The organism is Pantoea sp. MBD-2R (genome assembly GCF_039134845.1).
Lineage (GTDB): Bacteria > Pseudomonadota > Gammaproteobacteria > Enterobacterales > Enterobacteriaceae > Erwinia.
In genome coordinates, this window is sequence record NZ_CP152417.1 from 57,672 (window position 1) to 173,014 (window position 115,343).

A 115,343-nucleotide genomic window follows, 5' to 3' on the forward strand; every position below is an offset into this window, starting at 1 on the left:
TCCAAAAGAGATCAACGGCGTGGAAGATCGCTTGAAGTCCCGCTTCGGTTGGGGACTGACCGTTGCGATCGAACCGCCGGAGCTGGAAACCCGCGTGGCGATCCTGATGAAGAAGGCCGACGAAAACGATATTCGCCTGCCGGGTGAAGTGGCCTTCTTTATTGCCAAGCGCCTGCGCTCTAACGTCCGTGAGCTTGAAGGCGCACTGAACCGCGTGATCGCCAATGCCAATTTTACCGGCCGTGCCATCACGATTGATTTCGTTCGTGAAGCGCTACGCGATCTGCTGGCGCTTCAGGAAAAGCTGGTGACTATCGACAACATTCAGAAGACGGTAGCCGAGTATTACAAGATCAAAGTGGCTGATTTACTCTCCAAGCGCCGTTCGCGCTCGGTTGCCCGTCCTCGTCAGATGGCGATGGCGATGGCAAAAGAGCTGACCAACCACAGTTTGCCGGAAATCGGTGATGCTTTCGGGGGTCGTGACCATACCACGGTGCTGCACGCCTGTCGTAAGATCGAGCAGCTTCGTGAAGAAAGCCACGATATCAAAGAAGATTTCTCAAATTTAATCAGAACATTATCTTCCTGACGCTATGAAATTTATTGTAGAACGCGAGCATTTACTCAAACCCTTACAGCAGGTCAGTAGCCCACTGGGCGGCCGTCCAACATTGCCGATCCTTGGCAATCTGCTTTTACAGGTCAACGAAGGCAGCCTGCTGCTGACCGGGACCGATTTAGAAATGGAAATGGTTGCCCGCGTTGCGCTGACGCAGGACCATGAGCCAGGCGCCACCACGGTGCCAGCGCGTAAATTTTTCGATATTTGCCGCGGCCTGCCCGAAGGCGCGGAGATTACGGTCATCCTGGAAGGGGAAAGAATGCTGGTGCGCTCCGGCCGCAGCCGTTTTTCACTTTCCACGCTGCCCGCCAGCGACTTCCCGAACCTGGACGACTGGCAGAGCGAAGTCGAATTCACTTTGCCACAGGCCACGATGAAACGCCTGATTGAAGCCACGCAGTTTTCAATGGCGCATCAGGACGTTCGTTACTATCTGAACGGCATGCTGTTCGAAACGGAAGGCGAAGAGCTGCGCACGGTTGCGACCGACGGCCACCGTCTGGCGGTTTGCTCCATGCCGGTTGGGCAATCACTGCCGAGCCATTCGGTGATCGTACCGCGTAAAGGCGTGATTGAGCTGGTACGCCTGCTGGACGGCGGTGATACGCCACTTCAGGTACAGATCGGCAGCAACAATATTCGTGCTCATGTGGGCGATTTTATCTTTACCTCCAAGCTGGTTGACGGCCGTTTCCCGGATTATCGCCGCGTATTGCCGAAGAACCCGGACAAAACGCTGGATGCGGGTTGCGATCTGCTCAAGCAGGCTTTCTCCCGTGCGGCGATCCTCTCTAACGAGAAATTCCGTGGTGTTCGCCTCTATATCAGCGAAAATCAGCTGAAAATTACCGCGAACAACCCTGAACAGGAAGAAGCGGAAGAGATGCTGGACGTGACCTACGGCGGGACCGATTTAGAAATCGGCTTTAACGTCAGTTACGTGCTGGACGTGCTTAACGCGCTGAAATGTGAAAACGTTCGTTTGCTGCTGACCGATTCTGTCTCCAGCGTGCAAATTGAAGATGCAGCGAGTCAGAGCGCGGCCTATGTCGTCATGCCTATGCGTTTATAGTAAATTATCGAGCTAACTTACTTGTCATTTTGCGTCCGGGCAGTGCTCGCCGTCCTCACGTACCTGGGTACGCTGCGGCGGCTGTGCGCTGGCCGTCTACAAACTGCCTGCGCCGTTAACGCTCTGGCTTTGTGTAAAAACGCGTTATCTGATCCACTGTCCGCGGAACGACTTTACTTATGGCTTTAACCCGCCTGCTTATCAAAGATTTCCGCAATATCGAAAACGCGGACCTGGCGCTGGCACCCGGTTTCAACTTTCTGGTGGGCGCGAACGGCAGCGGTAAAACCAGCGTGCTGGAAGCCATCTATACGCTGGGCCATGGCCGGGCGTTTCGCAGCTTGCAGGCTGGCAGAGTGATCCGCCATGATCAGGATGCGTTTGTGCTGCATGGTCGAATCGACGGCGCAGAGCGGGAAACCAGCGTTGGCCTGACGAAAAATCGGGCCGGCGACAGCAAGGTTCGCATCGATGGCACCGATGGTCATAAAGTCGCGGAGCTGGCGCAAATGCTGCCAATGCAGCTGATTACGCCAGAAGGCTTTACGCTGCTTAACGGTGGCCCGAAGTACCGACGCGCCTATATTGACTGGGGCTGTTTTCATAACGAGCCGGGTTTTTTCACCGCATGGAGCAATCTCCGCCGTCTGCTGAAGCAGCGCAACGCCGCTCTCCGACAGGTTTCGCGCTACCAGCAAATTCGTGCGTGGGATCAGGAGCTGGCGCCACTGGCTGAGCAGATAAGCCTGTGGCGTGCCGCCTATAGCGAAGCGATTGCGGCGGATATCACTGCCACCTGCGCCCAGTTCCTGCCCGAATTTGAACTGAATTTTTCATTTCAACGCGGCTGGGACAAAGAAACGCCCTACAGCGAACTGCTCGAACGTCAGTTTGAGCGCGACAGGGCGTTAACCTATACCGCCAGCGGCCCTCACAAAGCGGATTTCCGGATCCGCGCTGAGGGTACGCCGGTAGAAGATTTACTGTCACGCGGCCAGTTAAAGCTGCTGATGTGCGCCCTCAGACTGGCGCAGGGTGAGTTTCTCACCCGACAGAATGGGCGACGCTGCCTGTATCTGATAGATGATTTTGCCTCCGAGCTGGATGAGACGCGTCGCCACTTACTGGCTTCGCGACTGAAAGCAACTCAGGCCCAGGTTTTCGTTAGCGCAATCAGTGCCGATCATGTGTTCGATATGACCGACGAAAAGGGCAAGATGTTCCACGTGGAACAGGGTAAAATAACGGTTCAACCTGAAGATTAAACGAGCGAGAAACGTTGATGTCGAATTCTTATGACTCCTCAAGTATCAAAGTTCTAAAAGGGCTTGATGCAGTACGCAAGCGCCCGGGTATGTATATCGGCGATACGGATGACGGCACCGGTCTGCATCACATGGTATTCGAGGTCGTGGACAACGCCATTGACGAAGCACTCGCCGGTCACTGTAAAGACATTCTTGTCACCATCCACGCGGACAACTCGGTTTCCGTGCAGGATGATGGCCGTGGTATCCCTACCGGTATCCATGAAGAAGAAGGCGTTTCTGCGGCGGAAGTGATCATGACCGTCCTGCATGCTGGCGGTAAGTTTGATGACAACTCCTATAAAGTGTCCGGCGGTCTGCATGGCGTGGGTGTTTCAGTAGTTAATGCCCTGTCGGAAAAGCTGGAACTGACCATCCGTCGCGAAGGTAAAGTTCATCAACAGACTTACGTCCATGGTGTGCCACAGGCACCGCTGAAAGTATCGGGTGAAACCGATCTGACCGGCACCCGCGTGCGCTTCTGGCCAAGCCATGAAACCTTTACCAACGTCACCGATTTTGAATATGAAATCCTGGCAAAGCGCCTGCGCGAGCTGTCGTTCCTGAACTCCGGCGTGTCGATCAAGCTGGAAGACAAACGTGATGGCAAGGCCGATCACTACCACTATGAAGGTGGTATCAAGGCATTCGTTGAATACCTGAACCGCAATAAAACGCCTATTCACCCTAATGCATTCTACTTCTCTACCGAGAAAGACGGCATCGGCGTGGAAGTGGCGTTGCAGTGGAACGATGGTTTCCAGGAAAACATCTATTGCTTCACCAACAACATTCCACAGCGTGACGGCGGTACTCACCTGGCCGGTTTCCGTGCGGCGATGACCCGTACGCTGAACGCCTATATGGATAAAGAAGGCTACAGCAAAAAAGCGAAAGTCAGCGCTACCGGCGACGATGCGCGCGAAGGCCTGATTGCGGTAGTGTCGGTGAAAGTACCGGATCCAAAGTTCTCTTCTCAGACCAAAGACAAGCTGGTTTCATCCGAAGTGAAATCCGCGGTTGAGCAGCAGATGAACGAACTGCTGGCGGAATACCTGCTGGAAAACCCGGGCGACGCGAAAATCGTCGTGGGTAAAATTATCGATGCAGCGCGTGCGCGTGAAGCCGCTCGTCGCGCGCGTGAAATGACCCGTCGTAAAGGCGCACTGGATCTGGCTGGCCTGCCAGGCAAACTGGCGGATTGTCAGGAACGCGACCCGGCCCTGTCTGAAATCTACCTGGTGGAAGGGGACTCTGCGGGCGGTTCCGCCAAGCAGGGACGTAACCGTAAAAACCAGGCGATTCTGCCGCTTAAGGGTAAGATCCTTAACGTAGAAAAAGCGCGCTTCGATAAAATGCTTGCTTCGCAGGAAGTTGCTACGCTCATTACCGCGCTTGGCTGCGGTATTGGACGTGATGAGTACAACCCGGACAAGCTGCGCTATCACAGCATCATCATCATGACCGATGCGGACGTTGATGGCTCGCACATCCGTACGCTGCTGCTGACCTTCTTCTATCGTCAGATGCCGGAGATCATTGAACGTGGCCACGTTTATATCGCTCAGCCGCCGCTGTATAAAGTGAAGAAAGGCAAGCAGGAGCAGTACATCAAGGATGATGAGGCGATGGATCAGTATCAGATCTCTATCGCTCTTGACGGTGCAACGCTGCACACCAATGCTGATGCACCTGCGTTAGGCGGTGAGCCGCTGGAAAATCTGGTGGCTGAATTTAACAGCACCCGTAAAACCATCAAGCGCATGGAGCGTCGTTACCCGCTGGCTCTGCTTAATTCACTGATTTATCACCCAACGCTGAGTGATATCACGGCTGAAGTACCCGTGCAGAAGTGGATTGATGAGCTGGTTACCCGTCTGAACGAGAACGAGCAGCACGGAAGTTCTTACAGCGGACTGGTGCGTGAAAATCGCGAGCTGAATATTTTCGAGCCGATTGTGCGTATTCGTACCCACGGTGTGGACACCGATTATCCGCTGGATAATGAGTTCCTGACCGGCGGTGAATACCGCAAAATTTGTACGCTGGGTGAGAAACTGCGTGGCCTGATCGAAGAAGATGCCTTCATTGAACGTGGTGAACGTCGGCAGCCGGTTGCCAGCTTTGAGCAGGCGATGGACTGGCTGGTGAAAGAATCACGTCGCGGTCTGTCGGTTCAGCGCTATAAAGGTCTGGGCGAGATGAACCCGGAACAGCTGTGGGAAACCACCATGGATCCGGACAGCCGTCGTATGCTTCGCGTAACGGTCAAGGATGCTATCGCAGCCGATCAGCTGTTCACCACGCTGATGGGCGATGCGGTTGAGCCTCGTCGTGCGTTTATCGAAGAGAACGCGCTGAAAGCGGCAAACATCGATATCTAAGCCGGGCTGAAGCTGGAATACACTACGCAACACCCTGTGAGCATAGCGCTCACAGGGTGTTTTTTTATGTGTGCGATACCCTGATTTGCGATTGTTCATGGCGGGCTTACAAAAATCAGACTGGGCATTGTGAGCTGAATCGCGCTAGCATAAAAGAAACCGTTAGGCTTCCGAGGATGATATGGCGATAAAACTGATTGCGATTGATATGGACGGCACCCTGCTTAATCCACAGCACGTGGTAACGCCAGGCGTGAAGCAGGCGATTCAGGCTGCACGCGACAAGGGCATAGCTATCGTGCTGGCCACGGGTCGCCCGTTTATTGGCGTGCAGCGTTACCTGATGGAGCTGGATTTACAGCAGGAAGGCCAGTATTGCATTACCAATAACGGTGCGCTGGTGCAAAAAGCGGAATCAGGCGACTGCGTAGCGGAAGTCACGCTCAATTTTGATGACTATCTCTACGTGGAAAAGCTGGCGCGTGATTTGGGCGTTCATTTCCAGGCGCTGACCAAATCGCAGCTGTTTACCCCTAACAAAGATATCAGTGAATATACCGTTCACGAATCTTTCCTGACAGGCATACCGTTACATTATCGTGCGGTGGAGGAGATGGATCGGACGCTGACTTTCCCGAAAGTTATGATGATCGATCCGCCTGCGGCGCTGGATGAAGCGATCACCCGTATTCCTCAGGAAGCTTACGATCGCTACACGATCATGAAAAGTTCCCCTTATTATCTGGAAATTCTCAGTAAGACAGTGAACAAAGGCGCGGGCGTGAAGGCGCTGGCCGATCGCTTAGGGCTGGCCCGTGAAGAAGTGATGGCGATTGGTGATCAGGAAAACGATCTGGCGATGCTGGAGTTTGCTGGCACCGGCGTGGCAATGGAGAACGGCATTGATGCGGTGAAGGCTATCGCGCAGTTCGTCACTAAAGCGAATAGCGAAGACGGCGTGGCCTGGGCTATTAATAAGTTCGCGCTGTAATTGGGTTTATGGCGCGATGCGCGTCACAGGGCAATTCCTGCTTATGAATGTACCGCAATCTTATTGAATGCATTACCCTTAGTAGCAGACACTGCTAAGGGTAAGCACGATGCCGGAACAACAGCTCACTTTTCATCAACGTAATCACCAACTCACCAACATCAATATCTGGACTGCCGACAGCCACTGGCTGGTGTATGACGTACGCCCAAATGGCGCGACGTTCAGCGGCCTGACGGTTGAACGCGTCAATCTTAGCGGACAGACCGAGGTGCTGTATCAGGCAGGCGACGGTGCGCATGTTGGCGTCATTACCACCAGTTCGGACTTGCCGCCGCGTTATGTCTGCATTCATGGGCCTGAGCACCCGGACAGCCTGTGGCAATATGACTTTCATCACCGACGCGGCGTCATCATACAAAACGGGCTGGTGGAGAATCTGGATGCCTGCGATATCACGCCGCCTTTTACTCCGGGTGCGCTGCGTGGCGGCTCGCATGTGCACGTTTTTAGCCCCGATGGCACCCGGCTGAGTTTTACCTATAACGACCATGTTATGCACGAGCTGGACAGCAAAGAGGATTTGCGCAACGTGGGCGTGGCCGTGCCTCTACATCCCGTTTGCCCGCCGAAAATGCATCCCAGAGAATATGACGGCAGCCATTTTTGCGTGTTGGTGAGCAAAACCACCTCTGCGCCACAGCCGGGCAGCGATGAGATCAATCGCGCTTACGAAGAGGGTTGGATTGGCGAAGAGGGCTACCTGCGCACTGACGGCCATCGTCAACGCTGGGCGCTGGCTTTTATTGGCGATACGGTCAGCCTGAGTGGCGAAAAAGTACCTGAAGTGTTTATTGTTGACCTGCCCGATACGCTGGCTGATTACGCGCTGGCAGGCAATGAACCGCTTGCCGGAACGGCGACAACGCTTCCGGCACCGCCGCGAGGCGTGATCCAGCGTCGCTTAACCTTTACCCATGAACGTGCTTATCCTGGCCTGGCGACCTCGCCTCGCCATTGGCTGAGAAGCTCGCCTGACGGCCGGGCGATCGCGTTTCTGATGAAGGATGATGAGGGTGTGGTTCAGCTCTGGACAGTCTCACCTGCGGGCGGCAGGCTTCGGCAGGTAACGCACGCCGCAAGCGATATTCAGTCCGCTTTCAGCTGGCATCCTGACGGTCAGTCAGTCGCGTTTATCAACGATAACAGCGTTATGCTGTGTGATACAGGCAACGGCAAAATGCGCCGTTTAACGGTGCGAACGGCCGAAGCGCCGCTGGCTGATGCCGTGGTCTGTTCCCCGGATGGACTACATGTCGCCTATCTGCGTAATGTCGCGGGCTTTCAGCAAATTTTTATTGCTGAGGTGAATGGATAGCAGGAGATGAAGCCGTACCGTTGGAGGTATGAATAACCAGCGGTGCGGCCTGCGAAAGGCTTTCATTAGTATGATTTTCCTGCTCGCTACGCAAAATGCGTTCGCGCGGAGAGTCGAGCGCCTTATCGCTGCCCGCACGGTAGTAGTCCCAGGGCAGCAGCAGGGTATCCATAACCGCAGAAAAAGGTAAATCGATAGCGGCCAGCGGACGCATAACCCAACCGCTGTTGCTGTCGGCGACAATTTTGGCGCTGGCGCGGGTGCCAGAATAGTAGCCCTGATCGGGCCCGGAGTGAGACATAAAGCTGGAGCATCCGCTGGTTCCTGACAGTGACAGGCAGGCCAGTAGCCCAGCGAAGTGACGCTTAAGTACCATCATATTTCTATCCCTTCAGTCACAGCAGAGCCGGGCTGATTAATATCGTCGCTATGCGGAGATTTCCGGCCACTCTGTGGTGGCTCATGCACTACGCTGACAAATTCTTACCTGAGTGTATGTCATTCACAGTAAAGTGGATTAAAAAATTTACTAAAATCGCCCTTGAAAGTCAGACAGCGAGCACCATTTTATAGCTAAGGTCACAAATACGGACGCCGACAGGGTCCTGTTTCTGGCCTGAAGACCTGTCCATTATGGAAGGTCTGAATCAACTATTCGCTGATATTCAGGAGTAATAAAACTATGCGTAATTTCGATCTCGCTCCACTGTACCGTTCATCCATTGGTTTTGACCGTCTGATCAATTTACTGGAATCTAACCAGGGTCAGAGTAACGGCGGCTACCCTCCTTATAATGTTGAGCTGGTGGCAGAAAACCATTACCGAATTACTATTGCCGTGGCAGGGTTCGCGCAGAGCGAACTGGAGATCACCTCCCATGACAATATGCTGACCGTTCGCGGTGCACACCCGGAAGAACAGCAGGAAAAAACCTATCTGTATCAGGGCATTGCCGAACGCAATTTCGAACGTAAATTCCAGCTGGCGGAGCACGTTAACGTCCATGATGCCCGTCTGGAAAACGGTTTGCTGTATATCGATTTGGAACGTGTCGTTCCCGAAGCTAACAAGCCACGTCGTATTGAAATCATCAAGTAATCATCATAAGGCCGCACACAGTGCGGCCTTATTGTTGACACAGTGCAGGCTCAGGAAGCACATGCCCTCCGCAAAGACGCAAAAAGCGCCATCCATGGCAGCTCAACACGGGCCGTCCGTGGCCCGTGATGCTTTGCTCCGGGCTTATGCTTCCTTCGCTTCAGGTTCGTCAGCATTCTGAAGCCGCACACAGTGCGGCCTTATTGTTTTTATCCTTCGCGATGCGCGCGTTCCACTTCCTCTGCCAGAATGCTAATTCCCCGCTCAATTTTGTCGCTGTCCGGTACGTAATTCATGCGCATGCACTGGTGCGTATGGGGCCATTCGTGTTCCAGTCCAGGGAAGAAGAAATGTCCCGGAACCATCAGTACACCGCGTTTTTTCAGGCGTTGATAAAGAATTTCCGTCGAGATGGGCAGATCTTTGAACCACAGCCAGAGGAAAATTGCGCCTTCAGGTTTATGGATTAAACAACGATCTTCGGACAAATAGCGGCGGATCACAGCGATTGTCTGATTAACGCGCTCAAGATAAAAAGGTTTGATCACCTCTTCGGAGAGCCGTAGCAGATCGCCTCGCTGGATCATCTCATTGGCAATGGCCGGCCCAATACCGCCCGGCGCCAGGCTAATGATGCCGTTCATATTGCTGATAGCAGAAATCACTTTTTCATCGGCAATGATAATGCCGCAGCGTGAACCCGGCAGACCCAGTTTGGACAAGCTCATGCACAGAATAATATTAGGATTCCACAGCGGGCGAACCTCACTGAAAATAATTCCCGGGAAAGGCACGCCGTAAGCGTTATCAATCAGCAGCGGGACATCATGCTGTTGCGCCAGCGCATCCAGCTTTAGCAGCTCCTCATCGGTAATCACGTTACCGGTTGGGTTGGTAGGACGTGAAACGCAAATCAGACCGGTATCTTCATTGATATGCAGGTGTTCAAAATCGACATGATATTTGAACTGGCCATGGGGCAGCATTTCGATATTAGGTCGGGTGGAAACGAATAAATCTTCGTCCAGCCCGGCATCGGCATAACCGAGATATTCCGGCGCCAGAGGGAACAGCACGCGCTTTTTACTGCCATCGCTGCGGCGACCGGCATACAGGTTGAACAGATAAAAGAAGGCGCTCTGGCTGCCGTTTGTCAGCGCAATATTTTGCGGCCCAATCTGCCAGCCAAGCTCATCGCGCAGCAGGGCGGAGAGCGATTCCAGCAGCGTACTTTTTCCTCTGGGGCCATCGTAATTGCACAGCGCTTCAGCCAGCTTGCCCTCGTCATGCATCGTTTGCAGCAGCTGCTGAAAATAGTCATTCATGGCAGGGATCTGGGCAGGATTCCCGCCACCTAACATAACAGCGCCAGGCGTGCGCAGCCCTTCTCCCATATCTTCCATCAGGCGGGTAATGCCGGAATGGCGTGTAAATTTGTCACCGAAGGCGGAAAAGCTCATAGCGTATTTACTGCTTATTATTGGCAAGTGAAGATTTACCTTAACGCCAGCCCAGGCGTGATGCAACGTTCGGGACCGCCTGCAAAAGCATAAGCGCCGAAAAAAACCGACAGGCAGCCTCGCCCGGCCCGGCATCTTGACAGGTGAATCGTTTCACTCTCGAGGGGGCATTTTATGCGTTGAATCGCACTTATGCCGCCAGGCTTGCTTTTAATCGTTAATATTTTGTGATGAGTCGCACGACTTTTTGATAAAAAAAGCTTAAAAATCCGTGTGGTGAGGTGAGTCACAGTCCTTTAACGCTGCTGTTTGTAGGCTGGCTGCTCTTAAGCTAAATCATTTCAGCCACAGGAAAGAAACGATGAAAATAACGCTTTTAGCAGGGGCGATTCTGGCCGTTTTTAGTGCGCAGGCGAGCGCGCAAAGCTGGGTGCTGACGGATACGGAAAGCGGCACGGAAAAAGGTAACTGGCAGATAACCAGCGAACAGCTGAAGTTAAGCGGTGAAGCATTCAGCCTGCAACAGCAGGTGCTGCACGGCGGCAAGCAGGAAGGCTCGAAAGTTCTGACGCTAACCAGTAAAAACGGCCTGACCATTGCGCTCAGTCCTACCCGCGGTATGGATCTGCTGCACGTCAACGGGCATGGCGTCCGGCTCGGCTGGGACTCACCTGTCGATGAAGTGGTCAATCCGGCCATGATTAACCTTGAAAGCCGTAACGGGCTGGGCTGGCTGGAAGGCTTTAACGAAATGATGGTGCGCTGCGGCTTTGAGTGGACCGGCCATCCGGTCACGCAGGACGGCCGCCTTTATACGCTGCATGGTAAAGCGGGCAACACCCCAGCTTCAAAAGTGGAAGTGATCGTTGATGACCAGGCTCCGCATGAGATCCGCATTCGTGGTCTGCTGAAAGAAAACACCTTCAAAAAGGCCCGTCTGGAGACCTGGACCGAGCTACGTTATGTGCCGGGTGCGGACTCCTTTACCGTTCACGATGTTCTGACTAACAAAGCCGATTATCCTCACGACTACCAGATCCTTTATCACAGTAATTTTGGTACGCCGATTCTGGAAGAAAACGCGCGCTTTATTGCACCGCTAAAATCCGTGTCGCCGTTTAATGACTACGCGAAAAAAGGGCTGCAAAACTGGCAGACCTACGGTGCGCCAACCAAAGATTTCGATGAAATGGTCTTTAACCTGGTGCCGCTGGCGGACAGCAACGGCAAAACGGTCGCTGCCGTGGTAAACAGCAAAGGCGATAAGGGCGCCGCCATTGAGTTCGATACGCATCAGCTGCCGCTTCTGACCATGTGGAAAAATACCGACACGCTGAAGCAGGGCTATGTCACCGGTATTGAGCCGGGCACCAATTATGCTTATCCGGTGACCGTCGAAAAAGAGCAGGGCAGAGTTAAGCAGCTTCAGCCGGGACAGAGTACAGAATTTACGCTGACCTACTCGTTACTCAAAGATGCCAGCGCGGTACAGAAAGTTGAACAACGCGTGAAGGACATTCAGGGTGAAACGAAAACGGCGGTGAATGAAACGCCCATCGCGACCGAATAACCTCTGACAGGGCGGATTGTCGATCCGCCCAATCGCCACATCGGCTTTTCCCTACCCGATATTCAGAGGCGCATTATTCAGAGCTATAAAAATGAAACATTGTTTTATTTTAACTGTAATAATGTTTCATTAAGCGTTTTTTCCTGATGTCGATCACAGTCTCACCTCTCGCCTCTCCGTTATATTGTCCGCCTGGAAACCAGGTGAGGTTGCATGAGGACAATGCGTATCTTGCTGATACAGCGTCCTGATGGCCCGCCTTCTGACTTAAGGAGAACGAGTATGATCTTAGATGCATTCAAATTGCAGGGTAAGGTAGCGCTAGTCACAGGGTGTGACACCGGTTTGGGACAGGGAATGGCGGTGGGTCTGGCCGAAGCAGGATGCGATATCATTGGTATTAATATTGTCGAACCGCGGGAAACTATTGAACGTGTGACCGCGCTTGGACGCCGTTTCCTCAGCCTGACGGCCGATCTGAGTCATATCGACGGCATCGATGGCCTGCTAACGAAAGGTCTGGCGGAGTTCGGTAAAATCGATGTTTTGGTTAACAATGCCGGTATTATTCGCCGTGAAGATGCGATCAACTTTAGCGAGAAAGATTGGGATGCGGTGATGGATTTAAATATCAAATCCGTTTTTTTCCTCTCGCAAGCGGTGGCTAAACAGTTTATTAAGCAGGGAAATGGCGGGAAAATCATTAATATTGCGTCGATGCTCTCATATCAGGGCGGGATCCGCGTTCCCTCTTATACCGCATCAAAAAGCGCGGTGATGGGCGTCACTCGTCTGCTGGCTAACGAATGGGCAAAGCACGGCATTAACGTTAATGCTATCGCACCGGGCTATATGGCGACCAACAACACTGCTCAGCTGCGCGCCGATGAAAAACGCAATGCCGATATTCTGGAGCGTATTCCGGCAGGGCGTTGGGGTCTTCCGGCCGACTTGATGGGACCGGCTGTATTCCTGGCATCAGAAGCCTCCGACTATATCAACGGCTACACCATTGCGGTTGATGGGGGCTGGCTGGCGCGTTAATTGCTGCAATAATAAAGGCCCGCCTGTTACTGGCGGGCCCGATCGTTTTAGCCTGCTGAAAAAGTTACCGTTGCAGAGCCGGGGCCGTAAACGATACTTTCACTGGCAGAACGCCACGCTGAAGCATCAGGTTGGCTGTTACCGTTCCGCTAACAGGATGAGTGGATGTCAACTGAGCGGTATAAACGTTACCCTTCACCTTCACCTCACTAATCTGGCTTCCTGGCAGAGCGCTAATATCAAAATTGATGAGCCTTGAAATACTTTTCACTGCATTGTTACGCATGTCCCTTGCGACGATGGTCAGCGTAATAGCCGTAACGCCATCAGCTGGGGCGCTGGCTGAACTCACAGTAAAAGATGAATTGTTGGCAGTCGGATAACCCGCATAGAAATAGGCTATTTCTGAAGCTGAATGGCCATTAACGGTTGCAGTTACCTGCCAGCCGCCATCATGAGAGCTGGTTGTCCGGACATAGGCAATACCGTTTTCATTGGTGATGACCTCAGAGGGAATAGTGACCCGGCTGTCAGCAGCCGTAATCGCCACTTTTTGATTAGCAACAGGATTGCCGTTAGCGTCCGTTACAGTGACTCTGCCGAGATTGATATCCACACCGTCTGCCAGCGTACGCCCTCCTCTTTGGAAAGCTATGGAAGCCGCTTCACCCGCAACAAAATTTACCTCAGCTTCTTTGCTTGTCGCACCCACATGCGCAGTGATTTTACTTTGTCCTGCTTTAAGGCTGGTCACGGTGGCTGTTGCTTCACCCTGTGCATTGGTGATCGCCGCCTGTGGTGTGGAAGCGCTGTTATCGGCAGTAAAGCTGATGGCCTGACCTGACAGCGGGTTGCCTTCGGCATCCGTCACCACGGCTTTCAGCCGATCCTGAGCGGTCCCGTTTGCAATGGAATCGTCATTAATGACCGAAAGGCTGGCTAACCGTGCGGTCGCATTGTCAGCAGCAATGATAACCGTGGCGGCCGGGAAAGAAACGTTGCGTGCCGAAGGTTTAACGATCAGCGTTTCAGGATGCGTGCCTGCTGTAACCACGGCGCTATATTGCCCGGTACTCAGACGTTTAAACGCCGTTACCTGAGCATCGCTGTTCGCTACCTGGCCCGCTTTTGCTATGCTGATTTCCCGTTCATTAATATCGACAGGATATCCCTGGCTGTCTTTCACCGTTAAGGTCAGTGTCTGCTGAGATTTGCCATCGGCTGATAACGAACTGCTTGCCGGTAATAATGAGCTGGTATTGATATTAATCGCTGATTCGGTGACCGTTACCTGGGTTTCAGCTTTATTAGAAATATTGCCTTTTTTATCAATCGCCACGCCGCTAATCGTATAGCTGTTCACACCGGTAGCATCGGCATGATATGCCGGTAATACCACGCTGTAATCGGCAGAACCGTTAGCAATAATTTTACCGCCGTTAGCCGCCAGCGTGCCTGCTGACCATTCAATATGGTCAAGGCCATGTTTACTGTTTACCGTGACGCCCAGCGTTTTTTGCTGTCCGCTATAACCGGTAATCAGCGCGGCATCTTTCAGCGTGATGACCTCGTTTTTGCGGTATTCCAGCACGATATTATTGTTGCGATTAACCAAATCATAACGGCTACCGTTCAGGCTGCGCAGTGCAGCCACCGCTTCAGGACTGGTCTGCTGCTGCCACGTCGCGCCTAACTGATAGTTAATTTCCAGACCGAGACGGGTATCGTTCTCGCCAGATTTTCCTTCGTGCTGTTCAGCATTCAGCGTCAGTAGCGGGAAAGGCGTGTAAGTTACGCCGGCAGTGATGGCATGCGGATTCTTTTGACGGTGATCTCTGCCGAACAGGGCCACTTCTTTACCGTAATACTGTTCGTAGTTTAACTTCATGCCCAGCTGAGGCCAGGCGGGGAGATAAGCCTCGGTACGAATATCCCAGCCGTTAGCCGGACGCTCTTTGTAATCCTGAACGTCTCTCGAATCTTTCCAGTTGGTCAGACGCAAATAGCCATTGGCCGCCACTTTCATAAAGTTGCGCCAGTATTCGACACCCGCGCCGGAACGTGCGTGTTGTCGGGAGAGATCGTAGTCGAAGAAAGTATTGGCACCGGCCATAAAATTGTCAGTGAAGTGCCGTGCGCCCAGCCCCAGGTTAGCCTGATTACGATCCTCAGTACGATGAAAACTGCCCTGAGTAAAAATGAGCCAGTCGGGTTGATCGCTTAACGGCAACAGCAGATCGAACTGCGAGTTTTTCAGTGAAAAATGCTTATCGGTATTAAGCTGCACCCTGGCCGTGCCAAAGCGGCTGAGCCATTGCTGGATTTCAGCGTTGGCCTGGCTGGTTGCCAGACCTCGTGCGGCGGACGCTGTACTCCCGCCGTCCGTGTTATTAGCCAGTAAAGAGCCGGCCCGATCTGCAAAGCTGGCAACCTGCATCTGCTGTGCATTGTCGGCGTCCACAGCATCGCTGGAGGTCTGCCCGGCGCGGCTGGTCGTCTCGGCATCAGGGGTTAAAAAATGCTGTTGGGCCGCAGCCAGAGCGGGCGTAAAAGCGGCAGCGACAGGAAAAGCACTTTGGATGGCAATTGTTAACCAGACTAGCCGGGAGCGGCATCCTGATGCCGTTGTTTTATAAGAAGGCGTGAATGATGATTTTTTTTTCATGATTAATTAACTGACTCTTGCTCCAGGATATAGCCAGCGTGAGAGTGCTGTCAGGGATCATGGAATAATCATGAGCCATCCATTTTCACTCTATTTTCTGGCACAGAAAAACGCGGTTAAATTTAATAAAAAGAAATCCCACCTCCGCTTTAATTGGTTTGGTGCGTGATATTTTATTAGAAGAAACTCTTCAGGGTATTTATGGTGCTTTTAGTTATATCATATTCTTAAATAGTGACAATGCGGCTTAAAATTAAGTCTGTTAATTTAATTAACATCTTTGATGGCCGTTCTTAATTATTTAAACTGATAACGTAAACGTAACAACAATGAGAGAAAATGATTTGGTAAAAGATTATGCCGCACGGTTAGCTAACGGTTTTTTTTGGTATTAACAGGTTAAATTCGTGTGATCTTTGACGGTGTTTTCAGTATTGGATTATTTCCTGGAGGCGTGAAGGTGATTGCGGATTTGTTTAATGCAGGTTTATTAAAACGATAACAATAAGGATTTTCCCGCGGCACTAATGAGTGGAAAGGGTGTCAAAGCGCTCGCAAAATAGGTCTGGTCATCGTCAGATAAGGCAAAAAAAAGAGCGCCTGAATCCGCATCAAGCGGGATTCAGGCCAGCAAGCTTATTTCAGTACGTCAGGGTTAACGCAGTTCTTTTCAACGTTGCCCGATAACGCGGCAATCAGGTTTTCCACTGCATCCCTTGCCATGCCGTACCGGGTTTCATGGGTAGCAGAACCGATGTGCGGCAGCGCCACGACGTTGGGCAGCTTAAGCAGCGGTGAATCAGCAGGCAGCGGTTCTTTTTCAAATACATCAAGTCCGGCCGCATGAATCGTTCCCTCTTGCAGCGCCGCAATTAATGCCTCTTCATCTATTACCGGCCCCCGGCCTGCATTAATCAACACCGCCGTCGGCTTCATTTTTGCCAGCTGTTCACGACCAATCAGGTGGTGCGTCTGGTCGGTTAACGGCAGGCTGATGCAGAGGAAATCTGACTCTTTCAGCAGCGTATCCAGATCGCAATACTGCGCGTCGAAGCGTTGTTCCGCCTCTTCATGATGCTTACGCGCGTTGTAAAGAATGGGCATGCTGAAACCAAGATGCGCGCGTTGTGCCAGCGCCAGGCCGATACGGCCCATCCCTAAAATGCCGAGTTTTTTATGGTGAACGTCAATACCGAACCAGTCCGCGCCGATGCTGCCTTGCCATTCACCCTTTTTGACGCGCTCCGCAACGTCTACCACGCGGCGGGCAGAGGAAAGCACCAGCGCCATCATGGTATCGGCCACGGTTTCCGTCAGGACGGTTGGCGTATGCATCAGCACCACGCCACGCTGGCTCAGTGCATCGATATCGAAATTATCCACGCCCACAGAGACGGAAGAAGCGGCACGCAGCTTAGGGGTTTTTTTCAGAAATTCCGCGTCGATTTTGCCGCCCGATCCCAAAATGCCTTCTGCCTTCTGAAAGGCATCAGCATGCTGGCTTAAGGTTTCCGGCGTCAGGCCGTTGATGTCGGTAACGTCAAAATGTTCATCCAGTTTTGAGCGTAAATCTTCCGGTAACTTTTTATACAGCACCACAGAAGGTTTCATTCTCTTCTCCCTGTTTAAAAGTGAGGAACGGGCCAGCTGGCCCGTTATCGTTCAAGCGTGTTTAGCGCCGTGCGGCATGGGGGGCTGTTTGTTGTCCGTGGGCTTTACGATGAGCGTCAGCCCTACAGACACAAGCAGCGATACACCCATAAAGATATACGAAGCTGAAGGATTACCCGTAGCGCCGTTGAGATAACCGACGACCCAGGAGCCGAGGAACGAGCCCAGCGCACCCATGGCATTAATCAGCGCCATCGCGCCGCCTGCGACATTACGCGGCAGCATTTCAGGAATGATGGCGAAGAACGGGCCGTAAGGGGCATACATCGCGGCACCTGCAATCACCAACAGGGAAAACGACAGCCAGAAATTATTAGCCCCAACAAGGTATGAACCTAAAAAGGCCAGCGCGCCAATCAGCAGTAACGGCCAGACAAACAATTTACGGTTTTGTAACTTGTCCGATGCCCACGAGGCCAAAATCATCGCGACGGTGGCAGCCAGATAAGGCACGGCAGATAACCAGCCCGCTTCCACCATGCCCATCTGCGTACCATTACGCAGAATAGAAGGCAGCCAGAGCACAAAGCCGTAGACGCCGATGCTCCAGGTAAAGTACTGGATACAAAGGATAATGACGTTACGGGATTTAAAGGCTTCAGCATAGTTGCGCACGGCTTTGATATTTTCCTGCTCTTTCTGTAGCTGGGCCTGCAAAGCGGCTTTTTCTTCCTCGCTCAGCCATTTGGCCTGAGCAGGCTTATCCTGCACCATAAACCACCAGGCGACCGCCCAGATAACCGCCGGGATCCCTTCGAAAATAAACATTTCGCGCCAGCCAAAGGCATTAATCAGGTAGCCGGAAACCACTGACATCCACAGGACCGTGACCGGGTTGCCCAGGATCAGGAAGGTATTGGCACGGGAGCGCTCTGATTTGGTAAACCAGTTGCTGATGTAAATCAGCATGGCGGGCATTACTGCCGCCTCGACCACGCCCAGCACAAAGCGGATCAGGGCGAGCGCGGGTATATTACTGACCACGCCGGTTAACGAGGCACAAACGCCCCATAAAATCAGGCAGACAAAGACCAGTTTTTTAACGCTGCGGCGTTCGGCATACACTGCGCCAGGGATCTGGAAAAAGAAGTAGCCGAGAAAGAACAGGGCACCCAGCAGGGATGACATGCCGTGGGTGATCCCCAAATCTTCGTTAATACCGGCGGCTGAAGCGAAGCTGAAATTTGCCCGATCCAGATACGCCAGGCTGTAAGTGATAAACACGATGGGCATGATATACCACCAGCGTTTAGGCGCGATTGTCTGCTTATTCATCTTTTTTTCCTCTGTTGTTGAGGTGGCCGCACTCTGTTTTTCAGGCAAACGGTGCCGCTCATAGGGTACAGGTCAGATTAAAAATCGCCGAGCGCGTCGCGCATTGGCAGCCCTTCACTGTCGCCGATCGCCTGGATAGCAAGTGAACCGATTTTGTTGCCGCGCCTGATGGCCTGCGGCAAGGTTTTTCCTTCCAGCAACGCGCTGATTACGCCAACGGCAAAGCCATCGCCTGCGCCGACCGTGTCCACCACGTTCTCTGTTCTGATGGCTTCAACCTGGCCTTTCTCGCCTTCCGCCGTTTTATACCAGGCCCCTTCGCAGCCGGTTTTAATGATGACCGCCTTCACGCCCATATCGAGATAGAAGTCGGCTATCGCTTCCGGTTGGTCGTAGCCGGTAAGGATCTTGCCTTCACTGATACCGGGCAAAACCCAGTCAGCAAAGCCTGCCAGCGTATTCAGCTGTTTTGCCATTTCACGCTCGCTCGGCCACAGAACCGGGCGCAGGTTAGGATCGAAAGAAATGGTTTTGCCCATCTGCTTCATTTCCTGCGCGGCATGTTTGGACAGCGCCAGCGAACTGTCAGAGATCGCCGCCGCCACGCCGCTAAGATGTAGATGGCGAGCGGCGCCAAAGTAGTCACGATTAAAATCGTCAACCGACAGGTGGCTGGCTGCGGACCCCTTGCGAAAATATTCCACCAGGGGATCGGAGCCATCTTCCACTTTAGATTTCAACTGAAAACCGGTGGGATAGCGAGAATCAACGCTAACCTGACGGCTGTCTACGCCCTCTTTTTCCAGCTGTTGCAGGGTATAGCGGCCAAAAGAATCATTGCCGATCCGGCTGACCCAGCCGACTTTCAATCCCAGCCTGGCCAAACCAATCGCGACGTTCAGTTCTGCACCGGCAATACGCTTAACAAAGCGTTCTGCCGCTGCCAGATCGCCCGCTTCGGTAGCGATGAACATTGCCATCGCCTCACCGATCGTTACCGCATCCAGCGTACCATTATCATGGACAGACATGATTTATTCCCCTCGCAGCAGCTCAATATAATGGCGGGTGACGGCAACCAAATCCTCGCCTTCCAGTGGAAATTCAATACCTCTTGGTACGTCATCAGGCAGTAGCGCCAGCGTTTCTCGCCACAGATTATCGGCATCATCAAGTGCTACGGCACGCCAGCCCGTTTGCGTTGGCCTGGCCGCTTTAACATGGATATAACTGACGAAAGGGGCCAGACGTTTCGCGGCTTCAAGCGGGTTATCACCAACCCATAGCCAGTTACCCATATCAAAGGTCATGCCGTCGCCGATGCGCGCTTCACCGCAGTCATGGAAGTAGCTATCCAGCGCCGCCAGCTTGCCGCATTCGGTCTGATCGTTTTCCACCACCAGACGAACCTTTTGGCCGGCCAGCATAGCCTGCAATTGTGAACAGTCGAAGCCGCGTGGATAGTTGCCCAAAGAATATTTTAGTCGCTGCGCATTGAGCTGTCCGGCCTCGGCAAAATGGCGCTCAAGATGGGGATTCAGCTCGCCTTCTGCGGTAAACAGCGCTTCCGGAACAGAGTAGGAGGCAGCAAGCTGTGCATCAGCGATAGCCTGACCCAGCCCGGAAAGGGCATTTAGCTCGGCGTCGTTAAACAGCTCACGGCGGATCTCCACGCCATCAGCGCCGGCAGCGGCAATAATCGGCAGGACGGCCCGTTGGCCACCCAGCGCATTAATCCGATCGTGGCCGTAGGCGGCCGTCACTACTATCACTTCAGGTTTCATCGTTCCTCCGAAAACCCCGGTCTGACGTTACAAAAACGTTAATTGGAACCGGTTCCAATAGAAAGGGGCAACATGCGGTTTTATGATCGCGCTCACGATGTGAACAATTATCGTGTCGGGATGCTCTGAAAAACACGGATTTTTATCGGCGAAAAAGTACACTGGCGGCGACAGCAGGGCAATGAAGCCCGATAACCAAAAAGGAATTTTTCATGTCTGATACTCAGCAGGCTTCTTCTACTGCGCTTTCCCTTCCTCATAACCTGTTTACCAGTCAAAAACGATTTGACGAACCTAATGCCAACGATATGCAGTGCGGTGATTTAAGTGAAAGAGAGTTGAAAGAGCGCTATGGCTTAAAAAACATTTCTGAAACGCTGGATCCCTGGACCGACACCCGGCTGCGTTATCCTGTGGGCAATTATGCGTTTGCCGCGCCAGCGATTATTAAAGAGAAAATCGATCGACAAAAAATGACCGCCATGCTTTTTGATGAAATGCGCACCTTATCGAGAGCGGTCTCTTTCTTCGGATACCGGGAGCTCTTTCTCCGAATGGTTAATCATTTTCAAACGGGGAATGGTGCGGTTTTCAGAGATCCTACGTTAGACTTTGCTTATAAACAGCAGATAATTAATGATACAACGGATCAAAGTACGCTAAAGATAATCGAAGATGATATAGTGGCTTATATTGACTGGGAAGCCGAGTGCTTTAACAAAAAAGGTGTTAATTCAGTTTCTGCTAATTTAAAAAAATCTCATCTTCCAAAATTTAATCGCTGGATAGATAGAATAAATGGTTTGGGTATTTCGGTGCATGATATTTATACAACGAGTATAACAATACGTTCGTTGAAAATAGAAAAAAATAAATATTCCTTTATAGTTCATTATCTGGCTCAGGATCATTTTGGGTTAGACAGTCAGGATATAATGAAGAAGACCTTCCATAATATGCCGCTATTCCGTATATGGTTTTTGTTACAAAGATGGGATAAGCTGGGATTCAAGCCCTTTATGGTCAATATGGAAGCAGTCATAGAAATAAAAGGAGAAAGAGATGATAAAGCATAATATAAAGAGGATTATTACAAAAAAAAATGTACTATTTTTTATTTTTATTATGTCTGTTTACTATGTCTATAAAGCTTTTCATCCAGCCACTATCGTTGCTGTCTATCAGACGGAAAACAGAAGTACGGTATTAGTAAGAAACCTTCCTTTTACCGATGCAGGTAAGCTGGCCTGGTGGAAGATAAATAAAAAAATACTTAATGAACAATATGGCGTTCCGATGGACAACAGCAAGGGACATTTTCATATCAGCTTTTGGAATTTTGGCGATGGCTTTAAAGAGATGCCTGAACATGTATCGCGGTGGAGTTCTGAAACCACGGATCTGCTCTGCTTTGAAGAAATGAAGGTGAAAAAAAACTGTATTGATAAAGATATGGAGATGGTAATTTTTAATACTATGGCGGGTAATATCTTAATCAGATCCGACGGAAAATATCGGGAAGAGAAAAACGGCGATATCGTTAAAGCAAAGTGGTAAGCGCCACGGTTGTACCGCTTACCTTATTGCTTTAGTTTTATCCTTCCAGCCGGGTCGATCCGCGGACAATCAGTTCGCCAGACCAGACCTGTTCACGGGGTGGAGAATTATCGCCTTCGATGCGGCGTATCACCTGCTCCAGCGCGGCATAACCGATTTGCCAGGTAGGCTGCTTCAGCGTGGTAATCCCCACGCCGGCCAGCTCGGACCAGACCAGCTCATCAAAGCCCAGCAGACCCAGCTCTTTGCCCCAGTTCAGCTCGAGGCGTTTTAGCGATCGTGCAACCTGTAGCGTGAGTGCGCCATTAACCGCCAGCACCGCGCAGCGCTTTGCATGATTTCGCTGGTAGAACTCAAGAAGTACGCGATCGAGTTTGGCCGCATCATGCAGCGCGACTTCAGCCTGTTCGGTATGGCAGTGCGGATACTGTGCCGCCACCTGATTAAATCCTTTCAGGCGCTCTAAACGGGTATTTACCATGCCCAGCGGCTCGGTAACGAATAAGAGAGTTTCAAACCTCTGTTCGATTAAGTGCTCGGTGACCTGCGTCGCCGCTTCCATATTGTCCAGGCCGACAACATCGCAGTCAAAATCAGGGATCTTACGGTCTATCAGCACCATGGGTAAAAAAGACTGCTGAAGATGGTTGAGCACCTCTTCACGCATTCCCACCGCATTTACCACAATCCCTTCAACCTGATAACTGCTCAGCAGATTGAGGTAATGCTGCTCCTGATCGACCTGGTTGTTGGTATTACACATCAGCAGAGTAAAACCCTGCGCGCGACAGGCCGCTTCGATCCCGCCCATCACATCAACCGAATAGGGGTTAGTGATATCCGCAATGATCAGCCCGATAAGCCGTGTACGCCCGCGCTTTAGCCCACGAGCCATCTGGCTCGGGCGATAATTCAGTTCAGCAATAGCGGTTTCAATACGCTGCTTTAAATCGGTAGAAAGCACGTTCTGCTCGCCGTTAAGATAGCGAGAGACGCTGGTTTTTCCGGTTTTCGCTGCTTTAGCAACATCGCTGATAGTGGCGCGTGAAGCCTTGCGATTCATGGCGGTCCTTGAACAGTTAACAGAGGGATAAAACCAGCTATAACTGGCCTTATTTCCTTAAGATAGTCCGAAATGACGGAATGCGGATCGGGCCATAATAAAGCATAAGGCTACCCTCGCCCATAGCTGAGCACAGGTATCGGGACAAGAAAGGCGAGGCCGGGCGCGGTGCCGCCCGGCCAAAACAGGTTTATTGCAGCGGGCTGAGGGTGATTTCCACGCGACGGTTCTGCGCTTTCCCTTCTGAGGTGCTGTTGGACGCGATTGGATTATCCGGGCCCATTCCGCCGGTGCGGATGCGGTTAGCCGCCACGCCCTGAGTAATCAGCGAGCTGGCAACGCTGTCGGCACGCTGCTGTGACAGTTTCATATTCAGCTGACGGCTACCGGTGCTGTCGGTATAACCGACAATGTTAACCGCAGTTTTTGCATACTCTTTTAGCACCATCGCTACGCCGGTCAGCGTATTGGCACCCGCAGGCTTCAGTGAGCTGCTGCTGCTGTCGAAGGTCACGTTATTCGGCATATTCAGCACAATGTTGTTACCGTTACGGGTGACGCTGACGCCGGTACCGCGCATTTTCTCACGCAGCTTGGCTTCCTGCACATCCATATAGTAGCCAGCGCTGCCACCCAGAGCGGCACCTGCGGCCGCCCCAATCAGTGCGCCTTTGCCGCGATCTTTCTTCGACGAAGAGAGTACGCCGACGCCTGCGCCTAATGCCGCACCAATACCCGCGCCAATGCCGGATTTGCCCGCTTCACGTTCGCCCGTATAGGGATTAGTGGTACAGCCCGAAAGCGCAACAGTGCCGCTCAAAACCAGAGCGAGCGTGATAAAACGTTTTTTCATTGAGATAGATTCCTGAACAGCGCGAGGCAAAATTGCCTGAAAAAAGTGATTATGACGCTGGCTGACAGAAAAAAAACGGTGTTATGTTCCTAAATTGTAAAGAGACGCTACGCCAGATTATCGGGGTGACAAAAACAGCCGGTGACGTGATCGTTAATTAATCCGCAGGCCTGCATAAAGGAGTAACAGGTGGTGCTACCAACGAATTTAAAACCGCGCTGCTTAAGGGCTTTAGAAAGCGCATCGGAAACGGAACTGGTCGTGGGCGCCGTGCGATAATCGCTGTAGTGATGGATCTGCGGCTGATGATCGACAAATTGCCAGATAAACGTATTGAACGCTTCTCCTCTGGCTTCCATGGCAAGCAGCGCACGGGCGTTAGCAATAATCGCCGCAATTTTGCCAGCATGACGAATGATGCCGCTGTCGTTAACCAGCCGCGCGACATCGGCTTCACCCATCAGTGCCACCGCCTGAGGATCAAAATGGTGGAAAGCCTGGCGATAATTATCCCGCTTTTTCAACACGGTAAGCCAGGAAAGCCCGGCCATTTGCCCTTCCAGACAAAGCATTTCAAAGAGTTCGCGACTGTCAGTCAGCGGAATTCCCCACTCTTCATCATGGTAAGCCAGATAGAGCGGATCCTGAGATACCCAGCCGCAACGTTGCATCATGTATTTCCTTATCAAAACAGACTGAAAAAGTCAGGATGACAGCTTGACGTAATCCGTTACCAGGCAATAGTTATTTAACAGGTTGACGCAAAAATAACCTATAACCCTTGCCGTTCTGTCGCTTTTGGGCTCTTTTCTGGAGTCGTTGTATGTCAAAGAAACGTCTGGCTACACGCGCTTTCACAGCGGCGTGGATTATCTGCTATCTGGGTTCGATTCATCCTGCTTTAAGTTGGGACCAGCTTTATGTCTTTGGCGACAGCTTAAGCGACAGCGGTAATAATGGCCGTTATACCTGGGATAGCAATATTCATCCTTTGTATGATGAGATACTGGCTGAAAAAATCAATCTCTCTTTACGCGCTTCCGATTCCGGCGGAACTAACTATGCCGCGGGCAATTCGACCGCGACTGCCCAAATCAATCCTGTCGATAATACCGCAGACCAGGTTAGCGCTTACCTTGCCGCCAGCAATGGACGGGCCGATGCGGACGGGCTCTATATTCACTGGATTGGCGGTAACGATTTGGCTGCCGCTGCGCTGAATCCGCTGGCCGCAGAAGGGATAGTTAGCACCAGCGCTTTTGCCGCTGCCGGCCAGGTACAAACGCTGCTGGCGGCGGGAGCGGGAGCGGTCATTGTGCCTACGGTGCCCAATATTGGCGCGTCGCCCGCCTTGCTTGAGGCGGTGATTCAGGTTGGGCTGGCACCCGTGGCCGACGCGGCGCTTGCTGCCGCCTTTACCTCGCTTAACAGCCAGACCACCCTGAGCCAGGCTAGCCGTAATCAGGCCATCTATCAGGCGCTTTATGCCGCCGCCGGACAGGCAAGTTCTGTGTCGCTGGTACAGCAGGCGATAGCCAGCCAGCTTTATGAAGCCTGGCAAACGCTGAGCAGCCAGGCGAGCGCGTTAACAGACAGCTATAACCAGCAGGAGGAGAGCCAGCTGGCACAGCTGAGCGGAAATATCGTGCGCGTAGACATTAACGGGTTGTTCAACGAAATTCTCAGCGATCCCGCGGGTTACGGGTTAACGAATACCGCCGGGATGGCTTGTCCGCCTGGCGTCTCGGCAGCGGTCTGCGGTGCCAGCACGCCCGGTTTTGCCAGCGAACAGGCTTACCTTTTTGCCGACGGGTTGCATCCCGGCCCCTCCACGCATCAGCTGATTGCCGATTATATTCAGTCAGTGCTCGACGCCCCTGCCCAGGTTGTGGCGCTGAATCAGGCCACGCTGGCCATGTCACGAGATGCCCGGGCCACGCTCGACGGTCATTTACAGCAGCAGCGACACAGCGCTAATCCGCAGGGCTCGCTGAATGTTTTTGGCGGCTACGCGGGCCAGCATGATGACTATGCCGGTAATCTTGCCGCGGGAGAAGGCAATGCAACCAGCCATAATCTGACGCTGGGCGTGGATTACAAACTGACAGATAACTGGCTTGTGGGCGGGCTGGTTTCCGCATCGAATGACAGTCAGCATCCCACGCCACGCTATGACTATAAGATGCGGGGCTGGCTGCTGTCGGCCTACAGCGAACTCGCCTTTTTTGATAACGGCTGGGTTAACGCGGATGCGCACTACGCGTCGGCAAACTTCGATGACATCAAACGTACCGTCAAAATTGGCCCGGCAACGCGAACAGAAAAAGGCGAAACGGACGGCACGCAGCTGGGCGCGCGCATCACAACCGGCTGGGATTTTCCTGTTGGATCGCTGTTAACTACCGGCCCCATAGCGCAATATGCGCTGGATTACAGCTCGGTTGACGGCTATCGGGAACAGGGAGCCAGCAGCACCGCGATGCGCTTTGACGATCAGAATTATCATTCGCAAATCGGTGCGCTGGGCTGGCGTGTTGATTCCAGCCTGGGCTGGTTTAATCCCTGGGCGGAAGTGAGTTACAACCATCAGTTTGGTGATAACGTCTGGCGGGCCGGAGGCGGGCTGAAATCGACCCAGACCACCTTTACCCGCGACTCTGCCAGGCAGGACAGCAACTGGGTCGATGTCACCGTTGGCGCGCACATGCCGTTGGGAGATAGCGTGGCGGCATTCGCTTCTGTCTCTCAAACGGGCGGACTGAGTACTGGCGAACAGTTTATGTATAACCTTGGCGTCAGCGCCCGCTTTTAATCACGTAGTTGGAGGCACGGTGCGGGCAAAGCTTTCGCGTTCAAACATTTTTTCCGCCAGCCTGATCAGCGCCGGACGATCCACACACCAGTTAGGAATAACGCGGCGGAAATTCAAAAAGCCTATCAGGCAGGCAGTGGCAATATCCGCGACGTTCAGCTTTTCACTGTTCAGCGTAATGCCTTTGGCCGCTTCTTTCTCCAGCGCATCCAGACCACGTAAAATTTTCTCGCGCTGGCGCAGCAGCTGACTTTCCATTTGCAGCTCCGGCGGACGCATCTGTTCGCGCAGCAGGATCACTGCCGCATCGCCAATACCATCGGCCAGCGCTTCCAGCTGCTGGACTTTCAGCGCGGCCAGTTTTTCTCGCGGCAGCAGTGCAGGGGCGATATCCAGCTGTTCCAGATAAGCGGCAATGATATGAGAGTCATACCAGATTTCATCCGGTGCGGTAATCAGCGCCGGAATTTTGCCCAGTGGATTAAACTGCGGTACCTGGCTTTCATCGGTCCATGGCGATTCGTTAATAAATTCAAACGTAATGCCTTTTTCCAACAGAATAACGGAAATTTTCCGGACAAAAGGGCTGGTGTAACTGCCGATTAATTTCATTGCGCGATTTCCCTCTTTTCGCCGGATCTGGCCGGCGGAATAGTATTCAGTGAGTCATTCTCCAGGAAACAGGAAAGGATTCAGGCTGCTACGTGAAAAGCCTTCCTGCTCCATGCGGGCATCCAGTACCAGCGAGGCGAGGTCGTCAGCAACCGGCTCGACCGCGGGATCTTTTTCCTGATAGAGCATTTTCAGGTAGGTGCCGCAGTCACCGCAGCTTTCTGCTTTAACGGCGGCGGTTTCGCTGTCCAGCGACCAGTAATGCAGATCCCGCGTTTGTTCGCAGTTGCTGCATTTGGCCCGCACCACGTGCCATTCGCTTTCGCAAAGGTTGCAGTGCAGATAGCGTAAGCCGCCTTGTTGCGTGGCCATATGAATGACGCTGGCGACCGGGACGCTGCCGCAAACCGGACAGAACTGGCGCTGTTCGCCTGGCTCAGCCCGCGCTTTACCGGGGATCAGCGCTGCCATCTGTGCCCAGTAAAGGGAGAGCGCCGCCCAGATAAACGGTGATTTGTCGCTGCTGACCTGAGCAAAGTCATCGGCAAACAGCGCGGAAGCCATTGCTTCCAACTCCGTGGCGGAAGCCTTTTCCAAATTCTCCAGCACGGCCAGCGCCTGGCCGGTCATTTCCGGCTTCATTTCGGCAATCAGCGAATGCAGCAGCCGCTGCCAGTGCGGATCGCGCGGGAGCAGGTGAATATCCAGCGGCGGTTTCCCGCTCGCGGCGGTTTCCACCAGGCGGGCGTGCAGATCCATCTGTAGCGGATGATCGTACAGCACAATTTCCTGAGCACTGGCGACGACGGCGGCAAAACGCAGGTAGTCACCCAGCGGATTTTTCTCCGCCAGCTGACGAAGCCGGGCAGCGCGCCGGGAATACAGATTTTTCAGCCTGGGAAAAAGTAACGGCGGGATCATCTCCGCCGCGGTTTCTTCGCTTGTTGCCAGCCCGGCCTGCGGGATTATGCGAATGCTCATGGGGATCCTGTTATTTCGGTCGCTTCTGCTGTTCGCGAACGGCGCGATACCAGCGTGGGTGGTGCTTTTTCGCCCATGTGGTTGTAACCCAGCCTTCTACCATCGCGGTCAAGGTTCCTTTCACCCACAGAGCGGCATAGATATGAACCATAATGACGATGATCAGCGCTGCGGCAGCGACAGAATGCACCAGCAGCGCAACGCGAATAACCGGGATGGCAAACGCGTCGGCAAACCAGGGCCGCCAGATAACGATACCGCTTGCCAGCAGCAACAGTAAAGTACCGATAGCTGCCCAGAATACGCACTTCTGTCCGAAATTATAGCGTCCGGTATCGCCCACTTCCTCGTTTTGCGCAATTTTATGAATATTTTTTGCCCAGACCAGATCCTCACGGTCGGGCAAATTGTGCCGCCAGTAGCGAAAGAACATCGGCAGAAAAGCGATGAACATCGTTACCCCGACAAAAGGGTGAAGAATGCGCGCCAGCTGAGGCGTCCCGAGTATATTCAGCAGCCAGTTAAACGAAGGAAAGAAAAACCCCAGCCCGCTCAGGGCGGCGAAGACAAAGCAAATGGCCATCAGCCAGTGGTTGAGCCTTTCTGTTGCATTGTAGCGCTGGATCTTCATTAATGCGTCTCCTTGTCATGGGGTTCTTCCTCTTCTTCCACCCGGTTTGGCCCAATGCCGACGTAATGAAATACGCTGGCGGCAAAGGTCGCGGCAAAACCGATGGCGGCAAGCGGTTTCCAGATACCTTTCCAGAAAGTAACGGCCGGACTGATGCAGGGATTCGCGGGCAGGCCATGATAAAGCTCTGGCTTATCAGCATGATGCAGTACATACATCACGTGCGTGCCGCCAACGCCTGCGGGATCGTACAGCCCGGCACGATCGTAGCCCCGGCTTTGCAGTTCGCTCACCCGGCCAGCCGCAAGCTGGTGCATATCGGCCTTGCTGCCGAAATGAATAGCGCCTGTCGGGCAGGTCTTCACACAGGCAGGCTCTTGTCCAACGGTGACACGATCGACGCACAGCGTGCATTTATAGGCGCGGTTATCCTCTTTATTCAGGCGTGGCACGTTAAACGGACAGCCTGCAATACAGTAGCCGCAGCCAATGCAGTGTTCCGACTGAAAATCGACAATGCCGTTGGCGTACTGAATGATTGCGCCTTCTGCCGGACAGGCCTTCAGACAGCCCGGATCGGCACAGTGCATGCAGCCATCTTTGCGGATAAGCCACTCAAGTCTGCCCTGTTCTTCCACTTCCGAAAAGCGCATGACCGTCCAGGATTTAGCCGTCAGATCGGTAGGGTTATCATAAATGCCGACGTTGTGTCCGACCTCATCACGAATGTCGTTCCACTCGGAGCAGGCGACCTGACAGGCTTTGCAGCCGATACAGGTAGTGACATCAATCAGTTTCGCCACTTCCTGCTGGTGGTCTCTGGCGCGTGGCGCGGGCGTTGCGCTGTTGGTGGCCGATCGCCGAAGAATGTTTTGCGTTTGCAGTGACATAAGTTTCCTCAAATCCTTTCGACGTTAACCAAAAACGCTTTATATTCGGGTGTTTGCGAGTTAGCGTCGCCGACCGAAGGCGTCAGGGTGTTGGCCAGAAATCCTTGCTTTGCCGCGCCTTCAAAGCCCCAGTGGCACGGAATACCAATGGTATCGACCGTTTTGCCATCGATAAGTAACCTGCGCAGGCGTTTTGTCACTACCGCTTTGGCTTTGATGTAGCCACGCTGCGAACTGACTTTTACTGAATCTCCCACCCTGATGCCTTTTTCTTCTGCCAGCTCCGTGCCGATCTCAATAAACTGCTCGGGCTGAGCAATGGCGTTCAGTAAGGCATGTTTAGTCCAGTGACGGAAAAGCTCGGTAATGGAATAGGTTGTGGCTACATAGGGGAACTGGTCGGCGCGTCCCAGCGCCAGCGCATCGGCATGGAACAGCCGTGCTACCGGACTGTAAACCACCTCAGGATGCAGGGCGTTGGTCCCGGTCGGGCTTTCTGAAGGTTCGTAATGCTCGGGGAACGGCCCATCAATGAGTTTATCCAGCGCAAACAAATGCCCCATGCCGTCCGGCAGCATGATAAACGGCCCCACTTTCTGCTCTGGCGGCGTAGTTAACGGATAATCGGGCACGTCAATGCCTTCCCAGCGTTGCCCGTTCCACTCAATCAGCTTGCGCTGCGGATCCCAGGCTTTACCCTGCGGATCGGCGGAGGCGCGGTTGTAGAGAATACGTCGGTTGAGCGGCCATGCCCATGCCCAGCCGTTTGCTGCGCCCAGTCCTGACGGATCGGCGTTATCGCGTCTTGCCATCTGGTTGCCTGCGGCGGTCCAGCTTCCGGCATAAATCCAGCAGGCACTGGCGGTTGTGCCATCGTCCCGCAGTTCGGCAAAGGAGCTGAGCTGCTGACCCTTTTTCAGCACCAGCCTGCCGTGTTCATCAACGATATCGGCCAGCGCTTTGCCGTTGTTTTCCATGGCGACCTCTTCAGAAGCAGGCGACCACGGGTTGGTGTAGTCCCAGCTCATGGCTAACAGCGGCTCTGGCGCGGTCCCCCCTTCCTGACGATAAAGCTCGCGCAGACGCAGGAAAATATTCCCCAAGATCTTACCGTCGTGCAGCGCCTCGCCTGGCGGAATGGCCGCCGCCTGGTGCCACTGTAAACAGCGGGACGAATTGGCGACCGATCCGTCTTCTTCCGCAAAACAGGAGGAGGGCAGACGGAACACTTCGGTCTGGATTTGCGCCGGGTCGACGTCGTTAAACTCACCGTGAGGCTGCCAGAAGCTGGCCGTTTCGGTACTGAGCGGATCGATAACCACCATATATTTCAGTTGGGAAAAAGCGCGGGAGGCTTTGTTTTTATCCGGGAAGGCAGCCAGCGGGTTAAAGCCCTGGACGATGTAGCCGTTGAATTTTCCTTCGGTCATCATTTCGGCCTGCGTCAGGCAGTCGTAGTTTTTATCCCACTTTGGCAGCCAGTCAAACCCCCAACCGTTTTCTTTCTGCGCATTGTCGCCATAAAAGCTTTTCATCAGGCTGATGAAGAACTTCGGCGTGTGTTGCCAGTAGTTGACCTGGCCCGGTAATGCCTCAACAGGCGTAGCCTGCTGTAAATAGCTTTCCAGAGAGGTTTGATGCTCTGATGGCAACATCAGATAGCCTGGCAGGCTTTGCGACAGCAGCCCTAAATCGGTAAAACCCTGCACGTTGGAATGCCCGCGAAGCGCGTTAATACCGCCGCCGATCATGCCAATGTTGCCGAGCAGTAGCTGGACCATTGCCGCCGCCCGGATAATTTGCGAGCCGTTGGAATGATGGGTCCAGCCAAGCGCATAGAGAATGCTGGCAGTACGGTTGGGCACGCTGGTGGCGGCCAGCTGCTGACAAATCCGCAGGAAATCGTCTTCAGGGGTGCCGCAAATACGATTTACCAGCGCGGGCGTGTAGCGACTGGCATGGGTTTTCAGCAAATTCCAGACGCAGCGTGGATGGGCCAGCGTATCATCGCGTTTTGCGTAACCGTCTGCATCCATCTCGTAGTGCCAGCCGGTTTTATCATACTGGCGGGTGGCCTCGTCATAGCCACTGAAAAGCCCATCCTGAAATCCATATCCTTCGCTGACAATGAGAGCCGCGTTGGTAAAATCCTTCACGTATTCAAGCTGTACCTGCTGGTATTCAAGCAGATAATTGACCACGCCCATCAAAAAAGCGGCATCGCTTCCGGCGCGGATGGGAGCATACATATCGGCAACGGCAGCTGAGCGATTGAAGCGAGGATCGACAACAATCACCTGCGCGCCATTATGAATTTTGGCTTCGATCACCCACTTGAAGCCAACCGGATGGGCTTCAGCAGGGTTGCCACCCATAATCAGAATGACGTTGGCGTTTTTGATATCGTTCCAGTTATTGGTCATGGCGCCACGGCCAAAACTGGGTGCCAGCGCCGCAACGGTAGAGCCGTGACAAAGTCGCGCCTGATTATCAATCGCCAGCATGCCCAGCGCGCGAGCAAACTTCTGGTCCAGCAGGCCGGTTTCATTACTGGCGGCAGAAGAGCAGAGCATGCCGGTAGTCAGCCAGCGGTTTACCGTGGTGCCCGCCGCGTTTTTGATCTGGAAATTAGCGTCGCGGTCATCCTTCATCAGCCGGGCGATACGATTGAACGCGTCTTCCCAGCTAATGCGCTGCCAGCGGTCGGAGCCGGGCGCACGGTATTCCGGGTATTTCAGCCGCTGGTCGCTGTGGATGTAATCTAGTACGCCTGCGCCCTTCGGACACAGCGAGCCGCGACTGACCGGATGATCGGGATCGCCTTCAATATGGTAGATCGTGGAAATAGCATTTTTAGCACCGTCGCCGAGACTGTAAATCAGCATGCCGCAGCCTACAGAGCAGTAAGTGCAGTTATTTCGGGTTTCTTTACTGCGAAGAAGTTTGTTTTCACGAATAGCGGCTGTTGCCGTTACCGGAGAAAAACCGAGCAAAGCGAGAGACGTTCCCGCCATTCCGCCTGCACAGATCTTAAAAAAACTGCGTCTGTTCATTTGCATTTATGGCCCACCTTTCATTCCATGAGCGCGCAAAGTAGCAGGCTGAAAAGTGATGAAATTGATATGGATCATAAAGGGCGCTTTTTAACCTTTTTTGCGGCGCAAAATACTTCTTTTGGCCAGGAACGGGTATTCTCCTGCAGAGGGGGATTGGGTGTTTTCAGTGCCAACATGGCGCAGCATGATCATCCCGTTTGAAGATCAACGTGCCAGGTGAGCAAAATGAGTGAATTTGATAAAAACCCGACGTTAAGCGGGCTGAGTCGGGCGCAGGTCTGGCAGCGTAATACGCTGGACGTGGCAAAAGATGACTGGCTGGCAGATGAAGTGCCTGTTGCGCTGGTTTACAACGGCATCTCCCACGTGGTGATGATGGCCACGCCAAAAGATCTGGAGGCATTCGCGCTGGGTTTTTCTTTATCAGAAGGCATTATTGCTTCGCCTGATGACATCTACGGCATTGATATCCAGCCTTCCTGCGGCGGCATTGAAGTGCAGGTGGAGCTTTCCAGCCGGCGGTTTATGGGGCTAAAAGAGCAGCGCCGTGCGATGGCTGGCCGCACCGGCTGTGGCGTGTGTGGCGTGGAACAGCTGGCCGAAATCGGTAAGCCCGTTCAGCCGTTGCCGTTTACCCAGACGTTTGCAGTAGACCGATTGGATGAGGCGCTAGCCCAGCTGAAAAATTACCAACCCGTTGGCCAACTGACGGGCTGTACGCATGCAGCGGCATGGATGATGCCCGATGGCAATCTGGCGGGCGGCTGCGAGGACGTAGGGCGGCACGTGGCGCTGGATAAGCTGCTTGGACAGCGCAGTCAGCAAACCGGCTGGCAGCAGGGCGCAGTGCTGGTTTCCAGCCGGGCCAGCTATGAGATGGTACAGAAATCCGCCATGTGCGGCGTGGAGATCCTGTTCGCTGTCTCCGCCGCAACCCGACTCGCCGTGGAGGTGGCTCAACGCACCAACTTGACGCTGGTCGGCTTCAGTAAGCCGGGACGCGCCACGGTATATACGCATCCGCAGAGATTGGTTTAGGCCACGACGATGTGCGGCAGCATCTTTTCCAGCGCGCTGAAAGCGGGAAGCGCCGTCGCGCCGCTGTCGGTCACCAGCGTGGCCACCTGTTCAATACCGGCATAGTTCATCCGGCTGGTCAGGCCAAGCTTGCTGTGATCGGCCAGCAGAACCAGCTGGGTAGCCTGTGCCGCCATGGCACGGGCAATAGCGGCTTCGTGCGGATGGAAACTGCTGGCACCATTTTTACTGTCGATACCCACTGGCGACATCATCGCGACATCGGCACGGAAACGGTGAATTTCCCCAACGGTTAACTCGCCCCGCGTTTCCTGCGCGCCGGCCTGCATATTGCCACCAAGCAGGATAATGGAATTATTCAGCGACACATTTTCTTCCGCCGCGGAAAGCTTCAGCGCGGCATGCAGGCTGTTGGTGATAATTGTCAGACCGGACATGGTGCAAAGCTCCCCGGCCAGCATCGTCGTTGTGCTGCCCGCATCCATAAACAGTGTCTGACCGGGCTTCAGCAACTGCGCCGCCGCACGAGCGATAGCGAGTTTTTCACGAGCGCGCACCTCGCTACGGACGGTCAGCGGCGGTTCTGGCTCAGCATCGATAGCAATCAAACCGCCATGGACGCGACGGGCAACGCCCAGCGCTTCCAGCTCGATAATGTCTCTTCTGGCCGTTTCACGCGAAATACCCAACTCTCTGATAATCCGTTCCGTACTGACATGGCTGAGCGTGGTCAGCAGCGCACGAATGCGATGAAGTCGCGTTTCCTGAAGCATTTTTCTTTCCTTAACCAGACAAGATGGGCACTAGCCTAACCGAGAACGTTTCGTTGTGCATGTGTATTTTGTTGCGTTTGTGTATTTAGTTGCATTTTTGCCAAAAGTTGCCATGATAAAAATCAGATGGCCATCGCGGCCTCCATTTTCTTTATCGTAACGGGAGTTATCATGGCTACACGTTCGACCATCATGGACACCAACAGCTTTCGCGCCGAGCACGCTTCAGGGCTCGACGCCGATGTGCGCAAACTGACCGACAAACGCAGCAAAGTGCTGGGTGAATCCTATCGTCTGTTCTATCGCAAGCCGGTCCATCTGGTTCGGGGTGAGGGCCAGTATTTGTGGGATGCGGCGGGCGATAAATATCTCGATGCCTACAATAACGTTGCCAGCATTGGCCATTGCCATCCGGCAGTGACAGACGCGGTTTACCAGCAGATGCAGCAGCTGAATACCCACACCCGTTATCTGCACGAGCGTATTCTCGATTATTCAGAAGAGCTGCTGGCAACGATGCCCGGTGAAATCGACCGCGCGATGTATATGTGCACCGGTTCAGAAGCTAACGATCTGGCCATTCGCGTGGCCAGGGCGTACAGCGGTGGCACCGGCATTATTGTCAGCCAGGAAGCCTATCACGGCACCAGCGATCTGACCTCGGGCGTTTCGCCCGCGCTGGGTTCTGGACAGCCGCTGGCCGCGACGACGCGCCTGGTTTCTCCGCCCGATCGCTATCGCGTTACTGCGCCGGATCTGGGGGCGTGGTTTGCCAATGAAATCCAGAAGCAGATCGATGATATGGCGGCGAAAGGCATTAAGTTTGCCGGTTTCCTGGCGGATTCAATTTTCTCTTCCGACGGCGTGCTGCCGGGGCCAAAAGGCTTTTTGCAACAGGCTGTCGATGTGGTGCATAAAAACGGCGGCATCTTTATTGCCGATGAGGTGCAGCCAGGCTTTGCCCGCACCGGTGAAGCATTCTGGGGCTTTGCCCGCCATGACGTCGTGCCGGATATCGTCACCACCGGTAAACCAATGGGTAACGGCATTCCGGTTTCCGCACTGTTGGCGAAAAGCGACGTGCTGGCGGCGTTCAGCGACGATATTCCTTACTTCAATACCTTTGGTGGCAACCCGGTAGCCATGGCTGCCGCTCAGGCAGTGCTGAAGGTCATTAAAGAAGAAGGGTTACAGGAACACAGCCGCGTGGTCGGCGAAAAATTGCTGAAAGAATTACTGACGCTGAAAGAGAAATACGAATGCGTGGGCGATGTGCGTGGCGCGGGCCTGTTTATTGGCTTTGAGCTGGTGACGGATAAAGCCAGTAAAACCCCTAACAAACAGCTGGCGCTGGATGTCACTGAAAAGCTGCGGGAAAATCGTGTGCTGACTTCGGTGGCCGGGCCGTACGGCAACGTGCTAAAACTGCGCCCGCCGCTAGCGTTCCAGGAAAGCGATATTGACTGGCTGGTGGGCGCGCTGGATAAATCATTGAGCGCATTGGTTCGTTAAGTATCCTGTTGGAGATGGCTGCGCCAGGAGTGCTCGCGAACGTCTCCCGGCGGCTTGCTCGCCGCCGGTAACGGCAGCCGCCACCCTTATGCCAAAAGGGAACCACGGGCAGGTAACGGCGTTCAGCGGCGAAGGCGTTCCCGCGCTGAACGAGCTTATACCGTTTCGGTCTGTGCTGAGAGAAGATGGTTCTAACGCGGGCTGCATGCCTGCTGCCCATAATAGCCTTATAAACAACGGGGCATTGATAACCCTTTTCCAGATCATTTATTTAACTATAATGATCCGACTGCTTACGCGGGGCTGCATAGCCCCCGCCCACCCTTAATGGAGATGATGAACATGAGTTATTCACTGCCATCCTTGCCTTACGCATACGACGCACTGGAACCGCATTTCGACAAGCAGACGATGGAAATCCATCACACCAAACATCACCAGACCTACGTTAACAACGCTAACGCCGCGCTGGAAGGTACCGAATTTGCAAGCCTGCCGGTTGAAGAGCTGATCACCAAACTGGATCAGGTTCCTGCTGATAAAAAAACCGTGCTGCGTAACAACGCGGGCGGCCACGCTAACCACAGCTTCTTCTGGAAAGGCCTGAAAACCGGCACCACGCTGAGCGGCGATCTGAAAGCGGCTATCGAGAAAGATTTTGGTAGCGTTGATGCTTTCAAAGCTGAATTCGAAAAAGCAGCCGCAACCCGTTTCGGTTCAGGCTGGGCGTGGCTGGTTAAAAAAGGCGACAAGCTGGCGGTAGTCTCTACTGCAAACCAGGACAGCCCGCTGATGGGTGAAGCCATTTCTGGCGCATCCGGCACCCCAATCGTGGGTCTGGACGTGTGGGAACATGCTTACTACCTGAAATATCAGAACAAACGCCCTGACTACATCAAAGCGTTCTGGGAAGTGGTTAACTGGGACGAAGCAGCAGCCCGTTTCTCTGCTGCAAAATAATTCCTGTCACTTTTGTGATGCTAAACCGACGAACTTTGTTCGTCGGTTTTTTTTCGCGGGTACATCATCCGGGTTCGCTTCAGCAGAGGGCATTTTTAGCTTAGCGCTGAAGGAACCGCCCAGAAGGGCGGTTACCTGGCTACTTGCCTGCCACGTTAATGGTGATCGCGAACGTGTTGTGGGATATTTCCCATTTCCCGCTCCCGGTTGACCACAGCGTGCCAGATACAACGAGCACAATACAAAAGTACCGTTTCATTGTGCGGTCCTTGCACAGACCGCTTCACGGTAATACCACCGGTGATGCTACCGTGAAAACAAGCACGGGGATGCGCTTGCATTTACGGCCACTGGACATCCCTCCCTGGAAACCGGTGCCCATTTGCTAAGATGGCGGAAGGGCCCGGCGAAATAATAGGCAAAATAAACTGCTCTAATCTTGACTTTAAATCAAATTAAGCTGAATATTTCGCCGCGGGGACGCGCTTGTGTTGTATTGACACAGAGTTCTGCTGCAAAGGCCGCTAACCGGAGCAGCACAAAAAAACCGCCATCTCAGGCGGTTTTTTTGTTTTCCCGGCATGACCATTCTTTTTTTCTCGCTGAAATTCTCCCCTTTTACACTACGCCAGAAGCACCGTCTTACCGCGTGAAATTCTGTTAATAATCTTTGTACCCCTTGTTTATGCTGTGTAAAAGGATTTGGCTGGCTTTAGATGCTTAAGTGTCTGGGTGTCTGGATGGCTAATTAGTTTTTGTGTTAGCTTATGCCCTTTCGTTCGTTGCCTGCCGTGATAATGCAATAAAGAATACGGCGTTCATTTCCTTCTTTTAGCCAGAGAAAAATGTCTATGACAGCGGTTAATCGCCTTGAGATGCGGCAAATCTCTATCGCCTTTGGCGGCTTCACCGCGCTTAATAAGGTTGATTTCAGCCTTACAGGTCATTCCGTTCACGCGCTGACCGGCGCCAACGGCGCGGGAAAATCGACGTTGATGGCAGTATTGTCAGGTGCCCACAGCCACTACAGCGGCGAGATCCTGCTTGATGGCCAGCCCGTGTCGATTCGCTCTCCCCGGGATGCAAAGCAGTTAGGGATTCATCTTGTCCAGCAAGAAGTGGATGCGGCATTGGTTCCGACGCTAAGCGTGGCGGAAAATATCATGCTGGATCGGCTGGCTGAGGGCGGGCAGATTTATCACTGGGGTGAAATTCGTCGTCAGGCTCGCACACTGCTGGCGCAGCTGGATGTCGATATGGATGTTAATCGCCGCATCGATCGCTGCACGTTAGCGGAAAAACAGCAAATTTTGCTGGCCCGTGCGCTCTCCCATCACTGCCGCTTTTTGATTCTGGATGAGCCAACCGCGCCGCTGGATCAGCACGAAAGCGAGCGCTTATTTGCCGTAGTGCGCCGTTTGCAAAGCAGCGGTATCGGCGTGGTATTTATTTCCCACCGTATTCATGAACTCCGCGCAATTTGCGATCGGCTGACGGTGCTGCGCGACGGCAACCTGGTTGAAAGCTGCCCGATGGCAGAGCTCAGTGGCGAACAGATTGTTGAAAAAATGCTGGGTCACCCATTGCAGGACATCTATCCGCCACGTCGCCCACCGTTTAGCCATGAAACACTGCTCAGTATTGAAGGGCTGCATGATGATGCACTTTTGCACAACATCTCGCTGAGGCTGCGCAAAGGCGAAATCCTCGGCATTGCCGGGCTGGCTGGTGCGGGAAAAAGCGAACTCTGCAAGGCGCTGTTTGGTGCCAGTAACAGCCGCATTACTGCGGGCGAGCTGCACGGTAAACTGTGGAAACCCTCATCACCTCATGCCGCAGTAACTCAACGTATGGCACTTATCCCGGAAGAGCGCCGCAAAGAAGGTATCTTTATCGACGAGCCGGTGGCGATGAACCTCAGCGTCAGTGCCGACAACAGCTTTTCTCGCTGGGGCTTGTTTGGCCATCGCGAAGCCTGGCGCTGGGCCGAAGAGATTATTCAAAAGTTGGGGATCCGCACGACAGGGCCACAGCAAACGTTGCGTCGCCTGTCGGGTGGCAATCAGCAAAAAGTGGCAATCGGTAAATGGCTGCGCAATGACGCAGACGTGCTGATTTTTGACGAGCCTACCAAAGGCGTGGATGTGAAAGCTAAAACCGACCTTTTTGCTCTGATTGACGGCTTAGCCCGGCAGGGGAAAGGGGTGATTTACGCCTCCGGCGAGTTTGCCGAACTGGTGGGGCTGTGCGATCGCATTTGCGTGCTCTGGGATGGTCGCATCGTGGCTGAAATGGCCGCAGATAGCGTAGATGAAGAAACGCTTTTACTTTATTCCACCGGAGGAGCACCTGTTTGAGCAGCAAAGAAATTTCCCTGAAGGCGACACCACGCCACCATCTGTACGACTTTCTCTATAAATGGGGGATGCTGCTGACCGTAGTGGTACTGATCGCCGCATTCGGTCTGGCTTCTGACAGTTTCCTTGAACCAACCAATATCATCAATATCTTACGTGCTATCGCCATCGTGACGGTGATTGCGGTTGGCGTCTCAATATCGCTGACCATTGGCGGTTTTGACCTCTCCGTTGGTTCCACGGCATCGCTGGCCAATTCGCTGGTGATTTCGCTGTTCGTCTGGTACGGCTTTGGCCCAACGCAGGCAATCGCGCTGACGTTACTGTTATGTACGCTGGTTGGCTTATTTAATGCCTTCCTGATCGTCATCCTCAGAATTCCCGATATGCTGGCGACGTTAGCCAGCCTGTTTATCGTGCAGGGTGTGGCGATGACCTACAGCTTTGGCGGCTCCATCACAGAAAACATGGTGATGCCGAGTGGTGATATGGCAGAAGGAACGATCCCCGCCGGTTTTTCGCTGCTGGGTCAGGTACCGACTATCGTCATCATCATGCTGGTGGTCACCGTTGTTGCCCAACTGGGGCTGTCGCTGACCAAACATGGTCGCCGGATGTATGCCATTGGCGGCAATCCCGAGGCGGCTCGCCTTTCCGGTATTCGTACCAATCGCTATCGCGTGCTGGCTTACGTGCTGGCGTCGCTGCTGGCGGGTCTCGGCGGTATTTTGCTGGCTTCACGTATTGGCTCGTCACAGGTCAACGCGGGGAGTGGCTATCTGATGGATGCCGTAGCGGCGGCATGGATTGGCCTTTCGCTCGGCGGATCCGGAAAACCTAACGCACTGGGCACGTTATTGGGCGCGGTGATTTTGGGCGTGTTGCAGAACGGGCTGGTCATGATTTCAGTGCCTTACTATGCGATGGATATTATTAAAGGTCTGGTGCTCGCTGTGGCGCTGGCAATTACTTACATCCAGCGCCGATAAGCGCTGAAACGGGACTGACAGGAAAATAAAAATGAAAAAACTAACAACATCGCTGCTGGCTATCAGCCTGCTGACTGGCGTGCCGGCTTTCGCAGAGACGACAGCTGACGTTCCTGCTGCTATTGCTAAACACGACGGCCCAATACGCATCGCGGTTATTCGTAACCTGGGCTCAGATGACAACACGACGCAGTTTGTCGCCGGGGCTATTCAACAAGGGCGCAAGCTGGGCTTTAAGGTCAGCACTTTCCTGAGCAACGGCGATGATGCCCGTTTTCAGGACTTCGTTAACCAGGCCATCAGCCAAAAATATGACGGCATCGTGCTGTCGCACGGTAAAGATCCTTACTCCACCGCGCTGGTGAAGCGTATTGCCGATGCGGGTATCAAAGTGTCGGTATTCGATACGCCGGTAAATCAGCCGGTTGAGGGTGTCACCGTCACCGCGCAGGATGACGCGTCTCTGGCTCAGCTTTCTCTGGATCAGTTAATCAAGGACAGCAACGGTAAAGCGAATATCGTTAAGCTGTGGGTTGCTGGCTTCCCGGCGATGGAACGTCGTCAGGTTGTTTACGAAAAAGTGTTGAAAGCGAATCCAGGGATCCATCAGCTGGAATCTATTGGCGCGGTATCTTCCGATGTTCAGGGTGATACAGCCAATAAAATCGGCGCCATTCTTGCCAAATATCCAAAAGGCAAAATCGATGCGATTTGGGGATCGTGGGATGCTTTCGCGCAGGGAGCGTATAAAGCGTTACAGGAGAATGGCCGTACCGAGATCAAGCTTTACAGCATTGATGTTTCCAATCAGGATCTGCAACTGATGCATCAGCAAAACAGCCCATGGAAGCAGACGGTGGCGGTAGACAGTAAGCTGATTGGCGCCATCAACATGCGTTTGGTGGCGAATAAAATCGCCGGGGTCACTACGCCAGCGACTTACCAGTTCAAAGCTGCCGCTATCTCTCAGGCGCAGCTAAACACCCAAACATCGGCTGTGAACGTCGCGACGCTGAATAAAATTATCCCGGGGTGGGGCGAGTCGACGGATTTTGTCGCGCCCTGGTTTGCTACTTTGGAAGCAAAATACGCGAAAAAATAAATTCGCCAAAATTAACAAGCCCGTTAACACGGGCTTTTTTTTATCATTAATTTCCCTCCTTGCTCCTCATGTTACCCCCTTTATTAATTTTTTATTTTACATGCATTGTTTTTTGCAATTACGCCAATCTGGCGCTATCTTTCAATGGTATTTTTTTCGCCCAAAATGACAGGGGTTGTTTAAATTTAACATTTTTAATTTTTCAGGTAATTTTAAAATGATTTTTAAGAAATTTTAATTGAGTGAGTAGTGTAATAGTTACCCATTAATTTAAACTGTAATAAACAGGAACGTTAAGAGGGAAAGGGAGGGTTTCGGTTTTAACCAGGCTGTTGTAATGAGAGACGGGTACGGATTTTACCCAGTGAGAAATTCTGGTGGGAGCGATATGGAATAAATTCATATCGTCTTTTTCGCTTTATTTTTTATTCTATAATGGAAAAATACTCATGAAAACGACAAGGTCGAGCCTTTCTGTTGTCGTCGTTTTACTTCTCCTTTTGCTAAATCCAGACGTGTCCCAGGCCTTTACGGAAACCGTTGCTGCGGGTACGACGGTGAATGACGAAACGATTGAAAGTGATGATAACGCTGTCAGTACGCAGCAGGTTTATGGTACTGCAACAAACACCATAATCAATACCAATGGGCAGCAGGTTATCAATCCGGGTGGAACCACGAACGGCACGCAGGTTAACAGCGGTGGCACATTAACCAATAATGGCGGAGAGGATAACAATACGCTTCTCAGTTCAGGCAGCACCATGGTGCTACAAGGCAGCGCAGATGGCAGTTCCATTGCCGTTTCTCATTATGCGGTTATTGAAAGCGGAACGTCAGTTGACATTAATGCGTATGCTGAGGCTAATCACTGGACTATTAATAAAATTAATGATGACTATGTTTATCTGCGGGCAGAGACCTCCCTAATGAATGACAGCGTTATCAACGGTGGCAAGTTGTGGATTGAAAAAGGGACGTTAACAAATACGACGGTTAATGGGGGTCGGTTTGTTAATGTTGCGGGTACGGATTACAACACGGTTGTTAACGGCGGGGTATACTTTCTTGGCGGCGCCAGCGTTGCGTCATCCTACAATTTGACAATCAACAGCGACGCTTACGGTAATCTTAATTCCGGCACCGTAACCGATGCCATTATTAACGGTTCACTTATCGTCGCGCCAAATTTTGTTGAGCCCAGTATCTTGTCCTCGCTGCGGGGAAATATCGCTGTTAATAATGGCGGTAAGCTGATGATAATAACCGGTTCAGATACAGGGCTGGCTGATTATATCGTTTCTGGAACCGGAGACATTAGGCTTTCAACTAATTCTAATGTTTTAAGCACATATTTCTTTTCTTTAGGCAACGTTGTTCTGGACGGCGGTTCCGTGACATATGACAGGATGGGGTATTCCATCGCAACGCTCAGCAGCCTGTCGGGTACGGGGTCGTTGTACATGTCTACCAGCCTCGCCAGCAACGTGGGTGATTACCTGGACGTTACTGGAAATGCCAGCGGTAGCTTCAAAGTTTATATATCGGACACCGGGGTCAGTCCTGATAAGGATGACAGCCTGAAACTGATCCAAACTGGCGGCGGCGATGCGACCTTCACGCTTGCCAATACCGGCCACGTGGTAGATCTGGGAACCTATCAGTATTATCTGGTGGCAAACGGTGACGACAGCTGGTCGCTAACGCCACTAAGCCCACCCACAGAGGAAGAAGTTGCTCCTCTTCCTGACACCGATGAGGCTTCGCAAGAGACCCCGGAACCCGAAACGGATAACGCAGAGGGGTCAGCGGAAGAGACGGATACTGCTGATGACACGGCGGCCGATTCGGATACGCCGGCTGAAGACGCAGTTGATGTCCCGGCTGGCGATACCTCCTCCGACAATCCACCGCGTTCGATTACGCCATCGACAGCGGCTGTGTTAGCCGTGGCAACGGCCGATCCGCTGATTTTCCAGCAGGAGCTGGAGACAATCCATGGCCGCCTGGCCGAAAAATCTCCGCTGGCGCATGATTCTGGCGTCTGGGGTACAGTGCGTAACAACAGACTGAGCGTCAGTGATAAAGCGGGTGCGGACTACTGGATGAGCACCAATGCGATTACGCTCGGTGCCGATCGTACCGAGCAGAGCGGCGAAGGTTTACTGACTCAGGGGGTGTTTGTCAGTCACAGTCACAGCGACATGCATTTTCGCGGTAAGGGGATTGGGGATGCCGACATTGATGCTTACGCTGGCGGAATCTATGCGGCATATCAACATGATTCCGGCTACTGGCTGGACGGCATACTGAAACTCGATCGCTTCAGGCATGATATTGATGCCCGCATGACCAGCGGTTCCGCGGCAAAAGGGCATTTCAGCACAACCGGCGTTGGTGCCGCGCTGAAAAGCGGGCACGATTTCCATCCGGGTAACGCCATCGTGACGCCTTATCTCTCGCTTACGGGCATCACAGTAAGCAGCGCCAGTCTTGCGTTAACTAACGGTATGAAAGCGCGTATTGGCTCGCAAAAATCGCTGATTGCGGCGGCCGGCATCACCACGGCTTATCCGGTGCAGATCGGCGAGGCAATCGTGCATCCTTACGCCGGAGCAAGGATTGAACGGGAAACGCTAAAAAACAATCGGGTATGGGTGAATGGCGATCGTTTTACTAACGATCTGAGCGGGACGCGAGGCGTTTATCATGCAGGCGTACGTTCGCAGCTATCGTCAACGCTGGCGATGCATGTCAACGCGGGCTATATGCAGGGGAGCCATATCGAATCGCCGTGGAGTGGAGAAGTGGGCGTAAGCTGGCAGTTCTGATCGGAATAGCGGGGAAATAACAAGCATAAGCACAACACTTATGCTTGTTACTGTCGGGTATCAGAACGCGTTTTTCGCGAAGCCGGTCATCTCTTTCAAACCCATTTCCCGGCCCAGCGCGGTCATGGGGTGAACAACCACAATACCGCGCACGCTTTTCTTCAGTGCGCCGAGGTTAGCCTGTTCTTTTTTGGTGATAGGGCGGCTGAACGGCAACTGCTTCAGCTTTTGCGCTTCTTTGCTCAGCTTCTCTTCGCGAACATTGCGCAGACGCTCCAGCTCAATCACCAGCTTTTCTTTTTCTTTTAACAGCTCGCCCAGTTTTTCGGCTTCGCCGGATTCCAGCAGCAGCGGCTCTTTGCGCGTCAGGGCATCCAGCTTGTCGCTGAGTGATCTAATTTCTGCCTGAACTTGTTCTTTCATTGTCATTAACCGTGGAGTGATACATTGTCGCAAGGATACACGAAAGCGATGAAAAGCGGTACGCAGGCTATTTTTTGAATGCCTGCCGGATGCGGATGCGGGAGATCAGGTCGGTTAAGGAGAGCACCAGGGTAGAACGAACCACCTGTTGATAACGCTGTTGCAGCATGACGCGCAGCTCAGTATCCATATCCGTCAAATCCGGCGGTGGCGGAAGGGCAGCCACGCAGTGCAGCTCGGCGAACGGTCCCAGCAGTTCATCATCCGTAAAGCGGTATTCGCTGCCGTCATCATTTAGCGCCTCACGCAGCGCCATCAATAATTCAGCATCTTCATATTCATTTCGACTGATCACCCCAAGGCCATAGATCAGCTTCAGCCTGACCGACAGTTCACCCAGCGGGCCATTACCCAGCAGCAAAGGCTCAACGGCATACTTCACTGCGTAATCATCTTTGCGAAAGACCTGAAGCACCAGGCTGTTGACCGCTTCGCTCAGGAGATCGACGGCCGCCATTAAAAAGCTTCTGACCGTGTGTCCGGCGTTCAGGCGCTCCAGCACCCGATTTTCAAAAGCCTGGGGTTTTTCCATTGTTGCCTGCATATTAATATGCCCTGTCGGGCTCCGCCTTGAAGGACACGGCAACGCCGCGTCCTCGCTGTTCATCCATTGAAATTACATTGTTGGCATCAGGCCGCATTCCAGGCTTTTACGACTGCGGCAACCAAATCGCTGTTGGCATCAAGACCGGAAATCTGCGCCAGCGTAGCCTGCGGCCCCAGGCGGGACAGCATTTCAGCCAGCTCCTGCGCCTGAGGATCCTGCTCGCTATGATAATGCATCGCTGCGGCAATACCCGTCACCAGATGGGTATTCGGCAAATTATATTCCAGCGTGCCCAGGGTTGGCTTAATCAAACGGTCGCCCGCGCTTAGCTTACGCAGCGGCTGACGGCCAACCCGCTCAACATCATCTTTCAGGTAAGGATTTTCGAAACGACCGAGAATTTTCTGGATATACGCAGCGTGTTTGTCCGCCTCAAAACCGTAGCGTTTGATCAGCACCGCACCGCTCTCTTCCATTGCGCCTTGCACAACTGCACGGACTTTTTCATCCAGAATCGCATCCCGAATCGTTTGGTGTCCGGCACGCTGACCCAGATAAGCGGTAATGGCGTGGCCGGTATTCAGCGTAAACAGCTTACGTTCAACAAAGGCCATCAGATTGTCGGTCAGTTCCATTCCCGGAATAGCAGGTAACTCACCTTTAAACTGGGTTTGATCAACGATCCACTCGCTGAAGGTTTCTACCGTCACTTCCAGCGGATCGGTTGTTCCGGCTTCGGATGGCGGCACAATGCGATCGACAGCGGAATCAACAAAGCCGACATTGGCTTCGGTCCAGGCGTGATACTGCTGCGGCAGCGCTTTCAGCACGTGGCCTTTCAACTGTGTGGTGCCGCGTACCATATTTTCACAGGCGATAATATTAAGCGGACGCGTGTTGCCGCTGTCGTGGCGCTGGATCAGACCTTTTGCAATGCCACCGGCAATACGTTCAAGGATCTGCGGACCCACTGCTGTAGTCACCAGATCCACTTCTGCAATCAGCGGAATGATGTCGTCGCTGGTGCTGTTGACGGCGTTGACCCCTCTGACAATATCCACCTGAGCCTGCTCGCCAACCACGTGTACCGGATATTCATGGCGGCTGTTTAGCGCATCCAAAACTACCTGATTAACATCAGCAAACGTCAGCTGGATGCCGGCGTCCGCCAGTAATTTACCAATAAAACCGCGGCCAATATTACCGGCACCAAAATGGAGAGCTTTCATAATTTTTCCCGTATCAATGAAGAGCCGGACACACCCGGCCCGAAAAAAGAGCCGGGCATGCCCGGCCCTGGGGTAATCTGTCTGCCGCCTGGTTTACGCGGGTTGTTTACCCGACAGCAGATCCAACACTTCCTGCACGTCAGTGGTGGTGGTCAGTCTGGCAATCACGCTGTCATCGTCGAGCGCGTTGGTCAGGCTGGTAATTACTTGAATGTGCTCATTATTACGAGCGGCGATACCAATGACCAGACGGGCAACATCGTCTTCGTCTTCACCAAAGAGAACGCCTTCCGGATACTGACAGAACACAATACCGGTCTTCAGTACGCGATCTTTCGCTTCAATGGTGCCATGCGGCACGGCAATGGATTCGCCCAGGTAAGTCGGCGTCAGTTTTTCCCGATCAAGCATTGCCTGAACGTATTCTGGCTCGACATAACCGCCTTTCACCAACTGCTCGCCAGCGAAACGAATGGCCTGCTCTTTGTGGGTTGCATGGTTGCCGAGGAAGATGTTGGCAGCACTCAGTTTGAACAGATGTTCCTGACTGTCATCGTAACTGTCGCTCAGGGCCGCCGTCACTTTTTCACGATTGCCCGCGCTACGGTTTGCTTCAACCAGTCGCGAGGTAAGGTCGGTATAGAGGCCGCTGTCGAGGAAGTTAGTCAGCGAGATATGCTGCGCGTGAGGCGCCTGGCGCATCGCTCGTTCCGTGAGATCGCGATGGGTAATGACCAGATCTACATCACCTGGCAAATTATTGATCGCGGTATTGGATACGGAGATATTTGTCAGACCGGCATCATTCACCTTTTTGCGCAGTACGCCAGCACCCATCGCGCTGGAGCCCATTCCGGCATCACACGCCACAATAATTTTACGTACGTGACTCAAATCGCCGCGTTCGCCGCCGGCTAAATTTGCAGGCGCGCTGCTCTGGCCTTTGGACTGTGCTTTCATCTCGTTAACGCGGCGTGCAGCGGCTTCAATATCCTCGTCTTCTTTCACCTTGCTGGTTTTCAGCAGAATGGCGGAAACGACGAAAGATACCGCAAAAGCGGCGACAATCGCTGCAATATTGGCGAAGTAAGCGCCTTTTGGGGTCATAGCCAACACGGCAAGAATGGAGCCCGGCGAAGCAGGGGAAACCAGACCACCGTTCAGGAGTGTCAGGGTGAACACGCCGGTCATACCGCCCAGGATGACAGCGATAATCAGACGCGGATTCATCAACACGTACGGGAAATAAATTTCATGGATCCCGCCGAGGAAATGGATGATAGCCGCGCCGCCAGCGGATTGCTTAGCATTGCCACGTCCAAAGAACATATAGGCCATTAATACGCCCATGCCTGGACCCGGGTTGGCTTCAATCAGGAAGAAGATCGATTTACCGGCTTCGCTGGCCTGCTGGATACCCAGCGGCGAGAAGATGCCGTGGTTGATAGCATTATTCAGGAACAGGATTTTCGCGGGTTCAACAAAGATTGAGGTCAGCGGCAGCAGGTTATGCTGCACCATCAGGTTTACGCCTGCCGCAAGAATGTGCGACAGCACTTCCACCAGCGGTCCTATGCCCAGGAAAGCGAAGATGGCCAACAGCATGCCGATGATACCGGCCGAGAAGTTGTTAACCAGCATTTCAAAGCCGCTTTTGATTTTACCATCAACGACTTTGTCGAATTTCTTGATTGCCCAGCCGCCCAACGGGCCAACAATCATTGCACCCAGAAACATCGGCATATCTGCACCGACAATCACGCCCATGGTCGTGATGGCACCGACCACGCCGCCGCGATCGCCACCCACCAGACGTCCACCGGTATAGCCAATCAGCAGCGGCAGCAGATAGGTGATCATTGGGCCGACCAGCTTCGCCATGGTTTCGTTTGGCAGCCAGCCAGTAGGAATAAACAGCGCGGTGATAATACCCCAGGCGATAAACGCGCCAATGTTAGGCATGACCATGTTGCTCAGAAAGCGACCAAAGTTCTGTACTTTGATCTTGATATCTGATGAGGACATAAAAATACACCCCTTATAAGTACGCGCTGATTGAGAGAAGCGCGTTGATTTTTGTTCAGGACATTTCGTTCAGTATCACTGTATGCAGGCGGACTCTACCACGCGAATAGTTAGCTGCGTAGCTGTCGGATAAAGTGTGATGCATATCACTGAGTTAGGGCGAAAGAGGGGGGGGACTTGGTGACTTCGATCACAATTAATGGCAAAGAAGGAAAAATTAGCGTGAATGCGCAGCGGCAAAGTCATTATTTACGTGATGTGAATCACATAAAGCGACTCCGGTTTTTTACCTGTTACGTGACTGCTATCACAAAATATTTTCTTTCTGTTTTGGTATTTAAAAACAGCGGGCCGAAACTCTCCGGCCCGTCATCAAAAATTACTGAAAACCGCCCTGTAATGCGCTTTGCGCCTGGCCGAGCGCCTGAGCATTGGAGGAGATATTGCTCATCAGCGTATTGTACTGCGTCGCCTGCTGCTGGCTGGGGAACTGGATCGTCTGACCGTTAAACGTCACCTGTGCGCCCTGTTGTTGCAGGAAGTCACCGGTTCGTATCGCGTCCTGGCTTAGCGTCTGCAAGGTTGGCAGCAGCGGCAGCAACGAGCCCGCTGGCTGTGTCACAACTTTGTTGTAGACATTGTCATAGACCGTTTTCAACTCTTCCGGCTGCTTAAGTGCGGCTTTGCTGTTATCGGCCTGCGTTTTTGCAGCCTGGATTTGCTGAGTCAGTACGCCTAAAGAGCCACTGGCCTGACGCAGAGAATCGCGATGAGTCAGATAGTCCTGAGGTGTGCGAATTGCCGAGAGTTCATCAACAACCGGCTTCATGCCGGAATCGACAGCCCGATTAACCTGCTGAGAAAAGCCGTAAATAATCGCGTAATCGCTGACATAGTTGCCGAACTTCTGTTTCTGGTCTTCACTGAGAGCGGGCAGATGTTCGCCGCTGCGCATCACGGTGTTTTGCAAGAAATCGATAAAAGCTTTGCGCTGGTCGGCTTCTTTGTCACCACAACCCGTTAGCTGAAATACCAGCAGCAGGGCCATAAAAGGCGCCAGCAGACGCGTCCAGACGCGAATCGTTCCTGTCGTCATGGGAAGTAACTCCTGTAATAGAAGGGCTTACAAGCAATAAGGGCGGCGGACGCCGCGCCTAAAGAATAGTCTAACTCGCGCGGGGAAGATACGTGAATCCGCTAAGCCTGACCTGCTTTAATACGTTCTGCCGCAATATTAATGCGCTGGCGAAGAACCTCTCGCCTGCGAAGGTTAAAAAACAAACAATAGTTCATTTTAAAAACTTAAAACACCAGCGCCTGTCCATCCTTCCGGCTTTCGGTCGCCGCAATCCAAAAACCCTGCGGATCGCGAACGATTGCCTGCGCGCCGCCGAAGCTGTAGGTTTGTAGCGGATCTTCCACCACAATCTGATGACCCATCGCCCGCAGTGCGGCAATGGTGTTGCGGTCGAGCGCGGGTTCGACAATCACTTCACGTCCTGCCACAACTCGCCAGCGCGGCGCATCAATCGCTGCCTGAGGGTTCTGCTTATGCAACATGATCCGTAACGCCATTTGTAAATGGCCCTGGGCCTGCATCGGGCCGCCCATCACGCCAAAGGACATCAGTGGCTGGCCGTCACCGTCGAGCGCGAAAGCCGGAATGATGGTATGGAATGCGCGTTTGTTCGCGGCCACTACGTTAGGATGGTTTTCTTCCAGCACAAAACCCGCACCGCGATTTTGCAGGCTGATACCGGTATCGGGCACCACGACGCCCGAGCCAAACCCCATATAATTGGACTGAATAAACGACACCACCATTCCGTTAGCATCAGCGGTGGAAAGGTAAACCGTACCGCTTTGCGTCGGCGCGCCAAAGGTAAAGTCTCCCGCCTGCTGCGGATCAATCAGCGCGGCACGCGCTTTCAGATAGTCATCGCTCAACAGCAGCTCTGCCGGAAACGCCATATGATCTTCATCGGCGATATAGCGCTCCAGATCGACCAGCGCCAGCTTCATCGCTTCTATGGAGAGATGTAGCCACTGGGTGGAGTCCGGCTCATAGCGGCCAATATCCCAGTGCTCTAAAATCCCCAACGCCATCAGCGTGGCAATCCCCTGGCCGTTAGGCGGCAGCTCCTGCACCGATCCGCCCGCAAAGGGGCGGGAAAGCAGCTGTACCCAGTCGGCGCGATGGTTCTTCAGATCTTCCAGCGTCAGCGCGGCGCCGTGCTGTTCGGCAAAGGCAGCTATCTTTTCGGCCAGTTCGCCCTGATAAAAGGCTTCGCCGTTAGTGGCGGCAATCTTTTCCAGCGTGTCGGCCTGAGCGGGATTGCGGAACAGCTCACCCACGCGCGGCGGGCGGCCTTCAGGCGCAAAGCAGGCGCTAAAACCGGGCTGATCGCGCAGCTTGTGATAGCCACGTTCCCAGAGATGACCGATCAGCGGCGACACCGGAAAACCATGGCGTGCATAGTCAATTGCAGGCTGCGCCAGCGTGGTCAACGGCAGCGTGCCAAAGCGTTCCGCCAGCTCGACCCATGCTGAAACCGCACCGGGTACGGTAACGGAATCCCAGCCAATTTCCGGCATAGCTTGCAGATGGGCGAAGGTTTCACGGGACCAGGCAGCAGGCGCGCGACCCGACGCGTTAAGCGCATGAAGTTCCCTGCCATCCCAGACAATGGCGAAAGCATCGCTGCCAATGCCGTTGCCGGTAGGCTCGACCACGGTCAGCGCAATAGCCGTTGCGATCGCCGCATCAACTGCATTGCCGCCCAGCTGAAGCATTTTGATCCCAGCCTGTGCCGCCAGCGGTTGCGAGGCTGCTACGGCATTGCGGCCCATCATCGGGACGCGATAAGAAGGGTAGCCCACGTTAAAATCACTGATTCCACTCATAGCAGTTCCTTAAGTTAATCGTTGCGCGGATCGAGCGCGTCGCGCAATCCGTCGCCCAGCAAGTTAAAGCCCTGCACGATCAGGAAAATGGCAAGGCCAGGGAAAACTGACATCCAGGGCGCCTGTTCCAGAAAGCCCTTAGCGGTATTCAGCATGGCGCCCCACGACGGATTAGGCGGCTGCTGGCCGAGGCCCAGAAACGACAGGCTGGCTTCGGTAATAATGGCAGAAGCGATAGCCAGCGTGGCCTGCACCAGGATCGGTGACATCACGTTGGGCAGCACATAACGCAATACAATCCAGCGGTCGGGCAGCCCGATGGCCTTTGCACCGTCGATATACTCCTCGTTACGGATAGCCATCACCTGGCCGCGCGTCAGGCGGGCAAAAACCGGCATCGCCGACAGGCCGATGGCAATCATCGCGTTGCCGAGGCTGGGGCCAAGAAACGCACCCAGCGCAATCGCCAGGATCAAAAACGGGCAGGCCAGCAGCGCTTCGATAACGCGGGAAATCACGCCATCCCAAATGCCCTGCCAGTAACCGGCAATTAACCCAAGCGGCACGCCGATCAGAATAGCAATCATCACGGAGATGCAGCCAGCCAGCAGCGACGTGCGCGCGCCCCAAATCATCCGCGACAAAATATCGCGCCCCAGCTCATCGGTTCCCAGCCAGTAAAGGGCCGAAGGCGCTTTGCGTACCGCCAGGAAATTCGCTTTGATCGGATCGAAAGGGGCCAGCCAGGGAGCCAGTATGGCAATCAGCACAAACAGCGTCACGATGACCGCGCCGATCATCGCGCTTTTGTTGCCGGTAAATTTCATCAGCACCCGGTTAGCGGGTTTACGGGTTGCAGGCATCGTCAGGACTTCACTCATCGTCAGCCTCGCATTTTGGGGTTAATCAGCACGTAGAGCACGTCGGCCAGCAGGTTCAGCAGCAAAAAGCCTATTGCCACCACCAGCACCACGCCCTGCACCACGGCGTAGTCACGGTTAAAAACGGCATCGACAATCATCTTGCCAAAGCCGGGAAGGGTGAAAACCTGTTCGGTCAATACCGCGCCGCCAAGCAGCTCGCCAAACAGCAAGGTGGTTAGCGTAATAATGGGTACCAGCGCATTACGGAAAGCGTGCTTCAGGATCACCCGCATCGGCAGCAGGCCTTTGGCTTTTGCCGTACGGATATAATCGGCTTTCAGCACCGCGATCATTGAAGCACGCGTATGGCGCATCAGCGTGGCCGCCAGGCCAGTCCCCAGCACCAGCGCCGGTAGCAACAGCGTTTTGATGTTTTGCGACAGGCTTTCACTTAGCGAAACGTAACCAGACGCGGGAAGCCATTGCAGATGCACGGAAAACAGCAGAATCAGCAGGATCCCCAGCCAGAAATGCGGAACGGAAATCCCGGAGAGCGCCACAAAATTGGTGGTGTGATCGATCCAGCTGTTTTTGCGTACCGCCGCGACAATGCCCATGCTGACGCCGACCAGTAGCGCCACGATCATCGCCAGCAGCGACAGCTCCAGCGTCACCGGCAGCTTGCTGGCTATCAGCGTAGTGACAGGTTCCTGCGTGCGCAGAGAAGTGCCTAAATCGCCGCGCATCGCGCTACCCAGCCAGTAAAAGTACTGCGAGGACAGCGAATCATTAAGATGATACTGCTCTCTGAGGTGCGCAATCACGGCGGGATCGCGTTCTTCGCCCGCCATCGCCAGTACCGGATCGCCCGGCAGCAGCTTCTGTAGTGAGAACACCATAATGCTCACCAGAAACAGCGTGGGGATCGCCAGCAGCAGGCGTTTAACTATCAGTTCCAGCATGGTCGCTCCAGTGCCTCAGGGGGCCATCTTCAGGTCGGCCAGGCGCACCAGACCATCCGGCCAGGCTTTAAAGCCGGTCAGTTTTTTGCTCATACCAAAGATGCGCGGTTCGAAATAGAGCCAGGCAATCGGCATATCGTTTTGCAGCTGCTTCACCACTTTGTCGTACAGTGCCTGGCGGGCAGCCTTGTCATTGGTCTGACGCGCTTCGGTCAGCCACCGATCGACCTGCGGATTGCTGTAACGTCCATCGTTCAGCGTGCCTTTGCTGTTGATAAACGAGAAGATGCTGCCGTCAGGATCGGGGCGGCCAGACCAGCCCGAAAGACTGAGCTGATAGTCGCCACGCTGCTGGCGGTCGAGCAGAGAAGCAAACTCGCTCATTTGCAGATTCACATTAAAACCGGCTTCGCTCACCATTGCCTGAATCACCTGACCCACCTGCTGTGAAGTGGGATTATTGGTCACCAGCAGCGTCACGTTGAGCGGCGTTTTAACCCCGGCTGCGGCCAGCAACGCTTTGGCTTTTTCCACATCGCGTGGCGGAATGGGCAGATTGACATGGTAAGGACTGACCGGAGAGAACGGCTGATTAGCGGGCGTGTACTGACCTTCGAATGCCACCTGGTTCAGCGCCTCGCGGTCAATCGCCAGAGAGAACGCCTCACGCACCCGCGCATCTTTCGCGAACGGATTATTGGGATCCACTTTCCCGTTGGCGATATTAAAAGTGATGCCCTGATAGCCCAGGCCGGTAACTTTCGCGAGGCTCAGGCGGCTGTCCGCCTCCACGGTTTTCACATCGCTGGCGGCGATGCCTTCGGTGAGATCAAGATCGCCGGATCGCAGATTGGCGAGGCGTACCGACGCATCCGGAATGGGTAAAAACACCACTTTATCGAAGTGGTAGGCGGTTTTGTTCCAGTAATGATCAAAGCGTTTTAGCACGATACGGTCCTGCTGCACGCGGCTTTCAAACTGATAAGGGCCGGAACAGACCGGATGAGTCGCGAAGTCGAGTTTTGCGGCGGCTTTCGGTGCCAGCATCGCACCCGCACGATCGGTTAGCTGGCTGAGCAGCGCGGCATCGGGCGTTTTCAGATGGAAAATGACCTGTGACGGCGAGGCCACCTCGACCGAGGCGACAGAAGAGATTTCGCTTTTACGCAGCGAACCCGGCAGCGTTAGCGCGCGCTCAATATTGAATTTCACCGCATCAGCATCAAATTTTTCGCCATCCTGAAAGGTAACGCCCTGACGCAGGTTCATGGTCAGCGTTTTGCCGTCATCGCTCCACTTCCAGTCGGTTGCCAGGCCCGGCACGATCTGTAATTTTTCATCCACGTCCACCAGGCGGTCACACAGAGCGGCAAACACAAAGCGACCATAATAGGTTCGTGCCAGGTGTGGATCGAGCATATCCGGATCGGCGCCCAGCCCGATACGCAGCGTGCTTTCCGCCTGCGCCTGCAAACTTCCCATCAGCATCATGCCGCCAAGGGCGGCGAATAAAGTGTGGCGTACTTTCATGGCGTCACTTCTCCAGAGGGGGTTAATGATTGTTGTTTTACTGCCTGTTCAAACAGCGCGCGGCGCTGCAAAAAAGCGGCTGATGGCGGCGTCACAATAATGACGCTGCGATCCCGATTGATCTCCTGCCAGCGATGGCAGGCGATGCGACGACCGCCGGCAATAATCTGCTGAACGGGTTCGAACTGGCGGCATTCGTCGCGAACGTGCGGACAACGGGTATGAAAACGACAGCCGCTGGGCGGGCTAGCGGGATTCGGCAAGTCACCCTGTAATACGGGGAGGGTTCGCGCTGCACCAGGCTGTAGTCTGGGGGCTGATGCGATCAGGGCCTGGGTATAAGGATGCAGTGGCGTATCAAAGATTTCGTCGACGGTTGCCAGCTCAATAATCTGGCCGAGATACATCACGGCGACGCGATCGCTCATATGGCGGATTACCCCCAGACCGTGCGCGACAACGATCATCGTCAGGCCAAACTGCTGTTTCAGGCTTTCCAGCAGGTTGACCACCTGAGCCTGCACCGAAACATCCAGCGCCGAAACCGGCTCGTCACCCAGCAGCAGTTTCGGGCCTGAAGCCAGCGCACGGGCAATGCCAATACGCTGACGCTGGCCGCCGGAAAACTCATGCGGATAGCGGCGCGCCCACGCTGCCGGCAAGCCTACCGTTTGCAGCAGATCGATGACTTTTTCCTGACGTTGACGCCCTGATAGCGACTCATGCAGCCACAGCGGCTCGCCAACGATGCGCTCAACGGTCATGCGGGGATTAAGGGAAGCGAACGGGTCCTGAAAAATAATCTGTAGCTCGCGACGCAGCTGGTTCAGGCGCTCGCCGCTGGCTTTGGTAATCTCTTCACCCTGATAAAATACCTCTCCCTGAGAAGGCGCAAGCAGGCGGAGCAGCAGGCGACCCAGCGTTGATTTTCCGGAACCGGACTCGCCGACAATGGCCAGCGTTTCACCGGGCATGACCTGGAGCGAGATGCGGTCAACGGCCGTGACCTGCGGATTGCGCCTGAACAGGCGGGTGGGGCCGGCAAAGGTTTTGCTTAAATCGGTGCATTCAAGAATTGGCAGGGTCATGCAATCTCTCCCAAAGTGACATGCTGCTCTAACGGTGCGCGAAAGCAGGCCACCTGATGACGGGGACCGAAGGCCTCCAGGGCAGGTTTCTGCTGATGGCAGCGCTTTTCGGCAAACGGACAGCGCGTGGCGAAGCGGCAGCCTTTCGGCATCTTTTCCGGCAGCGGTACGGCACCGGGGATCGTGGCCAGCGTGGCGGTGCGCGCTTCTGCGCTGGGAATGGAACCCATCAGACCGATGGTGTAAGGGTGCTGCGGATCGTTAAAAATTTCCGCCACGTCACCCATCTCCACAACCTGCCCGGCATACATCACCGCGACGCGCTGCGCGACTTCCGCTACCACCCCCAGATCGTGGGTAATCATCAGCACCGCCGTGCCGGTTTCTTCTTTGAGCGTGTTAAGCAGCGCCAGAATCTGTGCCTGAATGGTCACATCCAGCGCGGTAGTGGGTTCGTCGGCAATCAGCAGCTTTGGCCGGTTGATCAGCGCCATCGCGATCATCACCCGCTGACGCATCCCGCCGGAAAGCTGGTGGGGATATGCCTTCAGACGCATTTCTGCGGCCGGGATCTGCACTTTTTCGAGGATTGCCAGCGCCACTTCCATTGCTTCACGACGACTGATACCACGATGGCGCATTACGGCCTCGCTAAGCTGATCGCCTAACGTAAACGCAGGGTTTAGCGAGGTCATCGGCTCCTGAAAAATCATCGCCAGCTGGTTACCACGAATATCGGCATACTCCCGCGCGCTCAGCTTTTGCACGTCGTTGCCGAGAAAGGTGATGTCACCCTGTTTGATCTCTGCGCTGTCCGGCAGCAGGCCCATCAGTGCCAGCGAGGTAATGCTTTTGCCGCAGCCGGATTCGCCGACCAGCGCCAGCGTTTCTCCGGCATGCACCTGAAGAGAAATGCCGTCGAGTACACTGACCGGCGAGCCCTTAAACTGCACGTGAAGCTGGCTGAGTGCCAACACGGAACCTGTTGCGGTCATAACGACTCCTCTTTGCCGTTGCTGATGGCTTCGATCAATGCCTGTTGTAGCGCCAGCAAATGTTCATGCATGGCGGCGGCGGCATCATTTGGCTGGCGATCGGTGATGTACTGCACCAGAAGCTGGTGATGATTGTCATAGCTGTCCAGCCGGTCGGCAGTACGCGCCAGCACGCGCAGATGCTGCCAGCTGGGTTCCCGGCGAACCGCATCGATGGCATCGAACAGCCCCAACATCAGACGATTACCGGCCGCTTCGGCGATGGCGCGATGGAAAGCGCTATCCCACAGCTCATGCTGGTCGCCATCGCCTAACGAGATGTTTTGCATCCGTTCCAGCAGGCGCTGCATCAGCGCAATTTGCTCACGGCTGGCCCGCTGCGCCGCCAGGCGGGCCAGACCGGGTTCAAGCTGGAGACGCGCCTCCATCACTTCCAGCAGATTCGACTGCTGTGGCAAATCCTGTAGCACCAGCGGCTGAACCGGTGCGGCAGGGCCAACGAAGGTGCCTTTACCCTGTTTACGCCAGATCCGGCCTTCTTCTTCCAGCACGTCCAGCGCTCTGCGGATTTCACGGCGGCCTACGTTAAAGCGTTCGGCCAGTTCACGCTCGGTTGGCAGCGGTTTGCCGGGCTGCGTATCCCGCTGCTGAATCAGCTGACGAAGCTTTTCCAGCGCCGAGCTGGAGTTAGCGATTTCTGGCATTTCCATATCGTGTTCGCTTATCTGAGTGCTAAAAACAGGCCGCCAGCAAACGGCGCGGCAGGCGGATTTTGATTAACAAGGAGGAGCAAGAAGCGAACCAATATTTGATTGGTTCAGGAAAAAGCGGCGCGTTATCTTTTAATTAATTGAATCCAGAGGTAATTAATTTCATCGCCTCTCTATGTCGTACCGATAGTGAAAGACGTGGGTGCCTGCTTATGGTGCGCTTCGCGCTCTGACGATGCACCGCGCGCTTAACGAGTGAAAATATTTCATGATCGAAGTCGGTCACTTGCTGTAACCGTTACCAACTCAGGCCAGGCTTGACGCGGCCTGCGTACGTATAACCTTTCCACAAGTTGACTTAAAAGCAAGCCTGAAAAATAGTCAAAAAATAGAACACAAGTCACACGATTTGCGTCCATACTAAGGTTCCTGGCGTTTCCCTGCGCTGCCTTACTAAGCTCCCAGGTTGCTGTCCGCCAGCATTAGGAACCTGAGCTTCAGGTTCTCCTCTCTGGTCCTTCACACTAGTGATTTTATGAGGAGTGCTCTATGGAAATTAAAGATCCAATGGGTGAGTTGTTGTCCAGTCTTGAGCATATTGTGTTAACGCGTGAAGTCATCCAGGCCGCTCCCGCATTAAAGGGTGAAGTGTTGATGCCCGAACCAAAACGCATACGGGAAATTACCGGTATGGAAGTTGATGAGTTTGCCCTGGCAATGGGCGTGAGTGTTTCGTCGGTTAAGAGTTGGGAAGCGAAGCGCAGCAAACCTTCGCGCAGTGCTCAGAAGTTAATGTTACTGATCCAATCTAATCCTTGTCTCAGCAGAGAGCTGCTGTGATAGTAAAGAAAAACCCGCCATCTGGCGGGTTTTATGTTTTATAGTTTACAATTCCGCCTTGCCCCGACCGGTGCAATTCTTTACCCTACGCCGCTTTGCCCAACAGGGGACAGCCACATGCAGGTTAAAGGCCTGGCAGCAAAATCTGCCACTACTTCTCTCGAATCTTTTGAATTCCAACGCCGTGAGCTTCAGGCTGGCGATGTGCACATTGATATCCATTATTGCGGCGTCTGCCATTCCGATCTGCATATGGCGCGCAATGAGTGGGGCGTCAGCGAGTTTCCGCTGGTTCCCGGCCATGAAATCGTAGGCCGTGTACTGAGCACCGGCAGCAACGTCACCGCTTTTAAAGCGGGCGATCTGGTCGGTGTAGGCGTGATGGTGGACGCCTGCGGCCACTGTTCACAGTGCAACCAGGGCGAAGAGCAGTACTGCGAAGCTGGCTTTACCGCGACCTATAACGGTGAAGAAAAAGTCATCGGCGGCAAAACCTTTGGCGGCTATTCCGAGAGCATTGTCGTTGACAGCAAGTTTGTCGTTAACGTACCGGAAAATCTGGAACTGAGCGCCGTCGCGCCTCTGCTGTGCGCAGGCGTCACCACCTGGTCGCCGCTGAAGCACTGGAACATCCAGCCAGGCCAGCGCGTAGGCGTAATTGGTCTGGGCGGCCTGGGTCATATGGCGGTAAAACTGGCAAGCGCGCTGGGCGCTGAAGTGGTGCTGTTCACGACTTCTCCGGCTAAAGGTGCCGATGCGCTGCGCCTGGGAGCCAGCAAAGTTGTGGTTTCAAAGGATAATGAGCAAATGGCCGCCGAAGCCAACAGCCTCGATTTTATCCTTGACTGCGTAGCTGCACCGCACGATCTGGATCCGTACCTCAACACGCTGAAAACCAATGGCCATCTGGTACTGGTTGGCATTCCTGACGCGCCGCATCAGTCGCCAAACGTCACGCCAATCGTGTTTAAGCGCCTGAGCATTTCCGGCACTTCAATCGGCAGCATTCAGGAAACGCAGCAGATGCTGGATTTCTGTGGCGAACATAACATTGTGTCGGATGTGGAAGTGATCCGCATGGATGAGGTGGAAACAGCGTTTGAGCGCATGCTGAAAGGCGACGTGAAGTATCGCTTCGTGATCGATATGAAAGCGGATCAGCGCGGCTAAAGCATCGGGCATGACAGGAGTAGAATAAATTGAACTGAGCCCAACCCTGGTTGGGTTCAGAATTCAGAATCTCATCAAAAATTATTTTTTCTGGTAGCTTTAACAACAGTCTTATTTAATACCAAACAAGTCGCGAGGAAATCCGTCATTGTCATGAAATCCCATTGCTGTCAGGTTGCATCCGGGCAGGTAAGGTTTGTTATCCACTAAATCAGCAATATGCTTAATCCACTTTGAGCCAGTGCCTATCTCTCTTACCAGAAACCATATTACAGCAATCATCCCATACATTCTTTCATAAGCATTTTCATCCATATTCAAACGTTTAAACCAGGGATGGTTTGGCAATGGCATAATCTTTGGTTCGTTAACTTTATTCCAGATACGGGAGTGGTGGGCGCAGCGATTCCTTAGTACATTCATAGCACTGAGCCAGTTCTGAAAAATAGCGCCATTACCAGCAGCAATGCCAAGTCTTGACAATATTTTATTACGATATTTGTCCTTCAGCATCGCATAATATTTTGACATTAAACCAAAATCCCAAACCTCAATAGCCACCCAAAACGGTAGCCCTTCATACCTGCTTTCATGCCATTTTATAAAGTCTTCTCTGCTTTTGGCTATTTCTATTGAATGTCTGGTTAACCATTCTACTCTTGCGCTACAGCGTCCGCGTGAGCGTGGCTGCAAGTGTTTTGGATTTATCAGGGCGTCATCCAGGTATGCAAGAGGTGATATTTTACCTATTTCATGCGCAATCACGGAGCGTACATAAACCTCTATTCGCTCCAAAGCATTCATCATCAGCAGGCGTAATTTTTTGTCGAATAAATATAAGTCGTATACCGCACGGAAATTCGTACCTGTGCGAACGCAATCTAATCGGGTTCTGATATTTTCGGATGTGATGTGCGGGATTCGGCAAGGATACCAGAAACCAGAAAGCCGGTAATAACCAACTTGAGAGATTTTCTTTATTGCGTGGGCGCGGTCAGGTACATCCATGCCACGGGAAACCAACAGATCAATGAGTTGGTCATATTCTTTATGAGCCTTTACCGGATCTGCCATTCAAGAGTTTCCTTACCCTCAGATATAAGAAGGCCCGGCCATAACAATCACCTGCAAGAGACAGGATTCAAGCCAGGGGGCCGGGCTCAGTTATGTTCTAAATTACACTATATAGTTGGTATGTCAACACATCCGGTTGCGCTTTCTTCACGTCATATTGGAAGCAACCATGGCAAAACTCTATATGTAGTTGTTAAAGCGTTTTTCACCGCCATAGAATGTTTTTGCCTGTTAATGTGGTTTTTTTTGTTCAATATCTGATGTGATGAAGTCTTGCCGGGTCTCTGGCAAGACTTCATCAATACTGATTACTGCAACAACGAAATATCCGCTACCTGCAGGAACAGCTCGCGCAGTTTCGCCAGCAGCGTCAGACGGTTGATCCGCACCGCATTGTCGTCTGCGTTTACCATCACCTTCTCAAAGAAGTTATCAACGGCAGTACGCAGCTGCGCCAGCTCGATCAGCGCATCCTGATAACGACCTTCCGCAAAGTAAGGTGCCAGCTTGCTGCTGAGTGCTGAGACATACGTTGCCAGCTGGATCTCTTCATTTTCCTTCAGCAGAGACGCCTGCACGCTGTCGTTTAGCGTCTCGCTGGATTTCGCCAGGATATTGGAAACACGCTTGTTGGCGGCGGCCAGCGTTGCGGCTTCCTCCAGCGTACGGAAGTGAGAAACCGCCTTCATACGCGCGTTGAAATCTGCCGGACGAGTAGGGCGACGAGCCAGTACGGCCTGGATAGTATCCACGCTGTGACCTTCTTCCTGATACCAGGTGCGGAAACGACCCAGCATGAAATCGATCACTTCATCGACCACGTTGGCGTTACTCAGCTTGCTGCCGTACAGGCGAACCGCTTCTTCGGTCAGCGTTTGCAGATCGAGTTGCAGGTTCTTCTCGACGATAATACGCAGCACGCCCAGCGCGGCGCGGCGCAGAGCAAACGGGTCTTTATCGCCTTTCGGATGCTGGCCGATACCGAAGATGCCGGCAAGGGTATCCATTTTGTCGGCAATCGCCAGCGCGCAGGCTACCGGGTTAGAAGGCAGATCGTCACCGGAAAAACGCGGCTGATACTGCTCGTTCAGCGCCACGGCCACGTCTTCTGCTTCGCCATCGTGACGCGCATAGTGCATGCCCATCACGCCCTGGGTGTCGGTAAATTCGAACACCATATTGGTCATCAGGTCGCATTTGGACAGCAGGCCAGCACGGGTTGCATGATTGACGTCCGCACCAATCTGTCCGGCAATCCACCCCGCCAGCGCCTGGATACGGTCGGTTTTGTCGCGTAGCGTACCCAGCTCTTTCTGGAACAGCACGGTTTCAAGACGCGGCAGATTATCTTCCAGACGTTGTTTACGGTCTGAGTTGAAGAAGAACTCGGCATCGGCCAGACGTGGACGAACCACTTTCTCGTTACCGGAAATAATCTGCTGAGGATCTTTCGACTCAATGTTGGTCACAAAGATGAAGTTTGGCAGCAGCTTGCCGGCGTCGTCATAGACCGGGAAGTATTTCTGATCGCCCTTCATGGTGTAAACCAGCGCTTCGGCCGGTACCGCCAGGAATTTCTCTTCAAACTTCGCCGTTAATACCACCGGCCATTCAACCAGCGAGGCGACTTCTTCCAGCAGGCTGTCGCTCAGGTCAGCGTGTCCGCCAATCTGGCGTGCGGCCGCTTCGGCATCGGCTTTGATCTGCGCTTTACGTGCTTCAAAGTCTGGCTGCACTTTACCGCGCTCCAGCAGGATTTGCGGATACTGGTCAGCGTTGTCGATAGTGAATTCCGGCTCGCCCATAAAGCGGTGACCGCGGATTGTGCGGGCAGAGTCGATACCTAAAATCTTAGCCGGGATGCTTTCGTCGCCCAGCAGCAGCGTAACGGTATGGACCGGACGTACAAACTGCACGTCGGAATCGCCCCAGCGCATCAGTTTCGGGATGGGCAGCTTCGCCAGTGACGTCGCGATCATGGCTGGCAGCAGCGACTGCGCGCTTTCACCCTTCATATGAGCGCGATACAGCAGCCATTCGCCTTTGTCGGTGCTCAGACGCTCGGCCTGCTCAACGGTAATGCCGCAGCCGCGCGCCCAGCCTTCGGCAGCTTTGGTTGCCACGCCGTTGGCATCAAACGCAGCGGCAATCGCCGGGCCGCGTTTTTCGACTTCGCGATCTGGCTGCGCAGCGCTCAGACTGGCGACTTTCAACGCCAGACGGCGCGGGGCAGCGTACCAGGTGACGTCGCCATGGGTCAGGCCCGCAGCATCCAGTTCGGCGGTAAAGTTAGCGGCAAAAGATTCGGCCAGATTGCGCAGCGCCTTTGGCGGCAGCTCTTCGGTGCCGATCTCCACCAGGAAAGTTTTTTCAGTCATGGCTGCCTCTTATTTTGTTTTGCACATCGGGAAGCCCAGCGACTCACGCGACGCATAGTAGGCTTCAGCCACGGCTTTAGTCAGGGTACGAATACGCAGGATATAGCGTTGACGCTCGGTCACGGAGATCGCTTTACGCGCGTCCAGCAGGTTAAACGTATGACCCGCTTTCAGAATACGCTCGTAGGCTGGCAGCGGCAGCGGCGTTTCCAGCTCCAGCAGGCTTTTCGCTTCTTTCTCGTACTGCTCGAAGCAGCTAAACAGGAAATCGACGTCGGCGTGTTCGAAGTTATAGGTGGACTGCTCCACTTCGTTCTGATGGAACACGTCGCCGTAGGTGGTTTTCCCCAGAGGGCCGTCGCTCCAGACCAGATCGTAGACGCTGTCCACGCCCTGGATGTACATTGCCAGACGCTCCAGGCCGTAAGTGATTTCGCCGGTAACCGGTTTACATTCCATGCCGCCAACCTGCTGGAAATAGGTAAACTGCGTCACTTCCATGCCGTTCAGCCAGACTTCCCAGCCCAGGCCCCATGCGCCCAGCGTTGGGTTTTCCCAGTTATCTTCCACAAAACGGATATCGTGGATGGTCGGATCCATACCCAGCTCTTTGAGCGAGTCGAGGTAAAGCTCCTGAATATTGTCAGGTGAAGGCTTAATCATCACCTGGAACTGATAGTAATGCTGCAGGCGGTTCGGGTTCTCGCCATAGCGGCCGTCGGTAGGACGACGGGAAGGCTGCACATAGGCCGCCGCCATTGGCTCCGGGCCGATAGCGCGCAGGCAGGTCATTGGGTGAGACGTTCCCGCACCCACTTCCATGTCCAGAGGCTGCACAATGGTGCAGCCCTGGCGTGCCCAGTAATCCTGTAAGGTCAGGATCAGCCCCTGAAATGTCTTGGTATCAAACTTTTGCATGTTGTTTTCGCACGCGATACGGTTTTAAAAGTGGGCGTCAGTATACCCTTTGACCGTCGGTTAGTCAGCCCGATGTTGGCTGAAGGCACTGTACCCACAGCAAAATGCCACAGGCTGTTTCCATCTTGCCCGTGTTCTTGCCTGAAATAGTCAGCGCCTTGCGTTTTACAGTGGGTAAGCCACTCGTTTACCGGATGGAAGTTTTATGTCGATAGAAAGTTCCCCGCCCAGCGCGGCTACATAGCGTTTGAGAGTGGACAGGCGCGGGTCATTATCAACACGTTCCATACGGGCTACGGCAGGTTGTTTAACGCCCAGCGCTATGGCGAGTGCAGTCTGTGAAATTTGCAGCTCTTCACGCATTTGCGCGAGAGTGATTTCGCGGATCATTTCTTCGGCGCGAACCTCGATTTTGGCCCGGCGTTCTGGACTTACCTCTTTCAGTAGTTCATCTAAAGTTGCCATTATCAAACTCCAGTCTTGCCAGATGAGCTTTGTATTCAGCATCGGCTATTTTGATGTATTTTTTATAAAATTTTCGGTCGCCTGTCTTGTCGCCAGCACAAAGGAAAATAGCCTGGCGGACCGGGTCAAATGCGAACAGCGCTCTGATCGGTCTGGCCTCAAATGAAAGGCGTAACTCCTTCATATTTGCATATTTAGAGTCGTTTAAAGTGTCTACCAGTGGCCGTCCAGTCATCGGACCTTCTTTTCGCAATACGATAAATGCAGATAAAATCTCGTCTTGCAAATCCTCTGATTGTTCATGGAACCACCTGTCAAATCGCGCGGTCGTGATGATTTCCCACATGATCGTCCCTGATCGTAGATTATAACGTTTTAGTTATAATCTAAATTATAATGAATTCGTTATAATTTCAAGGCGAGGTTGTTGAACATTCCGCGCCCGGCTACCCTCTGATACGCGTTAATGCGAGCAGAGGATGAAATGAAGGAAAAGATTGTCTGGATAGATAATTTACGTGCGGTGGCCTGCCTGATGGTGATTATGATCCATACCACCACCTGGTACGTGACGAACGCTCCCGCCATTGGCGAGCATACCTGGGATTTATCCAACCTGCTGAATTCCGCCTCACGCGTCTGCGTGCCGATCTTTTTTATGATCTCCGGCTACCTGTTCTTCGGTGAACGCAGCGCGCAGGGACGTCATTTTCTGCGCATTGTGCTGTGCCTGCTGTTTTACAGTACGGTGGCGCTGCTTTATATCACCTGGCTAACGCCAATCAGTCAGAGCATCTCCATCCGGCTGCTGTTACAGAAACCGGTGTTCTATCATTTGTGGTTCTTCTTCGCCGCGATCGCTATTTACCTGCTTTCGCCGCTCATCCAGGTAAAAAACGTCCGGGCAGGCTATCTTGCGGTGGTCACGCTGGTGCTGGCGGTGCTGGCGAATCCCAACACGGTCGAGCGGTCTGTCGGCCATTTTCAGTGGTTGCCGCTGAATCTCTATATCAACGGCGACAGCTTCTATTACGTGCTGTACGCGCTGTTCGGGCGAGCGATTGGCATGATGGATACCGATAAACGAGGCGTTAGCTGGCTGGCGGGAGCGGTATTTATCGCCTGTGTCGCGGGTATTGCGATGGGCACTAAAAAGCAGATGGCCATTAACGGTGCGTTTGCCGATACCTGGTATCTCTACTGCGGGCCGGTGGTTTTTGTTGCTGCGGTCAGTCTGGTGATTGTTTTCAAAAATGCGCTTAATCAGCGAATTTTACCGTTCTTTGGCCTTATTTCGCGTAATTCCCTGCCCATTTACGGTTTTCACGCGTTGTTTATCCACTTCATGCGTACTCACCATCTTGATCACACCGCCCGGCCGCTGCTGGATATTCCGCTGGTTTTCACGATTACGCTGCTGGGCAGCCTGCTGCTGTCGCTGGCGCTGCGCAAAGTCGACAGGCACCATTTTATCAGCTAGTTATCAGCCCGGGTGCTGGCCACTATGCCAGCGCGCCATAGCCCATCACCTCAAGCAGATGACGGGCCTGCTGTACCGCATCCTGCCGGTGCGCGATGCCCATTTTCTGATAAAGATTACGGATGTGCGTTTTGATGGTGGTGGCCGCTACGTCCAGTTCCCCGGCTATCTGCTCGTTGCTGTATCCCGAGTAGATTAGCCCCAGCACCTGCCATTCCCGCTGGGTTAGCGGGCTGGTGCGGATCAGCTCCGGCACCTGCGGATGGGTCAGCAGTTTCGAGACAAACCCCTCGTCAAAATGGGCGAACTTATGGCGATGATGCTGATTTAATTCGCGCAGGATCTGCTGCGCTCGTCGTTGTTCCAGCTCCGGCAGCAGGTTCAGCTGTAGCAACTGCCTCAGCTGCTGCGCCATCATCTCGCCTTCAAGCACGAAATGGCTGATAAAACCGGTGCGGTTGGCCAGGCCCAGCGCTTCAATCAATACGCGCTGTGCGTCGCTTTTTCTTCCCGTTTGCCAGTACAGCAGGTTGCTCAGCAGCAGATTACGGTTCAGATCGCTGATCAGGTGCAGCTGGCGCGCATCGCTGTTTAGCTCGTCCAGCACAACTTCCGCCTCGCTGAACTGCTCCAGCAGAATTTGTACCCGCGCAATCGTCCGCCACTGGCCCTGCTGAAAATGATTGTCCGCCATGCCGGGCTTGCGCGCCTGCTGCAACCAGCGCCGCGCGGCGATTTTATTGTCGGTAAGCTGCCAGTAAATCACCCGAATTTTATCGGTGTTGGTGATCCAGTCGATGTGGTATTGGCCGGTTTTCATCAGCTCTTCGCAACGTTGCAAATAGTGTTGCGCGTTATCAAGCTGGCCGCGAGCGAGCGCGCACTTAGCCAGCATGGCCAGGCACTGTAGCTGCTGCTGAGGCTGAAAGTTGCTTAACACTTCCAGTCCCTGGCGAGCGGCATTCTCTGCGTCGTCCAGCCTTGACCATGACCAAAGTACCTGAGAACGCAGGCGCAGAAGAAACTCGTGCATCGGCAGCTGTTCAAGGTGCTGCTCATGCACCAGTTCGAATGCGCGATCCTGCATCTCGAAGGCGGCCTGTAAAAATCCCTGTGCAATCAGAATTTCACTCTGCTGCAACAGCGCCCAGAGCGCGTAATGATAAACCTGATAGCGTCTGGCAATCTGCTCGGTCTGCTGCATCAGCGGCAGAGCGCGAGCAAAATCGCCTTTGCAGTGCTGAATTTCTCCCGTTACCGACGTGGCAACAATGCGGCTGTAGTAGCTGTCATGCGGTAAAAAACGCAGCGCTTCCGTAGCCAGCCGTCCGGCTTCTTCCTGACGGCCATCATTAATGGCAACCTGTGCGCGAAGGGCATTAAATTCGGCAGCAAGATCCTGCGTCATTGACATATCTCTGCGCTGCATTTCGCTTTCTGCCCGGCAGAGCAACGCATCGACTTCGGCATAGCGATGCTGGCTTTGCACCAGCCAGGCCTGCAACAGCACCAGTTTGGGATTGACGATAAGCTGGTCGTAACGCAGCGCGTTCAGACACTCTTCCAGCAGGGCCAGCTCGCTTTGGTTGAACAGCGACCAGGCGTGCTGTAGCAGGATATGACGCAGCAGGGCGGTATCTTCCGCGCCTAAAGCGTGATGAATGGCCTCGGCCGGAAAGCCCTGAGCCAGCCAGCCTTCTGCGGCAGCCCGGTGAATTTCAGGCAGTGCGGAGGCCAGCTCCCACTGACAGCGCTGACGCAAAAAAGAGGCGAACAGAGGATGGAAATTAAACCACTCGCCGGTATCGTCCATACGGTGAATAAACAGCCCCTGGCTTTCGAGCGCCTCCAGACGCTGCTGCCCGTTGTCGCTGCCGGTCAGGTGGACAATTAACGCATCGTTCATCGAGCGCAGCAGAGAGCAGCGCAGCAGAAAATCACGCGTGGGCGCATCGACTCGATCCAGCACCTCTTCCACCAGATATTGTGATAAATGGCTGGCATTCAGACCGGCCAGCTTGCGGGCAGACTGCTGGGTAGACTGGAGTGCGGGCGTGGAGGACTGGCTGGCGGAAAGCGCGATCAGCTGGAGTGCGGTTGCCCAGCCAGCAACATCATCACAGAGCCGGTTGCTGTCGCTTTTGTCTATCGACTCTTTCAGCCGACAGTCGAAAAACTGTTGGGTTTCGCTGTGGGTAAAAGCCAGCTCGGAGACGATTAATTCAAGCAGCTGGCCTCGCACGCGTAAATTGGCGATGCCCAGCGGAGGCAGGGTACGTGAGAGCAGCAGCAGGGAAAAATTTTCAGGCTGATGGCGTAAAAAAAAGCGCATTCCTTCATGAATATCCCCATTCGAAATCAGATGATAGTCATCAATCACCAGCGTTAACGGCTGATGCCACTCGGCAAGTTCGACAAACAGCTGGGCAAACAGCGCGTTCAGATTGGCATATTGATGCTTCTGGCTTAAGGCTTCGCTTTTCACACAGTGGCCGCCGGTAGCCTGCTGAATGGCCGCGATCAGATAGCTGGCGAAACGCTCCGGCTGGTTGTCGCTCTCATCCAGCGAATACCAGCCCAGCGCGTTTTTCCCCGCTGCCCAGTGCGCTACCAGCGTCGTTTTGCCATAGCCTGCCGGGCTGGTCACCAGCGTCAGTCGATGTTCCGGCACGGCGGCAAGCCGGGTCAGTAAACGTTCGCGTACCACCGTATCTTGCAGCCGCATCGGACGGCTCAGTTTCGAAGGGATAAGCATAGTTTTCGGTTCTTATGAGGGTTGTCAGCGGGTCGGCTAATTATTTCAAAGCCCGTAATTAATCAATTTTTCTAAAGTCCGCCTCCAACGTATTGATTGCAAGCAGGATACGCTTTTATGTTGCATTTAGTCGTACTTCGTCACATTTTTCAAAATACGCATGCCTTATCCAAAATCGAACGGCAGCATCCTTCCCCTACGCCCCGTTTCTCCTCCCTGGCTAATCCCTGCCGGGAGGATGCTCAGCGCTGCATGAATCGGCAGCATGATGGCTATTTATGGACCATGAGGGGTAGTCATGCAGGCTCAATTCAATCAAACAACGTTCCTGTCCGCGCTGGATCGCCAGTGGCAGGGATTTGGTCTGCGTCAGGCGCAGGAAATGACGCAGCATCAATGGTGGCAGGCGGTCAGCGCTGCGCTGGCCGAACAGTTAAACGCCCTGCCTGCGGTTGCTCCGGCCACGCCGCAGCGGCATGTTAATTACCTTTCAATGGAGTTCCTGATTGGTCGACTGACGGCCAATAACCTGAGCAATCTTGGCTGGTTTGAGCAGGTCAGTGCGCTCCTGAAACAGCAGGGGGTTGAACTGAGCGATCTGCTTGAGCAGGAGGTCGATCCCGCGCTGGGAAATGGCGGGCTGGGACGATTAGCCGCCTGTTTTTTGGATTCGATGGCGACCGTCGGCCAGCCTGCTATTGGCTATGGGCTGAATTACCAGTATGGCCTGTTCCGCCAGTCTTTCAGCGAAGGTACGCAGCAGGAAGCGCCAGACCGCTGGCATCGCGAGGCGTATCCCTGGTTCCGACAGCATCGTTCGCTGACCGTCAATGTCGGTTTCGGCGGCAAGCTGATTAAAGAGGCAAAAGGCGGCGAGCGCTGGCAACCTGCGTTCTCATTAAAAGGCGAGGCAAGCGACCTGCCGGTAGTCGGTTATCAAAATGGCATTACTCAGCCGCTGCGCCTGTGGCAGGCGAGCGCCATGTACCCTTTCGATCTCGCTCTGTTTAACGACGGTGAATTTCTGAAGGCTGAGCGGCAGGGAATTGAAGCGGAGAAGCTGACTAAAGTGCTTTATCCGAACGATAATCACCAGCCGGGCAAGCGCCTGCGCCTGATGCAGCAATATTTTCAGTGTGCCTGTTCAGTAGCGGACATTCTGCGTCGCCATCACGCACTCGGGCGAAAAATTGAAGATTTGCCGCAGTTTGAGGTCATTCAGCTAAACGATACCCATCCGACTATCGCCATCCCGGAGCTGCTGCGCATTTTACTGGATGAACACCAGCTCGACTGGGATCGGGCGTGGTCGATTGTCAGCCGCACTTTCGCCTATACCAACCACACGCTGATGCCGGAAGCGCTGGAGTGCTGGGATGAAAAACTGATGCGCAGCCTGCTGCCGCGTCATTTCTCGCTGATTAAACAGATTAACGCACGTTTCAAAAAGCAGGTGGAGAAGCGCTGGCCAAATGATGCCAGCGTCTGGGATAACGTCGCCATCCATCATAACCAGCAGGTGCGAATGGCTAATCTGTGCGTGGTCAGTGGGTTCGCCGTCAATGGCGTTGCCGCGCTGCATTCCGATCTGGTGGTGAAAGATCTGTTTCCGCATTATCACCAGCTGTGGCCGGAAAAATTCCATAACGTCACCAACGGCATCACGCCGCGTCGCTGGCTGAAGCAGTGTAATCCTGCGCTCGCTGCGCTTATCGACAGCAAACTAAATGCTGAATGGGTAACGGATCTCGACGCGTTGAAAGGGCTGGAGGCTTTTGCCGACGATAAGCATTTTCAGCAGCGCTATCGGCAAATCAAGCGTGAAAACAAGCAAAGGCTGGCAGCGTATGTACAGCGAACGATGGGGATCACGCTGAATACGGAGGCGATATTTGATGTGCAGATCAAACGCCTGCATGAGTACAAACGTCAGCACCTGAATTTACTGCATATTCTCTCGCTTTATCGTCAGCTTCGCGACAATCCGCAGCTCGAAACCGTTCCGCGCGTTTTCCTGTTCGGGGCAAAGGCCGCCCCCGGTTATTACCTGGCAAAAAACATTATCTATGCCATCAACAAAGTGGCGGAAAAAATTAACCAGGACCCGCGGATTGGCGACCGTCTGAAGGTGGTCTTTATTCCTGATTACAAAGTCTCGGTGGCTGAACTGATGATCCCGGCAGCCGACGTATCAGAACAAATTTCTACCGCAGGTAAGGAAGCTTCCGGCACCGGCAATATGAAGCTGGCGCTAAACGGCGCGATCACGGTTGGCACGCTCGACGGTGCGAACGTGGAGATTGCTGAACAGGTAGGCAGTGAACATATTTTTATCTTCGGCCATAGCGTGGATGAAGTAAAAGCGCTGCTCCACAAAGGCTACAAGCCGCTGAGCGTGCGTAAAAAAGATAAGCATCTCAACAGCCTGCTGACCGAGCTGGAAAACGGCTTTTTCAGCGACGGTGACAAAGAGGCGTTCAAACCGATGCTGGATAGCCTGCTTGACGGCGGCGACCCTTATTTAGTGCTGGCGGACTTTACCGGTTACTGCGCTGCACAGCGGCAGGTGGATGCGCTGTATGGCGATCCGCAGCAGTGGACTCGCAGCACCATTCTGAATACGGCCAGAGTAGGGATGTTCAGCTCGGACCGGGCGATCCGTGACTATCAACAGCGGATCTGGCAGGCGAAGCGCTAAGGGGTGCATATGGAAGAGAACGTACTGGAGCAGGCCGCCACCGAGGCGGGCATCGCTTCCGGTTTTATTAACGCTCACGGCAAGCCGCAGCCGATCTCCGCAGAAACCCGGCGCGAGCTGTTAAAAGCGATGGGCTGGAGCGTTGAACGCCGACAGACGGCAAGGCCAGTGCCGACGGTAAAAGTGTTTATCAGCGGCGGACGCTTTGCGTTGCCGGTCGAGGGAGAAGGCGAGTATCACTGGCATTTTTGCCAGGAGCAGGGTGCAACGCGACACGGCAGAGTCAACGGCAACATGACGCTGGCACTGCCGGAAAACCTGCCGATGGGCTATCACCTTCTGACGCTGACCCGCGCCGGGCAAAGCTGGGAATGCCGGATCGTTGTGGCACCAAAACGCTGTTACGAACCGGACGCTTTGCTGGCGGGTAAAAAACTCTGGGGCGTCTGTGTTCAGCTTTATACGCTGCGCTCGGCGCATAACTGGGGCATCGGCGACTTCGGCGACCTGTCCTCGCTGGTGGAGAATATTGCCGCCCGGGGCGGTGCCTTTGTCGGCCTTAACCCTATCCATGCGCTCTGTCCGGGTGACCCTGAAGCAGCCAGCCCGTACAGTCCTTCATCCCGCCGCTGGCTGAACATCATTTATATTGATGTCAGCGCGGTGACAGACTTTCGCTTAAGCGCAGCCGCACAGCGTTGGTGGCTTTCTGCTGAGACGCAGCAGGCCGTACGGGCGGCGCGGGAAACTGACGAGGTCGATTATGCCCAGGTGATGGCGTTGAAGCTGGCAGCGCTAAGGCTGGCGTGGCCGCAATTTCTTGCCCGTCACCCGCAGGATGCGGAACGACAGGCATTTTCCCACTTTATTGCACAGGGAGGCGAAAGCCTCTGGTTACAGGCCGCCTGTGACGCGCTGTACGCGCATTTTCTTCAGGAAAGCGGCCAGGCGCAGGGATGGAGCCAGTGGCCGGAAGCGTATCGCGACGCGCGTGGTCCGGCGGTCAAAGCCTTTTGTGAACAGCACGCGCTGGAGGTGGAGTTTTATCTCTGGCTGCAATGGCTGGCCGAAGCGCAGCTTGCACGCTGTTATCAGCTGAGCCGTCAGATGCCGATAGGTTTGTATCGCGATTTGGCCGTCGGCGTGGTGGCCTCGGGCGCTGAAACCTGGAGCGACGGCGAGCTTTACTGCCTGAAGGCGTCGGTGGGCGCCCCGCCGGATATCCTCGGGCCAAACGGGCAGGACTGGGATTTGCGGCCAATGGACCCCCGCACCCTGGTTGACCGTGCCTGTCAGCCTTTTATTGAGCTGTTACGATCGAACATGATCCACTGTGGCGCTTTGCGGATCGATCATGTGATGGCGCTGCTGCGCCTGTGGTGGATCCCGGAGGGAGAGACGGCGGATAAAGGCGCTTACGTCCACTATCCGGTTGACGATTTATTGGCGATTCTGGCGCTGGAAAGCCAGCGGCATCGCTGCATGGTCATCGGCGAAGATTTGGGGACCGTGCCGCTGGAAATTGTCAGCAAGCTGCGCGAAGCCGGCATCTACTCCTGGAAAGTGCTCTGGTTTGAGCGCGATGCGCAGAACAGCTTTCGTGCTCCACAATCCTGGCCGCTTCAGGCGATGGCCACGCTGACCACGCATGATTTGCCGACGCTACGCGGCTACTGGCAAAGCGACGATCTGGCGCTGGGAGAGAAGCTGGGTTTGTATCCTGATAAAGAGGTTTTACAGGCGCTTTATGCCGATCGGGCCAGCGCGCGTCAAAGCCTGCTCGACAGTTTGCATCAGTACGGCTGCATTCCTGCGACAAGTGAAAGGAAGGCGGAACTCACCTCGCTGACGCCCGCGATCCGTCTTGGTCTGCAACGCTATGTCGCCGACAGCGCCAGCGCGCTGCTCGGCTTGCAGCCCGAGGACTGGCTGGATATGCCGACGCCGGTTAACGTTCCCGGCACCAGCAGCGAGTACCCGAACTGGCGGCGTAAACTGACTTCGACGCTGGAAGCGATGTTTGCCGACCCTGAAGTGAACGCGTTAATCAGCGATGTGAACCACCGACGCCGTAAGGTATCGGTGAATTAGAAAAGGGTGGCCGCAAGGCCACCCTTTAGATTACTGACCAACTCAAAGCGCAAGCGACATGAGCCAGCACGGTATTACCCCTTCACGCCCCCGGCGGTTAACCCTCCCACCAGCCAGCGTTGTGCAAGCAAAAACACGGCCGTCACAGGAATGGCGGAGAGAATAGCGGCAGCGGCGAAATCGCCCCATAAATAGTTTTGCGGGTTGAGGTACTGCTGCATGCCGACCGCCAGCGTATAGCTGTTAACATCGCGCAGCAGCAGCGAAGCCACCGGCACTTCAGTAATGGCAGCGATAAACGACAAAATAAACACCACTGCCAGAATCGGCACCGAGAGCGGCAGCAGCACCAGCCGGAACGCCTGCCACGGCGTTGCGCCATCCAGCGCCGCCGCCTCTTCCAGCGAATTATCAATGGATTCAAAATAGCCTTTAATGGTCCAGACATGCAGGGCAATACCGCCCATATAGGCAAAAATCACGCCGCCGTGCGTATTCAGTCCAAGGAAAGGCAGATAGAGGCCAAGGCGGTCAAACAGGGCATAAAGCGCCACCAGCGACAGCACGGCAGGGAACATCTGAAAAATCAGCATGCCTTTCAGCAGCGTACTTTTACCGCGAAACTTTATGCGCGCAAAGGCGTAGGCGCAGGTGGTGGAAAGCGCCACGATACCGACGGCGGTTATCACCGCAATCTTCACCGAATTCCACAGCCAGAGCATCACCGGAAACGGCGGCGGGGTAATGCTGCCGTCATCATTGGTAATAGCGATACCCAGCGCCAGTTTCCAGTGATCCCATGAGAGGGTTTCCGGGATCAGGCTGCCGGTGGCAAAATTACCGGGCCGCAGCGAAATGGCAAAAACCATCAGCAGCGGAAACAGGATCAGGGCGATAAAGCCCAACAGAAAAAGGTGCGTTATCAACAGTCTGATGCGCTGTGACTTCGGTTTTACCATCGCCATATTGCTTCCTCAATCAAATTTCATGCGGGATACTTTCAGGTTGATTATCGCCAGCGCGCCGACCAGCAGGAAAATCAGCGTAGCGATAGCGGCAGCCAGACCAAAATCCTGTCCGCCGCCGCCTTCAAAGGCGATGCGCCAGGTGTAGCTGACCAGTAAATCGGTATGGCCCGCAGGCGTCGTGGTGCCGATTCGGTCGGGGCCGCCGTTGGTGAGCAGCTGGATCAGCACAAAGTTATTAAAGTTAAAGGCAAAGCTGGCAATCATCAGCGGCGTAAGCGGCTTGATCAGCAGCGGCAGCGTGATCAGGAAAAAGTTTTGTATGGGCGTTGCGCCGTCCATTGCCGACGCCTCATAAAGATCGTCGGGAATGGCTTTTAACAGCCCCATACACAAAATCATCATATAGGGGTAGCCCAGCCAGGTGTTGACGATAATCAGCATGGTTTTCGCGGTCAGCGGATCGCTAAACCAGGCGGGCTTGATGCCGAACAGGCTGCCGAGGAGAAGGTTGATTTCGCCAAAGCTCTGGTTAAATAAGCCTTTGAAAATCAGTATTGAGATAAAAGCAGGGACGGCGTAGGGCAGGATCAGCAGCATGCGGTAAACCGCTTTGCCTTTCAGCGCATCCCACTGCACTACGCACGCCAGTACCATCCCGACCGCAGTCGTAAGTACCACCGTCAGTAGAGAAAAAATCACCGTCCAGACAAAAATCGACAGGAACGGTTTCTGGATCCCCTCATCCTGAAAGACGCGCAGAAAGTTTTTCCAGCCAATGCCCACGGTAAAGCCGGGACTGAGCACTTCCGCATCCGCCGACTGATAAAAGCCGGTGCGCATATCAGGCTGATAAACTTTCCCGCTCTGGATGTTGGTCAGCTGTTTGCCATCCTTTCCCAGCTGATAAAGCGGCTGGGTGCCGGAAAACTGCCGCAGCGAGCTCATTCGCAGCAGCGTGCCATCAGGCATCTGTGCAGCCAGCTGGCCCAGCGCCTGACGATTTTGCGTCACGATCCGCAGTCCCGCTTTTTCACCCGTCGGCGCGGCCTGTTTTGTCATGGTCAGCGTTTGCGGCGCATCAGGCGTAAAGGCGAAAGGTGGCGAGACCAGTACGTCGCCGTTTTCAGGCGAGATTAGCGTCAGCCGCCATTTTTCACCTGTCGGCCAGAGCGCAAAATTCCAGGCTTTATCCGCACGAAACTGCCTTTCCAGCAGGACGCTTTGCGCCCGTTCGAAGGTCAATTGATGCAGACTGCTGTAGTTGGTAAACGCGATGACGATAGTGCAAACCAGCGGGAACAGCACAAACAGCGCCATACCGGCCAGGCCCGGATAGATATAGCGCCAGGTATAGGCACGGCGATTGCCATAGATAAACAGACCCAGGCCGGAAAGTACCAGCGTGAGCATGGCGAAAAGGTATTCTCCCCGCGCGTACATCAGCACGATTAAGTAGCCAGCCAGCAGGGCAAAAAGAGTGATGACAGCGCCGCCGGGCGCGCGGCGTAGCAGCGATCTTCTGTCAGAACGGCGAGGGTGAGCCAGAGGCATGGCGCTATCCTTTTCGAGAGGGAGCAGCCGTGAAAGGCTGCCCCTTATTCAGCAGAGGCGAAGGTTATCGGGTAAGGCGTGTTTCGACATCTTTCAGCGCCTGCGGCACGGTCTGACGACCGTTAACGGCGTTGACGATCGCGCTGCGCTCGGCATACCAGAATGCACTCATTTGCGGGATGTTCGGCATGATTTCGCCGTTTTTCGAGTTAGTCATGGTGGCAGCAATACGTGGATCCTGCTCCAGCTTCGCCTGATAAGATTTCAGCGCCACGGCACCGAGCGGCTTGTCTTTATTTACCATCGCCAGCCCCTCATCGGTAATCAGATAATTTTCCAGAAACTCTTTCGCCAGCTCTTTGTTTGGGCTGGCGGCGTTGATGCCTGCGGTCAGCACGCCGACAAAGGGTTTGGATGGCTTACCGTGGAAGGTGGGCAGAACCGCCACGCCATAGTTGATTTTGCTTTTATCAAGGTTGGCCCAGGCCCAGGGGCCGTCGATAGTCAGCGCCGTCTGGCCTTTATTAAAGGCCGCTTCGGCAATCGAATAATCGGTATCGGCGTTGATATGTTTGTTTTTCACTAAATCTACGATGAACTGTAGGCCAGCCAGCGAACCGGCATTATTGACGCCGGTATTTTTGATATCGTATTTGCCGTCGACATATTTAAAGGCGTAGCCGCCATCAGCCGCAATCACCGGCCAGGTAAAATAGGGCTCCTGAAGATTCCACATGATGGCGCTTTTACCTTTGGCACGCAGCGTTTTATCCAGCGCCGGAATTTCTTCCCAGGTCTCAGGCGCTTCTTTAATCAAATCTTTGTTGTAAATCAGCGAGAGGGATTCCACCGCCACCGGATAACCAATCGGCTTGCCGTTAAAGGTCACCGCATCCCAAGTGAACGGGAACAGTTTGTCCTTAAATGCCGGGTCAGGGCTCACTTCCGCCACCAGGCCAGACTGGGCATAGCCGCCAAAACGGTCATGCGCCCAAAAAATGATATCGGGGCCATCGCCGGTCGCGGCCACCTGGGGATACTTCTCTTCCAGCTTGTCAGGATGCTCAACCGTGACCTTGATACCCGTATCCCGTTCAAACTTTTTCCCTACTTCCGCCAGGCCGTTATAGCCCTTGTCGCCGTTGATCCAGATCACCAGCTTTCCTTCCTCGATTTTGGCGAAGGCGGCCGGCGAGAGCGCCAGTGTAGCCAGCGCCGATAGCGCCATGGTGTTTTTTGCGATGTTTTTGATACTGAGCATGAGCGAATCCTTATACCTGTAAGCCGTAGGTTTCTTCACGTCGCAGACGGAAAAGAGGGTCGGGCCAGTGTGCGTTCCGCTGGCTTCGGCTTCATCCTCCTCCAGCCTACGCCCCCGGTCTTCAAACTGTGACTTCGCCTGCACGGGCGCGGACCAATGACTGCTGCTTCACAAAATCAGTCCGCGTTTTTTGCAACAGAGATCACGAAATTGTGCTTTCAGCGACGGGATGGGCCCGCGAGTCGCGTTTCTCCTCCTCCCCGCCTCTCCGCCAGTAAAAACCGGCCCATGGAGGATTACGCCTGACACACACCGCGGCATGCTTCGGAGCAATCAGTTTTCTGGCGGACGGCGAGGAGTACAGGATGGCGAACGTTTCCCTTAGCGGCGTAAGTAAAGTCTTTGGCGAAACAACCATCTCCAGCGACATCAATCTGGAGATTGAGCAGGGCGAGTTTGTGGTATTCGTCGGGCCGTCCGGCTGCGGTAAATCCACCCTGCTACGAATGATTGCCGGGCTGGAAGAGATCAGTTCCGGCGAGTTGAAAATTGGCAACAAGCGGATGAATGAGGTGCCCCCCGCCGAACGAGGCATCGGCATGGTGTTCCAGTCTTACGCGCTCTATCCGCATCTGACGGTCGCCGAAAACATGTCTTTTGGCCTGAAGCTGGCCCGAACCAAAAAAGAGGAAACCGAGCGGCGGGTCAATCAGGTGTCTGAAATCTTACAGCTTGCTCATTTACTGGATCGTCGCCCGAAAGCGCTTTCAGGCGGTCAGCGCCAGCGCGTGGCGATTGGCCGTACGCTGGTGGCAGAACCGACGGTATTTCTGCTCGATGAACCACTTTCCAATCTGGATGCCGCGCTGCGCGTGCAGATGCGCATTGAGATTTCACGCCTGCACAAGCGGCTGAAACGCACGATGATTTACGTCACCCACGATCAGGTTGAAGCGATGACGCTGGCCGACAAAATCGTGGTGCTCAACGCCGGACGCATTGTGCAGGTCGGTCGTCCGCTGGCGCTTTACCACTATCCCGCTAACCGCTTCGTCGCCGGTTTTATCGGCTCTCCCAGAATGAACTTCCTGCCGGTGAAGACGATCGCCGTCGAGCCTGAACGCGTACAGATTGAGCTGCCCGACGGGCAGTGGGTCTGGCTGAAAGTGAGAGGCGACGACGTGATGCCGGGCAGCAATCTGTCGCTGGGCGTGCGACCCGAGCATTTGTTGCCGGGCGAGGGCGCTGAAATACAGCTCACGGGCGACGTGCAGGTGGTCGAACAGCTGGGCAATGAAACGCAGATCCACATCCAAATCCCGGCAATCCGTCAGAACCTGGTCTACCGCCAGAACGACGTGGTGCTGGTAGAAGAAGGTGCAACTTTCGCCATCGGCTTGCCGCCGCACCGCTGTCATCTGTTCCGTGAAGACGGGACGGCCTGCCGTCGGTTACATCCCGAGCCTGGCGTTTAAATGCACAAGTCCCCCTACAGGAGAAGATGATGATAATAATACGTAATTCCTCTCTGGCGCTGGCCGTGGCAGCCGCGCTTTCCACACAGGCGATGGCGGTAGATTTTACCGGTTACGCCCGTTCCGGTATCGGCTGGTCCGGCAGCGGCGGCGAGCAGCAGTGTTTTAAAGCGACCGGCGCGGAGAGCAAGTATCGTCTGGGTAACGAATGTGAAACCTATGCGGAATTAAAGCTTGGGCAGGAAGTGTGGAAAGAAGGGGATAAAAGCTTCTATTTTGATACCAACGTCGCCTACTCGGTGTCGCAGCAGAACGACTGGGAAGCGACCGATCCGGCTTTCCGCGAAGCCAACGTAAAAGGCAAGAACCTGATTGAATGGCTGCCGGGCGCGACGATGTGGGCCGGTAAGCGCTTCTATCAGCGTCATGACGTGCACATGATCGACTTTTACTATTGGGATATCTCCGGTCCTGGCGCAGGTCTGGAAGATATTGACGTTGGCTTCGGTAAGCTCTCTTTTGCCGCAACGCGCAACACCGAAAGCGGCGGCTCTTTTGGCTATATCGCCGATCAGCGTGACGAACTGCCAACATCCAACGACGTGTTCGACGTGCGTCTGGCCGGACTGCAAACCAATCCCGGCGGCGTACTGGAGCTGGGTGTGGATTACGGCCGCGCCAATGCTCGCGATGGCTACTCGCTGGCCGACGATGCAACCAAAGACGGCTGGCTGCTGACGGCTGAGCACACGCAAAGCATCTATAACGGCTATAACAAGCTGGTTGTGCAATATGCCGCAGATTCGATGACTGCTGAAAGCACGGGCACGGCTAACGGACACTCTTCCGGTGCGGCCATCAATAATAACGGCAGTATGCTGCGTCTCCTCGACCACGGCGCGCTGGATTTCAACGATAAATGGGGATTGATGTACGTGGCGATGTATCAGGATACGGACCGCGACAACAATAACGGGACGACCTGGTACACCGTTGGGGTACGGCCGATGTACAAATGGACGCCGATCATGAGCACCCTGCTGGAAGTGGGCTACGACAACGTCAAATCGCAGCGTACCGGCGACCGCAACGGCCAGTATAAAGTGACGCTGGCGCAGCAGTGGCAGGCGGGTGACAGCATCTGGTCACGGCCGGCAATCCGCGTGTTTGCTACCTACGCAAACTGGGATGAGAAATGGGGCTATGACACCGACAGCGGCGTCAACAATGGTCTGGCGATGAACGATACGACTGCCCGTACCTACAGCCGTGGCAACGATGATGAAATAGCCTTTGGCGCGCAGATGGAAGTCTGGTGGTAATCGAGGGATCCCAAATGAAAAAAACGCTGCTGTCTCTGTGTCTGTCGCTAAGCCTGATCGCTGGCGCGCAAGCTGCTCAACAGGATGCGGCTGCGGCACCGAAAATTTCTGCCCAGACGCTACATAGTCTCACGTGGACGCCGCTGGTGCCGCCGATCACGCAGGACGTCGTGCTCAATACGTCTACAACGCGGATCGGCCAGGGTGAAATTCAGGGCGCGGCGGCAGCCTTCTCTCTGCCTGCCGATCGCGGGTCGCTGGAAATTGTGTTAACCAGCCTGGTAACGGGTAAAACGGTGTATGCGCCTAACGTGCTGGTACTTGACGAGCAGATGCGTCCGGCGGCGTTTTATCCTGCCAGCTATTTCCCCTATCAGCCGCCTGGCCTGGTTTCCAGCGATCGGCTGGAAGGAACGCTGAAGCTGACGCCTGCGCTGGGACAGAAACAAATCTACCTGCTGGTCTACACCACGCAGCAGGATTTGCAGGCTACCACGCAGATGGTTAACCCTGCCAAAGCCTATGCGGCGGGCGTGGGCAATGCGGTGCCGGATATCCCGGATCCCGTTGCGCGACATACGCCTGGCGGCACGCTCAGCCTGAAGGTTACGGCCGAGCAAAAAGCCGGTAACGTGATGATCGGCCAGCTGTTCCCTTCATCCGATCCGGCACCCGCAGCGCCGGCTGTCGTTGGCAATAGCGTCCGGCCAGAATCGGCTCCTCCGGCTAAACCGGCGGAACCAATGCTGGCAGAATCGGACGCTTATTTTAACGAGGCGATTAAAAACGCCATCAAGGCCGGAGACGTGGATAAAGCGTTGAAGCTGCTGAACGAAGCCGAGCGGCTGGGTTCAAAAACGGCGCGTAAAACCTTTATTGACAGCGTTAAGCATTAACATAACGTCCGGGTTTTTTGCCCGGACATTACTCCTGCCAGCGCTGGAGCGCCCGCCTCAGCTGTCGCGAGGACGAAAATCCTGCCGACAACGCCGCTTTTTCCACGCCTTCGCCTTGCTGGAGCTGCTGCTGGGCAATCGCCAGCCTTAGCTGCTCATGATAATCCTTTACGCTGATCCCTAAATGCTGTCTGAACAGCCGCGTCAGATGCCGGGCGCTGACGTGAACGCGGCCGGCAATTTTCTCCAGCGGCCACGCCTGCTCCGGTTGGGCAATCAGTAAATCCTGGGTGCGATGAATCGCCGGGTTGATATGGTTGCGATAGCGTAGCCACGGCGACAGCTGGGGATCGTCGCCTGAACGACGGAACCAGACCACCATTTCACGGGCGACATCCAGCGCCATCTGCGAGCCACACAGCCGATGAATCAGATGCAGTGCCAGATCGATGCCCGCCGTAATGCCGGCGCTGGTCCAGATGCCGCGATCCTCCATGAATATGCGATTTTCTTTGACGATAGCCGCCGGTTCGGCGCTTTTCAGCCGTGAAACTACATCATGGTGCGTGGTGCACTGTACGCCGTGCAGCAGGCCGCTACGTGCAGCCAGGATTGAACCCGAACAGATGCAAACCAGGGTGATTTCCCGCGCGTGGATCGCGGGCTGCATCCGCATCAGCCAATGGCGCGCGGCCATAGCCTGCGGCGTATCAAACGAAACGCTGGAATCCGCCATTCCCGGCACAACCAGCAGGCTGCCTGCCGGTAAACTGTCCGGCAGCGGCGCAAGATGACCGATCATCATCCCGGTAGAGGTTGAGACACATTCGTCTGGGCCGATGTAGTGCAGGCTGAATGCGCCCTTTGCCAGCTGTAGCGTCTCTGCCGGACCGCTAATATCCAGCATCATCACGCCTGGTAGCGTTAAAAACCATACCGGGATAGCCAATATCAGCTCCGTGCCTTAAGGCAATTTCAGGTCATTCAGACATTCTTCCACGCTGGCAATCTTAGCGAAGCGGTTTATCAGCACGCTTTCAGTGTAATGGCGTAAATCGGCGATGCTCAACGTTGTCCCGTTATGGGTAATGGGGAAAGTCAGCGTGGCCTCAGTGACAAAAGTCACCTGATAACCCAAATCGGACGCCACGCGCGCCGTGGTTTCGCAGCACTGCTCGGTGCGCAATCCGCTGATAATAAGGTGTTTCACAGCGTGTTCTCGCAGCCAGCTTTCCAGCCCCGATTCAGTTAACGCGTTATGGACCTTTTTCTGCACGCTATATGCCGCCTGATGATTGAGAAACGGCAGGCGTTCAACCCGTCCTGACGCCAGCGAGAACGGGCCTTCTGGCTCAACATGGAACACATCAACGATCGGAACCGCGCTTTGCTGACAGCCTGCAATCAGCTGGCTGAGCTTTTGTTCGAAGGCGGGCGTGTCCAACGTTTCCTGATAGCCACGATGATAGAAAGAGCACTGAGCGTCAATCACTAATAGCACGGTATGGGTCATTTACGGACTCCGCAGGAAAAGGGCTGGAAGGCAATAATGGCGGGAAACAGGGGGGATAAACAGGCCAGAAACGGACACGATCGGGACAGGGAAGGACCAGTGATCTGACAGGGGAAAATGAGCGGATAAAGAGCAATGGCTTTAAAGTCGTGCTGGGTAAGCGTCAGGCCCGAAAGCCTGACTGGGCAATAAACTATTTATAAAGCGGCAGATTGCCGGTTAACTTAGCAATCTTTTTCTTTGGGCCGATCAGGCCAATCGCCACCAGTTCAATATTATCGCTGCTAACCGAAGAAATCTTTTCGCCATACTCCTTATAAGTTTTACAGGACTGCGCCAGCGCGCTAAAAGGCATGGCATAAATATCCGCATCCTCCTCAGCAATGTGCTGCAACGCCTGAATAGTGTCGCCCACTGCCAGCAGCACCGGCAACGGGCTGTAAATAACGCCGGGATAGTTAACCGCATCAAGGGATTGCATATCCGGACCGACCAGATTTTCCATGGTGCGGCCAAAGCTGATGCCGATAACGCTCGCCGCATTGATGGCGAGTCCGGCGGGAAGATCTTTATCAATAATAATGGTACAGCGATGCTGACTGGCGTCGAATTTCATCGGTTTCCCCTGGGGTTGTACGCTATGAACGATTGCAGAAAGAGCGGATAAGGCATTAATTTTGTGAAAACAATTATGCCTCAGCACCGCGGGTATTTGTGACCTGTATCGCTTGCTGCTGCCGCCCGCTTCGGTAAAAATTACCGCTTTAAAGCCAAAAAAAGAAAGGACTGGACCACGATGGCGTTAGTCACGACAGAAATGAAGATCCTGAAGCTTTTGCAGGACGATGCACGCATCACTAATCAGGTTCTGGCTGAAAAAATTGGCATGTCGGCCTCGCCCTGCTGGCGAAAAGTGCGCAAGTTTGAAGAGGATGAAGTGATTCAGGGCTATCGGGCCGTGCTGAATCGTAAAAAAATCGGGCTTGGCGTGATGGTGTTCATTCGCGTAGCCATCGACAGTCACAGCGAGGCCGAAGCGAGGAAATTTGAAGAGGAAGTCACCGCGCTGGAAGACGTGGTGGCCTGCTACAGCATTGGCGGCGATGCCGATTTCCTGTTGCAGGTAGTGGCCCAGGATCTGGATTCTTATGCCGACTTTGCCATGTCGGTGGCTCGCCGCCTGCCTGGGATCAAAGAAATGCAGAGTATGTTTGTACTGAAAGAGATTAAGCCGCTGATCGCTTATCCGATTAAAAAAACGCTGGGATAAGACAGCCGCTACTGTAGCAATCAGAGCGGCTAAACGGCGAGAAGTTAAACCCCGTCATTTTCATATCGGCAGTGCATCATTTTATTTTTTCATCTTACTTAATTTTTATCAATTTTGACCGCTATTGATAGTAACGGTGGTATTTATTCAGATTTTTCATCCGCTTAAATATCATAATTTTATCAATATCATTATGCCTCTCTGATTCAGGAGGTAATGGTATACCTTCATTCATCGGGGGGGCTGGTTGATTTAACTGTAAATTTATTCTTTTTGTCTCATTTTAAAAAAGCATTATCTTTTTGTGCATAACACATGGCCACAACAGAATTTATTGGGGAAAAAATGAATTTTCAATTAATAATTAAGGACGTTAAAGGTAATATTGTCGCAAAGCATACCTTAAATGCCAATCAATCTCTTTCCCTTAAGACGCCGCTACACGCTGTATCATTTGAAGTGCACAGCAATGACGGCCATCCTCCTAAAAAAATTATCGCGAAGAAAGTAAACGACACGCTTAATTTGGAAGTCGTCGACGATATTACGGGCGAACAATATGATGTCGTTCTGGAGAATTATACATCGAATCAGCCGCCGGCTATCACTGCTTCTGGCCCTGATGGCGTCATTTATCTCTACGAATATGATCCCGCAAATGGATTCTACGAGCTGACCAATACGCAGATAGAATCATCGGTTGCAGATAACATGCTGGAGCTTGGTGGCGCTTTTGCTGCGGTTGCAGCACTGGTTGGCGCTGCTGTTGCGGCCACTTCTGGAGGCCACCACTCTTCTTCAGGATCCTCTTCTGATAACGATACTGTCCCTGCCGACACATCAACTGCCATAACTGATTCCGCAGGGAATATTATTAGCCATGGCAGCACGAGCGCTGATAACACGCCAACATTAAGCGGCGAGGGTATGAAACCAGGTTCAACGGTAACCATTACTGACGGTGGCGTTGTGATCGGTGAAGCAACCGTGGATGAGGATGGCAAATGGAGCTTTACGCCGGATGAACCTCTGGCGGATGGCGAGCACCCAATTGTTATTGATGGAACGGATGTTAACGGCAATGAATCCAGTAGCGTAGTCGACATCATCGTGGATGCAGACGGCACAGAGGCTGGTAAAGACGCCAATGCTGGAACAGATACAGATGCTGGTACAGATGCAGATGCAGATGCAGATGCAGGCACAGATACAGATGCAGATGCAGATGCAGGTACAGATGCAGATGCAGGCACAGATACAGATGCGGGTGCAGGCACAGATGCAGATGCAGATGCAGATACAGATGCAGATGCAGATGCAGGTACAGATGCAGATGCAGATGCAGGCACAGATACAGATGCGGGTGCAGGCACAGATGCAGATGCAGATGCAGGCACAGATACAGATGCGGGTGCAGGCACAGGCACAGATGCAGGTACAGATGCAGATGCAGATGCAGATGCAGGCACAGATACAGACGCAGATGCGGGTGCCAATGTGGATACTGATAATCCTTCCACGCCAGGCCTGACCGACGACGCGGGCAACCCGATCGCGGACGGCGGCAGCACCAGCGACAGCACCCCCACCATCGGCGGCGACGGTATGGCACCGGGATCCACCGTGACCGTCAGCGACGGCGGGGAAGTTATCGGCGAGGCGATCGTGGACGAAGACGGCAGCTGGAGCTTCACGCCGGAAGTGCCGCTGGAGGACGGCGAGCACGCGCTGGTGACCGAGGGCACCGACGCGAACGGCAACGCGGTGAGCGACACGGTGAATATCGTGGTCGACACCGGCGCTACCGCGCCATCAATAACCGACGACGCCGGTAATCCCGTCGCGGACGGCGGCAGCACCAGCGACAGCACCCCCACCATCGGCGGCGACGGTATGGCACCGGGCTCCACCGTGACCGTCAGCGACGGCGGGGAAGTTATCGGTGAGGCGATCGTGGACGAAGACGGCAGCTGGAGCTTCACGCCGCCAGCGCCGCTGGAGGACGGCGAGCACGCGCTGGTGACCGAGGGCACCGACGCGAACGGCAACGCGGCAAGCGACACGGTAAATATCGTGGTCGACACTGAAAGCACCACGCCAGGCCTGACCGACGACGCGGGCAACCCGATCGCGGACGGCGGCAGCACCAGCGACAGCACCCCCACCATCGGCGGCGACGGTATGGCACCGGGCTCCACCGTGACCGTCAGCGACGGCGAGGAAGTTATCGGCGAGGCGATCGTGGACGAAGACGGCAGCTGGAGCTTCACGCCGGCAGCACCGCTGGAGGACGGCGAGCACGCGCTGGTGACCGAGGGCACCGACGCGAACGGCAACGCGGTGAGCGACACGGTGAATATCGTGGTCGACACTGAAAGCACCACGCCTGGCCTGACCGACGACGCGGGCAACCCGGTCGCGGACGGCGGCAGCACCAGCGACAGCACCCCCACCATCGGCGGCGACGGCATGGCGCCGGGCTCCACCGTGACCGTCAGCGACGGCGGGGAAGTTATCGGCGAGGCGATCGTGGACGAAGACGGCAGCTGGAGCTTCACGCCGGAAGTGCCGCTGGACGACGGCGAGCACGCGCTGGTGACCGAGGGCACCGACGCGAACGGCAACGCGGTGAGCGACACGGTGAATATCGTGGTCGACACCGAAAGCACCACGCCAGGCCTGACCGACGACGCGGGCAACCCGATCGCGGACGGCGGCAGCACCAGCGACAGCACCCCCACCATCGGCGGCGACGGTATGGCGCCGGGCTCCACCGTGACCGTCAGCGACGGCGGGGAAGTTATCGGTGAGGCGATCGTGGACGAAGACGGCAGCTGGAGCTTCACGCCGGCAGCACCGCTGGAGGACGGCGAGCACGCGCTGGTGACCGAGGGCACCGACGCGAACGGCAACGAGGTGAGCGACACGGTGAATATCGTGGTCGACACCGGCGCTACCGCGCCATCAATAACCGACGACGCCGGTAATCCCGTCGCGGACGGCGGCAGCACCAGCGACAGCACCCCCACCATCGGCGGCGACGGTATGGCACCGGGCTCCACCGTGACCGTCAGCGACGGCGGGGAAGTTATCGGCGAGGCGATCGTGGACGAAGACGGCAGCTGGAGCTTCACGCCGGCAGCACCGCTGGAGGACGGCGAGCACGCGCTGGTGACCGAGGGCACCGACGCGAACGGCAACGCGGTAAGCGACACGGTGAATATCGTGGTCGACACCGAAAGCACCGCGCCTGGCCTGACCGATGACGCGGGCAACCCGATCGCGGACGGCGGCAGCACCAGCGACAGCACCCCCACCATCGGCGGTGACGGTATGGCACCGGGCTCCACCGTGATCGTCAGCGACGGCGGGGAAGTTATCGGCGAGGCGATCGTGGACGAAGACGGCAGCTGGAGCTTCACGCCGGAAATGCCGCTGGAGGACGGCGAGCACGCGCTGGTGACCGAGGGCACCGACGCGAACGGCAACGCGGTGAGCGACACGGTAAATATCGTGGTCGACACTGAAAGCACCACGCCATCAATAACCGACGACGCGGGCAACGCAATCGCGGACGGCGGCAGCACCAGCGACAGCACCCCCACCATCGGCGGCGACGGTATGGCGCCGGGCTCCACCGTGACCGTCAGCGACGGCGGGGAAGTTATCGGCGAGGCGATCGTGGACGAAGACGGCAGCTGGAGCTTCACGCCGGAAGTGCCGCTGGAAGACGGCGATCATGAGATTACTATTGATGGGACGAACGCGGATGGCAATAAGGCCAGCGAAACCGTCAACATTGTCGTTAAAGCACCAACGATGGTTATCGTCGATGATGAAGGTAATACCATCGGCAATGGGGATACCACTAACGACAGTACGCCAACTTTTGAAGGCAGCAACTTTACGGCTGATACCCAAATTGTAATCAGCATGGATGGTACTGAGATTGGCACAGCAACGTCGGATAGTGAAGGTAACTGGAGTATTACGCCTGAAACTCCGTTGACGGACGGTGAACATAGCTTTGTTGTTTCGGTTACTGACGTGAATGGCAACATAAGCAGCGGTGCAGTAAGCGTGGTGATAGACACTACACCACCAGAACTCGTTGATATTACAACGGTCATTATGGTTGATGACCAGGGTGACGCCATTGCTGCTGAAGGCATTACGGCGGATAACACGCCAACCTTCTCTGGTGAAGGCCTGGAGCCGGGAGCCACTGTCACTATTCGTGATGGTGACACTGTGCTGGGCGAAACCACCGTTGATGAAAACGGTAACTGGTCCTTTACCCCATCGGAAAAGCTGGAGGATGGCGAGTACAGCTTTACCTTTGAAGTGACTGATGCTGCGGGTAACAGCAGCGGTGCATCTGAAGCTTTAGATCTGACCATTTCTGTGAGCAAGGGGATCAATACCGGCGTTATCATTACCGATGACGCAGGTAACGTGATTATTAATGGTGACAACACCAACGACAGCACCCCGACCTTTAGCGGCAAGGATCAGTCCCCTGGCACGACTGTAGTTATCACCGATGGTGAGACTGAACTGGCTAATGTGACGGTGAGTGTCGATGGCAGCTGGAGCTACACGCCGGATACCTCACTGGCGGAGGGCGACCATGCCTTTACCGTGACCGTGACTGACGCGGATGGCAATACGGCCAGCGATAGCATCGGTGTTGTTATCGATACGATTGCTCCGGATATGCTGGATGTTTCTGCGGTTTCCATAACTGATGATAAGGGTAACGTGCTGGCTGCTGGCGGCGTCATTTCCGATACGACGCCTACGTTCAGCGCTGACGGACTGGAAGCAGGTACAACGGTTATCGTGCGTGATAACGGCACCGTGTTGGGTGAAGCAACAGTAGCGGAAGATGGCAGCTGGACTTTCACGCCGGACGAAGCGCTGACTGACGCGGAACACAGTTTTACCTTCGAAACGGTTGATGCTGCAGGTAACAGCAGCGGTGAATCTGAAGCGGTGAGCTATATCCTGGACTCCGTTGCGCCTGATGGCGTGGATATCAGTTCCGTGGTCATTACTGATGAAACGGGTGCTGTAGTCAGCGCTGAAGACATCATGAGCGACAACAAACTGACTTTCAGCGGCAGCGATCTGGAAGCCGGTGCGACCGTAACGATTTACGACAAAGGTGAAGCGATCGGCCAGGCAACGGTTGCAGATGATGGCAGCTGGCGCTACACCGATGAAGCCGGACTGTATGACGGTGTCCATGAGATCACCTTCACGGTAACGGATGAAGCGGGTAACAGCAGCGAGCCTTCTGATGTGTTGGGCCTGACCGTAGAGGCAATCATTCTGACGGCGACGGACAACATCAGCGCCGGTGCAGCCGTCGGCTTTACCTATCCGGTAGATGTTGCAGAGGATCTGGGTACGGTTCTCAGCGACGGTGGTTTGGTCGCCTTTAATAACAAAATCACCAGCGATCCGATCGTGGTGGCAGATGGTACGATTATTGACCTTGCGGTAACAGCAAAGTCATCCTCATTCATCAACGTTGCCAGTAACTCAACTCTCGTGCTGCAGAAATATGACTCCTCAACAGGAGAGTGGGCGACGATTTCTCAAGAAAAAAGCGGCAACCTTTTCGGTATGTTTGGTCTGGGGGCCTCTACCTCTACCATTACGCTCTCGGGGCTGACCGCCGGTTCTTACCAGCTGGTTTATACCACGGCCGGTATCAACGTAGGGGCCAGCTTTAATCTGGATGCATCGAAGACGGTTTATACCCTCGCCGACCACGGAACGCCTACGGATTACACTACGGCGATCGGCAATGTCATGTCGGATACTGACAGTGTGTATGGCTCGGATGGCATTCCGCACAGTGCCTTTACGTCAGTTACGTCAGTGAGCATCATGCTTGATGATGGTACCGTCTCGACGGTTACTCTGGATGCCACTACAAACAAAGCAACCCTGGTGGGGCAATACGGTACCCTGACTATTAATGCTGATGGCAGCTATGAGTATGTGCCAACGACATCGATGGACAGTATCGGTAAGGTGGATACGTTCACCTACACCATTTCTGATTCGGCAACGGGTGAAAGCTCTTCTGCGCACCTTTATGTACAGATTGGCAGCAACAATGATGCACTGACGCTGAGCTGGGATCCGACCGATGCAAGTGCAACCGCGGTCACGGATATTGCTTCCAGCAATGAAGCGGATGCCAGCGTAACGGTGACGTATCACTCCTCCAAAGTCAGCACCAGCGAAGTTAAGCTGGTTGAAGGCGGGGCAGAAAACTATACCTCCGCGTTCACGCTTGCCGACGCAAACGATCTGGTCACAGGGTCATTGACGTTAAAGACCGAGTACGGCTTGTTTGGCAATAAATTCTCAACAGACAAAACCGTCACGTATTCCGTGCAGCAGCAGGAAAGTGACGGAACATGGACAACGGTGCAAACCTACACCAAAGTGATCGCGGCTGGGCAGCACAATGAAGAAGTCGTTCTGAATGTTGATATGTCAACGCTGGAGTTAGAGGCGGGTACCTACCGGATTGCGCTTTCCAGTACCGGCGCAGAGAACATAGTGTGGCTTGCCATGGACGTGAACATTGTCAGTTCCACGGATTATGATATTACGAACAGCGTAAACGCCACCGGTAATGTTCTGACGGATGAAGGAACTGACGGAAGCGTTGATAAACTGAGCTCCGTCTACACCAAAATGTATGTTAAAGCTGGTGATAGCGAGGGAGAGGCTACGGTTGACAGTAGCTACACCTATGTGACCGAAAGTGGGGTAACCATCGCGGGTGAATACGGCACACTGAAGATCTTCAGTAACGGTGCTTATACCTATACCCCGAGCACTACCGCGTTACCGACGGGTTCCCAGGATATCTTTACCTATGCCTTGAAGGGCGCTAATGGTGAAGTGGTGACCGCGACGGTAACCATCCATCTGGGTGTGGAAGTGGACGGCACCAATGGCGGCGCACTGGTCTTTGCAGGTACTGAGGCTGATGACGTGTTCGATGTTTATGACACTGACTTTAGTGCTGTTGAAGGTAAAGCGGGTAGCGATACGCTGGCGTGGCATGGTGAAGGAGAGCTGGTTCTCAGCACTGTCGCTGCAAAAGTTAGCGATATCGAAGCTATCGATCTGCTGTTGGGAAGTAACCCGGCTACTGTCGTCCTTGACGCACAAAGCGTGATCGATGTGACCAGTGAGAACAATGCCCTGTATATCAAAGGCGACAGCAGTGATTTTGTCACCCTGACTGGGACCTGGAGCCAGGCAGGTACTGTCATTGTCGATAGTATCAGCTACCTACATTACACCAGCGTGAATGCCGATGGTACGACGGCAAATATTTACCTACAGAGCAGTATCGGTCTCTCTTCCACAGCGATTTCGGACAGTACAACGGGTGCTGAATATACTGTCGTTTCAGCTGCTGAGGTAACGGGGACAGAAAATGATGACACGTTCAACGTGGCTGATACCAGCTTCACCCGCATTGAGGGAGGGGATGGCGTCGATACGCTGGTCTGGAATGGTTCGGGTACCCTGACCGTCAGCGATATTGCCGGTAAAATCAGCAATATCGAAGAGATTGATCTGGTTGACGATACGGACGTGGACAATCTGCTGATCTCTGCGCAAAACGTGGCAGATATCACCGATGGCAATAATACCCTGTACGTGAAAGGATCAACCAGCGATACCCTTACGCTGAGTGGCAGCTGGGAACAGCAGGGCAGTAAAGTCATTAACAATGTTGAGTACGTTCACTACACCAGCACGACTGATGATGGTCAGGTTGTGGATCTGTATGTTGACGGTGATATCACCTCAAGCACTACTGAGACAGCGTCTGAGCATAACGCTGCTGATATAACGGGTCTGGTGACGCTGGTGAACGACAGCGTTGAGCAGACAGCCACGTTGAACACGGCGACTGGCAGCTTTACCAGTGACAGCTTCACGATAAACAGCAGCAGCGATCTGCAGGAGATTAATCTCACCGTTTCCAGTACGGGAATGAACGCCACTAATACCGCCTCGGCGACATGGATACTGCAGGTTTATAATGAGCAGACCTTTAGCTGGGATACGGTTAGCAGTGAGACGCAGGCTATTTCCAGCAGCCAGTCGCTGAATGTGGATCTGTCCGGTCAGAATAGCGGTGTTTACCGTATTGTGGTGGAAACTACTCAGGCGGGGTTTGATGCGGGTTGGTGGAAGTGGGTATACGATACGTTCACCATCGGCGTTGATGCCAACATTGTCAGCACCACCGACTATGTGGTGACCTCAAACGCAAGCGTCATGGGCTCGGTCTTTACCAACGAGATCACCAGCGGCAGCAGTATTCTGGTGAAGTCAATTGCGGCGGGTATCATTACCGGTGCAGCGAGCTACACGCTTATTGCAACGGCAGGGACAACCATTGCCGGGGCTTACGGTAGCCTGACCATCCATCAGGACGGTAGCTACACCTATACGCTGAACAGCGATTCGGTGATCAAGCTATCCGGTAGCGAGGATTCATTTACCTATATCCTGGCAGACGGCACGATCAAAAATCTGGTGATGACGCTGGGCGTATCGGTTGACGGATCGGAAGGTGGCGCGCTGACCCTTGAGGGGACAGTTGGAGATGACAGCTTCCGTATCCATGACACCCACTTCACCACGGTGGATGGCAAGTCTGGCCACGATACGCTGGTGTGGAGCGGTACAGGCGATCTGCAACTCAGTGATATTGCTGACAAGGTGCACAATATTGAAGTCATTGATCTTCAGGACAACAGCCTGGCTGCTGTGTTGACGTTAACGGCAGAAGATATTGAGAAAGTCACCGACGCAAACAATGTGCTGTACGTCCGGGGTGGCAGTGAAGATTCACTTTCACTACAGGGTGTGTGGAAAGTTAGCGGCGTGGAAATGCTAAACAATATCACCTATACGCTGTACACCAGCACTGCACTGGATGGCTCCGCCATTAAGCTCTACGTACAGGAAGGACTGAGCTTTAACGAAGTGTCTGAAACGATCAACGGTTCAATTTCTGCTGATTCCCAGGACGTTTCTGTGGTCTCGGTTAGCCAGAATGGCGAAGACGTTGATATCACCGGGGAGGCAGTCAGCTACAAAGGTGCTTATGGTACGCTGCTGATCAATGGTGACGGACATTACAACTACGTTGCAGATACAGCGTTTGAGCACAGCGGTAACACTGACACCTTTACCTACACCCTCTCTGATGGCAGCAGTGCCTCACTGAGTTTCAATCTGGGTATTGATGTTGATGGCAGTGCCGGTGGCGCGCTAACCTTCACCGGCACCAGCGGTGAAGACCTGTTCCAGGTTTACGATACCAGCTTCACCTCTATTAACGGTGCGGACAGTAACGATATTCTGGCCTGGCATGGTACCGGCTCGCTGAACCTCAGCGATATCTCCTCGAAGGTTAATAATATCGAGCAGATTGATTTGCTGGATGACAACCAGAATGACAACCTGGTCATCAGCTCAGAAAGTTTGCTGAAAGTTACTGATGACAATAATACATTATATATCAGAGGGGCTAACGGCGATACCGTGACGCTAAATGGCAGTTGGGAAGACTCAGGATCGTTGCTGGTTAATGGTGTCAGTTATCAGCATTACACCAGTACCACAGAGAATGGTGCCGTTGTTCAACTATATGTTGAGGATGATGTTACTATTGGTTAATAAATAGTAATTATCAACAGAACCAGACTGGCATTTCGGTGCCAGTCTTTTTTTTATTTTATTATTTTCACTTTAATTTAAGACGTAATGATATCAGGACGTTTTAAATAAGTATGAAAAAACTATTTATTGCACTGTGTTGTATTATTAGCCTGCCTTACGCAGGTGCTGCGGAAAAAAAATTTTTCTCTGCACCGCAATCTGGCACTCATGAAGCACCCGGAGGATTTTGGGGCGCTATTTCAAAAACACCTGAACCAGGAAACCGGCCGACGGGTGGGACCGTACTGGCTGATAAAATGCAAATCAAACCCGCAGAAATTGAAATGCAGCCAGCAGTGAAGGACCTGGCACGCCTGGAAAAACACGTTCCCGCCGACTGGCAGAGTGCAATCCATCTTGCCGTTAGTCACCATCCGTCCATCAGTAGCAGTATCGCCACGCTTGAATCGACAGGATTTGGGATTGAGGCCGCCAGCGCAGGCTATCTTCCTGCGGTGAAGGCAGGCATCACCTCGGGCCGCCAGCAGGCTGAAGGCAGCGGGCACATTGCCACCGTAGGCCTCTCACAAATGCTGTATGACTTTGGCAAAACCGGCAGTGCGGTCGATCAGGCCAGCGCGAAATATCTGCGCCAGCAGGCCACCGTGCTTGAGCAAATTGATGCCGTTATTCAGCAAACCGCACTGGCGATGAATGAGGTCTATCGATATACACAACTCGTTGATAACGCTAAAAAACAAGTAAAGTCACTGCGTGGGATTTTAAATCTGACGCAGCTGCGTGCAGAAGCTGGGGCCAGCACCCGTGTTGACCCGGTACAGGCCCAGGCCCGTGTCGAAGCCGCGGAAGCACAGCAGCAGGATATGGAGATTAAGCTACAGCAGGAGAAATATCATCTTCAGTCACTGCTTGGGCAGCCTGTCGCAGAGAATCGTCTTTCTGCACCGCTGGATTTGCTCCCGCTGATTAAGCGTCAGAGTGAGCGTGTCGATCTGAATAAAAACCCGACCATTCTGGTTGCCCAGGCCGATATCGCTGTGGCTCAGGCTGAGTTAAGAAGCTATAAGGCACAGCGTTATCCGACGCTTTCTCTGGAAGCCAATACCAATAAATATATCGGTGACATTGCCCGCTATCAGACCCACAGCCAGTATCAAAACGTTTATCTGTCACTGAGCAGCACGCTTTATCAAGGGGGGGCGCTGGTGGCACAGGAGCGTGCCAGTGCGAGAGCGCTGGAGGCCGCAAGAGCGATGATCGACAGTAAAAAACTTGAGCTTACCGATCGGCAAAGAAATTATTTTCAAAGCATGATGGGTTTGCAGAGAAATATTAGCCTGCTCACAAAAAGAATGAAAACCATTACGGAAACGCGAGTTTTGTATCGTGAGCAATATTTGTCATTAGGCAACAGGAATGCACTCGATCTGTTAAATGCAGAACAAGAAATTAGCCGGGCGGAGCAAGATCTTATTAATGCCCATCGCGATTTATGGGCATCATCTGTTAATTACATTGTGCTTGCAGGAATAGCCAGAGAGGCTTTCAATTTCAATAACCAGGTTGTCCAGGGACTGCGCATTACTGAGTAAGGGCTCCCGGGTTTAATAAAAGGCTATGAGAATGGAAAATAGAGAGCAACAGGAAAAGGCTGACGTTTCATCACAAACGAAAAGCGTTTATACCCCCTGGCTGGAAGCATTATTGCTGGTTGCAAAACATTATCGTCTGGATGGGTCGCCGGAGCGGGTAAAAGGGGAAGCTGAATGGCATTTGCAACAGCTTTCGCCGGATTCGCTGATTGAGACTATGGCTCGCCAGCTAGGCCTGGTAGTGATATTCGATCGCTTCCATCAGGATTTGCTGGATCCCTGGCGCCTGCCGCTGATCGTCGATTTCGGCGATCGTGGTGTGGGTGTTCTCACCAAAGTGGGTGAAGAGAGTAAAGTCAGCGTTTTGCTCAGCGGCGAAAAGCAGCTTGAAACCGTGCTCAGCGTGGAAGATCTGGCGGAACATGCCTGCCGCGTTCTGTTAGTGAAGCCTGAAACGTCAGTGCCGGATGCGCGGGTAGATGACTATATCAAGCCGCATCGTCCGGACTGGCTGTGGCAAACCATTCTTAAGGAGTGGCCCTCCTATGTGAATGTCATGTTCGCCTCGCTGATCGCTAACGTGCTTGGCCTGTCAGCTATGCTCTTCACGATGCAGGTCTATGACCGGGTTATCCCGTCACAATCAATTCCATCGCTGTGGGTATTGTTTATCGGCGTGATGATCGCCCTGACGTTTGTTTTCATCATGCGCATTACTCGTACACATATCTCCGATATAGCAGGTAAAGGCGCGGATTTGCGCATTTCCGATCGGGTTTTTGGACATGCGTTGCGCATTCGTAACGACCTGAGGCCCAGATCCACCGGTTCGTTTATTGCGCAAATTCGCGAGCTGGAACAGATCCGTGAACTGATCACCTCTACCACCATCTCTGCAATTGCCGATCTGCCGTTCCTGATTATTTTTCTGTTTATTCTCTGGCTGCTGGGAGGCTGGCTGGTGCTGGTTCCGTTGGTCGCTATACCGCTGATTATTATTCCAGGCATTCTTGCCCAGCGCTCTCTGGCGAAGCTCTCCAGAGCAACGATGCGTGAGTCTGCGGTGCGGAATGCCATGCTGGTTGAAGCAGTACAGGGCATTGATGACATCAAACTACTGCGTGCGGAACCTTATTTCCAGAACCAGTGGAATCATCTCAACGAAGCCATCAGTAAATCTTCTAAAAAACAACGGTTTATTAGCGGTCTGCTGATGAGCTGGACCAGTGAAGTGCAGACGATTGCTTATATCGGCGTAGTGCTGGTTGGGGCATTTTTTGCCATGGGCGGTGACCTGTCGACCGGCGTCCTCATCGGCTGCTCCATGTTGGCTTCACGGATGATGGCCCCGCTGGGCCAGATGGCGATGATTTTCGGTCGCTGGCAGCAGGCAAAAGTTGCCCGGGAAGGACTGGAAAGCCTGCTAAACAGCGAGGTTGATCAGCCTGAACGCAGCGTACAGGTTCACCGCCCAAGAATTTACGGCGAGTACAAAATGTCCGGGATCAGCTACCGCTATGACCCTAACTCCTCAAAGCCAGTGTTGGCGGTGAACAAACTGACCATTAAGCAGGGTGAAAAGGTAGCCCTGCTCGGCCGGAACGGTTCCGGAAAGTCCACGCTATTACAAATAATGGCTGGCTTGCTGCAACCCGGTGAAGGGATGTTGTTACTGGATGATGTTCGACTTTCCTCCATCGATCCGCTGGACGTGCGTCGTGATGTGGGCCTGGTGGGACAGAACTCGTCACTGTTTTTTGGCACTATCCGTGAGAATTTGCGGTTAGGGATGCCGCTGGCAACAGAAGAAGAGATGTTTGAGGCACTGGATATCAGCGGCGCCATTGAGTTTATTCGCCAGCTGCCGGAAGGTATGGATTATCAGTTGCAGGAGGGCGGAAAAGGATTGTCCGGCGGTCAGAGACAGCAGCTGCTGCTGGCACGCGCCGTGCTTCGTCAGCCGAGCGTACTGCTGCTTGATGAGCCAACGGCCTGGCTGGACGACGGCGTGGAAAAACATCTGATCGGCAAGCTGAAGGCGTGGATGGGCAATCGCACGTTGATCATTGCCACGCATCGTCCAGCGGTAATGCAGCTCGTTGATCGTATTTTATTGATTGAAAATGGCCAAATTGTTCGGGATGGCAGTAAAGAAGAGATGTTGGTCACCGCGCCTAAAGCGAAGGCCGCACCTCATCAGGGGAAAGTAAATCTTTCATCGCAGGGAGCGACATCATGATTCAGCAACTCATTAGCTGTTTTAAAAAAGGAATATCTTCGCGTCCACGGCGATTGTTCTCCTCCGGCGCCGTCATCATCTGGTCGGTGATGGCCATGCTGCTGATGTTCTTTGTCTGGGCCACGCGTTTTCAGCTGGATGAAGTGACCATTGGGGTTGGTAAAGTCGTTCCCAGTATGCACGAGCAGATTATTCAGTCGCTGGAAGGCGGGATCCTTAAAGAGCTGAAAGTACACGAAGGCGATGTGGTCGAAGCGGGTCAGGTTCTGGCGCTGCTGGACCCCACCCAGATCGATTCTGGCGTGCAGGAGAGTACCGTTCGTATGCGCGCTGCGCTGGCGACCTCTGCGCGTCTTCAGGCAGAAACCGAAGGCCGCGAACTGACCTTTCCGCCTGAAGTGAAGGAGGATAAGCATCTGGTCGCGGCTGAAACGGCGCTCTATAAATCGCGCAGGGAAAATCTTGAAAAAACGCAGAGTGGCCTGCGACAAGCGCTGGATCTGATCAACCGCGAGCTGAGGCTGACTTCCTCACTGGTAGCGAAAGGGGCGGCCAGTGATGTAGAAGTGCTACGGCTGAAAAGGCAGGCCAACGATCTGCAAAGCAAACTCAATGATGCCGAAAACCAGTATATGGTTCGCGCCCGGGAAGATCTGGCAAAGGCCAATACGGAAGTCGCCTCTCAACGATCCATTATTATCGGACGGGCGGATTCACTGAAGAGAACGATGATTGTGGCGCCGGTCAGAGGGATCGTGAAAGACATTGAGGTGAATACCGTGGGTGGCGTTATCCCGCAGCGCGGCAATTTAATGGAAATCGTCCCGCTGGACGAGCAGCTGGTGGTTGAAGCGCAGATTGCACCACGCGACGTCGCCTTTATTACGCCTGGTCAGCGTGCGGTGGTGAAGCTGACGGCCTATGACTACAACATCTATGGCGGACTTGAAGGCAAGGTGGCTTCTATCTCGCCGGACACTATTCAGGATGAAGTGCACCGGGATCAATATTTCTACCGTGTGTATGTACGCACTGAAAAGGATTCTCTGGTCAACAAAAACGGTAAGCACTTTCCTGTCTATCCGGGGATGATCGCCATGGCGGAAATTCATACCGGCAGCAAAACGATAATGGAATATTTGCTCAAGCCGCTGAACCGCGCACGGGAAGCCCTTCGCGAAAGATAGAGCGCTCAGGGGAGGCCAGCAGGCTTCCCTTTTTGCTGCCATAATCCTGGGCTTTCCTGCTTCCCTTGCCAGGGCAGAAGAGATAATGTGCGCGTTATGGGAGAGAGGGATGTCAGAAAACCTGTTGCTCCCGGTTCATGACAATAACTTTTCTCATTGGAGAAACTATGAGTAAGTCGAAGTACGTTTTGTTTTCAGCAATGTTGTTTGGGGCGATGCCGTTAGTAACGACGGCTTATGCAGAAGGCGAACAGGCTCCGCAGACCCAGACCCCGGAAGGGCAGGATCCGGCTGCACAGGCACCTGATGCGCAGGAATCCGCGACCTCAGAGCCAGATAATTCTACCGCGCCATCCTCGACTTCCCAGACTTCTGCCTCACAGGCTCAGTCTATGCAAAACCCGGATACTGAGGCCCCGGAGCAGCGCGATCCGGCTCATCCGTACGAGATCAAATATTTCTTCGCTGACTTCCAGCGTTTTACCACTGGCAGCGTGGTTCCCGATCGCTATCGCACCAAAAAATATGAAATCGTTGACTGGAAAACCCGTAACCTGCCAGCGCCTGATGCCGGCACTAACTGGACCTATATGGGCGGCAACTACGTGCTGATTTCCAAAGCGGATGGCAAAATCCTGAAAGCGGAATCGGGCGATATTTTCTACAAGCAGAATTAATCTCTGCGGCGCAAAAGTGCCCTTAAAGCAAAACACCCTGCCAGCGTTGCGTTGACAGGGTGTTTTGCAGTGGCCGCTAAGAAAAACGCGTTATGCCTGCGGCGTACGGGAGCCATACAGATAGCGGCAGGAAGCCAGCAGGCACAGGCTGTAGCCTAGCAGCTCACAGCCTTCTTCCGCCATGTTTTTAACCGTGTGGTTATAACCGTCAAGCATCAGATGCTGCCAGAGATCGCGCATGCCAAACAGGCGTGAGAACACCAGCACGGTCAGTAAACCGGCACACATCATCCCCCAGGCTGGCTGACGCAAAAAATCGGCCAGTTCACTGACGGCACGCCGCGGATTCAGCAGGGCGATTGCCAGGCAAACCGCCGCTGTAGCCAGCGCGAACCAAACCCAGCAGCCATGAGAAAGCTCGTCGAACAGAAAATCCAGTTCACGGATCAGCATGCAGGCAAAAAAGCCGCCGATCAGCACCAGGCCAGGGGCCGATTCTTTGAAGACGCGCTGAAAATAGAGTAGCGACGTCACCAGCAGCATCATCTCCTGGGCGATTTCCGTAAAGGACGTTTCGTGAACGGCATCGTTCATCCAGCGAACATCAATAAACACCAGCCCCATCATGGCGCTGATAAAAAGTGCACAGCCAATAAAAGCGAACGCCCGGTTTCGAATAAAAAGTAAATCAGATTGCATACAGCCCCTTATTTTTGTCGGGGCGATTATAAGTATCGTTCTGGTAATGGCTTACCAATTAATGCCGATGAAGATGATAAGGCACAGACGGTTAATCCGTGCCGGGTAAGATTTGCATTAAGTGCGTTTTTCACCGCTTTTCTGCACTATGTTTGCTTATAAGGCGCTCGATCGCGGCAACATTATTCCGTTAGCAGGTACTTCTCCTGTTGACGAATAAACCAGGCGAGCGGCACATGGTGCGGTGCCTGCGTCAGCTGTTCAATTCCACGCTCAATAATGGTTGAAGCCTGTTGCCAGAGATCGGGATGACCTTCTTTAAGCAAAGCGATCTGCACGCGCTTTTCTATCAAATATACGCGTGCGAAATGCGGGTCAAAATGAATAATCGAACGGGTATTATCGATGATATCGGCAAGCTTGATGGTCTGTGCATCTGCGGAAGCCTGAGCCGTATGGCGGAAGTGCGCCACCTTACGTGCAGCGCGATTTTTTGCCTTCAACGACTTGCTGTCGGTCAGCATTTCTACCAGTTCAGCCACTTCCTCGCCAAAATAGCTGGCGATATCCTGCAAGGTGCTCGGCGTATCTTCCACCGTATCGTGCAGCCAGGCGGCAGCCAGCATGGCTTCGTTATCGGTCACGCTTCTTACCAGTTCGACGACGGCTGCCGGATGAACAATATAAGGTTCATCGGTATATTTGCGTCGCTGGCCCGTTTCGGCATGCGCTTTGGTCGCATAACGCCGCGCCTGTTCTTCCAGTGAATTCATCGTCATTCTCCCCGTGGACTAATATTCGCTTGCAATTATGTAGTGTGCTATTTATATTTTTGCTTATGACTACAGATAAAGATGACAAAAAAGCGGAAGCGCCGCCACTGTTGCTTGATCAGCAGCTCTGTTTTGCGCTTTACTCTGCCAATCTCGCGCTTAACAAGCTTTACCGCCAGCTGCTGACCGGGCTGGAGATCACCTATCCGCAATATCTGGTGATGCTGGTGCTGTGGGAGCGCGATGATGTCACCGTATCGGATATCGGTGAGCGGCTGTTTCTGGATTCCGCCACCCTGACGCCACTGCTGAAAAGACTCGAAGCGGCAGGCTTACTGAATCGCCAACGCTCCCGTAAAGATGAGCGACAGGTTGTCGTCACGCTCACTGAACAGGGGCGATCGCTGCGCGAAAAAGCGGTGGCGATACCGGATGCGGTTTTCTCGGCGTCGTCTTGTCAGGCTGACACGCTGAAGTCACTGAAACAAGAACTGGAAAACCTGCGCGATAACCTCAACGGTTAGGCGTGGGAGTTTGCCGGGCCATCGCGTCCGGAAAAGCAGAACTATACTTAACAAGCTCGCGCTGATAAATCGCTCGCGATTTAATAGCGCAAAATAACTGAACCTGCATAGCAAGGAGTCTCTGATGTCTTTAGAAAAAGTTGTTTATCGTGCAAAAGCGAAAGCTACCGGTGGTCGTGACGGTCGTGCTACCTCTTCTGATGGCGTACTGGATGTTAAACTGGGCGTGCCAAAAGAGATGGGCGGCGCAGGTGGTGAAGTGACTAACCCTGAGCAACTGTTTGCTGCCGGTTATTCAGCCTGCTTCCTGGGCGCGATGAAGTTCGTGGCGGGTCGCGATAAAATCGCCATGCCGAAAGAGGCGTTTATTGAAGGTGAAGTCGGTATCGGCCCTATCCCAAATGGTTTCGGTATCGAAGCAACGCTGACTATCCATCTGGAAGGTATGGACGCGGCAGAAGCGAAGAAACTGGTTGATGCGGCGCATATCGTCTGCCCGTATTCTAACGCCACTCGCGACAACATCGACGTGACGCTGAATATCGTTAACTGATGATCCATGGCCAGGGCGGTGCATTCTGCCCTGGTATTTTGCGGATTGGCGATCCCATCCTGTCCCCTGTCATTGCGGCTTTAACAACCTTTGAAGTTGCGTAACTTCTCTCATTTCAGCCTTTATTCACGCAATTGATCTGATTATTCCCCGGTAATGTGGTTAACTACGCCGCGCTCACGCTGAGAGATTCCGGCCCCTCCAGAAGGAGACGGGAATGTCAGCCTCAAATGATAATCGACCTGTTTTCCGAACTCTGGCGCAACGGCACGGTCTGATTACCGTTTAGAATTCGTTTAAGTTACACCGGGAAAAAGGTTGGATGAACTATTTAAAATCATTAACTCAGCAAAAATTGTCACTTTTGCTGGCATTTTACGTCGGTATATTCCTGAATATCCCCGTTTTTTATCGTCGCTTCGATCCATTTTTAGCGCATTTTAAAGCCTCACAGTGGTTTTCCGCTCTGGCTGAAGTGGTTGCCATTGTCCTGCTGACATTTTTCCTGATGCGCCTGCTGTCGCTCGGCGGCAAGCTATTCTGGCGTATCACTACCACGGCGCTGGTGCTGATTTCCGTCGCTGCCAGTTACTATATGAGCTTCTTTAACGTTGTGATTGGCTACGGCATTGTTGCCTCGGTGATGACAACCGATACCGATCTGTCGAAAGAAGTTATTGGCTACCATTTTGTACTGTGGATGGTGCTGGTCAGTGCGCTGCCGATGCTGCTGATCTGGCGTAACGCCCTGCGCATGACGCTGCTTGAGCAACTTAAAACGCCCGGCCAGCGCTTAAAACCGCTTGGTCTGTTATTACTGACCGTGGCGCTGGTATGGTTGCCTATTCGTTATTTCGATAAGCAGCAGAACATTAACGAGAAGCTGACTAACGTTGATCTGCCGAGCTACGGCGGCGTGGTGGCGCACTCTTATCTGCCGTCTAACTGGTTGTCCGCGCTGGGGCTGTTTGCCTATACCAGCTACGATGAAAGAATGGACAGCAAAGACCTGTTCGACCCGGCCAAAAAGTTTACCTATAACGCACCCGCCGGGCTGGATGACACCTATGTCGTTTTCGTCATTGGTGAAACCACACGCTGGGATCATATGGGTTTGCTGGGCTACGATCGTGATACCACGCCAAAACTGTCCAAAGAGAAAAACCTGGTGGCCTTCCGTGGAGAATCCTGCGATACCGCAACCAAGCTCTCTTTACGCTGTATGTTTGTGCGTGAAGGCGGGACGGATGAAGGCCCTGGCCGCACGTTGAAAGAGCAAAACGTCTTTTCCGTGCTGAAAGAGCTGGGCTTCAGTTCAGAGCTGTTCGCGATGCAGAGTGAAGTCTGGTTCTATAACAACACCAATGCGGATAACTATGCGTTTCGTGAGCAGATTGGCTCGGAAAAGCAGAATCAGGGCAAGTCGGTTGACGATATGCTGCTGGTGCCTGAGCTGAAAAAGTCGCTCGACAGGCATCCCGCAGGCAAACACCTGGTGGTGCTGCATACCAAAGGTTCTCACTATCTTTACTCACAGCGCTATCCGCGTGACTTTGCCCGCTACCAGCCGGAATGCATGGGCGTTGACGAAACCTGTAGCAAGGCGATGTTGATTAACGCCTTCGATAACTCCGTTTTGTATACCGATACGGTGCTCGACAGCGTCTATGATCAACTGCGCGATAAGAAGGCGATTGTGTTTTACGCGGCCGACCATGGTGAATCAATCAGCGAAAATATGCATCTGCACGGTACGCCTCGTCATATGGCACCGCCAGAGCAGTTCCGCGTACCGATGATTATCTGGGCTTCCGATAAATATCTGGCCGACCCGCAAAATCAGAGCGCCTTCGATCGTCTGAAAGCGCAGCAGCGTGTGGGCACGACACATCGCCACGTTGAGCTGTTCGATACGATTCTGGGTTGTCTGGGGTATACCTCGCCGGACGGCGGTATCAAACAGGCAAACAACTGGTGTGCCGACCCGAAGAAAGCGGTGGCTGACAAAACCTGAGGGTAGCGCCCGACCATTCTGAACAGCCCCCATTTCCTGCCGGAGTGGGGGTTTTTTATTGGCTTCTGTCTAAAGCGTCTAAGCGTTGTTCAGGAGCAATACGCTTCTCGCCGCTTTTAGCCACTAAAAAGCGTGCTCACTGGACTCTCGACATACACAGGATAATATCCTGACCGACCAAAAAACCTTTCCCGTTTCGCTCTCCGTCTTTAAACGCTAAAGCGATAAAAAACCTTATCCCAACTACGATCAATAACTTAATTTGTGCCGCGTTTCGCTTAAACGCGCAATGCGGTCATTCCCAAAATATCCTGGCCGCGTTGCAGCATATTTATCTGCCATGCCAGCCATAAGCAAAGCGTATCGTTAAAAAAAGGCTGCAATGTGGATATTTTTACAGGATTTTTTACGAAGCGAATCGCTGGTCAGAAAAGCAAAGGCGATATTTTAAGCGGGTATTTCGCATTGTGGCATTTCTATACACCATAAATGCGCGATTTTTACGCTTTTTTGTATTTGCTTGCGGGTTCTCACACTCTGTGTAAATACCGCGCCGTCGTATTGACGTTTTATGCAACTGTTGACAAATTGATCGTTCAGTGGCGAAAAGAAGCGGATTTGTCTTATGGCAGTCGCCGTAACGCGTTTTCCTCTCTCTCTCCCTCTCACTATCGCCGCAAGGCACACCGCACGGACCACACTCAAAAAAAACAGGTCCGGCGTAAGCACTTAACACCACATCATAACTGGAGCTGAAGCATGAGTAATTCCCTGGTTAAAACAAGGATGCTAAAGGTAGGTCTGAGCCTGATCGCGCTGACCGTTGCCGCCGGCGTCCAGGCTAAAACCCTGGTCTATTGTTCTGAAGGGTCGCCTGAAGGCTTTAACCCGCAGCTGTTTACCTCCGGCACTACCTATGACGCCAGCTCTGTTCCCATCTATAACCGTCTGGTTGAATTTAAAATCGGCACCACGGAAATCCAGCCAGGCCTGGCGGAGAAGTGGGATGTCAGTGAAGATGGCAAAACCTACACTTTCCATCTGCGTAAAGGCGTGAAGTGGCAGAATACCAAAGACTTCAAACCCAGCCGCGACTTCAACGCGGATGATGTGGTTTTCTCTTTTGAACGTCAGCTGGATAAAAACAATAAGTATCACGGCGTGTCTGGCGGCAGCTATGAATACTTTGAAGGCATGGGTATGCCCGCACTTATCAGCAAAATCGAGAAGGTGGATGATTATACCGTGCGCTTCGTGCTGAACCGTTCTGAAGCGCCGTTCCTGGCTGATTTGGGGATGGACTTCGCCTCTATCATGTCTGCGGAATACGCCGACAACATGCTGAAAGCCGGCACACCGGAAAAAATCGATCTGAATCCTGTCGGCACCGGGCCTTTCCAGCTGCTGCAATACCAGAAAGATTCCCGCATTCTGTACAAGCGTTTCGATCAGTTCTGGGGCACCAAGCCAAAAATCGATCGCCTGGTGTTCTCCATCACGCCTGATGCCTCCGTACGTTACGCCAAGCTGCAAAAAGGCGAGTGCCAGGTGATGCCTTTCCCTAATCCGGCGGATATCGCACGGATGAAAGAAGATAAAAATATCAACCTGATGCAGATGCCAGGCCTTAACGTCGGCTATCTCTCTTTCAATACCGAGAAAAAACCGCTCGATAACCAAAAGGTGCGTCAGGCACTGACGATGGCGGTGAACAAACAGGCCATTATTGATGCGGTTTATCAGGGGGCAGGGCAGGCAGCGAAAAACCTGATCCCGCCAACGATGTGGAGCTATAACGACGCGATTCAGGATTACGCTTACGATCCTGCTAAAGCGAAAGAGCTGCTGAAAGAAGCAGGCATGCCGGACGGCTTCTCCATCGACCTGTGGGCGATGCCGGTGCAGCGTCCATACAACCCTAATGCCCGCCGTATGGCTGAGATGATCCAGAACGACTGGGCGAAGATTGGCGTGAAAGCCAAAATTGTGACCTACGAATGGGGCGAATACCTGAAGCGTGCCAAGGCGGGTGAACATCAGAGCGTGATGATGGGCTGGACCGGCGATAACGGCGATCCGGATAACTTCTTCGCCACGCTGTTCAGCTGCGCGGCCGCCAAAGATGGTTCGAACTACTCGCGCTGGTGCTATAAGCCATTCGAAGATCAAATCCAGCCAGCCCGTGCCGAAGCGGATCACAACAAGCGTATCGAGTATTACAAACAGGCGCAGGTCGTGATGCACGATCAGGCACCAGCGTTGATTATCGCTCACTCTACGGTGTATGAGCCGGTTAACAAAAAAGTGACCGGTTACGTGGTCGATCCTCTGGGTAAACATCACTTCGAGAACGTCGATATTCAGGAGTAATTCTGACGCGGACGGCGCAGCAGGTTGCGCTGTCCGCCGCTGGTTGACCCCCCGTTCCTGATAGAAAATTACCATTTATTGAATATTTTTTAATAGATGTCAGGCCAGGGCGCTTTTCGGGCGTCGCGGTTGGATTACCCGACCGCAAGATGTGAGCAATGATAATCCTGTCGGCAACGATCCGGCGGGAAACTAAAGAGAATCCGGATTATGCTGCAGTTCATATTCCGACGTCTGGGACTTGTCATCCCAACGTTTATTGGTATCACCCTGTTAACGTTCGCTTTTGTGCATATGATCCCGGGCGACCCGGTGCTGATTATGGCGGGTGAACGCGGTATGTCTCCTGAACGTCATGCTCAGCTGCTGGCCCAAATGGGGCTGGATAAACCGCTGTGGCAACAATACGTTTCCTACGTCTGGGGCGTGTTTCATGGCGACCTGGGCATTTCACTTAAAAGCCGGATACCGGTTTGGGAAGAGTTCGTTCCTCGCTTTAAAGCGACGCTGGAGCTGGGGATCTGCGCGATGATTTTTGCGGTCGCTGTAGGGATCCCGGTCGGCGTGCTGGCCGCCGTAAAACGCGGTTCCATCTTCGATCACACCGCCGTCGGCATTTCACTGACCGGCTATTCCATGCCGATTTTCTGGTGGGGAATGATGCTGATCATGCTGGTTTCGGTTCAACTGAATCTGACGCCGGTTGCCGGACGTATTGGCGACACGGTATTTCTGGATGACAGCAAACCGCTAACTGGCTTTATGCTGATCGATACGCTGTTGTGGGGAGAAGAGGGCGACTTTAAAGATGCGGTCATGCATATGATCCTGCCCGCTATCGTGCTGGGCACCATTCCTCTGGCGGTTATCGTGCGTATGACCCGCTCGGCCATGCTGGAAGTGCTGGGAGAAGATTACATCCGCACGGCCCGTGCCAAGGGACTGACACGGATGCGAGTGATCGTGGTGCATGCATTGCGTAATGCAATGCTGCCGGTCGTCACGGTGATTGGTTTACAGGTGGGAACGCTGCTGGCGGGTGCCATCCTGACCGAGACGATTTTCTCGTGGCCCGGTTTGGGTCGTTGGCTGATCGATGCGCTACAACGCCGTGACTATCCGGTTGTGCAGGGCGGCGTGCTGATGGTGGCGACGCTGATTATCCTGGTCAACCTGCTGGTTGACGTGCTTTACGGCGTGGTCAATCCACGCATTCGCCACAAGAAATAAGGGGGCCAGCATGTCTTTAGTCGATCCGGGCAGCGTGCCCGCTGCACCTAAGCCCATGACCCCGCTACAGGAGTTCTGGCACTACTTCAAACGTAATAAAGGCGCGGTTATCGGCCTGGCTTACGTGGTTCTGGTCTTTTTTATCGCCATATTCGCCAACTTTATCGCACCGCATGCACCGGCGGATCAGTTCCGCGATGCGCTGCTGCATCCGCCGGTTTGGCAGGAGGGTGGCAGCTGGCAGTACATTCTTGGCACCGACGATGTGGGCCGTGATGTGCTCTCGCGCCTGATGTATGGTGCGCGTCTCTCACTGCTGGTTGGATGTCTGGTTGTGGTGCTGTCGCTGATCCTTGGCGTGATTTTCGGCCTGATTGCGGGCTATGTGGGCGGCGCGACGGATGCCATCATTATGCGTCTCGTCGATATCATGCTGGCGCTGCCGAGCCTGCTGCTGGCGCTGGTGCTGGTCGCCATCTTCGGGCCGTCGATTATTAACGCGTCTATTGCGCTAACCTTCGTGGCTTTGCCGCACTACATCCGTCTGACGCGTGCGGCGGTGCTGGTGGAAGTGCATCGTGATTACGTTACCGCCTCGAACGTCGCGGGCGCGGGTGCAATGCGGCAGATGTTTATCAACATTCTGCCCAACTGCCTGGCGCCGTTGATCGTGCAGGCTTCGCTGGGTTTCTCCAACGCCATCCTTGATATGGCCGCGCTGGGTTTCCTGGGTATGGGGGCGCAACCGCCAACGCCGGAGTGGGGCACGATGCTCTCCGACGTGTTGCAGTATGCGCAAAGTGCCTGGTGGGTCGTCACCTTCCCCGGTTTGGCGATTCTGCTGACGGTTCTGGCATTTAACCTGATGGGCGATGGTTTACGCGACGCCCTCGACCCGAAACTCAAGCAGTAGAGGCATCCGATGGCATTATTAAATATAGACCAACTGTCGGTGCATTTCGGCGACGAGAAAGCACCGTTCCGCGCGGTAGATCGCATCAGCTATCAGGTTGAACAGGGCCAGGTAGTGGGCATCGTGGGCGAATCCGGTTCCGGAAAATCGGTCAGTTCACTGGCAATCATGGGACTGATTGATTATCCCGGCAGAGTGATGGCTGACCGGCTGGAGTTTAATCAGCGCGATTTGAAGCGCATTTCTGAAAAAGAACGCCGCCAGCTGGTTGGCTCCGAAGTGGCGATGATTTTTCAGGATCCGATGACCAGCCTGAATCCCTGCTACACCGTAGGCTTTCAGATTATGGAAGCGATCAAGGTGCACCAGGGCGGTAATAAACGCACGCGCCGCCAGCGTGCGATAGATTTACTGAATCAGGTTGGCATACCCGATCCGGCCTCCCGACTGGATGTTTATCCGCACCAGCTTTCCGGCGGCATGAGCCAGCGCGTGATGATCGCGATGGCGATTGCCTGTCGGCCAAAATTGCTGATTGCCGATGAGCCAACCACGGCGCTCGACGTCACCATTCAGGCGCAGATCATTGAGCTACTGCTTGATCTTCAGCGTCAGGAAAACATGGCGCTGATCCTGATCACGCACGATCTGGCGCTGGTGGCGGAAGCAGCGCAACACATTATCGTCATGTACGCCGGGCAGGTCGTGGAAACCGGCAGGGCGGTGGATATCTTCAAAGCGCCGCGCCATCCCTACACTCAGGCGCTGCTGCGCGCGCTGCCTGAGTTTGCCGTTGATAAGGCGCGACTGGCTTCACTACCCGGCGTGGTGCCGGGGAAATATGACCGGCCAAACGGCTGCCTGCTAAATCCGCGCTGCCCGTATGCGCAGGACCGTTGTCGTGTCGAAGAACCTGAATTACGTGATATTCCGGGACGCCAGTCCAAATGTCATTTCCCACTGGATGATGCCGGGAGACCAACTTATGAAGCAAGCTACTGACTCTGCCCTGCTGATGCAGGCAATCGATCTGAAAAAGCATTACCCGGTGAAGAAAGGGCTGTTCGGTCAGGAGCGATTGGTGAAAGCGCTGGACGGCGTCTCTTTCAACCTCGAGCGTGGCAAAACGCTGGCGGTCGTTGGCGAATCGGGTTGCGGAAAATCCACGCTGGGCCGCCTGTTGACGATGATTGAGACGCCCACCGAAGGACAGCTGTTTTATCAGGGACAGGATTTGCTGAAGCCCGATCCTTCCGCGCAGCAGCTACGGCGTCAAAAGATTCAGATTGTCTTCCAGAACCCGTATGGCTCTCTCAACCCGCGGAAAAAAGTCAGCCAAATACTGGAAGAACCGCTGCTGATCAATACTCGCCTGAGTAAAGCGGAACGGCGTGAAAAAACGCTGGCGATGATGGCGAAGGTCGGGCTTAAAACGGAACATTACGACCGCTATCCGCATATGTTTTCTGGCGGCCAGCGCCAGCGCATCGCTATCGCTCGCGGGTTGATGCTCGATCCGGACGTGCTGATTGCCGATGAGCCGGTCTCCGCGCTGGATGTTTCCGTCCGTGCTCAGGTGCTGAACCTGATGATGGATCTGCAACAGGAGCTGGGTCTCTCCTACGTGTTTATCTCGCACGACCTGTCGGTGGTAGAACATATCGCGGATGAGGTGATGGTGATGTATCTGGGACGTTGCGTGGAGCGGGGCACGAAAGAAGCGATTTTCGCGAATCCGCGTCATCCCTATACTCAGGCGCTGCTGTCCGCCACACCTCGTCTTAACCCGGACGATCGGCGCGAACGCATCAAGCTTACCGGCGAGCTGCCAAGCCCACTTAATCCGCCGCCGGGCTGTGCGTTCAACGCGCGTTGTCGACGTCGTTTCGGTCCCTGTACGCAGTTTCAGCCGCAGCTGAAACAGTATGGTGAACAGCAGATTGCCTGTTTTGCTGTGGATCAGGATGAAGGGCAGTCGGTTCCGCGTTAAATAATCACCGACAACGGCCAGCTGCGCCGTTGTCGGCCCTTTCCAATGTTTTCATCGATCGATTTCACAATCTGGCCAGGAATTTTGCTGCCTGTAATCAGCCCAGTGTTAGGATAACCCGTTCTGAAAGGAGGGGTTTAAATGGATGTTGAAACGCCTGTAAGTTTTGACCCCATACAGCGGGGAGGATTAAGACGATTAACACTGGGTGAGATTCATCTTGCCTCATCGGTCTATGGGTTCAGTATTCAATACAATAAGGTCTGGATACACAGAGAAAGTTACCTCCCTTTTAATCTGCAGGCTGACAATGTTGCTATGACGCCTGACGGTGAGTTGTATTTTCAGGAAGGAACATATAGCCCGGATTTTTCAATGGATTTAATAGACGCCCAGCATATTTTCTTGCATGAGATGATGCATGTTTATCAACATCAGCGGGGAATGTGGGTAAGAACCCGTGGGATGTTTTCGTGGGCCGTAAGCTATGAGTATCATCTTGATAAAGATAAGCTCTCTGATTACCCCATGGAGCAGCAGGCGTGCATTGTCAGCGACTACTGGTTATTGTTGCATCATGGATTTTTTAAACACAATAATCTTCACCGCCTGAAGGACTACGACGCTTCAAAGCCTCAACAGGAGCTGATCGCACAGTATCAGAAAGTGCTAAGGGGGTTTCCTTCGTGAAGTTACCATTAATCCCTGCATTGATAATTTTATTATTAACAGCCTGCCAAAGCGATGCGGATAAACTCGTGTTTTCTGGAGAGGGTTCCGCATTTATTCAGGGTGGTTTATTGTGTATTGGCGGGACAGATAAGTCTGATGTGTTAAGTTATTATTATCTCGAAGAGCTACATCGGGGCAGTAATAAAAGTCTGCTCGGCTCTGGTTATCACCCTGTAAAAATTACTTATCCTGATACTTGCTTTACTGTAAGTCTTAAATCCGGTGTGCGTTACGGGATTCTTTATATTATGAACGATATCAAATACCGTTTTAAGTTTGATGTTACTGCTAATGGAACAATAGCCAAAGTTCAAAGAGGGAGTTGAAAATGTCATTACCCGCTTATTTATTTCTGTATGATGAAAATGGGACGCTGATTGGTAGTGCTGGCGGCGGGGTTGTCAATGCCCTGACAGAAGGCCGTCAGGGTGGGATTGAGATAATGAGCAGTCAACACAGCGTATACCAACCCGCTGACGCCTGCACGGGGCGACTCACGGGTACCCGGCAACATAATGCCTATGTTTTGCATAAGCAGTTAGATAAAATATCGCCGATGCTAAATGATGCGGTCTGTACAGGTAAGGTGTTCCAGAAAGCAGTTATTAAGTACTATGAAACCACGGCGGCAGGTATTGAGGCGGAAGTCTATCGTGTAACAATGGAAAGGGTCGTTATTACCTCCGTGAATTTTTCACATTCTTATATTCAGGGATCGCAAACGCCAAACATGCTAGAAGTTATTGGGTTGCGTTATAATCTTATTGAATGGTTTTATATTCCTGCCGTCATTAAATATGATGATGCATGGGTGAAAGAAAAAAGGGATGGGTAGCCGTTACATCTTGCAGATTCCCCGTGATAATCTCACGCAGAGTGTCTTTGCTGTTAATAAATGACGGCATAAGCCAAATTTATAAAAATCACCTATTAGCTGAGGGGGCGAAATAGTGATTCAATCAGCACCAGTTAACAGATGCTTACTCAACTGGACCTGGACAGCAGGATCTTCCCGACTCAGGGATGACCCGGAAAGATGTTGTCATGTATCCAGCAGGTCCTTAAACATCATTCCACTATTGCTAACCAGGAATAGTCAATTTTTTATTTAACCCAAATACTAACAGGGTTGATTAATAGTCACTGTAATTAATTAAATAATTGAATGTAAATATATTAATCAAAAGAGGAAAATATTTTATCTCCAGGTTGAGAATAATCTGAAAGGCTAAAAATTGTATGATATATTGCCGCGAAATTTTCCACACCTCGTGACCCTTCCCATGAAAAGTTATGACGATCTGCAGCGTTTTAAAGAGAAAACGCATACAAACCATATCGAATTCAAGGATATGTCTGAACAGACAAAGAATTCAGACAGTGCGAACTGGGCGATCATCAAACAGCTGATGAACGACAGCACCACGCCGACCTTAGGGAATGGTCAAAGTATTAACGTCGCGGTGCCGCAGCCTATTGCAGAAGATACATTCAGCCTGGCTGCTACGCCGTTACAGGCCCGCCCTGATCTGCCCGCACGCCGCACGCCACCTGCTGCCGCACCGCGTGCAGGCAGCGTGGCTGCTTTTGTTGCGGCTCAGCCCGCGGATGTGGGTAGTCGCTCACTGCTGGAGAGCGTATCGGCTTCGTTGAAACCTGCGTTAACCACCCTTTCCCCAGCCGCAGCTGACGCACACTATCCTGCCGGATCGGCGCCCGCTGACATTGCACAGGCGCATGCTGGTTTTGCAGAAAGTGACGTTCGTCCCGCTGCCGAAGAGGCATCGACAGATATTTTCACCCAGCTTCAAAAATCTGCGCCGCTTCCGGTCGCGCAACCGGCCCGGCCTGTCGCGCGTAGCGCAGTCGAGACGGAAACCCCGCGTTTCAAACAGCTGTTTAGCACCACATCTGAAGCCAGGACCTTATCCAAAGATACCCTGCTGCAACCCCTGTTGGAGAGAATTGCCTTATGCCGTTAGTTTGTGTTTGTTCTCCCAAAGGTGGCGTAGGTAAAACCACGCTTGCGGCTAACCTGGCCTACACGCTGGCTCGCGGCGGAAGCAAAGTGTTGGCCATCGACTTCGATGTGCAGAACGCTTTACGCCTGCATTTTGGCGTGCCGTTGTCTGACGGGCGTGGTTTTGTGGCGAAATCGGCCGGATCACCAGACTGGAGTCAGTCTATCCTCACCACCGGCGGTAATATTTTTGTGATGCCGTACGGCGACGTTACTGAGGATCAGCGCGTTGAATTTGAAGGGAATTTATCGCAAGACCCTAACTTTCTTAAGCGTGGTCTGCAAACCGTTCTGAACTATCCTGGCCTGATTATCGTGGCTGATTTTCCTCCAGGCCCCGGGCCCGCCCTAAAGGCAATGACCGATCTTGCCGATTTACACCTTGTGGTCATGCTGGCGGATACCGCCTCGCTATCGCTGTTGCCGCAAATTGAGAACGAAAAAATGATTGGCGGCGCGCTGAACCAGCGGGCTGGTCACTTCTTCGTGCTTAACCAAAGCGACAGCCGCCGTAACATCAGTCGTGACGTCACGACCTTTATGCAGCAGCGTCTGGGCGATCGTTTGCTTGGCGTGGTAAACCGTGATGAAAGCGTGGCAGAGGCTAACGCCTCTCAGCAATCCATTTATGACTTCAGCCCGGTTTCCGCGGCGGCCTTTGATATTGAAATAGTGGGCAAGCGCGTTGCGGCGCTGCTGGATATCAAGGTAGGTGATGGTGAAATGCAGGCCCCGTTGCGCTCGCGCTAGCTAACGGCTGAGTACAGGATACATTCCTGAAATCATGGGGCGCGTTTGCGCTCCGCTAATAATAGTGTTTATTTTCAGGATGACCTATGAATAAAGTCCTGTACTACCTGCTGCTGCTGGTATTATTCCCGCTTGCCGCAGTGATTGTTATCACCCCCATGGACAGCCAGAAACAATATATCTTTGGCCTGATTAGTATTGCCATTCTGTTTGTGCTGGGCGTAAGTAAAAGCCATAAGATTTCCCTGGTGATGGTGTTTCTTTCGGCATTAATGTCAACGCGTTATATTTACTGGCGCGCCACTGAAACGCTGGCTTTTAATTCCGAAGTGGAAGCGATCCTGGGGATCGGCTTATTTCTTGCCGAGCTGTATGTTTGGGTTATTTTAATCCTTGGCTATCTGCAAACCTCCTGGCCGCTTAAACGCACCATCGAACCGATGCCGGACGACATCAGCTTATGGCCAACTGTCGATATTTACGTACCCAGCTATAACGAAAGTCTGGATGTGGTACGCGATACGGTACTGGCCGCGCAGTGTATTGATTATCCGCGCGATAAAATCAAAATCTATCTGCTGGATGACGGGAAGCGCAGCGAATTTGCGGTGTTTGCCGCGGATGCTGGCGTCGGCTATATCACCCGCGATGACAACCGCCACGCCAAAGCGGGCAACCTGAACCACGCCATGCGTATTACCAAAGGCGAGCTGATTACCATTTTCGACTGCGATCACGTGGCGACCCGCACCTTTCTGCAAGCGACGGTAGCCCCGTTCCTCAAAGATCCGAAACTGGCGCTGCTGCAAACGCCGCACTATTTCTATTCGCCCGATCCGTTTGAACGTAACCTGAAAGCGGCGCGTACCATCCCCAACGAAGGGGCTTTATTCTACGGTCCGGTACAGCAGGGTAACGACAACTGGAACGCCACCTTCTTCTGCGGTTCCTGTGCGGTTATCCGCCGTTCCGCGCTGGAAGAGATTGGTGGCTTTGCGACAGAAACCGTCACGGAAGATGCGCACACCGCGCTGAAAATGCAGCGTCTGGGCTGGAAGTCCGCGTTTCTGGCGCTGCCGCTGGCGGCAGGGCTGGCGACGGAACGTTTAGGTTTGCACATTATTCAGCGTACCCGCTGGGCGCGTGGCATGACGCAGATTTTCCGGGTGGATAATCCGCTGCTTGGCCGTGGCCTGAAATGGCAGCAGCGGCTGTGCTATCTCAACGCGATGCTGCACTTCCAGTTTGGCCTGCCGCGGGTGATCTTCCTGACCGCGCCGCTGGCTTACCTGCTGTTTAACCTGAACATTATTCACTCGTCGGCGGGCTTGATTTTCGCTTACGTGTTGCCGCACCTGGTGATGTCGCTGTACGTCAACTCCCGGATGAATGGCCGCTTCCGCGCGACCTTCTGGGGCGAGATTTATGAAACGGTAATGGCCTTCCATCTGGTTATTCCCACGCTACTAACCCTGCTCTCGCCAAAACACGGCAAGTTTAACGTCACGGATAAAGGCGGGCTGCTGAATGTGGGCT

At 53.7% G+C, this 115,343-nt stretch carries 91 protein-coding genes (2 of these 91 cut by a window edge); 48 read left to right on the forward strand and 43 right to left on the reverse strand.

Going from position 1 to position 115,343, the window contains the following annotated elements; genetic code table 11:
• The 6 genes from dnaA to AAGQ96_RS00290 all read left to right on the forward strand — a co-directional run.
• On the forward strand, positions 1-592 hold the end of the coding sequence (gene dnaA, locus AAGQ96_RS00265; RefSeq protein ID WP_147193624.1) for a chromosomal replication initiator protein DnaA. It extends 800 nt beyond the left edge of the window; the window shows 592 of its 1,392 coding nt (coding positions 801-1,392); its start codon lies beyond the left edge, outside the window; the stop codon is at positions 590-592.
• 4 nt (positions 593-596) lie between these two features.
• Positions 597-1,697 carry a DNA polymerase III subunit beta gene (gene dnaN, locus AAGQ96_RS00270; protein ID WP_147193626.1) on the forward strand — a complete coding sequence of 367 codons (1,101 nt, stop codon included), beginning with the start codon at positions 597-599 and terminating at the stop codon, positions 1,695-1,697.
• A 179-nt stretch (positions 1,698-1,876) separates the two neighbouring features.
• On the forward strand, positions 1,877-2,962 hold the full coding sequence (gene recF, locus AAGQ96_RS00275) for a DNA replication/repair protein RecF (RefSeq protein WP_147193628.1): 1,086 nt from the start codon (positions 1,877-1,879) through the stop codon (positions 2,960-2,962).
• Between the two features lie 17 nt (positions 2,963-2,979).
• Positions 2,980-5,388, forward strand: coding sequence for a DNA topoisomerase (ATP-hydrolyzing) subunit B (gene gyrB, locus AAGQ96_RS00280; protein WP_147193630.1), 2,409 nt, complete (start codon positions 2,980-2,982; stop codon positions 5,386-5,388).
• Positions 5,389-5,569: 181 nt separating this feature from the next.
• A complete protein-coding gene (gene yidA / locus AAGQ96_RS00285; RefSeq protein WP_147193632.1) occupies positions 5,570-6,379 on the forward strand; it encodes a sugar-phosphatase in 810 nt (269 codons plus the stop codon).
• A gap of 109 nt (positions 6,380-6,488) precedes the next feature.
• A complete protein-coding gene (locus tag AAGQ96_RS00290) occupies positions 6,489-7,757 on the forward strand; it encodes a DUF3748 domain-containing protein (protein ID WP_342754548.1) in 1,269 nt (422 codons plus the stop codon).
• On the opposite strand, the gene AAGQ96_RS00295 is transcribed toward AAGQ96_RS00290, so the two are convergent.
• Entirely contained in the window at positions 7,735-8,136 is a 402-nt protein-coding gene (locus tag AAGQ96_RS00295) for a YceK/YidQ family lipoprotein (protein ID WP_342754550.1), read from the reverse strand. The genes AAGQ96_RS00290 and AAGQ96_RS00295 overlap by 23 nt on opposite strands.
• Before the next feature lie 303 nt (positions 8,137-8,439).
• Here AAGQ96_RS00295 and ibpA point away from each other — a divergent pair, with 303 nt between their 5' ends.
• Complete coding sequence (gene ibpA, locus AAGQ96_RS00300) at positions 8,440-8,856, forward strand: small heat shock chaperone IbpA (protein ID WP_147193638.1); 417 nt, start codon at positions 8,440-8,442, stop codon at positions 8,854-8,856.
• Positions 8,857-9,065: 209 nt separating this feature from the next.
• On the opposite strand, the gene AAGQ96_RS00305 is transcribed toward ibpA, so the two are convergent.
• On the reverse strand, positions 9,066-10,316 hold the full coding sequence (locus AAGQ96_RS00305) for a valine--pyruvate transaminase (protein WP_147193640.1): 1,251 nt from the start codon (positions 10,314-10,316) through the stop codon (positions 9,066-9,068).
• A gap of 361 nt (positions 10,317-10,677) precedes the next feature.
• On the opposite strand from AAGQ96_RS00305, the gene AAGQ96_RS00310 reads away from it, so the two are divergent.
• Together AAGQ96_RS00310 and kduD are read left to right on the forward strand one after the other, a co-directional pair.
• Positions 10,678-11,886, forward strand: a complete 1,209-nt coding sequence (locus AAGQ96_RS00310; protein WP_342754551.1) for an aldose 1-epimerase family protein — start codon at positions 10,678-10,680, stop codon at positions 11,884-11,886.
• Positions 11,887-12,168: 282 nt separating this feature from the next.
• Positions 12,169-12,930: a 2-dehydro-3-deoxy-D-gluconate 5-dehydrogenase KduD gene (gene kduD, locus AAGQ96_RS00315; RefSeq protein WP_147193644.1), complete on the forward strand. Its 762-nt coding sequence runs from the start codon at positions 12,169-12,171 to the stop codon at positions 12,928-12,930.
• A gap of 64 nt (positions 12,931-12,994) precedes the next feature.
• On the opposite strand, the gene AAGQ96_RS00320 is transcribed toward kduD, so the two are convergent.
• The 5 genes from AAGQ96_RS00320 to AAGQ96_RS00340 all read right to left on the reverse strand — a co-directional run bounded on the left by AAGQ96_RS00320 (position 12,995) and on the right by AAGQ96_RS00340 (position 20,325).
• Complete coding sequence (locus tag AAGQ96_RS00320) at positions 12,995-15,595, reverse strand: inverse autotransporter beta domain-containing protein (protein WP_342754552.1); 2,601 nt, start codon at positions 15,593-15,595, stop codon at positions 12,995-12,997.
• A gap of 636 nt (positions 15,596-16,231) precedes the next feature.
• Positions 16,232-17,206 (reverse strand): glyoxylate/hydroxypyruvate reductase GhrB, encoded by a 975-nt coding sequence (gene ghrB / locus AAGQ96_RS00325; protein ID WP_147193648.1) that lies wholly within the window; start codon positions 17,204-17,206, stop codon positions 16,232-16,234.
• 51 nt (positions 17,207-17,257) lie between these two features.
• Entirely contained in the window at positions 17,258-18,541 is a 1,284-nt protein-coding gene (locus AAGQ96_RS00330) for an MFS transporter (protein ID WP_147193650.1), read from the reverse strand.
• Between the two features lie 77 nt (positions 18,542-18,618).
• Positions 18,619-19,572 (reverse strand): sugar kinase, encoded by a 954-nt coding sequence (locus AAGQ96_RS00335; protein WP_147193652.1) that lies wholly within the window; start codon positions 19,570-19,572, stop codon positions 18,619-18,621.
• Between the two features lie 3 nt (positions 19,573-19,575).
• On the reverse strand, positions 19,576-20,325 hold the full coding sequence (locus AAGQ96_RS00340) for a sugar phosphate isomerase/epimerase (RefSeq protein WP_342754555.1): 750 nt from the start codon (positions 20,323-20,325) through the stop codon (positions 19,576-19,578).
• A 212-nt stretch (positions 20,326-20,537) separates the two neighbouring features.
• On the opposite strand from AAGQ96_RS00340, the gene AAGQ96_RS00345 reads away from it, so the two are divergent.
• Positions 20,538-21,401, forward strand: a complete 864-nt coding sequence (locus tag AAGQ96_RS00345; RefSeq protein ID WP_342754556.1) for a DUF3289 family protein — start codon at positions 20,538-20,540, stop codon at positions 21,399-21,401.
• Positions 21,388-21,882 (forward strand): DUF943 family protein, encoded by a 495-nt coding sequence (locus AAGQ96_RS00350; protein ID WP_342754557.1) that lies wholly within the window; start codon positions 21,388-21,390, stop codon positions 21,880-21,882. Before AAGQ96_RS00345 ends, AAGQ96_RS00350 begins: the two co-directional genes overlap by 14 nt.
• A 37-nt stretch (positions 21,883-21,919) precedes the next feature.
• On the opposite strand, the gene AAGQ96_RS00355 is transcribed toward AAGQ96_RS00350, so the two are convergent.
• The 3 genes from AAGQ96_RS00355 to tag all read right to left on the reverse strand — a co-directional run bounded on the left by AAGQ96_RS00355 (position 21,920) and on the right by tag (position 24,469).
• On the reverse strand, positions 21,920-22,945 hold the full coding sequence (locus AAGQ96_RS00355) for a LacI family DNA-binding transcriptional regulator (protein WP_342754559.1): 1,026 nt from the start codon (positions 22,943-22,945) through the stop codon (positions 21,920-21,922).
• Positions 22,946-23,135: 190 nt separating this feature from the next.
• On the reverse strand, positions 23,136-23,798 hold the full coding sequence (locus AAGQ96_RS00360) for an OmpA family lipoprotein (RefSeq protein ID WP_147193663.1): 663 nt from the start codon (positions 23,796-23,798) through the stop codon (positions 23,136-23,138).
• Positions 23,799-23,905: 107 nt separating this feature from the next.
• On the reverse strand, positions 23,906-24,469 hold the full coding sequence (tag, locus tag AAGQ96_RS00365; RefSeq protein WP_342755601.1) for a DNA-3-methyladenine glycosylase I: 564 nt from the start codon (positions 24,467-24,469) through the stop codon (positions 23,906-23,908).
• Between the two features lie 152 nt (positions 24,470-24,621).
• On the opposite strand from tag, the gene AAGQ96_RS00370 reads away from it, so the two are divergent.
• Positions 24,622-26,610: an autotransporter domain-containing protein gene (locus AAGQ96_RS00370; protein ID WP_342754560.1), complete on the forward strand. Its 1,989-nt coding sequence runs from the start codon at positions 24,622-24,624 to the stop codon at positions 26,608-26,610.
• Here the strand turns inward: AAGQ96_RS00370 and AAGQ96_RS00375 are convergent, their stop codons facing one another.
• The 5 genes from AAGQ96_RS00375 to fdnG are packed head-to-tail and all read right to left on the reverse strand — an operon-like array spanning position 26,611 to position 32,783.
• Positions 26,611-27,222 (reverse strand): glutathione S-transferase, encoded by a 612-nt coding sequence (locus AAGQ96_RS00375; RefSeq protein ID WP_147193667.1) that lies wholly within the window; start codon positions 27,220-27,222, stop codon positions 26,611-26,613.
• Positions 27,223-27,276: 54 nt separating this feature from the next.
• Positions 27,277-28,203 (reverse strand): formate dehydrogenase accessory protein FdhE, encoded by a 927-nt coding sequence (gene fdhE / locus AAGQ96_RS00380; RefSeq protein WP_147193669.1) that lies wholly within the window; start codon positions 28,201-28,203, stop codon positions 27,277-27,279.
• Between the two features lie 10 nt (positions 28,204-28,213).
• Positions 28,214-28,834 (reverse strand): formate dehydrogenase cytochrome b556 subunit, encoded by a 621-nt coding sequence (fdoI, locus tag AAGQ96_RS00385; protein ID WP_147193671.1) that lies wholly within the window; start codon positions 28,832-28,834, stop codon positions 28,214-28,216.
• Positions 28,834-29,724 carry a formate dehydrogenase subunit beta gene (gene fdxH / locus AAGQ96_RS00390; RefSeq protein WP_147193673.1) on the reverse strand — a complete coding sequence of 297 codons (891 nt, stop codon included), beginning with the start codon at positions 29,722-29,724 and terminating at the stop codon, positions 28,834-28,836. Before fdxH ends, fdoI begins: the two co-directional genes overlap by 1 nt.
• A gap of 8 nt (positions 29,725-29,732) precedes the next feature.
• Positions 29,733-32,783 (reverse strand): formate dehydrogenase-N subunit alpha, encoded by a 3,051-nt coding sequence (gene fdnG / locus AAGQ96_RS00395; protein ID WP_342754561.1) that lies wholly within the window; start codon positions 32,781-32,783, stop codon positions 29,733-29,735.
• Between the two features lie 222 nt (positions 32,784-33,005).
• On the opposite strand from fdnG, the gene fdhD reads away from it, so the two are divergent.
• Positions 33,006-33,818 (forward strand): formate dehydrogenase accessory sulfurtransferase FdhD, encoded by an 813-nt coding sequence (fdhD, locus tag AAGQ96_RS00400; protein WP_147193677.1) that lies wholly within the window; start codon positions 33,006-33,008, stop codon positions 33,816-33,818.
• Here fdhD and AAGQ96_RS00405 read toward each other — a convergent pair.
• Positions 33,815-34,591 carry a DeoR/GlpR family DNA-binding transcription regulator gene (locus tag AAGQ96_RS00405; protein ID WP_342754562.1) on the reverse strand — a complete coding sequence of 259 codons (777 nt, stop codon included), beginning with the start codon at positions 34,589-34,591 and terminating at the stop codon, positions 33,815-33,817. The two genes, fdhD and AAGQ96_RS00405, sit on opposite strands and share 4 nt — an antisense overlap.
• 171 nt (positions 34,592-34,762) lie before the next feature.
• Between AAGQ96_RS00405 and AAGQ96_RS00410 the strand changes: the two genes are divergently transcribed.
• From AAGQ96_RS00410 to AAGQ96_RS00435, 6 genes are all read left to right on the forward strand, one after another.
• Positions 34,763-36,103, forward strand: coding sequence for an aspartate aminotransferase family protein (locus AAGQ96_RS00410; protein ID WP_342754563.1), 1,341 nt, complete (start codon positions 34,763-34,765; stop codon positions 36,101-36,103).
• A 342-nt stretch (positions 36,104-36,445) separates the two neighbouring features.
• Complete coding sequence (gene sodA, locus AAGQ96_RS00415) at positions 36,446-37,063, forward strand: superoxide dismutase [Mn] (protein ID WP_147193683.1); 618 nt, start codon at positions 36,446-36,448, stop codon at positions 37,061-37,063.
• Positions 37,064-37,914: 851 nt separating this feature from the next.
• Positions 37,915-39,420 (forward strand): sugar ABC transporter ATP-binding protein, encoded by a 1,506-nt coding sequence (locus AAGQ96_RS00420; RefSeq protein ID WP_342754564.1) that lies wholly within the window; start codon positions 37,915-37,917, stop codon positions 39,418-39,420.
• The gene (locus AAGQ96_RS00425) at positions 39,417-40,409 is read left to right on the forward strand and encodes an ABC transporter permease (RefSeq protein ID WP_147193687.1); all 993 of its coding nucleotides are present in this window, start codon (positions 39,417-39,419) and stop codon (positions 40,407-40,409) included. Before AAGQ96_RS00420 ends, AAGQ96_RS00425 begins: the two co-directional genes overlap by 4 nt.
• A gap of 31 nt (positions 40,410-40,440) precedes the next feature.
• A complete protein-coding gene (locus AAGQ96_RS00430; RefSeq protein WP_147193689.1) occupies positions 40,441-41,511 on the forward strand; it encodes a sugar ABC transporter substrate-binding protein in 1,071 nt (356 codons plus the stop codon).
• A gap of 449 nt (positions 41,512-41,960) precedes the next feature.
• Complete coding sequence (locus AAGQ96_RS00435; RefSeq protein WP_342754565.1) at positions 41,961-44,342, forward strand: autotransporter outer membrane beta-barrel domain-containing protein; 2,382 nt, start codon at positions 41,961-41,963, stop codon at positions 44,340-44,342.
• Between the two features lie 60 nt (positions 44,343-44,402).
• On the opposite strand, the gene AAGQ96_RS00440 is transcribed toward AAGQ96_RS00435, so the two are convergent.
• From AAGQ96_RS00440 to AAGQ96_RS00495, 12 genes are all read right to left on the reverse strand, one after another.
• On the reverse strand, positions 44,403-44,765 hold the full coding sequence (locus tag AAGQ96_RS00440) for a YibL family ribosome-associated protein (protein WP_147193693.1): 363 nt from the start codon (positions 44,763-44,765) through the stop codon (positions 44,403-44,405).
• A 67-nt stretch (positions 44,766-44,832) separates the two neighbouring features.
• Complete coding sequence (locus AAGQ96_RS00445) at positions 44,833-45,432, reverse strand: MltR family transcriptional regulator (protein ID WP_147193696.1); 600 nt, start codon at positions 45,430-45,432, stop codon at positions 44,833-44,835.
• A gap of 23 nt (positions 45,433-45,455) precedes the next feature.
• Positions 45,456-46,601, reverse strand: coding sequence for a mannitol-1-phosphate 5-dehydrogenase (mtlD, locus tag AAGQ96_RS00450; protein ID WP_342754566.1), 1,146 nt, complete (start codon positions 46,599-46,601; stop codon positions 45,456-45,458).
• Positions 46,602-46,694: 93 nt separating this feature from the next.
• A complete protein-coding gene (locus AAGQ96_RS00455; RefSeq protein WP_342754567.1) occupies positions 46,695-48,626 on the reverse strand; it encodes a PTS mannitol transporter subunit IICBA in 1,932 nt (643 codons plus the stop codon).
• A gap of 379 nt (positions 48,627-49,005) precedes the next feature.
• Positions 49,006-49,722 (reverse strand): DUF3053 domain-containing protein, encoded by a 717-nt coding sequence (locus tag AAGQ96_RS00460; protein WP_342754568.1) that lies wholly within the window; start codon positions 49,720-49,722, stop codon positions 49,006-49,008.
• Positions 49,723-49,928: 206 nt separating this feature from the next.
• Positions 49,929-51,530 (reverse strand): gamma-glutamyltransferase family protein, encoded by a 1,602-nt coding sequence (locus tag AAGQ96_RS00465; RefSeq protein WP_147193704.1) that lies wholly within the window; start codon positions 51,528-51,530, stop codon positions 49,929-49,931.
• Positions 51,531-51,544: 14 nt separating this feature from the next.
• Complete coding sequence (locus AAGQ96_RS00470) at positions 51,545-52,411, reverse strand: ABC transporter permease (protein ID WP_147193706.1); 867 nt, start codon at positions 52,409-52,411, stop codon at positions 51,545-51,547.
• Positions 52,412-52,413: 2 nt separating this feature from the next.
• Positions 52,414-53,355 carry an ABC transporter permease gene (locus AAGQ96_RS00475; protein WP_147193708.1) on the reverse strand — a complete coding sequence of 314 codons (942 nt, stop codon included), beginning with the start codon at positions 53,353-53,355 and terminating at the stop codon, positions 52,414-52,416.
• 15 nt (positions 53,356-53,370) lie between these two features.
• Entirely contained in the window at positions 53,371-54,885 is a 1,515-nt protein-coding gene (locus AAGQ96_RS00480) for an ABC transporter substrate-binding protein (RefSeq protein WP_342754569.1), read from the reverse strand.
• Positions 54,882-55,973, reverse strand: coding sequence for an oligopeptide/dipeptide ABC transporter ATP-binding protein (locus AAGQ96_RS00485; RefSeq protein WP_342754570.1), 1,092 nt, complete (start codon positions 55,971-55,973; stop codon positions 54,882-54,884). The genes AAGQ96_RS00480 and AAGQ96_RS00485 overlap by 4 nt, the downstream gene beginning before the upstream one ends.
• Positions 55,970-56,968 (reverse strand): ABC transporter ATP-binding protein, encoded by a 999-nt coding sequence (locus tag AAGQ96_RS00490; RefSeq protein WP_147193711.1) that lies wholly within the window; start codon positions 56,966-56,968, stop codon positions 55,970-55,972. Before AAGQ96_RS00490 ends, AAGQ96_RS00485 begins: the two co-directional genes overlap by 4 nt.
• A complete protein-coding gene (locus AAGQ96_RS00495) occupies positions 56,965-57,678 on the reverse strand; it encodes a FadR/GntR family transcriptional regulator (RefSeq protein WP_147193713.1) in 714 nt (237 codons plus the stop codon). The genes AAGQ96_RS00490 and AAGQ96_RS00495 overlap by 4 nt, the downstream gene beginning before the upstream one ends.
• Before the next feature lie 549 nt (positions 57,679-58,227).
• On the opposite strand from AAGQ96_RS00495, the gene AAGQ96_RS00500 reads away from it, so the two are divergent.
• Both AAGQ96_RS00500 and AAGQ96_RS00505 read left to right on the forward strand, forming a co-directional pair.
• On the forward strand, positions 58,228-58,518 hold the full coding sequence (locus AAGQ96_RS00500) for an HTH-type transcriptional regulator (RefSeq protein ID WP_147193715.1): 291 nt from the start codon (positions 58,228-58,230) through the stop codon (positions 58,516-58,518).
• A gap of 117 nt (positions 58,519-58,635) precedes the next feature.
• Positions 58,636-59,688: an NAD(P)-dependent alcohol dehydrogenase gene (locus AAGQ96_RS00505; protein ID WP_147193717.1), complete on the forward strand. Its 1,053-nt coding sequence runs from the start codon at positions 58,636-58,638 to the stop codon at positions 59,686-59,688.
• A 111-nt stretch (positions 59,689-59,799) separates the two neighbouring features.
• Here AAGQ96_RS00505 and AAGQ96_RS00510 read toward each other — a convergent pair whose 3' ends face one another.
• The 5 genes from AAGQ96_RS00510 to AAGQ96_RS00530 all read right to left on the reverse strand — a co-directional run bounded on the left by AAGQ96_RS00510 (position 59,800) and on the right by AAGQ96_RS00530 (position 64,869).
• Positions 59,800-60,762 carry an Abi family protein gene (locus AAGQ96_RS00510; RefSeq protein ID WP_342754572.1) on the reverse strand — a complete coding sequence of 321 codons (963 nt, stop codon included), beginning with the start codon at positions 60,760-60,762 and terminating at the stop codon, positions 59,800-59,802.
• Positions 60,763-61,070: 308 nt separating this feature from the next.
• A complete protein-coding gene (glyS, locus tag AAGQ96_RS00515) occupies positions 61,071-63,140 on the reverse strand; it encodes a glycine--tRNA ligase subunit beta (RefSeq protein ID WP_342754573.1) in 2,070 nt (689 codons plus the stop codon).
• A 9-nt stretch (positions 63,141-63,149) separates the two neighbouring features.
• A complete protein-coding gene (gene glyQ, locus AAGQ96_RS00520; RefSeq protein WP_147193721.1) occupies positions 63,150-64,058 on the reverse strand; it encodes a glycine--tRNA ligase subunit alpha in 909 nt (302 codons plus the stop codon).
• 165 nt (positions 64,059-64,223) lie between these two features.
• A complete protein-coding gene (locus AAGQ96_RS00525; RefSeq protein ID WP_147193723.1) occupies positions 64,224-64,523 on the reverse strand; it encodes a helix-turn-helix domain-containing protein in 300 nt (99 codons plus the stop codon).
• Positions 64,507-64,869 (reverse strand): type II toxin-antitoxin system RelE/ParE family toxin, encoded by a 363-nt coding sequence (locus AAGQ96_RS00530; protein ID WP_147193725.1) that lies wholly within the window; start codon positions 64,867-64,869, stop codon positions 64,507-64,509. The genes AAGQ96_RS00525 and AAGQ96_RS00530 overlap by 17 nt, the downstream gene beginning before the upstream one ends.
• Positions 64,870-65,007: 138 nt before the next feature.
• Here AAGQ96_RS00530 and AAGQ96_RS00535 point away from each other — a divergent pair, with 138 nt between their 5' ends.
• A complete protein-coding gene (locus AAGQ96_RS00535; protein WP_342754575.1) occupies positions 65,008-66,003 on the forward strand; it encodes an acyltransferase in 996 nt (331 codons plus the stop codon).
• Between the two features lie 22 nt (positions 66,004-66,025).
• Here AAGQ96_RS00535 and malT read toward each other — a convergent pair whose 3' ends face one another.
• Entirely contained in the window at positions 66,026-68,758 is a 2,733-nt protein-coding gene (malT, locus tag AAGQ96_RS00540) for an HTH-type transcriptional regulator MalT (RefSeq protein ID WP_342754576.1), read from the reverse strand.
• Positions 68,759-69,056: 298 nt separating this feature from the next.
• Between malT and malP the strand changes: the two genes are divergently transcribed.
• Complete coding sequence (gene malP, locus AAGQ96_RS00545) at positions 69,057-71,456, forward strand: maltodextrin phosphorylase (RefSeq protein WP_342754577.1); 2,400 nt, start codon at positions 69,057-69,059, stop codon at positions 71,454-71,456.
• Between the two features lie 9 nt (positions 71,457-71,465).
• Positions 71,466-73,547: a 4-alpha-glucanotransferase gene (gene malQ / locus AAGQ96_RS00550; protein ID WP_342754578.1), complete on the forward strand. Its 2,082-nt coding sequence runs from the start codon at positions 71,466-71,468 to the stop codon at positions 73,545-73,547.
• Positions 73,548-73,621: 74 nt separating this feature from the next.
• On the opposite strand, the gene malG is transcribed toward malQ, so the two are convergent.
• The 3 genes from malG to malE all read right to left on the reverse strand — a co-directional run bounded on the left by malG (position 73,622) and on the right by malE (position 77,327).
• Entirely contained in the window at positions 73,622-74,512 is an 891-nt protein-coding gene (malG, locus tag AAGQ96_RS00555; RefSeq protein ID WP_147193735.1) for a maltose ABC transporter permease MalG, read from the reverse strand.
• 9 nt (positions 74,513-74,521) lie between these two features.
• A complete protein-coding gene (malF, locus tag AAGQ96_RS00560) occupies positions 74,522-76,066 on the reverse strand; it encodes a maltose ABC transporter permease MalF (RefSeq protein WP_342754579.1) in 1,545 nt (514 codons plus the stop codon).
• Between the two features lie 64 nt (positions 76,067-76,130).
• The gene (malE, locus tag AAGQ96_RS00565; protein ID WP_147193739.1) at positions 76,131-77,327 is read right to left on the reverse strand and encodes a maltose/maltodextrin ABC transporter substrate-binding protein MalE; all 1,197 of its coding nucleotides are present in this window, start codon (positions 77,325-77,327) and stop codon (positions 76,131-76,133) included.
• A gap of 365 nt (positions 77,328-77,692) precedes the next feature.
• Between malE and malK the strand changes: the two genes are divergently transcribed.
• The 3 genes from malK to malM are packed head-to-tail and all read left to right on the forward strand — an operon-like array spanning position 77,693 to position 81,020.
• A complete protein-coding gene (gene malK, locus AAGQ96_RS00570; RefSeq protein ID WP_147193741.1) occupies positions 77,693-78,802 on the forward strand; it encodes a maltose/maltodextrin ABC transporter ATP-binding protein MalK in 1,110 nt (369 codons plus the stop codon).
• Between the two features lie 29 nt (positions 78,803-78,831).
• Positions 78,832-80,124, forward strand: a complete 1,293-nt coding sequence (locus tag AAGQ96_RS00575; RefSeq protein WP_147200479.1) for a maltoporin — start codon at positions 78,832-78,834, stop codon at positions 80,122-80,124.
• A gap of 14 nt (positions 80,125-80,138) precedes the next feature.
• Positions 80,139-81,020, forward strand: coding sequence for a maltose operon protein MalM (gene malM / locus AAGQ96_RS00580; protein WP_342754580.1), 882 nt, complete (start codon positions 80,139-80,141; stop codon positions 81,018-81,020).
• Between the two features lie 28 nt (positions 81,021-81,048).
• Here the strand turns inward: malM and AAGQ96_RS00585 are convergent, their stop codons facing one another.
• From AAGQ96_RS00585 to AAGQ96_RS00595, 3 genes are all read right to left on the reverse strand, one after another.
• Entirely contained in the window at positions 81,049-81,969 is a 921-nt protein-coding gene (locus tag AAGQ96_RS00585) for a helix-turn-helix domain-containing protein (protein WP_147193745.1), read from the reverse strand.
• A 15-nt stretch (positions 81,970-81,984) separates the two neighbouring features.
• Complete coding sequence (locus AAGQ96_RS00590) at positions 81,985-82,533, reverse strand: isochorismatase family protein (protein ID WP_342754581.1); 549 nt, start codon at positions 82,531-82,533, stop codon at positions 81,985-81,987.
• 193 nt (positions 82,534-82,726) lie between these two features.
• Positions 82,727-83,149, reverse strand: a complete 423-nt coding sequence (locus tag AAGQ96_RS00595; protein WP_342754582.1) for a DUF2000 domain-containing protein — start codon at positions 83,147-83,149, stop codon at positions 82,727-82,729.
• A 180-nt stretch (positions 83,150-83,329) separates the two neighbouring features.
• Here AAGQ96_RS00595 and AAGQ96_RS00600 point away from each other — a divergent pair, with 180 nt between their 5' ends.
• Positions 83,330-83,803, forward strand: a complete 474-nt coding sequence (locus tag AAGQ96_RS00600) for an Lrp/AsnC family transcriptional regulator (protein WP_342754583.1) — start codon at positions 83,330-83,332, stop codon at positions 83,801-83,803.
• 665 nt (positions 83,804-84,468) lie between these two features.
• On the opposite strand, the gene AAGQ96_RS00605 is transcribed toward AAGQ96_RS00600, so the two are convergent.
• Positions 84,469-84,654 (reverse strand): hypothetical protein, encoded by a 186-nt coding sequence (locus tag AAGQ96_RS00605; RefSeq protein WP_342754584.1) that lies wholly within the window; start codon positions 84,652-84,654, stop codon positions 84,469-84,471.
• Between the two features lie 296 nt (positions 84,655-84,950).
• Between AAGQ96_RS00605 and AAGQ96_RS00610 the strand changes: the two genes are divergently transcribed.
• The 6 genes from AAGQ96_RS00610 to AAGQ96_RS00635 all read left to right on the forward strand — a co-directional run bounded on the left by AAGQ96_RS00610 (position 84,951) and on the right by AAGQ96_RS00635 (position 99,239).
• Positions 84,951-85,334 (forward strand): hypothetical protein, encoded by a 384-nt coding sequence (locus AAGQ96_RS00610; protein ID WP_342754585.1) that lies wholly within the window; start codon positions 84,951-84,953, stop codon positions 85,332-85,334.
• Positions 85,301-93,541 carry a BapA/Bap/LapF family large adhesin gene (locus AAGQ96_RS00615; protein WP_342754586.1) on the forward strand — a complete coding sequence of 2,747 codons (8,241 nt, stop codon included), beginning with the start codon at positions 85,301-85,303 and terminating at the stop codon, positions 93,539-93,541. Before AAGQ96_RS00610 ends, AAGQ96_RS00615 begins: the two co-directional genes overlap by 34 nt.
• A gap of 299 nt (positions 93,542-93,840) precedes the next feature.
• A complete protein-coding gene (locus AAGQ96_RS00620; RefSeq protein ID WP_342754587.1) occupies positions 93,841-95,136 on the forward strand; it encodes a TolC family outer membrane protein in 1,296 nt (431 codons plus the stop codon).
• Between the two features lie 31 nt (positions 95,137-95,167).
• Positions 95,168-97,375: a type I secretion system permease/ATPase gene (locus AAGQ96_RS00625; protein WP_342754588.1), complete on the forward strand. Its 2,208-nt coding sequence runs from the start codon at positions 95,168-95,170 to the stop codon at positions 97,373-97,375.
• Positions 97,372-98,562 carry an HlyD family efflux transporter periplasmic adaptor subunit gene (locus tag AAGQ96_RS00630; RefSeq protein WP_342754589.1) on the forward strand — a complete coding sequence of 397 codons (1,191 nt, stop codon included), beginning with the start codon at positions 97,372-97,374 and terminating at the stop codon, positions 98,560-98,562. The genes AAGQ96_RS00625 and AAGQ96_RS00630 overlap by 4 nt, the downstream gene beginning before the upstream one ends.
• A gap of 167 nt (positions 98,563-98,729) precedes the next feature.
• A complete protein-coding gene (locus AAGQ96_RS00635; RefSeq protein WP_147193762.1) occupies positions 98,730-99,239 on the forward strand; it encodes an RcnB family protein in 510 nt (169 codons plus the stop codon).
• A 90-nt stretch (positions 99,240-99,329) separates the two neighbouring features.
• Here the strand turns inward: AAGQ96_RS00635 and AAGQ96_RS00640 are convergent, their stop codons facing one another.
• Positions 99,330-99,938, reverse strand: a complete 609-nt coding sequence (locus AAGQ96_RS00640; RefSeq protein WP_342754590.1) for a hypothetical protein — start codon at positions 99,936-99,938, stop codon at positions 99,330-99,332.
• Between the two features lie 182 nt (positions 99,939-100,120).
• A complete protein-coding gene (locus AAGQ96_RS00645) occupies positions 100,121-100,711 on the reverse strand; it encodes an HD domain-containing protein (protein WP_147193766.1) in 591 nt (196 codons plus the stop codon).
• 65 nt (positions 100,712-100,776) lie between these two features.
• Here AAGQ96_RS00645 and AAGQ96_RS00650 point away from each other — a divergent pair, with 65 nt between their 5' ends.
• The 14 genes from AAGQ96_RS00650 to bcsA all read left to right on the forward strand — a co-directional run.
• Positions 100,777-101,235, forward strand: a complete 459-nt coding sequence (locus AAGQ96_RS00650) for a MarR family transcriptional regulator (protein WP_147193768.1) — start codon at positions 100,777-100,779, stop codon at positions 101,233-101,235.
• Positions 101,236-101,359: 124 nt separating this feature from the next.
• Entirely contained in the window at positions 101,360-101,788 is a 429-nt protein-coding gene (locus AAGQ96_RS00655) for an organic hydroperoxide resistance protein (RefSeq protein ID WP_147193771.1), read from the forward strand.
• Between the two features lie 322 nt (positions 101,789-102,110).
• Positions 102,111-103,802: a kdo(2)-lipid A phosphoethanolamine 7''-transferase gene (eptB, locus tag AAGQ96_RS00660; RefSeq protein WP_147193773.1), complete on the forward strand. Its 1,692-nt coding sequence runs from the start codon at positions 102,111-102,113 to the stop codon at positions 103,800-103,802.
• A 759-nt stretch (positions 103,803-104,561) separates the two neighbouring features.
• Positions 104,562-106,172, forward strand: a complete 1,611-nt coding sequence (gene dppA / locus AAGQ96_RS00665; protein WP_147193777.1) for a dipeptide ABC transporter periplasmic-binding protein DppA — start codon at positions 104,562-104,564, stop codon at positions 106,170-106,172.
• Between the two features lie 210 nt (positions 106,173-106,382).
• The gene (dppB, locus tag AAGQ96_RS00670) at positions 106,383-107,402 is read left to right on the forward strand and encodes a dipeptide ABC transporter permease DppB (protein WP_147193779.1); all 1,020 of its coding nucleotides are present in this window, start codon (positions 106,383-106,385) and stop codon (positions 107,400-107,402) included.
• Between the two features lie 10 nt (positions 107,403-107,412).
• Positions 107,413-108,315, forward strand: a complete 903-nt coding sequence (dppC, locus tag AAGQ96_RS00675; RefSeq protein WP_147193781.1) for a dipeptide ABC transporter permease DppC — start codon at positions 107,413-107,415, stop codon at positions 108,313-108,315.
• Positions 108,316-108,324: 9 nt separating this feature from the next.
• Positions 108,325-109,317: a dipeptide ABC transporter ATP-binding protein gene (gene dppD, locus AAGQ96_RS00680; protein WP_147193783.1), complete on the forward strand. Its 993-nt coding sequence runs from the start codon at positions 108,325-108,327 to the stop codon at positions 109,315-109,317.
• Entirely contained in the window at positions 109,301-110,305 is a 1,005-nt protein-coding gene (gene dppF, locus AAGQ96_RS00685) for a dipeptide ABC transporter ATP-binding subunit DppF (protein ID WP_147193785.1), read from the forward strand. The genes dppD and dppF overlap by 17 nt, the downstream gene beginning before the upstream one ends.
• A gap of 141 nt (positions 110,306-110,446) precedes the next feature.
• Positions 110,447-110,995, forward strand: coding sequence for a type IV secretion protein Rhs (locus AAGQ96_RS00690; RefSeq protein WP_342754591.1), 549 nt, complete (start codon positions 110,447-110,449; stop codon positions 110,993-110,995).
• Positions 110,992-111,363, forward strand: a complete 372-nt coding sequence (locus AAGQ96_RS00695; protein ID WP_342754592.1) for a hypothetical protein — start codon at positions 110,992-110,994, stop codon at positions 111,361-111,363. Before AAGQ96_RS00690 ends, AAGQ96_RS00695 begins: the two co-directional genes overlap by 4 nt.
• 2 nt (positions 111,364-111,365) lie before the next feature.
• Positions 111,366-111,872 (forward strand): type VI secretion system tube protein TssD, encoded by a 507-nt coding sequence (gene tssD, locus AAGQ96_RS00700; protein WP_342754593.1) that lies wholly within the window; start codon positions 111,366-111,368, stop codon positions 111,870-111,872.
• Positions 111,873-112,320: 448 nt separating this feature from the next.
• Positions 112,321-113,019 carry a cellulose biosynthesis protein BcsO gene (gene bcsO / locus AAGQ96_RS00705; protein ID WP_342754594.1) on the forward strand — a complete coding sequence of 233 codons (699 nt, stop codon included), beginning with the start codon at positions 112,321-112,323 and terminating at the stop codon, positions 113,017-113,019.
• Entirely contained in the window at positions 113,010-113,807 is a 798-nt protein-coding gene (gene bcsQ, locus AAGQ96_RS00710; RefSeq protein ID WP_147193789.1) for a cellulose biosynthesis protein BcsQ, read from the forward strand. The genes bcsO and bcsQ overlap by 10 nt, the downstream gene beginning before the upstream one ends.
• Before the next feature lie 86 nt (positions 113,808-113,893).
• On the forward strand, positions 113,894-115,343 hold the 5' portion of the coding sequence (gene bcsA / locus AAGQ96_RS00715; RefSeq protein ID WP_147193791.1) for a UDP-forming cellulose synthase catalytic subunit. 647 nt of this gene lie beyond the right edge of the window; 1,450 of the gene's 2,097 nt are visible here — the first part of the coding sequence; it begins with the start codon at positions 113,894-113,896; its stop codon lies beyond the right edge, outside the window.

Bases quoted from the DNA above. Each gene is read 5' to 3' on its own strand.
- fdhE (WP_147193669.1), bottom strand. From the start codon at position 28,203: ATGAGCATTCGCATAATCCCGCAGGCCGGGCTGGCAACAAGCGAAGAA.
- kduD (WP_147193644.1), top strand. From the start codon at position 12,169: ATGATCTTAGATGCATTCAAATTGCAGGGTAAGGTAGCGCTAGTCACA.
- AAGQ96_RS00495 (WP_147193713.1), bottom strand. From the start codon at position 57,678: ATGGAAATGCCAGAAATCGCTAACTCCAGCTCGGCGCTGGAAAAGCTT.
- AAGQ96_RS00355 (WP_342754559.1), bottom strand. From the start codon at position 22,945: ATGAATCGCAAGGCTTCACGCGCCACTATCAGCGATGTTGCTAAAGCA.
- recF (WP_147193628.1), top strand. From the start codon at position 1,877: ATGGCTTTAACCCGCCTGCTTATCAAAGATTTCCGCAATATCGAAAAC.
- glyS (WP_342754573.1), bottom strand. From the start codon at position 63,140: ATGACTGAAAAAACTTTCCTGGTGGAGATCGGCACCGAAGAGCTGCCG.
- AAGQ96_RS00370 (WP_342754560.1), top strand. From the start codon at position 24,622: ATGTCAAAGAAACGTCTGGCTACACGCGCTTTCACAGCGGCGTGGATT.
- dnaN (WP_147193626.1), top strand. From the start codon at position 597: ATGAAATTTATTGTAGAACGCGAGCATTTACTCAAACCCTTACAGCAG.
- dppA (WP_147193777.1), top strand. From the start codon at position 104,562: ATGAGTAATTCCCTGGTTAAAACAAGGATGCTAAAGGTAGGTCTGAGC.
- AAGQ96_RS00490 (WP_147193711.1), bottom strand. From the start codon at position 56,968: ATGACCGCAACAGGTTCCGTGTTGGCACTCAGCCAGCTTCACGTGCAG.
- fdoI (WP_147193671.1), bottom strand. From the start codon at position 28,834: ATGAAGATCCAGCGCTACAATGCAACAGAAAGGCTCAACCACTGGCTG.
- AAGQ96_RS00305 (WP_147193640.1), bottom strand. From the start codon at position 10,316: ATGAGCTTTTCCGCCTTCGGTGACAAATTTACACGCCATTCCGGCATT.
- AAGQ96_RS00600 (WP_342754583.1), top strand. From the start codon at position 83,330: ATGGCGTTAGTCACGACAGAAATGAAGATCCTGAAGCTTTTGCAGGAC.
- AAGQ96_RS00460 (WP_342754568.1), bottom strand. From the start codon at position 49,722: ATGACGACAGGAACGATTCGCGTCTGGACGCGTCTGCTGGCGCCTTTT.
- mtlD (WP_342754566.1), bottom strand. From the start codon at position 46,601: ATGAAAGCTCTCCATTTTGGTGCCGGTAATATTGGCCGCGGTTTTATT.
- AAGQ96_RS00635 (WP_147193762.1), top strand. From the start codon at position 98,730: ATGAGTAAGTCGAAGTACGTTTTGTTTTCAGCAATGTTGTTTGGGGCG.
- AAGQ96_RS00525 (WP_147193723.1), bottom strand. From the start codon at position 64,523: ATGGCAACTTTAGATGAACTACTGAAAGAGGTAAGTCCAGAACGCCGG.
- tag (WP_342755601.1), bottom strand. From the start codon at position 24,469: ATGCAACGTTGCGGCTGGGTATCTCAGGATCCGCTCTATCTGGCTTAC.
- AAGQ96_RS00445 (WP_147193696.1), bottom strand. From the start codon at position 45,432: ATGAACAGCGAGGACGCGGCGTTGCCGTGTCCTTCAAGGCGGAGCCCG.
- AAGQ96_RS00465 (WP_147193704.1), bottom strand. From the start codon at position 51,530: ATGAGTGGAATCAGTGATTTTAACGTGGGCTACCCTTCTTATCGCGTC.
- AAGQ96_RS00290 (WP_342754548.1), top strand. From the start codon at position 6,489: ATGCCGGAACAACAGCTCACTTTTCATCAACGTAATCACCAACTCACC.
- AAGQ96_RS00475 (WP_147193708.1), bottom strand. From the start codon at position 53,355: ATGCTGGAACTGATAGTTAAACGCCTGCTGCTGGCGATCCCCACGCTG.
- AAGQ96_RS00510 (WP_342754572.1), bottom strand. From the start codon at position 60,762: ATGGCAGATCCGGTAAAGGCTCATAAAGAATATGACCAACTCATTGAT.
- bcsQ (WP_147193789.1), top strand. From the start codon at position 113,010: ATGCCGTTAGTTTGTGTTTGTTCTCCCAAAGGTGGCGTAGGTAAAACC.
- AAGQ96_RS00345 (WP_342754556.1), top strand. From the start codon at position 20,538: ATGTCTGATACTCAGCAGGCTTCTTCTACTGCGCTTTCCCTTCCTCAT.
- fdhD (WP_147193677.1), top strand. From the start codon at position 33,006: ATGAGTGAATTTGATAAAAACCCGACGTTAAGCGGGCTGAGTCGGGCG.
- AAGQ96_RS00455 (WP_342754567.1), bottom strand. From the start codon at position 48,626: ATGTCCTCATCAGATATCAAGATCAAAGTACAGAACTTTGGTCGCTTT.
- AAGQ96_RS00655 (WP_147193771.1), top strand. From the start codon at position 101,360: ATGTCTTTAGAAAAAGTTGTTTATCGTGCAAAAGCGAAAGCTACCGGT.
- malM (WP_342754580.1), top strand. From the start codon at position 80,139: ATGAAAAAAACGCTGCTGTCTCTGTGTCTGTCGCTAAGCCTGATCGCT.
- malK (WP_147193741.1), top strand. From the start codon at position 77,693: ATGGCGAACGTTTCCCTTAGCGGCGTAAGTAAAGTCTTTGGCGAAACA.
- AAGQ96_RS00595 (WP_342754582.1), bottom strand. From the start codon at position 83,149: ATGAAATTCGACGCCAGTCAGCATCGCTGTACCATTATTATTGATAAA.
- ghrB (WP_147193648.1), bottom strand. From the start codon at position 17,206: ATGAAACCTTCTGTGGTGCTGTATAAAAAGTTACCGGAAGATTTACGC.
- AAGQ96_RS00505 (WP_147193717.1), top strand. From the start codon at position 58,636: ATGCAGGTTAAAGGCCTGGCAGCAAAATCTGCCACTACTTCTCTCGAA.
- AAGQ96_RS00620 (WP_342754587.1), top strand. From the start codon at position 93,841: ATGCAAATCAAACCCGCAGAAATTGAAATGCAGCCAGCAGTGAAGGAC.
- malQ (WP_342754578.1), top strand. From the start codon at position 71,466: ATGGAAGAGAACGTACTGGAGCAGGCCGCCACCGAGGCGGGCATCGCT.
- ibpA (WP_147193638.1), top strand. From the start codon at position 8,440: ATGCGTAATTTCGATCTCGCTCCACTGTACCGTTCATCCATTGGTTTT.
- AAGQ96_RS00340 (WP_342754555.1), bottom strand. From the start codon at position 20,325: ATGAAACCTGAAGTGATAGTAGTGACGGCCGCCTACGGCCACGATCGG.
- dppF (WP_147193785.1), top strand. From the start codon at position 109,301: ATGAAGCAAGCTACTGACTCTGCCCTGCTGATGCAGGCAATCGATCTG.
- AAGQ96_RS00350 (WP_342754557.1), top strand. From the start codon at position 21,388: ATGATAAAGCATAATATAAAGAGGATTATTACAAAAAAAAATGTACTA.
- AAGQ96_RS00535 (WP_342754575.1), top strand. From the start codon at position 65,008: ATGAAGGAAAAGATTGTCTGGATAGATAATTTACGTGCGGTGGCCTGC.
- AAGQ96_RS00295 (WP_342754550.1), bottom strand. From the start codon at position 8,136: ATGATGGTACTTAAGCGTCACTTCGCTGGGCTACTGGCCTGCCTGTCA.
- AAGQ96_RS00625 (WP_342754588.1), top strand. From the start codon at position 95,168: ATGGAAAATAGAGAGCAACAGGAAAAGGCTGACGTTTCATCACAAACG.
- malP (WP_342754577.1), top strand. From the start codon at position 69,057: ATGCAGGCTCAATTCAATCAAACAACGTTCCTGTCCGCGCTGGATCGC.
- dppC (WP_147193781.1), top strand. From the start codon at position 107,413: ATGTCTTTAGTCGATCCGGGCAGCGTGCCCGCTGCACCTAAGCCCATG.
- yidA (WP_147193632.1), top strand. From the start codon at position 5,570: ATGGCGATAAAACTGATTGCGATTGATATGGACGGCACCCTGCTTAAT.
- AAGQ96_RS00440 (WP_147193693.1), bottom strand. From the start codon at position 44,765: ATGAAAGAACAAGTTCAGGCAGAAATTAGATCACTCAGCGACAAGCTG.
- glyQ (WP_147193721.1), bottom strand. From the start codon at position 64,058: ATGCAAAAGTTTGATACCAAGACATTTCAGGGGCTGATCCTGACCTTA.
- fdnG (WP_342754561.1), bottom strand. From the start codon at position 32,783: ATGCAAATGAACAGACGCAGTTTTTTTAAGATCTGTGCAGGCGGAATG.
- AAGQ96_RS00330 (WP_147193650.1), bottom strand. From the start codon at position 18,541: ATGAATAAGCAGACAATCGCGCCTAAACGCTGGTGGTATATCATGCCC.
- malG (WP_147193735.1), bottom strand. From the start codon at position 74,512: ATGGCGATGGTAAAACCGAAGTCACAGCGCATCAGACTGTTGATAACG.
- sodA (WP_147193683.1), top strand. From the start codon at position 36,446: ATGAGTTATTCACTGCCATCCTTGCCTTACGCATACGACGCACTGGAA.
- tssD (WP_342754593.1), top strand. From the start codon at position 111,366: ATGTCATTACCCGCTTATTTATTTCTGTATGATGAAAATGGGACGCTG.
- AAGQ96_RS00500 (WP_147193715.1), top strand. From the start codon at position 58,228: ATGGAAATTAAAGATCCAATGGGTGAGTTGTTGTCCAGTCTTGAGCAT.
- AAGQ96_RS00310 (WP_342754551.1), top strand. From the start codon at position 10,678: ATGAAAATAACGCTTTTAGCAGGGGCGATTCTGGCCGTTTTTAGTGCG.
- AAGQ96_RS00645 (WP_147193766.1), bottom strand. From the start codon at position 100,711: ATGAATTCACTGGAAGAACAGGCGCGGCGTTATGCGACCAAAGCGCAT.
- AAGQ96_RS00360 (WP_147193663.1), bottom strand. From the start codon at position 23,798: ATGAAAAAACGTTTTATCACGCTCGCTCTGGTTTTGAGCGGCACTGTT.
- gyrB (WP_147193630.1), top strand. From the start codon at position 2,980: ATGTCGAATTCTTATGACTCCTCAAGTATCAAAGTTCTAAAAGGGCTT.
- AAGQ96_RS00410 (WP_342754563.1), top strand. From the start codon at position 34,763: ATGGCTACACGTTCGACCATCATGGACACCAACAGCTTTCGCGCCGAG.
- AAGQ96_RS00435 (WP_342754565.1), top strand. From the start codon at position 41,961: ATGAAAACGACAAGGTCGAGCCTTTCTGTTGTCGTCGTTTTACTTCTC.
- AAGQ96_RS00470 (WP_147193706.1), bottom strand. From the start codon at position 52,411: ATGAGTGAAGTCCTGACGATGCCTGCAACCCGTAAACCCGCTAACCGG.
- dppD (WP_147193783.1), top strand. From the start codon at position 108,325: ATGGCATTATTAAATATAGACCAACTGTCGGTGCATTTCGGCGACGAG.
- AAGQ96_RS00420 (WP_342754564.1), top strand. From the start codon at position 37,915: ATGACAGCGGTTAATCGCCTTGAGATGCGGCAAATCTCTATCGCCTTT.
- AAGQ96_RS00640 (WP_342754590.1), bottom strand. From the start codon at position 99,938: ATGCAATCTGATTTACTTTTTATTCGAAACCGGGCGTTCGCTTTTATT.
- AAGQ96_RS00530 (WP_147193725.1), bottom strand. From the start codon at position 64,869: ATGTGGGAAATCATCACGACCGCGCGATTTGACAGGTGGTTCCATGAA.
- eptB (WP_147193773.1), top strand. From the start codon at position 102,111: ATGAACTATTTAAAATCATTAACTCAGCAAAAATTGTCACTTTTGCTG.
- AAGQ96_RS00610 (WP_342754585.1), top strand. From the start codon at position 84,951: ATGCTGGAACAGATACAGATGCTGGTACAGATGCAGATGCAGATGCAG.
- malE (WP_147193739.1), bottom strand. From the start codon at position 77,327: ATGCTCAGTATCAAAAACATCGCAAAAAACACCATGGCGCTATCGGCG.
- AAGQ96_RS00650 (WP_147193768.1), top strand. From the start codon at position 100,777: ATGACTACAGATAAAGATGACAAAAAAGCGGAAGCGCCGCCACTGTTG.
- AAGQ96_RS00590 (WP_342754581.1), bottom strand. From the start codon at position 82,533: ATGACCCATACCGTGCTATTAGTGATTGACGCTCAGTGCTCTTTCTAT.
- AAGQ96_RS00480 (WP_342754569.1), bottom strand. From the start codon at position 54,885: ATGAAAGTACGCCACACTTTATTCGCCGCCCTTGGCGGCATGATGCTG.
- fdxH (WP_147193673.1), bottom strand. From the start codon at position 29,724: ATGTCACTGCAAACGCAAAACATTCTTCGGCGATCGGCCACCAACAGC.
- malF (WP_342754579.1), bottom strand. From the start codon at position 76,066: ATGCCTCTGGCTCACCCTCGCCGTTCTGACAGAAGATCGCTGCTACGC.
- AAGQ96_RS00485 (WP_342754570.1), bottom strand. From the start codon at position 55,973: ATGACCCTGCCAATTCTTGAATGCACCGATTTAAGCAAAACCTTTGCC.
- AAGQ96_RS00375 (WP_147193667.1), bottom strand. From the start codon at position 27,222: ATGAAATTAATCGGCAGTTACACCAGCCCTTTTGTCCGGAAAATTTCC.
- AAGQ96_RS00430 (WP_147193689.1), top strand. From the start codon at position 40,441: ATGAAAAAACTAACAACATCGCTGCTGGCTATCAGCCTGCTGACTGGC.
- AAGQ96_RS00690 (WP_342754591.1), top strand. From the start codon at position 110,447: ATGGATGTTGAAACGCCTGTAAGTTTTGACCCCATACAGCGGGGAGGA.
- dppB (WP_147193779.1), top strand. From the start codon at position 106,383: ATGCTGCAGTTCATATTCCGACGTCTGGGACTTGTCATCCCAACGTTT.
- AAGQ96_RS00605 (WP_342754584.1), bottom strand. From the start codon at position 84,654: ATGGCAGTTGATGTGTCGGCAGGGACAGTATCGTTATCAGAAGAGGAT.
- AAGQ96_RS00630 (WP_342754589.1), top strand. From the start codon at position 97,372: ATGATTCAGCAACTCATTAGCTGTTTTAAAAAAGGAATATCTTCGCGT.
- AAGQ96_RS00405 (WP_342754562.1), bottom strand. From the start codon at position 34,591: ATGCTTCAGGAAACGCGACTTCATCGCATTCGTGCGCTGCTGACCACG.
- bcsO (WP_342754594.1), top strand. From the start codon at position 112,321: ATGAAAAGTTATGACGATCTGCAGCGTTTTAAAGAGAAAACGCATACA.
- AAGQ96_RS00575 (WP_147200479.1), top strand. From the start codon at position 78,832: ATGATAATAATACGTAATTCCTCTCTGGCGCTGGCCGTGGCAGCCGCG.
- AAGQ96_RS00335 (WP_147193652.1), bottom strand. From the start codon at position 19,572: ATGTCTGTCCATGATAATGGTACGCTGGATGCGGTAACGATCGGTGAG.
- AAGQ96_RS00320 (WP_342754552.1), bottom strand. From the start codon at position 15,595: ATGAAAAAAAAATCATCATTCACGCCTTCTTATAAAACAACGGCATCA.
- malT (WP_342754576.1), bottom strand. From the start codon at position 68,758: ATGCTTATCCCTTCGAAACTGAGCCGTCCGATGCGGCTGCAAGATACG.